The 115,343-nt window shown below is 58.2% G+C and carries 93 protein-coding genes and 1 riboswitch (2 of these 94 cut by a window edge); of the genes, 51 read left to right on the plus strand and 42 right to left on the minus strand.

The window, feature by feature from the left end:
* Positions 1–556: the 5' portion of a TetR/AcrR family transcriptional regulator gene (locus tag FS819_RS21410; protein ID WP_498724530.1), read on the minus strand. 65 nt of this gene lie to the left of the window's left edge; only the first 556 of its 621 coding nucleotides appear in the window; the start codon lies at positions 554–556; its stop codon lies off the left edge, out of view.
* Positions 557–732: 176 nt separating this feature from the next.
* Between FS819_RS21410 and FS819_RS21415 the strand changes: the two genes are divergently transcribed.
* The 11 genes from FS819_RS21415 (at position 733) to FS819_RS21465 (ending at position 15,602) form a co-directional block, all read left to right on the plus strand.
* Positions 733–1,890: an efflux RND transporter periplasmic adaptor subunit gene (locus FS819_RS21415; RefSeq protein ID WP_156550408.1), complete on the plus strand. Its 1,158-nt coding sequence runs from the start codon at positions 733–735 to the stop codon at positions 1,888–1,890.
* Positions 1,891–1,893: 3 nt separating this feature from the next.
* Positions 1,894–5,049, plus strand: a complete 3,156-nt coding sequence (locus tag FS819_RS21420; RefSeq protein ID WP_156550407.1) for an efflux RND transporter permease subunit — start codon at positions 1,894–1,896, stop codon at positions 5,047–5,049.
* Positions 5,050–5,303: 254 nt separating this feature from the next.
* Positions 5,304–6,836 (plus strand): acyl-CoA carboxylase subunit beta, encoded by a 1,533-nt coding sequence (locus tag FS819_RS21425; RefSeq protein ID WP_156550406.1) that lies wholly within the window; start codon positions 5,304–5,306, stop codon positions 6,834–6,836.
* Between the two features lie 79 nt (positions 6,837–6,915).
* Positions 6,916–7,293, plus strand: coding sequence for a hypothetical protein (locus FS819_RS21430; protein WP_070147586.1), 378 nt, complete (start codon positions 6,916–6,918; stop codon positions 7,291–7,293).
* A gap of 39 nt (positions 7,294–7,332) precedes the next feature.
* Entirely contained in the window at positions 7,333–7,707 is a 375-nt protein-coding gene (locus tag FS819_RS21435; protein ID WP_070147585.1) for a hypothetical protein, read from the plus strand.
* Between the two features lie 2 nt (positions 7,708–7,709).
* The gene (locus tag FS819_RS21440; protein WP_156550405.1) at positions 7,710–9,710 is read left to right on the plus strand and encodes an acetyl-CoA carboxylase biotin carboxylase subunit; all 2,001 of its coding nucleotides are present in this window, start codon (positions 7,710–7,712) and stop codon (positions 9,708–9,710) included.
* Between the two features lie 25 nt (positions 9,711–9,735).
* Positions 9,736–11,874 carry a methylmalonyl-CoA mutase gene (scpA, locus tag FS819_RS21445; protein WP_156550404.1) on the plus strand — a complete coding sequence of 713 codons (2,139 nt, stop codon included), beginning with the start codon at positions 9,736–9,738 and terminating at the stop codon, positions 11,872–11,874.
* Between the two features lie 104 nt (positions 11,875–11,978).
* Entirely contained in the window at positions 11,979–12,443 is a 465-nt protein-coding gene (locus FS819_RS21450; protein WP_156550403.1) for a MarR family winged helix-turn-helix transcriptional regulator, read from the plus strand.
* Positions 12,444–12,448: 5 nt separating this feature from the next.
* A complete protein-coding gene (locus FS819_RS21455) occupies positions 12,449–14,509 on the plus strand; it encodes an FUSC family protein (RefSeq protein WP_156550402.1) in 2,061 nt (686 codons plus the stop codon).
* A gap of 5 nt (positions 14,510–14,514) precedes the next feature.
* A complete protein-coding gene (locus FS819_RS21460) occupies positions 14,515–14,724 on the plus strand; it encodes a DUF1656 domain-containing protein (protein ID WP_156532236.1) in 210 nt (69 codons plus the stop codon).
* Positions 14,721–15,602, plus strand: coding sequence for an efflux RND transporter periplasmic adaptor subunit (locus FS819_RS21465; RefSeq protein WP_156550401.1), 882 nt, complete (start codon positions 14,721–14,723; stop codon positions 15,600–15,602). Before FS819_RS21460 ends, FS819_RS21465 begins: the two co-directional genes overlap by 4 nt.
* 137 nt (positions 15,603–15,739) lie before the next feature.
* Here FS819_RS21465 and FS819_RS21470 read toward each other — a convergent pair whose 3' ends face one another.
* The 10 genes from FS819_RS21470 to kdgD all read right to left on the minus strand — a co-directional run bounded on the left by FS819_RS21470 (position 15,740) and on the right by kdgD (position 27,588).
* Complete coding sequence (locus FS819_RS21470; protein ID WP_156550400.1) at positions 15,740–16,582, minus strand: fumarylacetoacetate hydrolase family protein; 843 nt, start codon at positions 16,580–16,582, stop codon at positions 15,740–15,742.
* A gap of 52 nt (positions 16,583–16,634) precedes the next feature.
* Positions 16,635–17,369 carry an SDR family oxidoreductase gene (locus FS819_RS21475; RefSeq protein WP_156550399.1) on the minus strand — a complete coding sequence of 245 codons (735 nt, stop codon included), beginning with the start codon at positions 17,367–17,369 and terminating at the stop codon, positions 16,635–16,637.
* Positions 17,370–17,580: 211 nt separating this feature from the next.
* Complete coding sequence (locus FS819_RS21480) at positions 17,581–18,717, minus strand: thioesterase domain-containing protein (protein ID WP_156550398.1); 1,137 nt, start codon at positions 18,715–18,717, stop codon at positions 17,581–17,583.
* Between the two features lie 201 nt (positions 18,718–18,918).
* Positions 18,919–19,683 (minus strand): NAD-dependent epimerase/dehydratase family protein, encoded by a 765-nt coding sequence (locus FS819_RS21485; protein ID WP_156550397.1) that lies wholly within the window; start codon positions 19,681–19,683, stop codon positions 18,919–18,921.
* Positions 19,684–19,716: 33 nt separating this feature from the next.
* Positions 19,717–20,577: an SMP-30/gluconolactonase/LRE family protein gene (locus FS819_RS21490; RefSeq protein WP_156550396.1), complete on the minus strand. Its 861-nt coding sequence runs from the start codon at positions 20,575–20,577 to the stop codon at positions 19,717–19,719.
* Positions 20,574–22,280 carry an ABC transporter ATP-binding protein gene (locus tag FS819_RS21495; protein ID WP_156550395.1) on the minus strand — a complete coding sequence of 569 codons (1,707 nt, stop codon included), beginning with the start codon at positions 22,278–22,280 and terminating at the stop codon, positions 20,574–20,576. The genes FS819_RS21490 and FS819_RS21495 overlap by 4 nt, the downstream gene beginning before the upstream one ends.
* 9 nt (positions 22,281–22,289) lie before the next feature.
* Positions 22,290–23,360 (minus strand): ABC transporter permease, encoded by a 1,071-nt coding sequence (locus FS819_RS21500; protein WP_197434170.1) that lies wholly within the window; start codon positions 23,358–23,360, stop codon positions 22,290–22,292.
* Between the two features lie 89 nt (positions 23,361–23,449).
* On the minus strand, positions 23,450–24,433 hold the full coding sequence (locus FS819_RS21505) for an ABC transporter permease (RefSeq protein ID WP_012654022.1): 984 nt from the start codon (positions 24,431–24,433) through the stop codon (positions 23,450–23,452).
* A gap of 219 nt (positions 24,434–24,652) precedes the next feature.
* Positions 24,653–26,569 carry an ABC transporter substrate-binding protein gene (locus FS819_RS21510; protein ID WP_156550393.1) on the minus strand — a complete coding sequence of 639 codons (1,917 nt, stop codon included), beginning with the start codon at positions 26,567–26,569 and terminating at the stop codon, positions 24,653–24,655.
* A gap of 113 nt (positions 26,570–26,682) precedes the next feature.
* The gene (gene kdgD, locus FS819_RS21515) at positions 26,683–27,588 is read right to left on the minus strand and encodes a 5-dehydro-4-deoxyglucarate dehydratase (protein ID WP_156550392.1); all 906 of its coding nucleotides are present in this window, start codon (positions 27,586–27,588) and stop codon (positions 26,683–26,685) included.
* 210 nt (positions 27,589–27,798) lie between these two features.
* Between kdgD and FS819_RS21520 the strand changes: the two genes are divergently transcribed.
* The 9 genes from FS819_RS21520 to FS819_RS21560 all read left to right on the plus strand — a co-directional run bounded on the left by FS819_RS21520 (position 27,799) and on the right by FS819_RS21560 (position 37,055).
* Entirely contained in the window at positions 27,799–28,539 is a 741-nt protein-coding gene (locus FS819_RS21520) for a FadR/GntR family transcriptional regulator (RefSeq protein WP_156550391.1), read from the plus strand.
* Between the two features lie 82 nt (positions 28,540–28,621).
* Entirely contained in the window at positions 28,622–30,001 is a 1,380-nt protein-coding gene (locus FS819_RS21525; RefSeq protein WP_156550390.1) for a M20 family metallopeptidase, read from the plus strand.
* 79 nt (positions 30,002–30,080) lie between these two features.
* A complete protein-coding gene (locus tag FS819_RS21530; RefSeq protein WP_156550389.1) occupies positions 30,081–31,007 on the plus strand; it encodes an ArsR/SmtB family transcription factor in 927 nt (308 codons plus the stop codon).
* A gap of 12 nt (positions 31,008–31,019) precedes the next feature.
* Positions 31,020–31,226 carry a hypothetical protein gene (locus tag FS819_RS21535; RefSeq protein ID WP_156550388.1) on the plus strand — a complete coding sequence of 69 codons (207 nt, stop codon included), beginning with the start codon at positions 31,020–31,022 and terminating at the stop codon, positions 31,224–31,226.
* A gap of 1 nt (position 31,227) precedes the next feature.
* On the plus strand, positions 31,228–32,751 hold the full coding sequence (gene arfA, locus FS819_RS21540; RefSeq protein WP_156550387.1) for an arabinosylfuranosidase ArfA: 1,524 nt from the start codon (positions 31,228–31,230) through the stop codon (positions 32,749–32,751).
* A gap of 47 nt (positions 32,752–32,798) precedes the next feature.
* Complete coding sequence (locus FS819_RS21545; protein ID WP_156550386.1) at positions 32,799–33,899, plus strand: ABC transporter ATP-binding protein; 1,101 nt, start codon at positions 32,799–32,801, stop codon at positions 33,897–33,899.
* On the plus strand, positions 33,892–34,827 hold the full coding sequence (locus FS819_RS21550) for a carbohydrate ABC transporter permease (RefSeq protein ID WP_156550385.1): 936 nt from the start codon (positions 33,892–33,894) through the stop codon (positions 34,825–34,827). The genes FS819_RS21545 and FS819_RS21550 overlap by 8 nt, the downstream gene beginning before the upstream one ends.
* Positions 34,824–35,666 carry a carbohydrate ABC transporter permease gene (locus FS819_RS21555; protein ID WP_156550384.1) on the plus strand — a complete coding sequence of 281 codons (843 nt, stop codon included), beginning with the start codon at positions 34,824–34,826 and terminating at the stop codon, positions 35,664–35,666. The genes FS819_RS21550 and FS819_RS21555 overlap by 4 nt, the downstream gene beginning before the upstream one ends.
* 42 nt (positions 35,667–35,708) lie before the next feature.
* Positions 35,709–37,055, plus strand: coding sequence for an extracellular solute-binding protein (locus FS819_RS21560; RefSeq protein WP_156550383.1), 1,347 nt, complete (start codon positions 35,709–35,711; stop codon positions 37,053–37,055).
* Between the two features lie 62 nt (positions 37,056–37,117).
* Here FS819_RS21560 and FS819_RS21565 read toward each other — a convergent pair whose 3' ends face one another.
* Both FS819_RS21565 and FS819_RS21570 read right to left on the minus strand, forming a co-directional pair.
* Positions 37,118–37,594, minus strand: a complete 477-nt coding sequence (locus tag FS819_RS21565) for a 6,7-dimethyl-8-ribityllumazine synthase (protein WP_156550382.1) — start codon at positions 37,592–37,594, stop codon at positions 37,118–37,120.
* 126 nt (positions 37,595–37,720) lie between these two features.
* A riboswitch (FMN riboswitch) is annotated at positions 37,721–37,866 on the minus strand.
* A gap of 58 nt (positions 37,867–37,924) precedes the next feature.
* On the minus strand, positions 37,925–38,824 hold the full coding sequence (locus tag FS819_RS21570; RefSeq protein WP_071584416.1) for a LysR family transcriptional regulator: 900 nt from the start codon (positions 38,822–38,824) through the stop codon (positions 37,925–37,927).
* A gap of 215 nt (positions 38,825–39,039) precedes the next feature.
* Between FS819_RS21570 and FS819_RS21575 the strand changes: the two genes are divergently transcribed.
* Positions 39,040–40,323, plus strand: coding sequence for an NAD(P)/FAD-dependent oxidoreductase (locus FS819_RS21575; RefSeq protein WP_156550381.1), 1,284 nt, complete (start codon positions 39,040–39,042; stop codon positions 40,321–40,323).
* 53 nt (positions 40,324–40,376) lie between these two features.
* Complete coding sequence (amaB, locus tag FS819_RS21580; RefSeq protein WP_156550380.1) at positions 40,377–41,912, plus strand: L-piperidine-6-carboxylate dehydrogenase; 1,536 nt, start codon at positions 40,377–40,379, stop codon at positions 41,910–41,912.
* Between the two features lie 49 nt (positions 41,913–41,961).
* Here the strand turns inward: amaB and FS819_RS21585 are convergent, their stop codons facing one another.
* Both FS819_RS21585 and FS819_RS21590 read right to left on the minus strand, forming a co-directional pair.
* Positions 41,962–42,834 (minus strand): NAD(P)-dependent oxidoreductase, encoded by an 873-nt coding sequence (locus FS819_RS21585; RefSeq protein ID WP_156550379.1) that lies wholly within the window; start codon positions 42,832–42,834, stop codon positions 41,962–41,964.
* The gene (locus FS819_RS21590; RefSeq protein ID WP_156550378.1) at positions 42,831–43,250 is read right to left on the minus strand and encodes a GlcG/HbpS family heme-binding protein; all 420 of its coding nucleotides are present in this window, start codon (positions 43,248–43,250) and stop codon (positions 42,831–42,833) included. The genes FS819_RS21585 and FS819_RS21590 overlap by 4 nt, the downstream gene beginning before the upstream one ends.
* 164 nt (positions 43,251–43,414) lie before the next feature.
* Between FS819_RS21590 and FS819_RS21595 the strand changes: the two genes are divergently transcribed.
* Positions 43,415–44,305, plus strand: coding sequence for an SMP-30/gluconolactonase/LRE family protein (locus tag FS819_RS21595; protein ID WP_156550377.1), 891 nt, complete (start codon positions 43,415–43,417; stop codon positions 44,303–44,305).
* Between the two features lie 20 nt (positions 44,306–44,325).
* On the opposite strand, the gene FS819_RS21600 is transcribed toward FS819_RS21595, so the two are convergent.
* The 6 genes from FS819_RS21600 to FS819_RS21625 form a co-directional block, all read right to left on the minus strand.
* Positions 44,326–45,603 carry a glycosyltransferase gene (locus tag FS819_RS21600; protein ID WP_156550376.1) on the minus strand — a complete coding sequence of 426 codons (1,278 nt, stop codon included), beginning with the start codon at positions 45,601–45,603 and terminating at the stop codon, positions 44,326–44,328.
* Between the two features lie 240 nt (positions 45,604–45,843).
* Positions 45,844–46,575, minus strand: a complete 732-nt coding sequence (locus tag FS819_RS21605) for a helix-turn-helix transcriptional regulator (RefSeq protein ID WP_197434164.1) — start codon at positions 46,573–46,575, stop codon at positions 45,844–45,846.
* Positions 46,576–47,299: 724 nt separating this feature from the next.
* A complete protein-coding gene (gene lysA, locus FS819_RS21610) occupies positions 47,300–48,550 on the minus strand; it encodes a diaminopimelate decarboxylase (RefSeq protein ID WP_156550374.1) in 1,251 nt (416 codons plus the stop codon).
* Between the two features lie 191 nt (positions 48,551–48,741).
* Positions 48,742–49,929, minus strand: a complete 1,188-nt coding sequence (locus FS819_RS21615; protein ID WP_156550373.1) for a PLP-dependent transferase — start codon at positions 49,927–49,929, stop codon at positions 48,742–48,744.
* Positions 49,926–51,338, minus strand: coding sequence for an MATE family efflux transporter (locus FS819_RS21620; RefSeq protein WP_156550372.1), 1,413 nt, complete (start codon positions 51,336–51,338; stop codon positions 49,926–49,928). The genes FS819_RS21615 and FS819_RS21620 overlap by 4 nt, the downstream gene beginning before the upstream one ends.
* A complete protein-coding gene (locus FS819_RS21625; protein ID WP_234624846.1) occupies positions 51,338–52,360 on the minus strand; it encodes a GNAT family N-acetyltransferase in 1,023 nt (340 codons plus the stop codon). The genes FS819_RS21620 and FS819_RS21625 overlap by 1 nt, the downstream gene beginning before the upstream one ends.
* A gap of 464 nt (positions 52,361–52,824) precedes the next feature.
* Between FS819_RS21625 and FS819_RS21630 the strand changes: the two genes are divergently transcribed.
* The 4 genes from FS819_RS21630 (at position 52,825) to FS819_RS21645 (ending at position 59,799) form a co-directional block, all read left to right on the plus strand.
* On the plus strand, positions 52,825–56,808 hold the full coding sequence (locus FS819_RS21630) for a non-ribosomal peptide synthetase (RefSeq protein ID WP_156550371.1): 3,984 nt from the start codon (positions 52,825–52,827) through the stop codon (positions 56,806–56,808).
* Between the two features lie 54 nt (positions 56,809–56,862).
* Positions 56,863–58,179, plus strand: a complete 1,317-nt coding sequence (locus FS819_RS21635; RefSeq protein WP_156550370.1) for a lysine N(6)-hydroxylase/L-ornithine N(5)-oxygenase family protein — start codon at positions 56,863–56,865, stop codon at positions 58,177–58,179.
* 429 nt (positions 58,180–58,608) lie between these two features.
* A complete protein-coding gene (locus FS819_RS21640; protein ID WP_234624845.1) occupies positions 58,609–59,178 on the plus strand; it encodes a sigma-70 family RNA polymerase sigma factor in 570 nt (189 codons plus the stop codon).
* A gap of 201 nt (positions 59,179–59,379) precedes the next feature.
* Positions 59,380–59,799: a GNAT family N-acetyltransferase gene (locus FS819_RS21645; protein ID WP_156550444.1), complete on the plus strand. Its 420-nt coding sequence runs from the start codon at positions 59,380–59,382 to the stop codon at positions 59,797–59,799.
* Positions 59,800–59,849: 50 nt separating this feature from the next.
* Here FS819_RS21645 and fhuF read toward each other — a convergent pair whose 3' ends face one another.
* Together fhuF and FS819_RS21655 are read right to left on the minus strand one after the other, a co-directional pair.
* The gene (fhuF, locus tag FS819_RS21650) at positions 59,850–60,635 is read right to left on the minus strand and encodes a siderophore-iron reductase FhuF (protein ID WP_156550368.1); all 786 of its coding nucleotides are present in this window, start codon (positions 60,633–60,635) and stop codon (positions 59,850–59,852) included.
* Between the two features lie 118 nt (positions 60,636–60,753).
* A complete protein-coding gene (locus FS819_RS21655; protein ID WP_156550367.1) occupies positions 60,754–61,689 on the minus strand; it encodes a helix-turn-helix domain-containing protein in 936 nt (311 codons plus the stop codon).
* A 265-nt stretch (positions 61,690–61,954) separates the two neighbouring features.
* Here FS819_RS21655 and FS819_RS21660 point away from each other — a divergent pair, with 265 nt between their 5' ends.
* From FS819_RS21660 to FS819_RS21685, 6 genes are all read left to right on the plus strand, one after another.
* On the plus strand, positions 61,955–63,187 hold the full coding sequence (locus FS819_RS21660) for an ABC transporter substrate-binding protein (RefSeq protein ID WP_156550366.1): 1,233 nt from the start codon (positions 61,955–61,957) through the stop codon (positions 63,185–63,187).
* A gap of 114 nt (positions 63,188–63,301) precedes the next feature.
* On the plus strand, positions 63,302–64,210 hold the full coding sequence (locus tag FS819_RS21665; RefSeq protein ID WP_234624844.1) for a carbohydrate ABC transporter permease: 909 nt from the start codon (positions 63,302–63,304) through the stop codon (positions 64,208–64,210).
* Complete coding sequence (locus tag FS819_RS21670; RefSeq protein ID WP_156550364.1) at positions 64,210–65,061, plus strand: carbohydrate ABC transporter permease; 852 nt, start codon at positions 64,210–64,212, stop codon at positions 65,059–65,061. The genes FS819_RS21665 and FS819_RS21670 overlap by 1 nt, the downstream gene beginning before the upstream one ends.
* A complete protein-coding gene (locus tag FS819_RS21675) occupies positions 65,058–67,163 on the plus strand; it encodes an alpha-galactosidase (protein WP_156550363.1) in 2,106 nt (701 codons plus the stop codon). The genes FS819_RS21670 and FS819_RS21675 overlap by 4 nt, the downstream gene beginning before the upstream one ends.
* A complete protein-coding gene (locus FS819_RS21680) occupies positions 67,156–68,253 on the plus strand; it encodes an ABC transporter ATP-binding protein (RefSeq protein ID WP_012654057.1) in 1,098 nt (365 codons plus the stop codon). The genes FS819_RS21675 and FS819_RS21680 overlap by 8 nt, the downstream gene beginning before the upstream one ends.
* Positions 68,253–70,181 carry a beta-galactosidase gene (locus FS819_RS21685; protein WP_156550362.1) on the plus strand — a complete coding sequence of 643 codons (1,929 nt, stop codon included), beginning with the start codon at positions 68,253–68,255 and terminating at the stop codon, positions 70,179–70,181. Before FS819_RS21680 ends, FS819_RS21685 begins: the two co-directional genes overlap by 1 nt.
* A gap of 160 nt (positions 70,182–70,341) precedes the next feature.
* Here FS819_RS21685 and FS819_RS21690 read toward each other — a convergent pair whose 3' ends face one another.
* The 4 genes from FS819_RS21690 to FS819_RS21705 form a co-directional block, all read right to left on the minus strand.
* The gene (locus FS819_RS21690; protein ID WP_234624843.1) at positions 70,342–70,851 is read right to left on the minus strand and encodes a sarcosine oxidase subunit gamma; all 510 of its coding nucleotides are present in this window, start codon (positions 70,849–70,851) and stop codon (positions 70,342–70,344) included.
* Positions 70,844–73,882: a sarcosine oxidase subunit alpha gene (locus tag FS819_RS21695; protein ID WP_156550361.1), complete on the minus strand. Its 3,039-nt coding sequence runs from the start codon at positions 73,880–73,882 to the stop codon at positions 70,844–70,846. The genes FS819_RS21690 and FS819_RS21695 overlap by 8 nt, the downstream gene beginning before the upstream one ends.
* Positions 73,879–74,151 carry a sarcosine oxidase subunit delta gene (locus FS819_RS21700; RefSeq protein ID WP_156550360.1) on the minus strand — a complete coding sequence of 91 codons (273 nt, stop codon included), beginning with the start codon at positions 74,149–74,151 and terminating at the stop codon, positions 73,879–73,881. The genes FS819_RS21695 and FS819_RS21700 overlap by 4 nt, the downstream gene beginning before the upstream one ends.
* A gap of 112 nt (positions 74,152–74,263) precedes the next feature.
* Positions 74,264–75,514 carry a sarcosine oxidase subunit beta family protein gene (locus FS819_RS21705; protein ID WP_156550359.1) on the minus strand — a complete coding sequence of 417 codons (1,251 nt, stop codon included), beginning with the start codon at positions 75,512–75,514 and terminating at the stop codon, positions 74,264–74,266.
* 128 nt (positions 75,515–75,642) lie between these two features.
* On the opposite strand from FS819_RS21705, the gene FS819_RS21710 reads away from it, so the two are divergent.
* The 6 genes from FS819_RS21710 (at position 75,643) to glnT (ending at position 81,725) form a co-directional block, all read left to right on the plus strand.
* A complete protein-coding gene (locus tag FS819_RS21710) occupies positions 75,643–76,596 on the plus strand; it encodes a GlxA family transcriptional regulator (protein ID WP_156550358.1) in 954 nt (317 codons plus the stop codon).
* Positions 76,597–76,634: 38 nt separating this feature from the next.
* The gene (locus FS819_RS21715; RefSeq protein ID WP_156539742.1) at positions 76,635–77,294 is read left to right on the plus strand and encodes a helix-turn-helix domain-containing protein; all 660 of its coding nucleotides are present in this window, start codon (positions 76,635–76,637) and stop codon (positions 77,292–77,294) included.
* An 89-nt stretch (positions 77,295–77,383) separates the two neighbouring features.
* Positions 77,384–78,289 carry a class II glutamine amidotransferase gene (locus FS819_RS21720; protein WP_156550357.1) on the plus strand — a complete coding sequence of 302 codons (906 nt, stop codon included), beginning with the start codon at positions 77,384–77,386 and terminating at the stop codon, positions 78,287–78,289.
* A gap of 10 nt (positions 78,290–78,299) precedes the next feature.
* On the plus strand, positions 78,300–78,986 hold the full coding sequence (locus FS819_RS21725) for a GltB/FmdC/FwdC-like GXGXG domain-containing protein (RefSeq protein WP_156550356.1): 687 nt from the start codon (positions 78,300–78,302) through the stop codon (positions 78,984–78,986).
* A 19-nt stretch (positions 78,987–79,005) separates the two neighbouring features.
* Positions 79,006–80,334 carry an FMN-binding glutamate synthase family protein gene (locus FS819_RS21730; RefSeq protein WP_156550355.1) on the plus strand — a complete coding sequence of 443 codons (1,329 nt, stop codon included), beginning with the start codon at positions 79,006–79,008 and terminating at the stop codon, positions 80,332–80,334.
* An 83-nt stretch (positions 80,335–80,417) separates the two neighbouring features.
* Positions 80,418–81,725 carry a type III glutamate--ammonia ligase gene (gene glnT, locus FS819_RS21735; RefSeq protein ID WP_234624842.1) on the plus strand — a complete coding sequence of 436 codons (1,308 nt, stop codon included), beginning with the start codon at positions 80,418–80,420 and terminating at the stop codon, positions 81,723–81,725.
* 42 nt (positions 81,726–81,767) lie between these two features.
* On the opposite strand, the gene FS819_RS21740 is transcribed toward glnT, so the two are convergent.
* From FS819_RS21740 to FS819_RS21750, 3 genes are all read right to left on the minus strand, one after another.
* Positions 81,768–83,114, minus strand: coding sequence for an MFS transporter (locus FS819_RS21740; RefSeq protein WP_156550354.1), 1,347 nt, complete (start codon positions 83,112–83,114; stop codon positions 81,768–81,770).
* Between the two features lie 100 nt (positions 83,115–83,214).
* Positions 83,215–84,375 (minus strand): alpha-hydroxy acid oxidase, encoded by a 1,161-nt coding sequence (locus FS819_RS21745; RefSeq protein ID WP_156550353.1) that lies wholly within the window; start codon positions 84,373–84,375, stop codon positions 83,215–83,217.
* 143 nt (positions 84,376–84,518) lie between these two features.
* The gene (locus tag FS819_RS21750) at positions 84,519–85,796 is read right to left on the minus strand and encodes an ABC transporter substrate-binding protein (RefSeq protein WP_156550352.1); all 1,278 of its coding nucleotides are present in this window, start codon (positions 85,794–85,796) and stop codon (positions 84,519–84,521) included.
* Positions 85,797–85,986: 190 nt separating this feature from the next.
* Here FS819_RS21750 and FS819_RS21755 point away from each other — a divergent pair, with 190 nt between their 5' ends.
* Genes FS819_RS21755 through FS819_RS21780 form a run of 6 tightly spaced genes read left to right on the plus strand, consistent with a single transcriptional unit; the run spans position 85,987 to position 94,132 of the window.
* A complete protein-coding gene (locus tag FS819_RS21755) occupies positions 85,987–88,503 on the plus strand; it encodes a hypothetical protein (protein ID WP_156550351.1) in 2,517 nt (838 codons plus the stop codon).
* 12 nt (positions 88,504–88,515) lie between these two features.
* Positions 88,516–89,625 carry a beta-galactosidase BglB gene (gene bglB, locus FS819_RS21760; protein ID WP_156550350.1) on the plus strand — a complete coding sequence of 370 codons (1,110 nt, stop codon included), beginning with the start codon at positions 88,516–88,518 and terminating at the stop codon, positions 89,623–89,625.
* Complete coding sequence (pglB, locus tag FS819_RS21765) at positions 89,622–90,950, plus strand: polygalacturonase PglB (RefSeq protein ID WP_156550349.1); 1,329 nt, start codon at positions 89,622–89,624, stop codon at positions 90,948–90,950. The genes bglB and pglB overlap by 4 nt, the downstream gene beginning before the upstream one ends.
* Before the next feature lie 23 nt (positions 90,951–90,973).
* A complete protein-coding gene (locus tag FS819_RS21770; protein WP_156550348.1) occupies positions 90,974–92,092 on the plus strand; it encodes an ABC transporter ATP-binding protein in 1,119 nt (372 codons plus the stop codon).
* A complete protein-coding gene (locus FS819_RS21775) occupies positions 92,089–93,078 on the plus strand; it encodes a carbohydrate ABC transporter permease (RefSeq protein ID WP_070147383.1) in 990 nt (329 codons plus the stop codon). The genes FS819_RS21770 and FS819_RS21775 overlap by 4 nt, the downstream gene beginning before the upstream one ends.
* Position 93,079: 1 nt before the next feature.
* Complete coding sequence (locus FS819_RS21780) at positions 93,080–94,132, plus strand: carbohydrate ABC transporter permease (protein WP_156550347.1); 1,053 nt, start codon at positions 93,080–93,082, stop codon at positions 94,130–94,132.
* Between the two features lie 13 nt (positions 94,133–94,145).
* Here FS819_RS21780 and FS819_RS21785 read toward each other — a convergent pair whose 3' ends face one another.
* From FS819_RS21785 to FS819_RS21810, 6 genes are all read right to left on the minus strand, one after another.
* A complete protein-coding gene (locus FS819_RS21785) occupies positions 94,146–95,186 on the minus strand; it encodes a LacI family DNA-binding transcriptional regulator (RefSeq protein WP_234624841.1) in 1,041 nt (346 codons plus the stop codon).
* A gap of 58 nt (positions 95,187–95,244) precedes the next feature.
* A complete protein-coding gene (locus FS819_RS21790; RefSeq protein WP_156550346.1) occupies positions 95,245–96,384 on the minus strand; it encodes a DUF3734 domain-containing protein in 1,140 nt (379 codons plus the stop codon).
* Positions 96,385–96,541: 157 nt separating this feature from the next.
* Positions 96,542–97,570: an alcohol dehydrogenase AdhP gene (gene adhP / locus FS819_RS21795; RefSeq protein ID WP_070165611.1), complete on the minus strand. Its 1,029-nt coding sequence runs from the start codon at positions 97,568–97,570 to the stop codon at positions 96,542–96,544.
* A 141-nt stretch (positions 97,571–97,711) separates the two neighbouring features.
* Complete coding sequence (locus tag FS819_RS21800; protein ID WP_156550345.1) at positions 97,712–98,599, minus strand: dienelactone hydrolase family protein; 888 nt, start codon at positions 98,597–98,599, stop codon at positions 97,712–97,714.
* A gap of 115 nt (positions 98,600–98,714) precedes the next feature.
* Positions 98,715–100,205 (minus strand): IMP dehydrogenase, encoded by a 1,491-nt coding sequence (gene guaB, locus FS819_RS21805; protein ID WP_156550344.1) that lies wholly within the window; start codon positions 100,203–100,205, stop codon positions 98,715–98,717.
* 164 nt (positions 100,206–100,369) lie between these two features.
* Positions 100,370–101,293, minus strand: coding sequence for a hydrogen peroxide-inducible genes activator (locus FS819_RS21810; protein ID WP_156550343.1), 924 nt, complete (start codon positions 101,291–101,293; stop codon positions 100,370–100,372).
* Positions 101,294–101,791: 498 nt separating this feature from the next.
* Here FS819_RS21810 and FS819_RS21815 point away from each other — a divergent pair, with 498 nt between their 5' ends.
* Positions 101,792–102,424 carry a TetR family transcriptional regulator gene (locus FS819_RS21815; RefSeq protein WP_197434165.1) on the plus strand — a complete coding sequence of 211 codons (633 nt, stop codon included), beginning with the start codon at positions 101,792–101,794 and terminating at the stop codon, positions 102,422–102,424.
* 52 nt (positions 102,425–102,476) lie between these two features.
* Here the strand turns inward: FS819_RS21815 and FS819_RS21820 are convergent, their stop codons facing one another.
* The gene (locus FS819_RS21820; protein WP_041698964.1) at positions 102,477–103,430 is read right to left on the minus strand and encodes a LysR substrate-binding domain-containing protein; all 954 of its coding nucleotides are present in this window, start codon (positions 103,428–103,430) and stop codon (positions 102,477–102,479) included.
* Between the two features lie 226 nt (positions 103,431–103,656).
* Between FS819_RS21820 and FS819_RS21825 the strand changes: the two genes are divergently transcribed.
* Entirely contained in the window at positions 103,657–103,956 is a 300-nt protein-coding gene (locus FS819_RS21825; protein WP_156532289.1) for a DUF1127 domain-containing protein, read from the plus strand.
* Positions 103,957–104,077: 121 nt separating this feature from the next.
* Here the strand turns inward: FS819_RS21825 and FS819_RS21830 are convergent, their stop codons facing one another.
* The 5 genes from FS819_RS21830 to FS819_RS21850 all read right to left on the minus strand — a co-directional run bounded on the left by FS819_RS21830 (position 104,078) and on the right by FS819_RS21850 (position 109,806).
* Entirely contained in the window at positions 104,078–104,980 is a 903-nt protein-coding gene (locus FS819_RS21830; protein ID WP_156550440.1) for a DUF937 domain-containing protein, read from the minus strand.
* Between the two features lie 270 nt (positions 104,981–105,250).
* A complete protein-coding gene (locus FS819_RS21835; protein WP_156550341.1) occupies positions 105,251–106,624 on the minus strand; it encodes a glutamate--cysteine ligase in 1,374 nt (457 codons plus the stop codon).
* A 179-nt stretch (positions 106,625–106,803) separates the two neighbouring features.
* Positions 106,804–107,541: a 16S rRNA (uracil(1498)-N(3))-methyltransferase gene (locus tag FS819_RS21840; RefSeq protein WP_156550340.1), complete on the minus strand. Its 738-nt coding sequence runs from the start codon at positions 107,539–107,541 to the stop codon at positions 106,804–106,806.
* 19 nt (positions 107,542–107,560) lie between these two features.
* A complete protein-coding gene (locus FS819_RS21845; RefSeq protein ID WP_156550339.1) occupies positions 107,561–109,063 on the minus strand; it encodes an inorganic phosphate transporter in 1,503 nt (500 codons plus the stop codon).
* Between the two features lie 350 nt (positions 109,064–109,413).
* On the minus strand, positions 109,414–109,806 hold the full coding sequence (locus FS819_RS21850; RefSeq protein ID WP_234624840.1) for an NUDIX hydrolase: 393 nt from the start codon (positions 109,804–109,806) through the stop codon (positions 109,414–109,416).
* A gap of 595 nt (positions 109,807–110,401) precedes the next feature.
* Between FS819_RS21850 and FS819_RS21855 the strand changes: the two genes are divergently transcribed.
* The 4 genes from FS819_RS21855 to glcF all read left to right on the plus strand — a co-directional run.
* The gene (locus tag FS819_RS21855) at positions 110,402–111,808 is read left to right on the plus strand and encodes a DUF6880 family protein (RefSeq protein WP_156550338.1); all 1,407 of its coding nucleotides are present in this window, start codon (positions 110,402–110,404) and stop codon (positions 111,806–111,808) included.
* Positions 111,809–111,931: 123 nt separating this feature from the next.
* The gene (locus FS819_RS21860; RefSeq protein WP_156550337.1) at positions 111,932–113,365 is read left to right on the plus strand and encodes an FAD-linked oxidase C-terminal domain-containing protein; all 1,434 of its coding nucleotides are present in this window, start codon (positions 111,932–111,934) and stop codon (positions 113,363–113,365) included.
* The gene (locus FS819_RS21865) at positions 113,362–114,600 is read left to right on the plus strand and encodes an FAD-binding protein (RefSeq protein WP_234624839.1); all 1,239 of its coding nucleotides are present in this window, start codon (positions 113,362–113,364) and stop codon (positions 114,598–114,600) included. Before FS819_RS21860 ends, FS819_RS21865 begins: the two co-directional genes overlap by 4 nt.
* A protein-coding gene (gene glcF / locus FS819_RS21870; protein WP_156550336.1) for a glycolate oxidase subunit GlcF crosses the window boundary here: on the plus strand, positions 114,600–115,343 show its 5' portion. The gene runs 570 nt beyond the window's last position; 744 of the gene's 1,314 nt are visible here — the first part of the coding sequence; it begins with the start codon at positions 114,600–114,602; its stop codon lies beyond the right edge, outside the window. Before FS819_RS21865 ends, glcF begins: the two co-directional genes overlap by 1 nt.

A 115,343-nucleotide genomic window follows, 5' to 3' on the forward strand; every position in this document is an offset into this window, starting at 1 on the left:
TGCCGAAACCCACCAGCGCGATCCGGACGAATTGCTGCGCATAAGGCACGAGTTGAAAATTATCCCGGCCGAATGCCCATTCGCCGATCAGGCCGGAAATGGTCGCGCTCAGGGTCATGGCGGCGGAGGCGGGGCTCCAGGGCGCGGTCAATTGGCCCCTTTCGGCGGCAACCTGGAAGAGGGGCAGTAACTTTACCTTGAGCGTGCTCAGAATGCCATCCGAGTCGGTTTCCTTTATGGAAAGGTCCAGATGCAGGCTGACCCGGATCACGCCGCGCCGCCGCTCGTCGGCTTGAAGATGCGCCAGCATGTCGAACAATATTTGTTCAAGAGCAGCAAACACATCGACGGAACTGTCTGCCGGGAGCCGCGCTGCCAATTGCTCGAAAGGTTTAAAGGCCTGGTTGCGAAGGGCTTCGAGAATACCGCGCTTGTTCTTGAAATGCCAATGGACAGCGCCGCGCGTCACGCCCACCGCCTGGGCAATCTCGTCCAATGACGTCTGGTCGAAGCCTTTGGTGAGGAAAAGCTGTTCGGCAGCGTTCAGGAGCTGCATGTGGGTTTCCGCTGCTTCTTCCTTGGTTCTCCGCAATGGGTCCTCCTGGGCAAAATGGTCGGGCACGAAACGTCGTTTTCTAATTCATCACATATTTACGCGCCGCGATCAATCCTATTTACAAACGGTATGTATGTATATATATCGGAGACGCTACCGTTGGAGTGTTCCTAGCCATGCAAAAGACAAAACGATTTTTAATCACGGGTTGCGCCCTTGCAGCCCTTTCCCTTTCAACCCCTTCCTTTGCGCAGATGCCTAATGCCGGGCCGCCTGCCGTTGGCGTGGCGATTGCCAAGCTGAAGCCGATCAATGACACGACCGAGGTCAATGGCCGGGTTGAGGCGACGGATTCCGTCAATCTCGTCGCCCGTGTGACCGGGTTCCTGGAAGAGCAGCTTTTCAAGGAAGGCTCTGAGGTCAAAAAGGGCCAGGTCCTGTTCCGCATCGAGCGGCAGTCCTATGAGGCCGATCTGGATTCCAAGAAGGCAACTCTTGCCGAAAATCAGGCCACCCTTGAAAATTCGAATATATCGCTTGCTCGTAATGAGCAGCTTCGAGCCGGTGGCAGCGGCAGCCAGAGCAATCTGGACGACGCACGGGCCACGCAGCGGACTTCGATTGCTAAGGTCGCGGAATCGGAAGCCGATGTGCGCACCTCGCAGATCAATCTTGGCTATACCGATATCATCGCGCCTATCGATGGTCGAATTGGCCTTGCTTCGGTCACCGTCGGCAATGTCGTGTCGTCCTCATCGGGAACTCTGGCCACAGTGGTCAGTCAGGACCCGATGTATGTGAAATTCCCAGTATCCGTGCGCCGTCTCATCGAATTGAGGCAGCGGTTCGACAAGGACGGCGGGCTGGAAAAGAACGTGAAGCTCAAGATCCGTCTGCCCGATGGCAGAGTGTATTCCCAGGAAGGCACGCTCGATTTTTACGACATCAGCGTGTCCGAGAATACCGACTCCATCACCCTGCGCGGTACTATCCCCAATCCGTTGCTGGCAACGGGACATCGGGAGCTGGTGAATGACGAATTCGTCCGTGTCATTCTCGAAACCGTCGAGCCGACCGATTACCTCACCATTCCGCGTGCCTCGGTCATGGTCGATCAGCAAGGCTCCTATGTCTATGTGGTTGACGACAAGAGCATTGCGCAGGTGCGCCGTGTGACGCTTGGGCAGTCCACGCCGGAAATGGCTGTTGTCACCAATGGCCTCAAGGAAGGCGACAAGGTGATTACCGACGGAATCCAGCGTGTTCGGCCAAATACACCGGTCAATGCACAGCCGGCCGACCAGGCTCCACCCGCCGCACCAAAGCAGGGCTAAGCGATGTTTTCCAATATTTTCATTGATCGTCCACGCATGGCAATCGTCATTGCCATCGTGCTGACGATTGCCGGTGGCCTGGCGCTGACCAGAATATCGGTCTCACAACTTCCCGATATCGTGCCGCCACAGGTCCAGGTGACGGCCACCTATCCCGGCGCTTCCGCCGAAGTGCTGGAGCAGACCGTTGCGCAACCGCTCGAATCCAAGGTGATTGGGGTCGACAAAGCTCTCTACATGAAAAGCACCAGCGGTAATGATGGCAGCTATTCGCTGACCGTCAGTTTCGCACTGGGCAGCGATGCCGACATTAACACCGTTAACGTCAACAACCGCGTGCAGACGGCTCTGTCCTCGCTGCCCAGCGACGTTCAAAATCTTGGTGTCTCGGTCAGCAAGAAATCCTCATCCATTCTGCAATTCATCATGTTGCAGAGCGAGAAGGGCAAGTTCGATCCGCTGTTCATGACCAATTACGCGACGATCAATGTTCTGGATGAGATCTCTCGTCTTCCAGGCGTCGGTTCGGCATCGCTCTTCAGTAACATGAAGTATTCGATGCGCATCTGGTTCGATGTGGACCGTTTGTCCAGCCTTGGCCTGGTGCCTTCGGATGTCACAAGTGCGATTTCCGCCCAGAACGTCCAGGCACCTGTTGGCCGTATCGGCGCGCGTCCGGTGCCTGACGACCAGGCATTCCAGTACAATGTCCAGACCCAGGGCCGTCTCGAAACGCCTGAGGAATTCGGCAATATCGTGCTACGTGCCAACAAGGACGGCTCGGTCCTGAAAGTGAAGGATGTTGCCCGTGTCGAACTGGGCGCACAGAACGATGATACGGTCTCCCGGCGCGAAGGCGATCCGGGGGTTGCCATGGGCATTTATATGTCTCCCGGTGCCAACGCGCTGAACACGGCTGCCGCCGTCAGCGCCAAGATCGCGGAGCTGAACAGCCGGATGCCGGAAGGCATGCGCGCCAATGTCATGTACGACTCGACCACCTTCGTTGAGGATACGATTGAATCCGTCATTCATACCTTGATCGAAGCCTTCGTGTTGGTGGCACTGGTCGTCTTCCTGTTTCTCGGCAATGTCCGGGCGACAATCATCCCGATCATCGCCGTACCCGTCAGCGTTATCGCCACATTCGCGGTGCTGCTGGCGCTTGGCTACTCGGCCAATACGGTCTCGCTTCTCGCCCTTGTTCTTGCCATCGGCATTGTTGTCGACGACGCGATTGTCGTCGTGGAAAATGTCGAGCGCGTGATGGAGGAGGAGCCGGAGCTGACACCGGTTGCCGCCACCAAGAAGGCCATGGCCCAGGTCACCGGTCCGATTGTTGCGATTACCCTTGTCCTGCTCTCGGTTTTCGTTCCCATCGGCTTCATTTCTGGCATATCAGGCGAATTGTTCCGGCAGTTTTCGGTCACCATCAGTGTTGCCATGCTGATCTCGGCCATTAACGCGCTGACGCTGTCGCCGGCTCTCTGCGCCGTCTTCCTGCGCCACACCGGCGAAAAACGCGGCATCATGGGCTGGATCAGTCGCCGTATCGACAATACCCGCGACGGCTATGCCTGGGCGGTCCAGAAAATGGTTCGCATGGCGGTTCTGTCTCTGCTGATCATCGGCGTTGGCGGGGCTGGTATTTACGGCATATCGAAGATCACCCCGAGCGGCTTCCTACCGGAAGAAGACCAGGGCACGTTCTTCATCGCGGTGCAATTGCCCGATGGCGCTTCGGTGGCACGGACAAGTGGTGCGGTTGGACAGGTGGAGGATTTGCTGAAGGCTATTCCACAAATCGAAAACGTCTCTTCGGTTATCGGTTATTCCTTCCTGGACAGCTATTCGGCCAGCAATTCCGCCTTCATGATCGTGAAGCTGAAACCCTTCGCGGATCGCCCGACCGCCTTGGACAAGGTACAAGCGGTTATTGGCCGGACGTTCGGCATGGTTCAGCAGGTCAAGGCCGCCACGGTTCTGCCCTTCAACCTTCCGCCCGTTCTGGGTCTTTCCACCAGTGGCGGTTTCGAAGCGATGATCGAGTCGCTTGAGGGTGCCGATCCGGCTACCATGGCCAATGTCGCCTATGGCGTGGTCGGTGCGGCCAATCAGAACCCGCAGCTGGCGCGTGTCTTCACCACCTATGGTGCCAATGCGCCGTCGATCTATCTCGATATCGATCGTGAAAAAGCCCAGGCGCTCGGCATCAGCATCAGCGATATCTTTGACGCCCTGCAGGCAACGCTCGGTGGCTCCTATGTCAACGACTTCAACGAGTTCGGACGTACCTGGCAGGTCAAGGTCCAGGGCGATGCCGCCAATCGCCGCGATACATCGGCGCTGTGGAACATCTATGTCCGCAACTCCAATAGTGACATGGTGCCTCTCCAGTCGATTGCCGAGGTGAAGACAATCGTCGGTCCGCCAGTCATCACCCGCTATAACAACTATCGCGCCGTGACGATCAATGGCTCGGCTGCTCCCGGCACATCGTCCGGGGACGCCATGGAAGCATTCAAGCAGGTGGTTGCCAAAACCCTGCCAGCCGGCTTTGCGCTGGAATGGACGGGAACGGCCTATCAGGAACAGCAGGCCTCCGGCCAGACCGGTATCATCCTGGCACTGGCCCTGCTGTTTGCCTACCTGTTCCTGGTGGCGCTTTACGAAAGCTGGACCATTCCCGTGCCGGTTCTGCTTTCCGTCATCGTGGGTGTGTTTGGGGCCTTTGCCGGCATGGCGCTGACGCATATGACGATGGATCTCTACGCACAGATCGGCCTTGTGGTGCTCATCGCCCTTGCCGCCAAGAACGGTATCCTGATCGTCGAGTTTGCCAAGGAACATCGTGAGCAAGGCATGCCGATTGCTGATGCGGCGGTGCTGGGGGCTAAGCTGCGTTTCCGCGCCGTAATGATGACGTCGATTGCCTTCATCCTTGGCCTCGTGCCGCTGGTCTGGGCAAATGGCGCGTCGATGATGGCAAGGCACAATGTCAGTACGCCTGTCTTCATCGGCATGTTGACGGCCAGTACGCTCGGTCTGTTTGTGATCCCGATGCTCTACGTCACCTTCCAGACCGTGCGTGAAAAATTGAAGTCCTGGCTTGGCTTGGGTAAGCCACCCGAACATCATGCACCGCATAGTGACCATTAAGTCGGGCGACTAGGCGCATCGTTTGAAAAGACCGGATCGGAGATTGCAACGCGGCTTCCGATCCGGTCAATTTACATGATATTCCGGCCATTTTTACGCTTCAAAGCCGCAATTGCACTCTGTTGCCATTGCGGCTTTTCTCATTGGGCATCACGGTCTCGCCGCATAAAATGTCTTTTCTGCATGATACCTTAAGCCGATTCCGGTTTAAGCTTTTATGCTTTAAGGTCCGCGTGACACAGGATGAGGATCACATGCCGACAATATTGGATCAGCTGGAAAGCCGCCGCGCCGAGGCCCGTCTTGGCGGTGGGGAAAAGCGGATTGACGCGCAGCATGCCAAGGGCAAGCTGACGGCGCGCGAGCGGATCGAGATATTGCTCGATGAAGGCTCGTTTGAAGAATACGATATGTATGTCACCCATCGCTGCACAGATTTCGGCATGGACAGCCAGAAAGTGGCGGGCGACGGCGTCGTCACCGGTTGGGGGACGATCAATGGGCGGCAGGTCTATGTGTTTTCCCAGGATTTTACCGTGCTCGGCGGTTCGCTGTCAGAAACCCATGCGCAGAAGATCTGCAAGATCATGGATATGGCGGTTCGGGTTGGGGCGCCGGTGATTGGCATCAACGATTCGGGCGGAGCGCGGATACAGGAAGGCGTGGCTTCGCTTGCTGGCTATGCGGAAGTGTTTCGCCGCAATGCCGAGGTGTCAGGCGTCATTCCGCAGATCTCCGTCATTATGGGGCCATGCGCGGGCGGTGCGGTCTATTCACCTGCCATGACCGACTTCATTTTCATGGTGCGCGACACGTCCTACATGTTCGTCACCGGTCCTGACGTGGTGAAGACCGTGACCAACGAAATTGTCACGGCGGAAGAACTGGGCGGGGCGGGGACGCACACGAAGAAATCCTCGGTGGCTGATGGCGCCTATGAAAACGATGTCGAGGCGCTGGAACAGGTGCGGCTGCTATTTGACTTCCTGCCGCTGAACAACCGCGAAAAGCCGCCGAGCAGGCCGTTCTACGATGATCCGGCCCGGCTTGAAATGCGGTTGGATACGCTGATCCCCGACAGTTCCAGCAAGCCTTACGACATGAAGGAACTGATCCACGCGCTGGCCGACGAAGGCGATTTCTTCGAGCTTCAGGAGGCTTTTGCCAAGAACATCATCACCGGTTTCATCCGGCTGGAAGGCCAGACGGTCGGTGTCGTCGCCAACCAGCCGATGGTGCTGGCTGGCTGCCTGGATATTGATAGCTCGCGCAAGGCGGCCCGTTTTGTGCGGTTTTGCGATGCCTTTTCCATTCCGATCCTGACGCTGGTGGATGTGCCGGGCTTTCTGCCTGGCGTGGCGCAGGAATATGGCGGGGTCATCAAACACGGTGCTAAGCTGCTGTTTGCCTATTCTGAGGCGACCGTGCCGATGGTGACGCTGATCACCCGCAAGGCCTATGGCGGCGCCTATGACGTGATGGCCTCCAAGCATATTGGCGCTGACGTGAATTATGCCTGGCCGACGGCGGAAATCGCTGTCATGGGAGCCAAGGGTGCGACGGAAATTCTCTACCGTTCCGAACTGGGCGACCCGGAAAAGATCGCGGCGCGCACCCGAGAATATGAGGAGCGTTTCGCCAATCCGTTCGTGGCGGCCGAGCGCGGCTTTATTGACGAAGTGATCATGCCGCATTCATCACGCAAGCGCATCGCCCGGGCCTTTGCCTCGCTGCGTGGCAAGCAGGTTGCGACCCATTGGAAAAAACACGATACCATTCCGCTTTAAAAACTGGCCCACTTTGATAGCGGGTTCACTTCAACAACAAGATCGGACCTGTTCCGGCAGACAAGAAAGGGCGGCATGGATGTCCAAAGCCCCTGATATGACCAAGCACCGTGGATTTCCCTCCGGCATGCCCGGAACAGGTGTACAGTTCACCATTCGCCGGGCTAATCCCCGGGGCGTCACCCCCATCAAGGCCATGCCGCGCAAGGCCTATCCAGGCACCAAGGAACACCGCATCGATGCGGCTTTCCTGCACGCGCTCTGGCATCACTTCGGCGCTGAACCTTTCGAGCGTGGTAATCTGGATGCGGCCCGGCTCAATCTGCTGTTTGGGCGCGAAGTGGTGGCGGTGGAAAAGGATTTCGATCCCCTGTCCTATGAAGCGCTGCTGCGCATCGATGAGCGCGTGGCACGCCATAGCTTTCCGGAATCCTTCGACGATGTGTTTGAGGTGTGATGCGATGGTTCCTCTCCTGTTTCAACCGGATGCTGCATGATGGTTAAAGTGTCTGAGATGCCGAAGCATCGCGGGTTCCCGGCGGGCCTTCTCGGCACGCAATGGCAGTTCACGCTGCGGCGCGCCAACTCCAACGTGACAAAGCTCACCTCCATGCCGCGCCACCGCACCATGGACCAGACCGTTGCCTTGGCGGATATCGGCTTTGTGCGGGCGCTTTGGGAGTATTTTGGCGCGGAACCTTTCGAGCGCGGCAATCTGGATGGCGAGCGGCTGTGCCGTCTGTTTGGCCGGGAGCTTCTGGCCGCGGAGCGGGGTTTTGACCCGACCTCCTATACGGCCAAACTGAAACTCAATGAAAAGCTGGCCCGGAAGAACTTTCCGCAGGCCTTTGACGACACGGCAGGGGTGTGACCATGGCAATCTCCAAAATCCTGATCGCCAACCGTGGCGAAATCGCCTGCCGGGTGATCAAGACCGCCAAGCGGATGGGCATTGCCACTGTCGCTGTGTATTCCGATGCCGATGCCAATGCGCTGCATGTCAAGCTGGCGGATGAGGCGGTGCATATCGGCCCGTCGCCGTCCAACCAGTCCTATATCGTTATCGACAAGATCCTCGATGCGATCAGGCAGACCGGCGCGGATGCGGTGCATCCGGGCTATGGGTTCTTGTCGGAAAATGCCGCCTTTGCCGAGGCGTTGGACAAGGCGGGCGTTGCCTTCGTCGGCCCGCCGGTCGGCGCCATTCAGGCGATGGGCGACAAGATCACCTCCAAGAAACTGGCGGCAGAGGCGGGGGTGTCCACCGTACCCGGCCATATGGGGCTGATTGCCGATGCCGAGGAAGCGGTCAAAATCGCCGCTCAGATCGGCTATCCCGTGATGATCAAGGCGTCTGCCGGTGGCGGTGGCAAGGGCATGCGCATCGCCTGGAGTGATGCCGAGGCGCGCGAGGGTTTCCAGTCCTCCAAGAACGAGGCGATGAATTCGTTTGGCGATGACCGGATCTTTATCGAGAAATTCGTTGACCAGCCGCGCCATATCGAAATCCAGGTGCTGGGCGATAAGCATGGCACTGTGCTCTATCTCGGCGAGCGCGAATGCTCGATCCAGCGGCGAAACCAGAAGGTGATCGAGGAAGCGCCATCGCCGTTTCTGGATGCGGAGACCCGCAAGGCGATGGGCGAACAGGCCGTGGCGCTGGCCAAGGCGGTTGGATATTATTCCGCCGGCACGGTGGAATTTATCGTCGATGGCAATCGCAATTTCTACTTTCTGGAAATGAACACCCGCTTGCAGGTGGAGCATCCGGTGACGGAACTGATCACCGGGCTTGATCTGGTGGAGCAGATGATCCGGGTGGCGTCGGGCGAGAGGCTGGCTTTTACGCAAGGGGATGTGACGCTGAACGGCTGGGCGGTCGAAAGCAGGCTTTATGCCGAAGACCCCTATCGCAATTTCCTGCCGTCGATCGGCAGGCTTTCCCGCTACCGCCCGCCCAGCGAAGGCCAGCAAGCCGATGGCACGGTGGTCCGCAACGATACCGGGGTGTTCGAGGGCGGGGAAATCTCGATGTATTACGACCCGATGGTTGCCAAGCTGTGTACATGGGGCCCTGACCGGATCACCGCCATCGATGCGATGAGTGCGGCGCTGGACCGGTTCGAAGTCGAGGGCATTGGCCACAATCTGCCGTTTCTGTCGGCGGTCATGCAGCATCCGCGCTTTCGCTCCGGCAAGATCACCACAGCCTTTATCGCCGAGGAGTTTCCGGAGGGCTTTTCCGGGGTCGAGCCGGATGAGACTGCGGGCAGGACGCTGGCCGCCATTGCAGCCCTTGTCCACCAGCGGCGCGAGGCCCGTGCCGCGCAGGTCTCCGGCACCATGGGCAATCACGCCCGCACCATCGGCCGTGACTGGGTGGTGGAACTGGCAGACCGGCGTTATCCGCTGACGCTTTCGGTTGATCCCGGCAGTCTGACATTTGCCGATGGCGGCGTGATCGCGGTCGATGGTGTGTGGCAGCCTGGCCAGACGCTGGCAATTTTTGCAGTCGATGGCCAAAGCATCGGGCTTAAAATTGACCTCAAGGGGCCTGCTATCCGCCTGCGCTGGCGGGGCATGGATGTCGTGGCGCATGTTCGCAGTGCGCGCGTCGCCGAGCTTGCCCGGCTTATGCCCCGGAAATTACCGCCCGACACGTCAAAAATGCTGCTCTGCCCGATGCCAGGCGTGGTGACCGGCATTGCGGTTGCTGAAGGCGACGCCGTGGAGGCCGGTCAGGCGCTGGCGACCGTGGAGGCGATGAAGATGGAAAATATCCTCAAGGCCGAGCGGCGCGGTGTGGTCAAAAAACTGGTTGCCAAGCCGGGCCAAAGCCTCGCCGTGGACGAACTGATCATGGAATTCGAGTGATAACCATTGCGAGGGAGGCCAATCGATGACCAAAAGAAGCATTCAGGATTGGCAGTCACTTGCCGAAAAAGAGCTGAAAGCCAGTCCGGACAGCCTGACCTGGCAAACGCCGGAAGGCATCGCCATCAAGCCGCTTTATACGGCAGACGATCTTGCCGGCATGGACCATCTCGATAGCCTGCCTGGCTTTGCGCCCTTCACCCGTGGGCCACGCGCGACGATGTATGCCGGGCGGCCCTGGACGATCCGCCAATATGCCGGGTTTTCCACGGCGGAAGCCTCCAATGCCTTTTATAAGCGCAATCTAGCAGCTGGGCAGAAGGGGCTGTCCGTCGCCTTCGATCTAGCCACGCATCGCGGCTATGACAGCGACCATCCGCGCGTCGAAGGCGATGTCGGCAAGGCGGGTGTGGCGATCGACAGTGTCGAGGATATGAAAATCCTGTTCGACGGCATTCCGCTCGATCAGATGTCGGTGTCGATGACGATGAATGGCGCGGTCATTCCGATATTGGCGAGCTTCATTGTGGCGGGCGAAGAACAGGGCGTTTCGCGGGATAAATTGTCGGGCACCATTCAGAACGATATCCTGAAGGAATTCATGGTCCGCAATACCTATATCTATCCGCCTGAGCCTTCGATGCGGATTGTCGCAGATATTATCGACTATACCGCCCGGGAAATGCCGAAGTTCAACTCGATCTCGATCTCCGGCTATCATATGCAGGAGGCAGGTGCGACGCTGGTGCAGGAACTGGCCTTCACGCTTGCCGATGGCCGTGAATATGTGCGGGCAGCGCTGGCCAAGGGCCTGGATGTCGATGCCTTCGCAGGCCGCCTGTCGTTCTTCTTCGCCATTGGCATGAATTTCTTTATGGAAGCGGCAAAGCTGCGGGCCGCCCGGCTGCTGTGGACCCGGATCATGCAGGAGTTTAACCCCAAAAATCCGGGCTCGTTGATGCTGCGCACCCATTGCCAGACATCTGGCGTGTCGCTGGCCGAGCAGGACCCGTATAACAACATTGTCCGCACGGCGTTTGAGGCGATGTCGGCGGTGCTGGGTGGTACGCAATCGCTGCATACCAATTCCTTCGATGAAGCCATTGCGCTTCCCACCGAGTTCTCCGCGCGCATTGCCCGCAATACCCAACTGATCTTGCAGCATGAAACCGGGGTGACCAAGGTGGTCGATCCGCTGGCTGGTTCTTACTATGTCGAAAGCCTGACCAAGGAACTGGCGGATGCGGCCTGGGCGCTGATCGAAGAGGTGGAAAGTCTGGGTGGCATGACCAGGGCGGTGGCTGACGGCCTGCCCAAACGCCTGATCGAGGAGGCCGCCACCCGTCGCCAGGCGGCTGTGGACCGCCGCGAGGAGGTGATCGTTGGCGTCAACAAATATAGGCTGGAAACCGAGGACGAGATCGACATTCTCGATATCGACAATGCCACTGTCCGTGTTGGCCAGATCAAGCGCCTTGAAGACACCAAGCGCCGCCGGGATGCAAAAGCGGTGGAGGCGAGCCTGTTGGAACTGACCCGCATTGCCAAAACCGGAGAAGGCAACCTTTTGGCCGCCGCCGTCGATGCCGCCCGCGCCCGCGCCACCGTGGGAGAAATATCGGATGCCATGCGGTCGGTGTTTGGCGATCACACCGCCGTGCCCAAAGTGGTGTCCAAGGTCTACGGCGACCGCTATCACGACGATCCCGAATACCAGACGCTTGTCGGCCAGCTATCGGATTTTGCCACGGTGCTGGGTGCAAAGCCGAAGATCATGGTGGCCAAGCTTGGCCAGGATGGTCATGACCGGGGTGCCAAAGTCATTTCTTCGGCGTTTGGCGATATTGGCTTTGACGTCATCGCCGGTCCGCTGTTCCAGACCCCGCAAGAGGCCGCTGATCTGGCCATCGGCCACAAGGTGCAGGTCGTCGGCATGTCCTCGCTGGCGGCTGGCCATAAAACCCTTGCGCCACAATTGGTTGCCGCGCTCAAGGCTAAAGGTGCGGAAAACATCATCGTCGTGGTTGGCGGCGTCATCCCAAGACAGGACTATCAATTCCTCCTCGACCACGGCGTCGCCGCCGTCTTCGGCCCAGGAACAAACGTGCTCGAGGCCGCCCGCGCCGTCATCAATCTCATGCAGGGGCGATTGCGAAACCAATAATGCTAAACTGATGGTTTGGAGGTTTTTCGGACAGCACACGGGTGACGGAATTATTTTTATCAAAATAGTTTGAATACTAATTATATCTATGCTATCTCGAGATTATGAGCAATGATCTCGACACGCGCAGAAATTTGACCAGTCAGTTGTTTTCGGCCGCGCGCCTCTGGCGCCGGACGATCGATCTGATTCTGGCCGAGCATGGAATTTCCGAGGCCTGCGCTTCGCCCCTGGTGTGGATCGGGCGGTTGGGGGGCGGTATCCGCCAGATCACCCTTGCCGAGCATGTCGGCATCGAGGGGCCTTCGCTGGTGCGGCTGCTTGATCAGCTTGAATCCTCGGGAATGGTGATGCGCAAGGACGATCCCACCGACAGGCGGGCCAAGGGCCTTTGGCTGACGCCTGAAGGCAAGCGCATGGCAGCGCGGATAGAAGCTGTGCTGGACGAGGAAAGGGCAGGGGTCTTTGAAGGGATATCCCAGGCGGATCTAGAAACGACTCTGCGCGTTTTAATGGAGTTTCAGCAACGCTGCGTCGATATGCGGGCGAGCCGGGACAAGAAGGACTAGGGTCGATGGTCGCACCAACCTGGAGAGACTGGGTGTTTTCCGGCAAGGCTTTCGCGGCCGCCGTGCTGGCCCTTTATCTTGCCCTGATGTTTGATCTGTCGCGGCCCTATTGGGCTGTTTCGGCAGTCTATATCGTTTCCAATCCCTTCGCGGGCGCCACCAAATCCAAGGCGCTGTACCGTGTGCTTGGCACATTGCTGGGTGCCAGTGCTGCGGTTGTGTTCGTACCGGTCTTCGTCAATGCGCCGGAGCTTTTATCCCTGGTCGTGGCGCTTTGGACTGGAACGCTGTTGTTTTTGTCGATGTTGGACCGCTCGGCGCGTGCCTATGTTTTCATGCTGGCCGGGTACACGTTGCCGCTGATTGCCTTGCCCAGCGTCAGTGATCCCGGCGGCGTCTTCGATATGGCGCTGGCGCGGTCCGAGGAAATTACCCTGGGCATTCTCTGCGCCACGCTCGTTAATCAGGTGGTGTTTCCCTCCAGTATCGGGCGACTGTTCAGTGATCGGATTAATGTCTGGCTGGCCGATGCCGGTGCCTGGGCCGAAGATATCTTGCGCGGCGAAGGTGCCATACCGTCCACCCCGCTGAAGCGCCAGCAATTGGCCTCTGACGTGTCCAGTCTTGACCTGATGATCAGTCAGTTAAGTTATGATCCGGGAACCAAAGACGTTGTTGGTCAGGCGCGGGAGCTGCGCGGTCGGCTTTTGATGCTGCTGCCAGTGTTTTCGTCGCTTGCAGACCGGTTGCATGCTGTCAAACAGCAATCCGGCCTGGATGACACCCTCATTGCCCTTCTCAATGATATCGCTGATTGGTTCAAACTGGGTGGTGGCGTCGAGACGGAAAAGGCTGGCACCAGCCTGCTGGTTCGGATCGACGCCTTGCAGAAGCAGGATAAGCCGCATGGCTGGGAGGATCTCGTCATGTCGAGCCTGCTGACTCGGTTGAAGGATGTCGTTGAACTCTGGCAGGATTGCCTGACACTGCGCGATCACATCGCCAGCGGCGGCCATGCGGCGGAGACTTTGCCGCTCCTGCACACCAGACGTATCCTGACAGGCTCCCGGCATTTCGACCATGCACTGCTGGCCATGAAAGTTGCCGTTGTTGTGGTGGGCATTCTGTTGGCCTGCGCATTCTGGATTGCCAGCGGCTGGAGCCAGGGCGCGAGTTTCGTTTCCATGGTCGCGGTGTCCTGTTCGTTTTTTGCCGCCCAGGACCGGCCTGCGCCAATGATCCGCAAAATGCTGATCTGGACGGCCCTGTCGATTGTAGTTGCCTTCGTCTATCTCTTTGCCATTCTCCCAGTTGTGACCTCCTTCGAAATGCTGGTGCTGACGCTGGCGCCGATGTTCCTTTTCATCGGGCTGAAGATGAGCAATCCGCAAATGGGCATGTTTTTCATGCTGCTGGCAGTCAACAGCGCCACGCTGATCGCCATTCAGGACCAGTATTCCGCGGATCTGACCAGCTTTGCCAATGGTGGGCTGGCGACCCTGCTCGGCATCGGTTTTGCCCAACTCTGGGTCACCGTCGCCCAGCCTTTTGGGGCTGAACTGGCGGCCCGGCGATTGATGAAGTCGGGATGGCGGGATCTTGCCGATACGGCTTCCGGATCACGGTCGGGAGATGTCGATCGCCTTTCCAGTCGCAGTCTTGACCGGCTTGGACAGCTTGTCCCCCGGTTGGCGGCATTGAATGTGCGCGATCTCGGTGATGTCGATGGCTTTGCCGATGTCCGGCTCGGCTTCAACGTGGTGACGCTGCAACAGCAGCGGCCATCGCTTGGGCAGGAAAGCGGCACGCTGATCTCGCAGGTTCTGGCTGGCATTGCGGATCATTACCGGCGTCGGCTGAAGCGGGGTGGGTCAGGGTCGGCGCAGCCGCAATTGCAGGACACCATCGACCGGGCGCTGGAGACGGTCATGCGCAACGAGGGCGATGTCGGGCGCCGTGTTACCGACGCGCTGGTCGGCCTCCGGCGCGTGCTGTTTGTGCAATCGCCACCGCCAAGCCTGTCCACAAGGTCCGAGCCCAACCAACTTTCTTTTGCAGCAGAGTAACCTCAATGCCGACCGAATTCGATATCTATGGCGTCTATGTCCCGCGTCTTTTCGTGGTGATGCTGATCGCCTTGCTGATCAGCATGGTGATCCGCAAGCTGCTGGCCTGGATGGGTGCCTATGGGCTCATCTGGCATCGTGGCCTTTTCGATGTTGCACTCTTTGTCCTGCTGACGGCAGGTCTTTCCTTTCTAACACGCTGGTTTGTCTCATGACGATGTTGAAATCTCTCGGCAGGGTCGCTGTCACCCTGGTTGTCGTTGTTGCCGCGCTTTTTGCCGGCTATCACCTTTGGGTCTATTACATGGAGGAGCCATGGACGCGCGACGGGCGCGTGCGCGCCGATGTCGCGTCGATCGCACCTGATGTCACCGGCCCGGTCAGCGAGGTGCTGGCGAAGGACAATGAGACCGTGCGCAAGGGCGATGTTCTGTTCAGGGTCGATGCAAAACGGTTTGAACTTGCGCTGGAGCAGGCGCAGGCCGATCTCGATCAGGCGAAATCCTCGCTGGATGAGGCTGTCCGCGAAAGCCAACGCGAAGAGCGGCTTGGCGATTCCGCTTCGGCCCAGGCGCGTGATAAGGCGGTATCCGCCCAGGAACAGGCGCAGGCTTCCTATAACAAGGCCCTTGCCAGCCGCGATGTTGCCAAGCTGGATCTGGATCGCACTGAAGTGAAATCCACCGTCAACGGCACGGTGAGCAATTTCTCTCTTCAGGTCGGCGATTTCGTCAATAGAGGCACCGCAACCGTCGCCGTGGTCAACACTGATACACTGCGGGTCGAGGCCTATTTCGAGGAAAGCAAATTGCAGCGCATTCGTGAAGGCGACCGGGCCTCCGTGCAGATCATGGGACAGAAAACCGTGCTGACTGGCCGGGTGGAAAGCATGGCGACCGGCATCCAGGACCGCGAGCGCGATTCAAGCTCCGGCCTGTTGGTCAATATCACCCCGACATTCAACTGGGTCCGGCTGGCGCAGCGCGTGCCGGTGCGCATTCATCTCGAAAATGTCCCTGATGGTACAAGGCTGATCTCGGGCCTGACGGCCACAGTGGACATCCAGCCGGAAGCTCAGGCTGGTCAAAAGTAGCGATACTGCCTAATGCCAAGGCACCAAAGACGCTCACGCATCCTCGCCTTGAAGAGATTGCAAATATCTCAAATGCTTGCACCGCTTGAGATATTTGCAAAAGGAATACGAAGGGTGATTTTCAACGACCCTTCGCATTAGATATCGGCGATAAATGCCTGTTTCTGGGTGCCGAGACCTTCAATGCCCAGTTCAACCACATCGCCAGCTTTCAGGAAACGTGGTGGCTTCATGCCGAGGCCGACGCCGGGCGGTGTGCCGGTGGAGATCACATCGCCTGGATGCAGGCTCATGAATTGGCTGAGATAGGACACGAGAAAGGCGACGCCATAGACCATGGTCTTGGAGGAGCCGTCCTGCATGGTCTCGCCATTGACGGTCAGCCACATTTTCAGGTTCTGTGGATCGGCAATCTCGTCCTTGGTGACCAGCCAGGGACCGATCGGGCCGAACGTGTCGCAGGATTTTCCCTTGGTCCATTGACCGGCTCGTTCGGTCTGAAAGGCGCGCTCGGACACGTCATGGGAAACGCAGTAACCTGCGACATAGTCCATAGCATCTGCCTCGGACACATATTTTGCCGTCTTGCCGATGACGACGCCAAGTTCGACTTCCCAGTCGGTTTTTTCCGAGCCGCGAGGGATCAATACTTCATCGTTAGGACCGCAAATCGCTGAAGTCGCCTTCATGAAGATCACCGGTTCAGGCGGTACGGTTGCGCCGGTTTCTGCGGCATGGTCGGAATAGTTGAGGCCGATGCAGATGAACTTGCCAGTGCCGGAGACGCAGGCGCCGATCCGGCCGGGCGCAAGTTCCGGCAGGGTCGCTGGATTGAGCGCTGCCAGTTGTGACAGTCCTTCCGGCGAAATCGCCGCACCGCCGATATCGGTTACATGGGCGGAGAGGTCGCGGATCTTGCCATCGCTATCGAGAAGGGCTGGCTTTTCCTGGCCAATCGGGCCAACGCGCATCAGTTTCATCGGGTATTTCCTTTCATGTTTCCAAGCACTCTGGCTGAAATTTAAGGCAACTCTAAATCGACCAGCCGCCGTCGATGGCGTAGGCCTGCCCGGTCGTATAGGTGGCGCCGGCCAGATAGACGGCAAGATCGGCGATCTCTTCCGGCGTGCCGATCCGCCCAATTGGCTGGCGGGCGATGAAGGCGGCGCGGGCAGCCTCATAATCGCCTTGCGCCTTCAGCCTGTCCTGAAGCGAAGGGCTTTCCACCGTGCCGGGGCAAATGGCATTGCAGCGGATGCCCTGCGCGACATATTCGGCGGAGACGGATTTGGTCAGGCCAATCACGGCGGCCTTGGTGATGGAATAGGCGCAGCGATTGGCGACGCCTTTCATGCTGGAGGCGACCGAAGACATGTTGATGATCGCGCCATCGCCTTTTTCGATCATCGCAGGCAGCACGGCGCGGATGGTACGCACCATGGCATGCACATTGAGGTCGAAGGCAAAGTCCAGTTCGTCATCCTTCATATCGAGGACCGATCCAGCATGAACGAAACCGGCGCAGTTGAACAGCACGTCGAAGGGACCGGTTTCGGCAATCACCGCCTTGACCTCGTCGTCCTTCAAAACGTTCAACCGGCGTGTGATAATGCCAGCCTCCGCCTCCAGGCTGGCCAGCGCCTGCTCATTAATGTCCGTGGCGACGACCGTGGCGCCAGCGCGGGCAAAGGCCAGCGCACTGGCCCTGCCTATGCCTTGGCCAGCGGCTGTTATCAGCACTTTTTTATCAGCAAGAGACGACGACATTGGGTTTTCCTCCTGGTTCGGGCAGCCTTTAAGGGGACGAAGGGGTGGGGCTTTGGTGCGCAAACCGCTCGTCTTCCTATCGATACCACCGGATTATTGCAGAATTTCCGCCTGATCCTCTTCCTTTTCAAGGGGAAATTATGATGTATAAATAATGCATTACGGGGAATGCGCGATGAACTATAGGTCGCTGGCCGGTGTAAGGTCAAGCTTACTTGGTGAGCTGATCTGACGGACATCTGAGGCATTCGTTCAGCCGCTGATCCAGGTCGCGGGCGAGTGTTTCGGCGTTGCGGCCAATCACAATGCTCTGGTGATTGCCGCGCATGTCGATCCACGCCGCTCCCGGCAGAAAGGCCTCCCATATAGTCTTCGGATCGCAATCAATCGGTGATCCGCCAAGCGCGCGATAGAACGTCAAAGGCCCGGTATAACGTTTTGGCCGGTAGAGCCCCTTCATTCTCAGAAGTTGACGGGCCATTCGATCATAGCCGGGAGGGTAATTGCCGATCCATTGCGGTGCCATTGTCGGATAGTCGGGGTCGCGTGGATCGCGGAAGCGAAACAGAAATGGGCGGAAATAAGTGGCGATGCCAGCGGCTCTGATGGTGATTGCCATCCATGGGTGTCTGATGGAGAGCCCGCCGTCACGCCTGCTCTGCCCTGGGGTCGGTATGACGCTTGGGGCAAGCCTGGGCTTTGCGGTCTTCAGCCGCCGCGTCAAGCGTTTCAGCATGAAACTAAGCCAGACGGATAGAGGCCAATTATACTCACTTTGAGGCGTGTCGATCAGGCCAAGAAAGGCAATCTCCTCGCCAGCGTCTTGCATGGCTGTCGCTAGTTCCAGCGCCAAAACCCCGCCGAAGGAATAGCCCATCAAGCAATAGGGACCGGGAATGCCAGCGTCTTTCAGGGCGGAGAGACAGGTGCGAATTTCGTCCGCGACAACAGCCGGGTCACGATTGCTACTATCAAACGGCGTCAGGGACATGCCAAGAATTCGGCCCGGAAAATGCAATCGCTGAATGAAATCCTGTATTTCCAGAAAACAGCTCAAGCCTCCGGCAAAGACGATCAATGTCTTGTCGGCGCAACCCTTCCTGATTTCGATAATCTTTGGCAGGTTTAAATAGGAGCCGTTTTCGATGGCAAGGGCAAGCGCCTGCGGGCTTGGCCAGAGGTAGAAGCTGTTGACATCCAGCTCTATCGCGGTTTCCCGCCAGAACCGGTCAATGATGCGCAAGGCCCTGTTGATGGTCAGGCCGTCTTCCAGCAGATTATCGTCGGGCAACACAGCACGTTTCAATTCCTGGCGACAGAGATCGACCAGCAATGCCGTGACATTCATACGAACAGCCCGTTGCCGGCCCAAATCGTCTTCATTTACGATCCTCGCAGACATTTCCTCAACATCCATCGCCCCCAGGTGGAGGAGATAGTAAAAACAACCATAGCGAAGCAGATTTGCTACGTCATTGTCTGTTTACGACATCACGCCGTTTATGAGAATGGATTCCACGAAAAAAGTCAGGCAACGAGGCGCGCGATTTTAATCTTGTGGGAGGTTTGCCTCGGCAAATGGTCCGCCCAGCAGGGGACCAATGATCTCGCTTTCGCGGCCCAGGTCCATCGGCGCGTCCTGTGAGCGGTCCTGCGCTTTCCAGCCAAGTTTATCGGCATCGCTGCTCACCATGCAGCCGCGATCGTTGTCGGAGACGCCGTAAACCATCAGGCAGCCGAGCGTCTCGACCGTGAAGGCGCGGTCGACGAGACGGGTCAGGTCATCGGCGCTGATCCATGTGGTCAGCATGCGGGGGCTGCGAACGGTGTCGAAGCAGGAGCCGATGCGCACGGATATCGATTGAATGCCGCATTTGTCATGATAGGTGCGGGCCAGCAACTCGCCATAGGCCTTGGACAGGCCGTAGAAACTGTCGGGTAGCATTGGCGCGGTCTCATCGATTGGCGCGCCGAACGGGTGCAAGCCGACCACATGGTAGGAACTGGCAAGCACCACGCGCGGCACGCCAAGGCGCCTTGCGGCTTCGAATATGTGATAGGTGCCGCGAATATTGGCATTCAGCACCGTTTCGAACGATGCCTCATTGGCCATGCCGCCGAGATGGACGACGCCATCAACACCTTGCATAACGTTGCAGATCGCATCGAAATTGCCGAGATCAGCACCTTTGATGCCCCGGGCCGCATCGTCATTCAGGTCGCTCAACACCAGCTCATAGCCAAGTGCTGCAAGGCGCGGCGCAAGCGTGGTGCCGATATTACCAGCGGCGCCGGTGATCAGAAGACGGGTCATCAAACACTCCTTGCCTCGGTCATATGTCAGGCTTTAAGCGATATAGCGGTCCGGTTTGCGCCCGGCCACCGGGAGATCGACGGCAAAGATCCGGCCAGCAAACTCGTTGCCATTACCGCCCGGTTTCAGACTGGTGATGAAAGCCGTCCTGAAATCTGGCCCGCCAAAGGTGATGTTGGTGGGATTGGTGGTCGGCACGTGGATGACCATATCGGGACGACCTTTGGGATCAAGCCGCAAGACCCGGCCACTGTCGGAGGCGGCGATCCAGTAGAAACCGTCTTGGTCCACCGATGCGCCGTCAGGACGTCCGCCGATTTCCGACAGATCCGCGAACAGTTGCGGTGGTTCCAATGGTATGCCGTCACTGTCAAGCGCAATGGTCCAGACGCTTGCAAGGGTGGGATGGCTGTCGGAAACATAAAGCCGTCTGCCATCGGGTGAAAAGGCAAGGCCGTTCAAGGTGCGAAAACCGTCGCGCACCACGCGGACCTGCCCCTTGTCGATGCAGAAAAGCCGCCCGAGATGCGGACTGTGTGGCTCGATACTGCCGCACCAGAACCGCCCGGACGGATCGGCAATGCCGTCATTCATCCGGGTGCCGGGCGCAGCAATCAAAGGAGAATGCAGCAATTCCCGCTTCAGCCGGTCGCTATCCAGTGACAAATATTCAAACCCCAGCGAGGTTCCAGCGATGAAACCGCCATCCGTTGGCGCGATGGAGGCGAGCGCGCCATCCAGCGTCCAGCGCTTCAGGCTGGCATCTTGCGGATTAAAGCGCAGCAGGCCACCTGCCTCAATGTCGCAATACCAGAGCGCGTCATCATGCCATAGCGGGCTTTCCGCCACAGTAACGGCTGGAATATCAAGCGGTTGCGCGGTAAATTCTCTCATTGCACCCCCGTCGCCCGCGGCATGATCAGCGGCTTGCGCCGTCTCGACATATCGGGCTGCGGCACCGAGGCGATCAGCTTTTGAGTATAGGGATGCTGTGGCCGCAGGCAGATATCGTCGGCATCGCCCATTTCGACGATCTTGCCCTTTTGCATCACCGCCACCCGGTCGCAGAAATAGCGCACCACGGTAATGTCATGGCTGATGAAGATGAAGCTGATGCCAAGCTCGGCACGCAATTCCGCCAGCAAATCCAGCACCTGATGGCGAAGCGATACGTCTAGCGCCGAGGTTGGCTCATCGGCGATGATCAGCCGTGGATTGGGCGCGATGGCGCGCGCGATGGAAATGCGCTGACGCTGGCCACCAGAAAAGGCATGCGGATAGCGGTTGATGGCATTGGTCGGCAGGCCGACGCGGTCGAGCAGATATTCCACCCGCTCGCGCATCTGGGTGGTGGTCAGGCCCATCATCCGCATCGGCTCGGCGATGGTTTCAAACACCGTCATGCGTGGATTGAGCGAAGAATGTGGATCCTGAAACACCATGCGCATTTCCGTATAGAGATGACGCATGGTGTTGCGCGATGCTTTGGCGATGTCAACATCGTGACCCTTGGCATCGGCATAATGCACATGGCCAGCCGTGGGCTTGTAGATTTGCAGCATGGTGCGGCCAAGCGTGGTCTTGCCCGATCCGCTTTCCCCGACAATGCCCAGGGTTTCGCCGGGTGCAAGCGTCAGGCTGACCCCGTCGATAGCCTTGACGCCGAATGTCTGCTTCACCCCCCATCGGCGGCGCGAGCCGAATTGCAAGTGCAGGTCGGAAACTTCCATCAGCGGCTTGGCGGCGGCGGGAAGCGTGCGGCGGGGAAGGGGCGTTTCCAGCTTTAGCACGGCACCCAGAAGCGCTGCGGTATAGGCGGCAGCCGGGCGGCGCAGAACCTGTTCGGCCAACCCTTCCTCGACCTTTTCGCCGCGATACATCACCATCACCCGGTCAGCGATCTCAGCCACCACGCCGATGTCGTGGGTAATGAACAGCACGGCCATGCCGCGCTCACGCTGAAGCGAAACGATCAGGTCGAGAATTTCGGCCTGGGTGGTGACGTCGAGCGCCGTGGTCGGCTCATCGGCAATCAGCAGGCGTGGATTGCACGACAGTGCCATGGCGATCATGGCGCGCTGGCGCATGCCGCCTGAATATTCGAAAGGATAGCGGTCGATGGCGGTTTCCGGATCGGGGATGCGCACCTGACGCAACAGATCGATGGCGCGCGCGCGTGCCTGCGCCTTGTCCATTTTCTCATGCAGCAGGATCGCTTCGATGATCTGTTCGCCGATCCGATGTACCGGTGACAGCGACGTCATCGGCTCCTGGAAGATCATCGCGATCTGGCCGCCCCGGATCGATTGCATGTCCTGGCTGGAGGATTTGAGCTTGGCGATGTCTCTGTCGGCCTTGCCGTTTTCACCAGCGAGAAGGATCTCACCTGACGTCAGCCGACCGGGATCGGCCAGCAGCTTCAGGATGGCGCGGGCCGTGACGCTTTTGCCCGAGCCGCTTTCGCCCAACACGCAAAGGGTTTCACCTTCATAGACGTCGAAGGAGACATTGCGGACAGCCTGGATCACCTGACGATGCACGGGAAATTCGACGCTGAGGTTCTTGACCTGCAAGAGGGGCTTTACGTTCGATGTCATAGAGTTACCTCAAGCATAGGGATCGGCTGCATCGCGCAGGCCGTCGCCAAGGAAGTTCAGGCTGAGAACGGCAACGACCACAGCCACACCAGGCGCCAGCAGCCACGGTGCCTGGGTCAGCGCCCGCAGGTTCTGGGCGTCCTGGAGCAAAACGCCCCAGCTGACGATGGGTGGCTGAAGACCAAGGCCGAGGAAGCTCAGTGACGTCTCGGCAAGGATCATCGTCGGGATTGCCAGTGTGACGGCGGCGATAATGTGGCTGGTGAAGGAGGGCATCATATGACGTCCGATCACCCGCATTTCGCTGGCACCATCCAGCCTTGCGGCAGTGACGAAATCCTCGGTGCGCAAGGACAGGAAACGGCCACGCACCACACGGGCCATTTCGGTCCAGCCGATCAGCGAAAGGATGATCAGGATGACGAAATAGACCTTGAGCGACGACCAATCCTTCGGCATGGCGGCGGCCAGCCCCAGCCACAGCGGAATGGTCGGGATCGAACGGATAAACTCGATGGTGCGCTGGATGACGCTATCGATCATCCCGCCGAAATAGCCGGATATGCCGCCCAGAACCAGCCCGATCACCAGGCTGAGAAACACGCCGATCAGGCCAATCGACATGGAAATCCGCGTGCCATAGATAACGCGCGACAGGAGATCGCGGCCAAGCCGGTCGGCACCCAGAATATAGAAAGGCTTGGTATGATCGAGCGGGCCGATGAAGTGCAGATTGGTGGTAAACAGGCCCCACATATCGTAGCTTTCGCCGCGGGCAAAAAACTCGATGGGGATGATCGCATTGTCATCCACCTGGAAAACCCGGGTGAAGGATTTCGGATCGACGACATTCTTATAGCCCTTCACATGCGGCAGGAATTTGCCATCGTGAAACAGGCTGATCGGCTGCGGCGGTGCGAAGGTATATTGCGGCTTGAAGGTCGTCGGCAGGGTTGGCGACAGGAATTCTGCGAAAATCGCCAGGAAATAGATTGCCGCTGTGGCGATCAGGCCAAGCATCGCCAGTTTGTGGCGGCGGAACTTGAACCACATCAACGCCCATTGCGAGGAGACCACCATGCGGTCGCCGGTCGTCTGGTTGTCGAGCAACGGTTCGTTCGGGGCGCCAGTCCCCTTGTCGGCGTGGGGCAGGGGAGAAGATGTTACGGTCATGTCAGGCGGATCCTTGGATCGACGATGGCAAGCAGGATGTCGGACAGCAGCGTGCCGACCAGGACCAGGCCACCGGTCATCAGCAGGAAGGCGCCGGCCAGGTACATGTCCTGGGATTTCAGCGCCTGCAAAAGAAGAGGTCCGGCGGTGGGCAGGTTCATCACGGTGGACACGATCAACTCGCCGGAAATCAGGGTCGGCAATACCCAGCCGACGGTGGAAATGAATGGATTGATGGCAACGCGCACCGGATACCGCAGGATGGCCCGCCGTTCCGGCAGTCCCTTGGCAAGGGCCGCTTCCACATAGGGCTTGCGCAATTCGTCAAGCAGATTGGCGCGCATAACGCGGATCAGCGCCGCCGTACCGCTGGCCCCCAGAATGATCACCGGAATCCAGACATGCTTGAGAAAATCCCCGATCCGGGCAAGCGACCAGGGCGCATTGGCAAATTCCGGCGAAAACAACCCGCCGACGCTCTGGCCGAAGTGAATGGTCGCCACATACATCAGCAGGATGGCCAGCAGGAAATTCGGGATCGCCATGCCGATAAAGCCCAGCAGGGTGAAAAGGTAATCGCCCGGAGAATATTTGCGCACGGCGGAATAGATGCCGATCGGCAGGGCCGTGAGCCAGACGAACATCAGCGTGATGAAAGCGACCAGCGCCGTCATGCCCATCCGCTGCATCACCAATTGGCTGACCGGCTGGTTCCACTCGAAGGAATAGCCGAAATCGCCATGCATCACGCCGCCAATCCAGTGGACATATTGCAGCACGACCGGCTCGCCGATGCCATAGCGCTGGCGCAGGGTCTCCAACTGGGCAGGAGACATGGTGTCGCCGGTTTCAGCGGCCTGGGCGGCCAGCGTCGAAACGAAATCGCCAGGCGGCAACTGGATCACCACGAAGGTCAGAAGCGAAATGGCAAACATCGCGGGGATCATACCCAGCACGCGCAATGTGATGAACCGTAACATCGACGATCCTTTCCGGGGTCTTACGTTCCTGTCCATGGACGTGGGCAGGGGACTACAGGGTGACCAAAAGCGGGGTCTTCGGGGCGCCGGACGAGGGACGCAAGGTTGGGCAAGCGCCACGTGGGCGACGCCCCGAAGTCGGGAGGAGCTCACTTTGAGTTTGCCTTAGGAAAAGTGGAAACCGGCTTTCCCGAAAAGACAAACGAAAACAGAAGACTGTCAGTTCTGGATGAACCATTGCTCGGTATTGCTGGGCGCCGGGCTTGGATAGACCCAGGAAGTCGGCGCATTGTTCATTACGTTGTGCAGGTTCTTGGCCTTGACGGCGAAGCCCGCCGGCGGTGTCGAAATCGCAATCGTGTAGAACTGGTCGGCGGCAATATCGAGAATCTGCTGGAACAGCGCCGTCTGCTTGGTCTGATCGGTGGTGCCCTTGATCTGGTTATACAGATCCCACTGTTTCTTGACCGGCTCCGGCGGCTCTTCTCCGCCTTGCATCTTCAGATAAGCCTTGCCCCAGGCGACCGCATAGTTGGACTCAATCGAGACCGGCATATAGAGGCGCGGATCAAGCAGGGCATCGACGCCATACCCTTCGCCGGTCCACAGTGCCACGTCATGATCATTGTTGTTCTTGACCTCGTAGAACCGCGTGCGATCCATCGACTGGAAGCGCGCATCGACGCCAACGGCCTGCCAGTAGCGAATGACCAGTTCGGCTACATCGCCCCAGTTGGACAGCGCCGCAGGCGTGATGACGGTAAAGGTCAGGCGCTTGCCATCAGGGCGAAGCCGGAAGCCATCGGCATCCTTCTTGTCGAGGCCGATGCTGTCGAGCAGCTTGTTGGCCTTGTCAGGGTCATAATCGAGATATTGATGCGCCAATCGGTCATTGGCGTAGAGGGTGTTTTCGTTTGGCGCCACCTGTTTCGGCTGCGTCAGGCCCAGATAAATCGCATCGATGACCGACTTGCGATCAATGGCGATGCTCATCGCCACCCGGAAATCCTTGTTGCCGAAGATCTTGCGCATCTCCGGGTCCTTATGGGTCATGTTGAAGGAAAAGGACGTATCCGCACCCTGACCGGTAATCCGGTCGATCAACTCGTAACCACCCTTGTCCGCGCCTTCGTTCAAGACCGGACGGTTCTGGTTCACGCCGATATGGCGTTCCTGATAGTTGATCTTGCCGGCAATCGCCGCCAGAAGCACGGTCTGTACATCCGAATTGACGCTGTAGCGGGCACCGTCGAGATAAGGCAACTGGTTGCCCGCCGGATCAACCTTCCAGTAATAGGGATTGCGCTCAAACGTCACCTGGGTGGCGCCGGATACATAGGGGTCCTTGATCTTCCAGGGGCCGAGGACGGGCATGTCAGGATTGCGCCAGCGCTGAACCTGTTCGATTTCCAGTCCGCACTTGTTGGTCAGATGTTCGATCCAGCTGGCATCACCGGCATCCTTCGCCAGCTTTTCGGCATCGGGATTGAATTTCGGCATGAACTGGCCGCAATATTGCTTCGACATCAACGTGAGCTGCGTGCCGAAAACGCCCGCGACATTCATGAGGAACAAGCCGTTCGGGCCGGAGAACTTGATGGTGACGCTGGTCGGGCTGTTGACGGTCGCCACCGGCAGCTTGCCCCCGACCAGCATCCAGGCGGGTTTGGCCGGAAACAGCTTGTCATCCGGAAGCACGTCATTGACCATGAAGGCGATGTCTTCAGCGGTGAAATCCATGCCGTTCGACCATTTCATGCCCTTGCGCAATTCGAAGGTGAAGGTCGTGGCATCATCGCTGGCTTTGTAGGAGGTCGCGACATTGGGAATGATCTTGCCCGACCATTCCCGGTCCCAGGCCATCAACGGCTCGTAGCCGGTCAGTTTTGCCAGTGCGTTGCGGTCATTGCCGCCCACCAATCCGCCGGTCTGGTAGCCGCCATAGACGCCGACCCGGTCCACCATGTCTTCGACGCGCGGATTTTCCGGCAGACGTTTTTCGACCGGTGGTAATTTGCCTTCCTTGACCAGCGCATCAAGCTGCGGCGCCTGATGGTAGTCCTGGGCGATCGCCATGACCGGCATGCCGACCAGTGCGGCAAGCGCCACTGTGGCAAGCAGTTTTCTGGTCTTCATCGTGTTTTTCCTCCCGAAAAGATAGATTTTATGATGGACCGAAGTCGCTTTGCTGCATTCGCCAGCCGAAAAGAACAGACGCTCCCGGGTCTATTCTTTTCGTCAGTTGTTTCTCACTGCTTCCAGGGCTCGATCAGCCCGGCCAGAATATCCACTTCTTGCGAGGTCAAATCCGTCAGGGGCGGGCGCACCGAACCGGCGGCAAAGCCCTGAAGGCGAACACCCGCCTTGATGGCCGCGACCGCATAGCCCTTCTGGCGGCTACGCAAATCCATGAAGGGGAAGAAGAACTGGTTGAGGATGTTTTCGCAGGTCGCCCGATCGCCAGCGCGCAGCGCCTTGTAGAAATCGCAGGCCAGTTGCGGCACGAAATTGAAGACGGCTGACGAATAGGTGGAGAAACCGGCACCCAGATAGGCCTCGGCAAACAATTCCGCCGTTGGCATGCCGCCGATATAGGTGAGGCGGTCGCCCAGCGTCGCGGTGATGCGGCGCACCAGGCCAAGTTCTCCGGTGCCGTCCTTGAAGCCAATCAGATTGGGGCAGTCATCGGCGAGCCGCTGGATGGTTTCGGTCTGAAGCACGCAATTGTCGCGGTTGTAGACGGTGACGCCAAAGCCAACCGCATCGCAGACCGCCTTGACATGGGCATAAAGGCCCGCCTGCGGCGCATCGATCAGATATTGTGGCAGCAGAAGAATGCCATCGCCGCCAGCCTTTTCGATGCCCTTGGCAATTTCGACGGCAACCCTTGTGCCACCGCCGCAGCCACCGACGATAGGTACGCCATTCGATGCCGCCTTGGCGGTGGCGACAATGCCAGGAATTTCATCCGGCGACAGCGAGAACATTTCGCCGGTGCCGCCAGCGGCAAACAGCACCGTCGCGTCATAGCCAGACAGCCAGTCGATATGCGCGCCATAGACATCCGGGTTGAACTCGCCCTTGTCATCGAAAGGGGTGACGGGAAAGGACAGCAAGCCTGCGCCCAGTGCACGTTTCAGTTCATTCGGTTCCATGGTCCGCCTCTCCTGCGTTCAACTGCTCCGTGCCACACGATCTTCTTCGCGAAAGACTTGAACGGGCACCTATCCTCGTGCTTTATAATGACTGCAACCGAGTAATATCATGATTTCCAGCGAAGTCATATTATGATTTAAAATACCTGTCCAGTCGAATTCCGTTCAATATCTGCCCAACACCCGAATTGTCCCTTTATGGAGATTTCCATGGCCAAAGCCCCATCGCCGAGTGAAGCACAGCGCAAGCCAAGGCTGGCCGAAAGCGTCATCGAAGCCTTGCGTGCCGATATTGTTGGCGGACGGCTGGCGCTTGGCACGCAATTGCCGACCGAACCGGGGCTGATCGAGCGGTTCGGGGTCAGCCGCACGGTGATCCGCGAGGCGCTAGCCGAGCTGCGCGCCGCCGGTCTTGTCGATGCTCGTCAGGGCAAGGGCGTGTTTGTCGTTGATGACCTGCCCGGACAGGAAATGCGCCTCAGCACGGAAGAGCAGCGTAGCATTCCGAAAACCTTGGAAATGCTGGAATTCAGGGTGGCAATCGAGACGGAAGCCGCAGCGCTGGCCGCCGTGCGCCGCTCTTCGGCGCAGGAATACGAGATCCGGGCGGCCAATGAGGTGATGGCGGATCTTGTCGCCGAAAAGGCGCCGACCTCCAAGGCGGATTTCGATTTTCACCTGGCCATCGCCCGGGCGACCAATAACAGCTATTATCTGAGCGCCATGCAAAGCTTTGGCCCGCAAGCCATTCCGCGCTCCAACCTGCCCAACCTGGCCTCTTCACGCAGCGAAACCTATCTTTCGCAAGTGGTGGAGGAGCATGGTCGGATTGCCGACGCCATTTCCGGTCAGGACCCGCAGGGTGCGCGCGCCACCATGCGCGAGCATATTGAAAAATCCCAGGAGCGGCATCGGGCGCTGGCCCGGAATCTGCGCAAGGAGGGCGGCTGAGGCACATTGATGTTTGCGCTTCTCCTTTCCCATCCTCTATTGTCTTGGCATTGCGTCGCAAAATAATCAAAAGGCAGGTTTTATGACCAGAGAGATACTCATCCGCAATGCGTCCGATTATGCGCTTGGCGGCAAGCTGACTGATGATCTGGCCCGGCTTATAGCGCGCCGCTCGGTCAGCCAGTCGGAAGGCAGGCCGGAGGATCTTCAAGCCTATCTGGTGGAGGATATTCAGCCGCTGCTGTCGTCCCTGGGCTTTGCCACGGAGATTTTCGCCAATCCGCGAGAGAATGGCGCGCCGCTTTTGATCGCCAGCCTGATCGAGGACGCCAGCCTGCCGACCGTGCTGATCTATGGGCATGGCGATGTCTGTAATGGCGAAGCGCATCGCTGGCGTGAAGGGCTCGACCCTTTCGTGCTGCATCAGGAAGGGGATAAGCTTTACGGGCGCGGCACGGCGGATAACAAGATCCAGCATCTCATCAATATCAAGGCGCTGGAACTGATTTTGAAAGAGAAGGGCAAGCTCGGCTTCAACGTCAAGATCATCCTGGAAATGGCCGAGGAAACTGGCTCCTACGGTTTGCGTGAGTTTTTCCAGGCCAAGCGCGAAGCCCTTGCCGCCGATGTGCTGATCGCATCCGATGGGCCGCGATTGGCGGCGGATACGCCGACCATGTTCATGGGGTCACGCGGCGGCTTTGCCTTCAACCTCAACGTTACCTTGCGCGACGGTGATCACCATTCCGGCAATTTCGGCGGCTTGTTGGCCGATCCGGCAATCATTCTCGCCCATGCCATTGCCACGATTGTCGATGCGCGTGGCCAGATCCAGATCCCGGAATGGCTGCCGACCAGCCTGACCCCTGACATTCGCGCTGCCCTCAAGGACCTGCCGTCCCGCAAGCATGACGCGGACTGGGGTCAGGCGGATCTGACGCCGTCCGAGCGGGTGTTCGGCTGGAATTCCATGGCGGTTCTGGCCATATCCTCGGGCAATATCAACGCGCCGCAAAATGCCATTGCCGGATCGGCGCGCGCCACCTGCCAGCTGCGGTTCGTGGTGGGAACGGATATGGAGGGCATTCTGCCCGCTTTACGACGACATCTCGATGCCCATGGTTTTCCCATGGTGGCGGTGGAGCCAGCGCGGGGCGAGGCCTTCCGGGCCACCCGGTTCTCCCCCGATCATCCCTGGGTGCGGTTTGTCGAGCAATCCATTACCCGCACCAGTGGCAAGCCGGTGCATGTCCTGCCCAATCTGGCGGGCTCGCTGCCCAATGATGCCTTTACCGGCATTCTTGGCCTACCGACCATCTGGATTCCCCATTCCCATGCTGAATGCGGCCAGCACGGACCGAACGAGCACGCTCTTCTGTCGATTGCCGAAGAGGGCATGCGGGTGATGACCGGCCTGTTCCTGGATATTGGCGAACAGGGCGCTGCGCTGAAAGCCATTTGAGACTTTGGCACCTGTTGATTGCATCAGGAATTCTGATATTCATTCGTGAAACACCTTGTTTTCGGATGAATATCAGCCAATGAGCAGAAATTTCCTTGTGATCGACCCGGAAGACGGCATGGCAGTTCTGAAAGGGCTGGCCTCGCCACTACGGATCGGAATGCTCAAGTTGTTGCATGAAAAAGGCGCGATGAATGTCAATGACATCGCCGCCGAACTGTCGCTGCCGCAATCCACCGTCTCCACCAATCTCCAGGTTCTGGAGGATGCGGGGCTGATCCGCACGGAGAGCCAGAAAGCCCGCAAGGGCAGCCAGAAGATCTGTTATCCGACCGCCGAGGAAGTGCTGGTTGTCTTCAAGAGCGAGCGGCGCAAGATCGATGCCCATGCCATCGAAGTGGCGATGCCGATCGGCCTTTATACCAGCTATGAGGTGACGGCGCCCTGTGGTCTTTGTTCGCCCGAGGGCATCATCGGGCTTCTGGACGTCCCCAATACTTTCCTTGATCCGGAACGGATGAAAGCCGGGCTGATCTGGTTCACCAGAGGCTATGTTGAATATCAATTCCCCAACAATGCCAAGCTATCCGGCAGCGCGATCCGCGAAATCGAGATTGCCATGGAGCTGAGTTCGGAAGTCCCCGGCACCAGTGCCGACTGGCCATCCGATATCACCTTGTCGATCAACGGCACGGATGTCGGTACATGGACCTCTCCCGGCGATTTCGGTGACAAACGTGGTGTCTATACGCCTGACTGGTGGAAGCTGAAGGGCTCCCAATACGGCAAGCTGAAGAATTGGCGAATTTCGGCGGAAGGCACCTTCGTTGATGGCGTCAAGATTTCGGCCATCGATCTCAATGCCATCGATCTGCTGGCGCATCATTCCATCCGGGTGAGGATCGGCGTGCGCGATGATGCGCGGCATCCCGGTGGGATCAACATTTTCGGACGCGGATTTGGCAATTACGATCAGGATATTGTTTTACGAATTCGCACGGAATGAATATCCGGTTTTATGATTGATATTTTGAAGCCGAAATCTCCATGGTTTCTGGGTCTGTCATGCAGTCGTCATATTGTTGTTATTGATATTTTTGCTGTACCGCAGCATATTTTTGCAGTGCTCCCGGCTGCTTTCCAGCTTGACGCTTGTGCTAAATCACGATTTTATATCCGACAAGATGGTTTAAATCATTATATTGGATATATATGGGGAGGATGACATGAAGGCGACCGTTCTGGCGCATGCCGATTATAGCATTGCGGAGATTGATCCACGGCTCTACGGCTCCTTCATAGAGCATCTGGGCCGGGCGGTTTACACCGGTATTTATGAACCCGATCACCCAAGCGCCGATGAAAACGGCATGCGCCGCGATGTCATCGATCTGGTGCGGGAGTTGAATGTGCCGATCGTGCGCTATCCCGGCGGCAATTTCGTTTCGGCCTATAATTGGGAAGACGGCATTGGCCCTAGGGATCAGCGCCCGGTTCGCCTCGATCTCGCCTGGCACACGTCCGAAAGCAACGAGGTCGGTCTGCACGAGTTTGCCGATTGGTGCGCCTCTGTCGGCACGGAGATGATGCTGGCCGTCAATCTCGGATCGCGCGGGCTGGATGAGGCGCGCAATTTTCTGGAATATGCCAATCATTCCGGCGGCAGCTATTGGAGCGATCTGCGCATCAGCAATGGCAGGCCGCAGCCTTTTGATGTGAAGCTCTGGTGCCTGGGCAATGAAATGGACGGGCCTTGGCAGATCGGCCACAAATCCGCGGATGAATATGGTCGCCTCGCCCACGAAACCGCCAAGGCCATGCGGGCTTTCGATAAATCGCTGGAACTGGTGGTCTGCGGTTCGTCCAACGCCAAGATGCCGACCTATCCGCAATGGGAAGCGACCGTTCTCGACCATGCCTATAATGAGGTCGATTACATTTCCCTGCATATGTATTTCGACAACAAGGCGGGCGATACGCCCAATTATCTCGCCCAGAACAAGAAACTCGATGATTATATTGTCTCGGTATCGGGCGTGATTGATTTCATTAAGGCCAAGAAACGCTCTTCGAAGAACGTCTATATTTCCTTTGATGAATGGAATGTCTGGTATCATTCCAACGAGCAGGACAAGGCAATTCTCCAGGGCAATGATGGTTGGCCCTTTGCGCCGCCGTTGCTGGAAGACATCTATAATTTCGAGGATGTGTTGCAGGTCGGGCTGATCATCAACACCTTTATCCGCCGCTCCAATGTGGTGCGCATTGCCTGCCTGGCGCAATTGGTCAATGTGATCGCGCCAATCATGACGGTGCCGGGCGGTCCGGCGTGGCGGCAGACGATTTTCTATCCATTCCTGTTTGCCTCGGTGCATGGCCGTGGCACGGCGCTGGATCTGCGGGTAAAAAGCCCGACCTATACGGCGTCCGCAGTCGGTGAGGTCGACAGTCTCGACATTGCCGCCGTGCATGACGCGGCGGACGGCTCGATTGCTTTCTTCATCGTCAATCGTTCAGAAGCGACCATCGAGACGACCTTTGATTTGCAGGGGTTTGGCACCGCGCCATCTATTGCCGATTATCAGGTGATGACCCATGCCGACTTGAAGGCGGTCAATACGCAGGCACGGATGACGGAGGTTGCGCCACGTCCCGGCGAGGGGCTTGTTATCGACGGCACAAGCCTGTCGGCGTCGTTTCCGGCGCTGTCCTACCAGATGATCCGGGTGAAGGTTCAGGATGTCTCTTAGGGGCATGGATAATTCCTGACCTTGCTAAACCTGGGAGGAGGATAGCGATGACGGCACAGATCGAAATCAGCAATGTCAGCAAGACCTACGGTGCCATGACCGTACTGGATGGCTTGTCGCTGTCCATTCCGGCCCACGAATTCGTGGTCTTCCTTGGTCCGTCCGGCTGCGGAAAATCAACCTTGCTGCGGATGATCGCCGGGCTTGAAAGCGTCGATGAAGGCGAAATCAGCATCAATGGCGAGCGGATTGACGGACTGCCGCCCGGTCAGCGTGACGTGGCCATGGTGTTTCAATCCTATGCGCTTTATCCGCACATGACCGTGCGCCAGAATATGGCCTTCGGGCTTGAGAATATTCAGGTCTCCAAGTCGGTCATCGATGCGCGCATTGCGGAAGCAGCGCGGATGCTGGAAATCGATCATCTGCTGGAGCGCAAGCCGGGGCAGCTCTCCGGTGGCCAGCGCCAGCGCGTGGCGATTGGCCGGGCGGTGGTAAAGGAGCCCAAGGCCTTTCTGTTTGATGAGCCGCTGTCCAATCTTGATGCGGCTCTGCGCACCCGTACCCGTATTGAGCTGGCGCAATTGCACCAGCGGCTGCGCTCGACGATGATTTTCGTCACCCACGATCAGACCGAAGCCATGACGCTGGCCGACAGGATCGTGGTGATGAACAACCGCCGCATCGAGCAGATTGGCACGCCGATGCAGATCTACGAGCGCCCGGCAACCCGGTTTGTTGCCGGTTTCGTCGGGTCGCCCGCGATGAATTTTCTCGATGTTACGGGTTTTGCTCCCGGCAGATCCGGCATGATCGCCACCTGCGGTCAGAGCCTGCGCATCGAAACCCATATCGATCCGGAAAATGCGGCTTCGGCGGTGACGCTCGGTATTCGCGCCGAGGCGGTTCACGTTACGCCGCCTGAGGGTGGCGACATTGATGGCACTATCGATGTGCTGGAGCGTCTGGGTGATCGAACGCTGATCTACACACGATTGGCAGATGGGCAGAGTGTGGTGGCCGCAACGGCGGGTCAGACGCGCCTGAAAATCGGCGATCGGATTGGTCTTGGTTTTAACGGTGAAAAAGCCCATCTGTTCGATGCGGATGGCACCGCCCGGCATGCGGAGGCGCTGTCCGATGGCTGACCGCTCTTCTGTCCATCCGGGTGTGAGCCTGCGCCGCCGTTCGGCCCCTGCGTCGATGAGCATCCATGCTCCGCGCTGGAGCCATGCGTTATTCGTGGCGCCTTACCTGACATTTTTCACCACGCTTCTGGTTTTCCCGCTGATCTGGGGCATTTGGCTGAGTTTTCATAAGGCCGATATGTTTTCGAGCGGGCGGTTTGTCGGCTTCGATAATTACCTGCGGCTGTTTCGGGACGCCGTTTTCATCCAGTCGATCTGGAATACCTTCTATTTCGTGGCATTGACGGTGCCGACGCTGGCGGTGCTTGGGCTTTTTCTGGCGCTGGCGCTCAACCGGCAGACGCGGACGGCGGCGGTTCTGCGAACCCTGTTCTTCGCCTCCTCGGTCTTGTCCGTCACCATCGTCACGCTGGTCTGGCGGATCGTGTTCATTCCGCAGGTCGGCTTGCTTGCCACCATTTTCAGTTGGTTTGGCGCAACGGCACCCGCCGCCCTGTCCGATCCGGATCTGGCGATGATCGCGATTGCCATCGCCACCGTCTGGTGGTGCCTTGGCCTGCCGATGATGCTGTTTCTATCGGCCTTGCAGCAGATCCCCGGCGATATCTATGAGGCGGCAGCGCTTGATAATGCCAGCCGCTGGCGGACGCTGACGGCCATTACCCTGCCATCCATCAAGCGCACCTTCCTCTTGGTGGTCGTCATTCAGATTGTCTTGCAATTCCAGCTGTTTGGCCAGGCGCTGTTGATGACGCGGGGTGGGCCGAACAATGCCACCAGACCCATCGTTCTCTATATCTATGAGGTCACCTTCCGCCGCTGGGATCTCGGTCTTGGGGCCGCAGCCTCCGAAATCCTCTTCATTCTGATCCTGCTGGCCGCCATGGCGCAATATCTGATCACCAGGCGCAAGGGAGATGCGGCATGAGCGGCTTTTCCTCCTCTCACAGCAGGCTTGGCAACCGGATCGTTCTTGGGCTGGTCGTGCTGTTATCTCTCGTGATGCTTTTGCCCATTCTCTGGGTGATCGGATTGTCGCTGAAGGAAAACAGCGTGCTGATGGCCGACCCTAATTCGGTGTTTCATCCGCCCTATATCATCAGCAACTATCTCAATATAATCCAGACATCCTCGGTGTTTCGCTGGATTCTTAACAGCCTGATCGTCTCCATCAGCCTGACCATCGGCACGCTGATCCTGTCGTCGCTGGCCGGCTATGGCTTTGCCCGCCTGAATTTTCCTGGGCGCGATGCGCTGTTCGTGATCGTTCTGTTCGGGCTCGCGGTGCCGGAGCAGGCGGTTCTGGTCGCCCGCCACCAGATTTTCAGCATGTTGAGCCTGCACAATACCTATCCGGGCCTTGTGCTGCCCGGTCTATCCAGCGCTTTCGGCGTCTTTTTGATGACGCAATATTTCCGGGCCATCCCGCGCGATCTGGATGAGGCGGCTTTGCTGGACAATGCCAGTCGGTTTCGGATTTTCTGGAAGGTGCTCTTGCCTTTGACACTGCCCGCCCAGGCGACGCTTGGCATTTTCACGTTTCTGGCGTCCTGGAACGACTATTTCTGGCCGCTGATTTCCGCCTCCAGGAAGGACATGTATACGCTGACGGTCGGCCTTGCCTCGACCCAGACCAATTTCGGCCAGTCGGAAGGTCTCGGCTTTCTGATGGCGCAGGCGGTGTTTGCTGGGGCGCCTATTCTGATCATCTATCTGTTTTTCCAGAAATATATCGTTACGGCGGTGTCGGGGGCAGCCGTTCGGTAGCGTTTGTCCGAAGAATACAACAAACACGTGGGAGGAGAGACCATGAAAGCCAAGCCAGTCAAATCGAGGATCATGAAACTGATGCGCACCGCCATTCCGGTGGTGGCACTGATGACTGCTCATGCCGCCTTTGCGGCGGAGCCGGTGGAACTGAACGTCCAAAGGTTCTTCGGCGCCTGCGATGCTGAATATGGCAGCAATACAGACGTCAGCAAATCGGTCGGCGAATGTGGGATCATGACCTCGCTGATCAACAAGTTCAACGCCGACAACCCGGATATCCATGTCTCGTTGGCGACGGTGGAATGGCCGGGCTACGACCAGCTCAACGCACAATTTGCCTCCAACGATCCGCCTGACATCGTCACGATCCATGAATCGGCCCTGTCGGATTATCAGTCCAAAAACCTGATCATGCCGCTGGACGAGCTTTTGGCCACGCAAGGCATCAAGCCTGACACTTTTACCGAGGCGGCGCGGCAGGGCGCGACCAAGGACGGCAAGCTCTATGGATTGCCGATCGACAGCTGGACCATGCTCTACCATATCAATATGGATCTGTTTAAGCAGGCGGGTCTCGTCAATGCCGATGGTACGCCGATCCTGCCGAAATCCCCGGAAGAGCTTCTGGCCCAGGCCGAACAGTTCAAGCAGAAGACCGGCAAGCCTTATTTCGTGCAGAATCTCGCCAATGAGACGGCGCTCTATATGCGCAATCTCTATACTTATCTGTTCCAGCAAAACGCTGACTTCTTCGCCGATCCAACCCATATCAAGCTCGACACGCCTGAGGCCAAGCGGGTGGTGGAGATGTACAAGACCATCTACGCCAAGGGCTATACCACCAAGGATATGGATTACGGCGCCTCGATCACCGCCTTTCTGGCCGGTGCGGGCGGTGTTCATCTGAACGGCACCTGGATGATTGGCGATTACAATGCCTCGGCTGCCAAGCCGGGTACGGCGCTGAATAAGGGCGGCTATGCCGTTTATCCCTATCCGCAGCTGTTTTCCGGCGACCACGCGCAGTTTGCCGATGGTCATACCTGGGCTGTTTCCGTCAGGGACCGGACGCCCGAGCAGACCAAGGCCGTGGCGCGGTTCCTGAAATTCTTCATCGACAATGATTTTGATTGGTCACGCACCGGCCACCTGCCATCCGTGCAGGCTGTGCTGACCTCGGATGCCTTCAAGGCCCTGCCACACCGCGATACCGTGTCTGATATTGCCCAGCTTGGCCGTCCATTGCCATCGCAAGTGCAACGCCAGTTCCCGATCCAGGACATTATCGGTGAAGAAATGAGCGCTGCGGTGACTGGTCAGAAGGATGTCGATGCGGCTTTGAAGGATGCTCAAAGCCGCGTGAATGACCTGCTTGGCAACCTGTAATAATAAAACCGACCAAAGAGAAGAGCCGCCCAAAGCCCCAGCAGGCTTTGGGCGGCGATATTTTACAGCACCGTCATCAGCACTTCGGAGCGGGCCGCCAGAATGGCGTGGCAGGCCGAGGCTGCTTCTTTGCCCTTGAGGACGAAATGCTCACGGAAGAAGGCGATATGCGCTTCGCTTTCCTGGAAGTTATGGGGTGTCAGTACCGCCGAAAGCACCGGCACCTCGGTATCGAGCTGCACGCGCATCATGCCGTCCAGGACGGTGGCGGCCACGAAATCATGGCGGTAAATGCCGCCATCCACCACCAGCGCACAGCCGAGGATGGCGCGATATTTTCCGGTTTTGGCAAGCGTCTGGGCGTGAAGCGGAATTTCCAATGCGCCGGGAACATCGACAATGTCGATCTCGGCTGCGGTCCCGCCAAGCTCCTGCCATTCGGCGACGAAGGCGTTTACGCATTGATCAACGATCCCGGCATGCCAGCGGGCGCGAATGACGGCAATGCGGTTTGGTTCAAGTCTTGCTGCGATAGTCATGTCTCTGCCTTTCAAGGGTCAGCCAAACGGAGTTGGCTGGAACACCGCACGGAGGCGGCAAATTTTCCCTTGGGCGAACAGCAGTATACACCCGTTGCGGAGACGGAGCTCCGCTTAGGTCTTTCTGCATGCTCTCTTCCATCCGGACTATACCGTCGGCTCCGGCATCGCACCGGATCTGCTGACCTCCCAGGTTGCCCTGAAAGCGCTCGCGGGCTCCGGGCAAGCCCGATACCGCCGGTGGGGAATTTCACCCCGCCCTGAGAACAGTTATAACATAGAATTGAAGTTGCAGAAATTGCAAGGCCGTTTTTCTCATTATTCGGTAGGCTAGCGTCTGTCGTCTGCGGTTTCTTCCAATATCCAGTCTCGAAAGGCCTGCAAAGGCGGGTGTGAACCGCGTTCATTCGGCCAAACAAGATAATAGGCCTCCGTGCTTTGCATCGGCCTATCAATAGCCTTGACCAGGCGACCGGAGGCCATTTCCTCTTCGATCAGGAATTCAGGCAGCAGCGCGACACCAAGCCCTGCCATGGCGGCTTGAGCGGCTGTTGCGAACTGGTCGAACAACATGCCGCGCACCTGGTCGGATTGCACGTCATTGCTGGCCAGCCAGCGTTCCCAGGCATCGGGGCGGGTGGTGAGATGGAGAAGAGGGGCCTGGCGCAGATCCAGTGGGGTCTGAAACCGGTAGGTGTCGCGCAGCTCAGGGCTACAGGCTGGAATGACGGTTTCAGAGCGCAGCAGCGACATTTCCGCGCCCTGCCAATCGGCCAGACCGAAGTGGATGGCAGCATCGACCGGCTCCAGTCGAAAATCGAAATAGGAAAGCTTGGTGACGAGATTGATGGTGATGCCGGGGTGGCGGCTGAGAAATCCCGGCAGGCGCGGGGCCAACCATCGGGTGCCGAAGGTTGGCAGAATGGCGAGATTGAGCGTCCCTCCGAACGGATTGGCCTTCAGAGTCAGCGATGCGGTGCTGATGATCCGTAGCGCATCGCGGATTTCACGGGCATAGATATTGCCGCCTGCCGTCAGCCGGATCGTCTGGCGTTCGCGGTGAAACAGCTCGACGCCAAGCTGCTCTTCCAGCGCCTTGATCTGCCGGCTGACCGCGCTTTGCGTCAGGCTCAATTCCCGCGCTGCCGCCGTGACGCTGCCGGTGCGGGCTGCGGCCTCAAAAGCCGAAAGAAGATGCAGGGAGGGCAGGAAACGACGGGGACTTTGCATGGAGGCTCCGGGCATAGATCGGACTGGCGAGAAGGGCGACATGGTTTTCTATAGGCGGTCTTTTGCCTGAGGTCATTCCATTTGGGAAAGAACTCTTGCAGAAACATCGATAATTGCGCACTGGCGGACTGGTTCAGCACTTGCTAGTGTTTTGGCAGAATAATTGCTGCCGTTTTGCCCGGCTTCCGGTTCGGTTGCGATATAAGGGAACTGTCATGCAGGGGAATCCAAGATCGCACGGGCTATGGGAGCGAACCGCGCCATCGCCGCCGTCCACATCGGTGCTCACTGAACACCTGATTGCCGATGTCGTCGTGGTCGGCGGCGGCTATACCGGCCTGTCAGCCGCCTTGCATCTGGCCGAGGCCGGGGTTTCCGTTGTGTTGCTGGAAGCGGTTGAGATCGGCTTTGGCGGCGCGGGCCGCAATGTCGGGCTGATCAATGGCGGCATGTGGGTGATGCCGGACGACGTGCCCAAGGTGCTTGGCCCTGTGCATGGAGAGCGGGCGCTGAAGCAATTGGGCGAAGCGCCGCTGTTGGTGCGCGAGACAATCGAAAAACACGGCATCGCCTGCGAGTTGGAAACCAATGGCACGCTGCATCTGGCCGTCGGCAGCACCGGGCTGGAGGAGTTGCAGAACCGTCACCGGCAATGGGTGGCGCGCGGTGCGCCGGTCGAGCTTCTATCTGCCGAGGAGACGGCATTTCGCGTCGGAAGCACTGCCTATGCCGGTTCGCTGTTTGATCCCCGGGCCGGAACGTTGCAACCGCTTGCCTATGCGCGAGGGCTTGCTGCTGCGGCCATTCGCGCCGGTGTGCGGATTTTCACCGGCAGCCCGGTGGTGGAAACCGAGCGGGAAGGCGAAAGCTGGGTGGTGAAGACTGCCTCCGGCCACGTCTCCTGCCGCTGGATTATCGTGTCCACCGATGCCTATTCCACCGGTCCCTGGAAAAGCGTGCGGGAAGAGCAGATGCATCTTCCCTATTTCAACTTTGCCACTGTGCCGCTTGGCGAAAATTTGCGCCGCTCCTTGTTGGCGAACCGCGAGGGCTGTTGGGATACCAGGGAAATCCTCTCATCCTTCCGCATGGATCAGGCCGGTCGGCTGGTATTCGGCAGTGTCGGGGCGTTGCGCCATGGCGGGGCGGCAGTCCACCGAGCCTGGGCCAAGCGCAGCCTGAAGCGGCTGTTTCCGCAATTGGGTGATGTCGAGTTTGAGACGGAATGGTATGGCAAGATCGGCATGACAAGTGATGCCGTGCCGCGCTTCCACCGCTTTGCCAAGCGGGTTGTCGGCTTTAGCGGCTATAATGGTCGTGGCATTGCGCCCGGCACGTCTTTCGGGCGGACATTGGCGCAATTGGTTCTGGGCGAGATCGGCGAGGCGGATCTGCCCTTGCCGCTATCCGAGCCGGAAACCATTGCGTTGCGCACCGTAAAGGAAATTTACTACGAAGCGGGCGCGCAAATCGCTCATCTGGCGGATAGCCGGTTCTGATCCGCATCAATACCATTCACATGCAAACGACGTTTCAAGGAAAGATCATATCGATGTCGAAACTCAACCTGCCTGCCGATGTATCGCGCATTCTTGCAAATCTCGGTGTTTCCGCCGGGACTTTGTCGGGCGGTTCGCTGGCGGTCACATCGCCTGTGGATGGCAGCACGCTTGCCACGCTTGCAACAGTGTCCAGCGATGAGGCAAGCAAGGCCATCGACAATGCGCATGCCGCTTTCCTTCAATGGCGCCTGGTGCCGGCCCCCAAGCGCGGCGAATTGGTGCGCTTGCTGGGCGAGGAATTACGGGCTCATAAGGACGATCTCGGTCGTCTCGTGTCCATCGAGGTTGGTAAGGTCACCTCCGAAGGGCTTGGCGAAGTGCAGGAAATGATCGACATTTGCGATTTCGCGGTCGGCCTGTCGCGTCAGCTTTACGGCCTGACCATTGCCACCGAACGCAGCGAACACCGGATGATGGAAACCTGGCATCCCCTCGGCGTCACCGGCATTATCTCGGCCTTCAATTTCCCGGTTGCCGTCTGGTGCTGGAATGCGGCGCTGGCCCTGGTCTGCGGCAATTCGACTGTCTGGAAGCCATCGGAAAAGACGCCGATTACCGCCCTTGCCACTCAGGCGATTTTCGAAAAAGCCGTCCGCCGTTATGTGGCCGCTGGCGGCAGCCCACCGGACGGGCTTTCGACCGTGCTGATCGGTGAACGCGCCATTGGCGAAGTGCTGGTTGATCATCCGAAAGTGCCACTGGTTTCGGCAACCGGTTCGACAGCCATGGGCCGGGCGGTCGGTCCGCGTCTGGCGGCTCGATTTGCCCGGTCAATCCTGGAACTGGGTGGCAATAACGCCGCAATCGTCGGCCCAACTGCCGATCTCGACCTGACCCTGCGCGGCGTCGCCTTTGCCGCCATGGGTACGGCTGGCCAGCGCTGCACGACGCTTCGCCGCCTGTTCGTGCATGACAGCGTGTATGACACGCTGGTTCCCCGGCTGATCAAGGCCTATGGCTCCGTCACCATCGGCAATCCGCTGGAGACCGGCACGCTGGTTGGACCGTTGATTGATGGCCGCGCCTATGAGGCGATGCAAACCGCGCTGACTGCGGCAAAGGCGGCTGGCGGCGTGGTGCATGGCGGCATGCGGGTACGCGAAGAAGAGGCAGCTTCGGCCTATTACGTGCGCCCCGCCCTGGTGGAAATGCCCTCCCAGACCGGGCCTGTGAAGGATGAAACCTTTGCGCCGATCCTCTATGTGATCCGCTACAACGATTTTGATGCCGCATTGGCGCTGAATAACGACGTGCCGCAGGGCCTGTCCTCGTCGATCTTCACCAATGATCTGCGCGAAGCTGAAGCCTTCCTGTCGGACCGTGGCTCCGATTGCGGCATTGCCAATGTCAATATCGGCCCATCCGGTGCTGAAATCGGCGGCGCGTTCGGAGGCGAGAAGGAAACCGGTGGCGGGCGCGAATCCGGCTCGGATGCCTGGAAAGCCTATATGCGCCGCGCCACCAATACGGTGAATTTTGGACGCTCGTTGCCCTTGGCCCAGGGCGTGAAATTCGACGTCGAATAATCAGTCGTTACCATACTCCCGGCGATAACCGGGAGTATGGTTGAGCCCGTTATTCCTGAACAGGCTGGATTTGTTGCAGCCAGAGATAATAGGCCGAGTGGTCGAGATCTGCGCCGCCTTTGTTCTGCACCAGGTCTGTGAAGCCCGCCCGCACCGTTTCAGAGAGTGGCAAGGTCAGGGCGTGCTCGGCAGCGACCGAAAGCGCATTGTTTAAGTCTTTCAACTGCGCGGCGGAACGTCCACCCGGTGTGAAATTGCCGGTCACCATCCGCTCGCCATGCAGATCGAGAATCCGGCTATCGGCAAAGCCGCCCTGCAATGCACCGCGCAGCGTTGCCGGATCGCATCCCGCCGATTGTGCCAGCCGAAAGGCTTCCGCGACCGCGCCGATGGTGACGGCGACGATCAACTGATTGGCGAGTTTCGCCGTCTGGCCGGTGCCGACCGGCCCCATCAGCGTCGGGCGGCCCAGTTTTTCGAAAACCGGCACGGCTGCCGCGAAATCCTCCGGCGCGCCGCCAACGAAAATCGACAGCGTTTTTGCCTTGGCGCCAGCCACGCCGCCGGAGACGGGGGCATCGAGGAAACGCTTGCCCATTTGCTGAGCCAGCGCCGCAAGATCTCGGTCGCAGGCCGGTTCTACCGATCCCATGTCGATAATCAGCGCGCCATCGCCTGCCGCAGCCATTGCACCGCTATCCTCCAGTGTGGCGCGGGTGGCCGGACCATCGAGCAGCATGGAAATCACCACATCCGCACCTTTGGCTGCCTCTGCCGGGCTGGCGGCAATGCGGGCCACGTCGGACAAGGCTTGCGCCTTTTGTATGGAGCGATTCCAGACGGTGACCTCGAAATCCGCAGCCAGATGACGGGCCATTGGCTCTCCCATCAAGCCAGTGCCGAGAAAGGCGATCCGCATCATGACAGGTCCGCTCCGATGGCGGCAAGGGCTGCGCGCGCCACGTCTTCGTCCTGCTCACCCGAGCCGGAGCCAATGCCGATCCCACCAAGCAACATGCCGTTGACTTTAATGGGCAAGCCGCCCCTCAACCCCGTCGCTTCGCCTTGAGTTGCTGCGGCCAGCAACAATTTGGCGTGGTCGGGAACGCTATGGCTGGGCGCGGCAAGCGAGGCTGCGGTCCGTGCCTTTGCCCTCGCGCTTTTTAGGGAAAGATAGCGCGAGCCGCGCATGCGAAACGAAGCCAGTTCTACGCCGCTGTGATCGACAATGATAATGCATTGCGGCTGGCCCATCGCCGTCGCGGCATCGATTGCGGCGCGCAAAAGCGTGGCGACGCCTTCGTCGCTCAAGGCGCTTGAGGGTATCGTAAAGCTCATGGCATGCTCTCCCTTGGCAGTTTCTACCGGTCATGTTATCGATACCATATTCGAACCGGTCCAGCTTGGCGAGTAGGAATGGGTGTTTCACCGATCACTGTCAGTTTGATTTTTCGAACCCGAATACCAAGTCCAGACTATCAAGTGTTGGGAGGCGCTCCGTCATGTCGTTCTTTGAGATCTCCGATCCCGCCTTTGGCCGGTTTGTGATGGGCAATGCCCCGGTCAAGCAATTGGCAACCGGTTTCGATTGGGTGGAAGGACCTGTCTGGTTTGGCGACCTGGATTGCCTGCTGTTTTCCGACATCCCCAACAATCGTATCCTGCGCTGGACGCCGGATGGCAGTCTCACCACCTTTCGTGCACCCTCCAATTTTGCCAATGGCCATACCCGCGACAGGCAAGGGCGCTTGGTCAGTTGTGAGCACGGCACGCGGCGTGTGACCCGCACTGAGTATGACGGCACGATCACAGTGATTGCCGATAGCTTTGAGGGTAAGCGGCTCAATTCACCCAACGATGTAATTGTGGCTTCCGATGGGGCGATCTGGTTCAGCGATCCGCATTACGGTATCGCCACCGATTATGAAGGCACGAAAAGCGAGCAGGAATTGCCCTGCAATGTCTACCGTGTCGATCCATCCGGGGCGATTTCTGCCGTGTTGACCGATTTCAACTGCCCAAACGGATTGGCCTTCAGCCCGGATGAAAAACGGCTTTACGTGGCCGATACCGGTCGTATGCATAGCCAAGATCCGCAGCATATCCGCGTGTTCGATGTCGATGACGGATGGAAGCTAACCGGCGGCGACGTGTTTCATGTGATCGACAAGGGCTGTGCCGACGGGATGCGGCTCGATAGCGACGGCTATCTCTGGTCCTCGGCTGCCGATGGTGTCCACTGTATCGCCCCGGACGGTCATTTGATGGGCAAGATCCTGGTGCCGGAAACGGTCTCCAATCTTTGCTTCGGCGGGCGTGGCAAGCATCGATTGTTCATAACCGCAACAACCAGTCTCTATGCAATTTCCCTGAACCGGAACGGTGCAGCCTGACAGGATCTGTCACGCAAAGGTCAGGCTGACCATTTGCTTTTCACGCCAAGGCTTTCTATTGCCGCAATAGCCATAGCGATCCCGTCTTCTGCCCGCATACGTTGACCAAGGTCTGCTGCGTGACGACGCATATCGTCACCGTCGGCAGAGATAATTGCCGAGGCTAAGGCATCTGAGGTCAAGGCAGCACGGTCCAGTGCTGGCGGAGCAACGCCGAGTTTTTCAAGGCGACTGCCCCAAAATGGCTGATCGCCAAAGAATGGCACAACCACCGAGGCAATGCCAGCACGTGCCGCAGCGGTCGTCGTGCCAGCGCCGCCGTGGTGAACCGCCAGCGCCATTCTCGGAAATAGCCAGTCATGCGGCGCTCGGTCAATCCGGAAGATATTGCCCCCAGCCTCGCTGTCCGCGCCATTGAGACCGCCCCAACCACTGGCAAGCACAATGCGTTTGCCCGTCTTGCGTACCGCTTGCAACACAATATCGGTGAAGCGTCCTCCATCCGGCCCAACCATGCTGCCGAAGCCGACATAGACGGGTGGTGGCCCGCCTTTTAGAAAATTTGTCAAATCATCCGGTGCGACCCATGTCGAACCTTCCTGCAACTGCCAGGGGCCGGTGACCCGGACATTGGAGGGGAGCGAGGCAGGCGGCTCGACCAGCGTTGGACTATAGGCAAACAGCCGAAGATGCGAACGGGGCTTATAGGTATAGGGGCCGCGCCAGGGATAAGGCGGCAGCCGCAGGGCCGGACGCACCACCTCATTATAGGCGGGGCGCAAAATATGCCAGATCAGCATTTGAGTGGCATGACCGAGAGCCACATTGATTGGCCCCGGCAAGCTCCTCGCCCAATCTGGCAGCGGCAGAAGCGGTGGTTGCCGCGACGGCAGGGTGGGGACCAATTGCGTTTCCGCGACAGGCAGGCCCAGATATTCGCCAAGGGCTGCGGCAAGATGGAAAACCATACCATTGCCAATCAGCAGATCGGCACCCTCCGTTGCCCTAAGGCCTTGGGCCGGCCAACTGGCGGCCATGGTTTTCAGTTTCCGCCGTGCTGCTTTGGCAATAGCAAGCGGTGAAAGGCCCTGGGACATTGCCGTCCGGTCGGTGCGCATCCAATCGAGGAAATCGCCACGCAAGGGGGCGAATTCCAAGCCGTGATTGGTGACGAGATCAGCGCATTGCGGATCGGTGGCAATTCTGACCTTGTGACCGACTTGTTTCAGCCCAACGCCAAGAGCAACCAGCGGCCGCACATCGCCTTCGGTGCCAATCGTGAATATGACGATCTGCATGGTTTACTCATTCACCAGATAATGATGCCTGACATTGGCACCCGACATTGGACATATTCTAAAGCGTCTATTGGGCTAAAGCGGCTATTGGGCACGTCACTCAATGCCCCATGCAATTTCTGCCATGCAACTTTCGAATTGCAATGTGCCAACGCTAGCGATTTGGCACTGCAACACGTCAGTAGTTCAGCCGCACTCCCCCTATCAAGCATAAGAGGACTTTAGTCAGCAACGATGACATCAGGCTCGGCTGGGCATGGCCATTGTTGCTTTGCGGCCGTCGCCCGACTGAAAACGGTCGGTCTGGATCAATCCAAGCATGATTGCCTTGACGACGGCCTGGGTACGGTTGACGGCTTCCAGCTTACGCTTGACCGACTCCATGTAAAATTCAACCGATTTTTCGGAAATGCCGAGGATTTTGGCAATTTCCCATGATGACTTGCCTTTGGAAACCCAGATCACGGTTTCCTTTTCCCGTGCCGATAGGAAAGACCGACGGCGGCGATAGCTGCCGATCAGATGCTCTTCCATGACCACCGGCAGCGCACAGGAGTGAAAGAATTGCGAGATAATGTGAATAAGATGCGCTTCCGGCAGGCTGTCCTGGAATTTCTCGTCAGGGATAACAGTCATGATCGCCAGTTCGCCATGGCGGGACATGAGAGGCACGGTCAGCCCGTTGGCGATGCCACGTTTTGCAGCATCTTCGATCACGCAACGCTCTTCTTCCGTCAGCTTATCGCGATCGATGGCATCATTCCACTTGAACGGGGTCTTGCGAGAGAGAGACATCCCAACGATGGGATCGCAATAGACATACCGTTCCGACGCGTATCGCTCCACCCATTCCTCTGGATAGTTGTTGATGCCGAACGTATGGCGTGTCTCATTTGTGGCATTCAGCACAGGGGTTTGAAGGATATGATATGAAAAATACTTGTAACCCAGTGACTTTATACTGGATTCCATAACTGCTTTCATCTCCGCAGCAGAGGCGGCGGCATTGAGGCGCATAATAAAGCGATCGAGAGGATCTACGGACTTATGTTTGATGTCATGCATGAAATAAAACTCCAAATCGTCACTTCGTGAAATTTCTGAGGCCGGGCATTCGGGGCCGGAAACTGGGAGGACTGGACTGCCCGCAAATATAAAATTCAGAAAATGCTGTTTTAATATTGGAAAATAAATGTATCTATTGGTGGCACTTGAAAATGTGTTGTATTATGCGTCATGTTGCAGTGTAGCATTTACAAGCAAGGGGTCAATGTCAATTTGAAATTGAAACGGGTCAATTTCAATGGAAATAAAATCTGAACATTGACGCCTGCCACGCCCGTATAGTGCGTTTACGATTGGTGATTGCCCCAGATCAGGTCAGTTTTACGCGCACAAATTTCGTGTTTGTGGTCTGTTGTGGCACGAGTCCTGCTGTGACTCTAGGCGTTTTTAGGGGTGAATTCGCTTGTTGCAATGCAAAATCATCCAGGAAATATAATGTATTACAGCATCCTCTGTGCGGTTTATAAAACGTGCGGCTCTATCAGAGGTCGCCATAAATGCCTGCCACCAATTCCGGCGCCAGCCTTGCCGCGTTCGGCTTGCGAATATGCTCAGGCATTTGACCGCCTTGAGCATATTCACCGCCGCCGTCGGCAGAGTTTGCCCTGCCGACTCTCGTGAGGACTTTGGCTTATGCCGTTGTTTCCAGCGCCAGCAGGTCATCCAGCGTCTGGCGCCTGCGAATCAGCCGGTGGTTATCGCCTTCGATCAGCACCTCTGGAGCATAGAGCCTGCTATTATAGTTAGATGACATCGACGCGCCATAGGCGCCGGTGTCGTGAAAGACCATGTAGTCGCCCGGTTGCGCCTGCGGCAGGTCGCGCTTTTCGATCGTACCGAATTCGCCCTGGGTGAAGACATCGCCGGATTCGCAAAGCGGTCCTGCCACCACTGTCGACACCGGCACGTCGCTGCGCGGGGCGCTATTGTTCGGGGCGGGCAAGACGGAGATGCCGTGATAGCTGCCATACATTGCCGGGCGGGCCAGATCGCTGAATCCGGCATCGACAAGGACGAAATGATTACTGCCCATGGTTTTGGTGGCGCGGACCTCGGCCAGCAGCAGGCCTGAATCCGCCGTCAGGAACCGGCCCGGCTCGATTTCGAGTCTCACCTTGTGGCGCAGATATTCCTCGATCTGTTTGCGGGCGCTATCCCAAAGCGCGAAATAATGGACGGTATCAATTTCTTCCTCGCCGTCCTTATAGGGGATGGATAGTCCTCCACCCGCTGAAATCGCCTCGATATCGGCGCCAAGCTCACAGCAGAATGTCACCATGGCTCCGCAGACCCGTTGCAGATGCCGGTAATCGACACCGGAGCCGATATGCATATGCAGGCCGACCAGCGTCAGCGAGTAGCGCTGCACGGCGGCCAGCGCTTCGCGCAATTGCTCGAACCAGATGCCATGCTTGCTGTTTTCGCCGCCGGTATTGGTCTTGTTGCTATGGCCGTGGCCGAAACCGGGATTGATGCGCAGCCAGACGCGATGCCCCGGAGAGCGTGCGCCAAGTTGGTGCAGCATATCGATGGAGCCTGCATTGACCTCGATTTTGTCAGTGACAACCCGATCCAGTGTGCTGCGATCGAAGACATCGGCGGTAAAGACGATATCGGCAACACCGGAGGCCTGACCAGCGCCATAGCCCGCCCGTCTGGCCCGCTCGATTTCACCTAGCGTCACGGCATCGACGACCACCCCGGCTTCACGCATCTGCCGCAGGATATGGGTGTTGGAGCAAGCCTTTTGGGCAAAGCGAATGACATCGAAGGATGACAATTGCGCGATACGGGCGCGGATCGTGTCTGCGTCATAGACCCAGACCGGCGTTCCGTAGGTTTGCGCAAGCGTGGTGAGTGTGTCGTTTGAAAGGCGTGTCATGGTGTATGGATCGATCCGGGTTCAAAAATCGGGCGGCACATTTGAGCGCGACATGGGGCGCCTATGCGGATAAAGGCAGGCTAACGATGGCGCGCGCGTGACATATGGCAAAAATACCGGCGAAGCGCTACAGGCGCCCCGCCGGTCTTTAGGCAGTTTTATTCAATTCAGCGAGCAAGGGGAAACGGCTTTTACCGTGCGGCTTGCGCGAGCGCCTGTTCCAGATCAGCGATGATCGCCTTTGCCTCATGCAGTCCGACATTGAGGCGAATGGTCCGGTCGCTGACGCCGAAGCGGGCAAAGACATTGGTTTCCGGCGAAATGCTGAGCGCCGCCTTGGCAGGCACCACAAGGCTTTCCGGCCCGCCCCAGCTGACCCCGATCCGCACCAGTTGCAAGGCATCGACAAACGCCGCGACATCGATGTCATCGGTGACTTCGAAGGAAAACAATCCGCCAAAGCCCGTCAATGTGTTGCGGCCCGGATGATCGCTGAAGACTGGGTGCATGACCCGTCCTACGGCTTGGCTGGCCTTCAACCAATGGGCGACCTCGAGACCCGCTTCATGGTGGTGGCGCATGCGGAAAGGCAGCGTTTCCAGATTGCGCAGCACCAACCAGGCCTCGAAGGGCGAAAGCTTTGCGCCGGTATAGGGAAAGATTTCGCCGTTGATCCGGGCGATATGCTGCTTCGATCCGGTCACGAGACCGGCAACCGTATCGCTCTGGCCGCCCAGATATTTCGAGGCGGCATGGATGACGAGATCAATGCCTGCGGCAATCGGCTTTTGATAGAGCGGTGTTGCCCAGGAATTATCGACAATGGTCAACACACCATGTTGGCGCGCCGCAGCGCCAACCGCGACCAGATCCTGAAGCTCGAACACCATCGAGGTCGGGCTTTCGAAATAGGCGAGTTTGGCCCCCGGCAGGGAGGCAATCAGGCGTTCGGTATCCGTGCCGTCGATATAATCGACGAGAACGCCGAAGCGCTTCAGCACTTTTTCGAAAAACCGGAACGCATCGCTATAGACATGGCGGACGGTGACGATCCGGTCGCCCGGATTGACGAAGGCGAGAATGGTCGCTGCAATCGCACCCATGCCGCTGGAAAAGGCCCGCGCAGCCTCTGCGCCTTCCATCTCGGCGATCCGACCCTCAAGAATCTGGACGGTTGGGTTGTCGCCGCGTGAATAGATCGGCTTGTGGGAGCGCCCGGCAAACACATCTTCCAACTCGGCATAGCTATCGAACAGAAACAGGGATGTTTGATAGATCGGCGGCACGGCGGCATCGAAGGGGTCGTGACCGATAAAGCCGGTAGGGGGCGGAACCGGAATGGTTTTCGCGGCTGGGTCGAATCGTGGTGTCTCGTTCATGACAAACCTCTTGTATCGGGATGGAGCGCGGACAGGCCGGGACGTGGGCCGTCACTGGTAGGAAGGCTGGAGGGAAGTATGGTCGCCCATTCGCGGCGGGCGACGACAATGCCGAGAGCAGCTGTCAGCACCGCAGCGGCGGCAGGCGCAATCGCAACGCCGATAAAGCCGAGCCAGGCCGGTAAAAGCATAAGCAGCGGGATCAGCATGTAGCCATTCGGTGCCAGTCCCATGATGGCTGAAAGGCCAGCCCGTCCGCGCGATTGCAACATGACCAGAAGGACGGATTGGAAGGCTGCCAGCGGAAAGACCGGAAACAGCAAACGAAGACAGGCGGCGGTTTGCGCGGCAACCTCAGGGCTTGCGGTGAATAGCCGGGCGATGGGACCTGCGGCGACCAGCAGCAAGGTGGAATAGCAGAGAGCAACGGGAATGGTGACCATCAGCATGAAGCGAATGGTGGCCTTGATGCGCTGGTCATCACCCAGCCCTACGGCATGGCTGACGACGCTTTGCGCGCCGAGGCAGAAGCCGAAGACCGGCAATTGCCCGAAGGCGATCAGCCGGATAGCAATGGCAATGGCGGCAACGCCTGTTTCACCGCCGCTTTGGCTTGCCTGACGCAACAGCACCATGAAGCCGAGGCCGGTGACGATGCTGGTGGCGCAGGCCGGGATGCCGATGCTGGAGATCGGCTTCAGCAGGTGCCAGCGGATCAGGCTCAGATCAATTCGGACATTGCCCCGCTTGCGATAGAAATAAACGGCATAGGCCAGAAGGGCTGCAACCGTTGATACCATGGTGGCAATCGCCGCGCCCGCTTCCCGAAAATCGAGCAGGAAAATGAACACCGGATCGAGCGCGATGTTGAGCGCGAAACTGGCGATCAACACAGTCATCGAGAAACGGGAATTGCCCTCGGCAATGGCAATGAAATCGCAGATCGCCTGCAACATGCCGAGCGTCACGCCAAAGGCGATCAGCCGTCCATAGATCAGGCCCGAGGCGAGAAGGTCGCCTTCACCGCCCACCGCCCGCACGAAAGCGGGCAAGGCGAGGTAAATCAGCGTGGACAGCACGATGCCCATCGGCACAGCGGCAACCAGGGCGGTCACTGCCACCGAGGACGCGGCCTTCACATCGCCCTGACCGAGTGAGCGCGCCAGAAGCGTCGCAAGCCCGATGCCCAAGCCTTCCGTTGCAGCGCTAACCAGCAGGAACAGCGGCAGCACGAGGCTGACGCCTGCCAGCGCCTGCGGCCCCAATGCGCCAATGAACATGGCGTTGACGGCGTGGTGGGCGGCGCTGGCTGTTAATCCTGCCACAGCGGGTAGGGCAACAGTCATCACCAGCCGTTTGATGCGCGGATCGTTGAGATCCGCCGCCATTTTCGTCGTTGAAGACGTCATTACAGGCTGCCTCGCGCCAAGGAACCTGGAACGGTGAGGCCATCCTTATCGACCAGACCGGTCAGATCAGGCGAAAGCAGCTGGTCGGCAAAGAAACGTTCGCGCAGAAGCATGACCAGCAGGGCCTTCTTATGGGAAAACTGCACATGCTTGATCTTTGCAAAGCCGGAGCGGTCGAGATTGCGGATCTGCTGGTGATGATGGTGGATGGGTTCGCCGACGATGCGCCGTGTGCGCGGGTCCGCGAGAAACATGTAGTGCATCAGCGAGGGCAGCCAGGCGCTGACATAGGGTTTGCCGCGAAATGCATCCTCGCCGATTGCCACATGCCAGCCCCGGTCATGGCTATCAGCATCGTAATGCGGGCCGAGCCGGTCTTCCTTGGCCCAGTAAAGCTCGAAATAGCCGAAAGGCACGTTGTCGAACGTGCCGATCAGCGGCAAGGTGCGGGGGTCGGCAAGCCGGTTTTCGAGAAAGTCACGATGTTGGGAAAGCGTGCCATTGTCCTCCCAGATCGCGGCGACGCGGGGATCGTTCATCCAGCGGTGGAAATGCGGCAGATCCGCTTCTGGTGAGGCGACGTGAAAACCGAGCACCTTGTCCAGCCACGGAATGAAGCGACTATAGACCGGCCCAACCGGCTTTGGCGGGCGCATGGGATGCAAGGTGCCATTGGTCATCACGGGAATATCGGGATAGGCAGGCGGTACATGGCCGAGCCAGAGCGTCGATTGCTGGAAAAAGCCCTGGGCTTTTGCGATCCAGCCGCTCTCTGTGGGGAGCAGCATGCCGCAAGCGGCAAAGTGGGTGCCATCCACCCCTTCCGGCAGATCCACGGCAAGCGTATGTATTTCCGGGTGGCAGGTCAGAATTGCCTCAATGAGGGCACCAAGCGTGGGTTCGCCTGGGGCCTGCCAAGACAGGTTCTGGTCGGTGGAGAGTGCTTCCACGATCAGCCGGGGCGTGTCTGACCAGTTAATGCGTCCATGAGCAATGACAGCGCCGTCCCATTCGACGCGCATGTCATCTCCATTGGAAAAAACAATCAAAGATTGTAAATTATTTAAGGAATAACCGCGGAAGCCATCTGCGGGAAGGCGCAGGCTGGAGCAAGGCGTGCCGGTGTTTTGTTGCACGGTTGCGAGAGAGGCGTCCATATCTATGTCTCCGTTTGCGTCGTGGCCAAACCCGCACGGACATGGATCATGTCCGCTATAAAATAATGCCACTTGCAGCAAGACGAATGAGTGCATCCCGAATTCACATGTATCGGGAAATTTAATTTCTAAAAATTTTCTTCTGAATTTCGCAGCCTGTCATTCGTCATCAAGCCAATAGATTTACCGGAAGATGTTTCGAAAAATGAGCAATAAAAAATCTCTTATTTTCTAATGTTGTTTTGAAAATAGATAAGAAAATTATTGAAGTAGAAAATTATAAATAAAAATTCAGATGAAAACTGAAAAAGCACGAGGCTCTGGAAGCAATGACAATTCATGATCGGGCAACGACGGCCGCATCAATCGCCAAAACCGGATTCAATGAGGGGCATGCATGGCCCTTATCATCGCAGCAATCGCGGATCTGGCTTTTATCGCAGGCGGGGCATGAGGCGGTCTATGGGCGCCAGTCAATCGGCTTTCGCTTCGCGCCTGTTGGGGGTGATCGAATACGCGCTATAGTTGATTTTCTGACGCGTCGTCATCCCTTGCTGACCCGTCGCTTTGAAGTGCGGGCGGGCGGGACCGTTTATCAGTCGCTGGGCCAAAATGCCGTGCCAGTTGTTGAGCGTGAGCTTGCAAAGGGTGAGGAGTTGGAGACTGTATTAAGGGAGGTTTCCGCCGCCTATTCCGACAGAGTGCTTGATCTGGAAACGGATGCCGCCGCTCAATTTACGCTGTTTACGGCAGGCGGACGGTTGGTTAGTGCTCTGTTGTCATTGCATCCTCTGATTGGTGACCGGGCGGCCCTCGACCGGTTGGCCGTCGATTTCCTCTATGGGCTTGATCGACAGGTTGATTTAGGGCGTCAAGATGCGGGTTTGTTTGATGTCGGGCAGTGGCTGACTGAACGTGCCACAATCGCCCAGACATCAGATGCCGACACCGATTTCTGGTTTGAGCGCTTGGCTGCGCAGGAGACGGTGGCGATGCTGCCATCCCAGGCTCCAGTGGCAGGCGTGACAAGTTCTGATCAGCAGGCATGGCGCGAAAAACTCGTCGAGGTTGGGTGCTCTGCCTCTACTTCCGTGGCGGATGTGACACATGACAGCCTTGCGGCGCTCGCCATTGTACTGCGTCGCTATAGCGGCTGCGGTGCCCAGCGGATCGGGCTGGTAACGCGGCAAGCCGATTGCCCGGTTGCGACCCGCACAGAAGATCTGTTGCTCGTCACCAGCGAGATCGACGGTCGGTTGGCTCTCAGTGCAGTGCGCGAGCGGCTGGTCGAGGGTGTTGCCACCGCGCTGTCCCACCATTTGCCGTTCGAAGCGCTGACGAATGCCCTGGCACGGCGTGATGATGGATTCGAGGCGGCCAGCCTGATTGCAACGGTGCTGGATGTGCGGCCCGCCCTGCAACTGGAGGCCCAGGTTCTGGCCGGTCAACCGGTCACGGTTTTGGTAGAGCCGCCTGCGCGGCGCGATGCTGGCCTGGTGGTCACCGTTTCCGGCCTGGGTACGGAGAGATTGGCGATCCGGCTGGGCTACGATCCGAAAAGCCATAGTGATGCAATGATCGAGCGGTTCGCCCGCGATCTTAGCCTAGCGTTCGAGGCCCTGCGGGGTCAGCCGGAACAGTTGGTCAGCGCGATTGTTTTCATGTCGGCTGAAGAACTGGACCAGCTGTCAGCGCCCTATCCCGATCAGCCTGAGATCGATGACGGCACGCCGATCCATCAGGTGATTTCGGCGCAAGCGCAGCGCAGGCCTGAAGCTTTCGCGGTGGCCCAGGGCGATACGTCGATTACCCATGGCGCGCTGGAGGCCGCCGCCAACCGGCTCGCCCATCGGCTGGTCGCCATGGGGATTGGCCCGGAAGACCGGGTCGCCGTGGCGCTGAACAAATCCATTGACGCGATTATCGCCATTCTGGCGGTGTTGAAGGCCGGTGGCGCTTTTACCCCGGTCGAGCCGGATCATCCCGAGGCCCGCAACCGCCATATCCTGAGCGCGCCGGGGCTGGCGCTGGTGATCTCGCGTAGCCGGTACATCACCGATCTGCCGCGTGATATCGGCACGCCGATCCTCAATCTCGACAAGCTCGATCTATCCTCGGAAAGCACCGAGCCGCCGGTCATCGCCATTGCGCCAGCCCAGCTTGCTTATGTGATTTATACGTCCGGCTCCACCGGCATCCCGAAGGGTGTTGCCGTTGAGCATGGTCCGTTGGCGCATCATTGCAAGGCGACGCTGCGCATCTATGAAATGGATGAGAATTCCTGCGAATATCCGGTCCTGCCCTTCACCTCGGATGGTGGCCATGAGCGCTGGATGGTGCCGTTGATGGCGGGCGGCGGCGTGGTGCTGACGGCGGATAAGCTGGCAACGCCGGAAGATGCTTTCGCGCTGATGCGCAGGCACGGCGTCAACAATGCCAGCCTGCCGACCAGCTATGTCAGGGGCCTTGCTGAATATGCGGCGGAAAAGGGCGGGATACCGCAGTTGCGGCTCTATTCCTTTGGCGGCGAAGCGCTATCTCAGGCGGTTTTCGATCTGCTGACTGATAATCTCAAGGCGCAGATGTTGATCAACGGCTATGGGCCAACCGAAACCATCATGACGCCGATGGTGTGGAAAATTCCGGCGGGAACCCGGTTTGAGGGAACGGTCGCACCGATTGGCCGGGGTGTCGGCGACCGCCGCATCTATGTGCTGGATAGCGATCTGGTGCCAGTGCCGGTCGGGGTGATCGGCGAGATCCATATCGGCGGCAGCGGCATTGCCCGCGGCTATCTCGGCCAACCGGAGCTGACGGCGGAGCGTTTCATCGATGATCCGTTTTCCACCCATGGCGGGCGGATGTACAAGTCTGGAGATCTGGGCCGCTGGCGCGAAGACGGCACGGTGGAATTTGCCGGTCGTGTCGATCACCAGATCAAATTGCGTGGCTATCGCATCGAGCCGGGCGAAATCGAGGCGGTGCTGCGCGCTGATCCGAACGTGTCGGAGGCCGTGGTGCTGCTGCATCAGGATAGCGGACGCAGCGCGTTGATTGCCTATGTGGTGGCCCGGGAAGATGAGGACGTGAACGTCAACGATCTACGCCGCGCCGCTGTCACCGCCCTGCCGGATTACATGGTGCCGCAGCATATCATGGTGCTTGACGCTCTGCCGATGGGACCAAACAGCAAGCTTGACCGGAGCGCTTTGCCGTTGCCGAAGCTGCAACGTGATATCGTTCCACCTGCCAACGACAAGGAAGAGGCCATTCTGGAGGTCTGGAAACAGATCCTCGATATCTCTGAGCTCAGCGTGACCGAAAACTTCTTCGATGTCGGCGGCCAGTCATTGGCGGCGGTGCGGATCGTCTCGCGGCTGAAAATGCAGCATCCGAAATGGCCGCTGACTATTGCCGATATGTTCAACTATCCAACGGTGCGGGATCTGGCGCTGGCGATGGACGAAAACCGGCAGGAGGACAAGGTCGGGGCGATCTATCTGCGCCGCGACGGCGACCGTCCGATGCTCTATTGCTTCCCGGGTCTTCTGGTCAGCACCCGTGAATATATGCGATTGGTGGATTATCTCGGGCCAAACCAACCGGCCACCGGCTTTGTCTGCTATTCGCTGACCGAAACCCCGGCGCTCAGCACCAGGGTCGAGGATATTACCGCCCGCTATGCCGAAGCGGTGCGCAGCCAGGCCAAGGGGCGGCCTTGCGCCTTTCTTGGCTGGTCCTGGGGTGGGCTTCTTGCCTATGAGGCAGCGCAGCAGCTTGGAAATGATGTCGATCTTCGGATGATCGGCATGGTCGATGTCTGCGATATGGGCGATGAATTTGCCATTGGCGTCTGTCCGCATTTCGAGCCGGGCGTGCGTGAGCGTACCCATGACGCCGTGCAACGCTGGCTGAAAGTGGCACCAATGCGCGAGGCTTGGCTGACGCTGATGGCGGCGATGGATGCGGAGGTTTACGAGCAATTCCTGCATCATATCGTCAAGCATAACGTGCCGCTGCCTGTCGATGGGCCGGATATCGGCTCAGAAGAGCATATTTTCTGGGTTCTGCTCGATAACGCGATGATTTTCCGCAATTATCAGCTGAAAGCCTCGGAGTTCCGCATCCATGCATTTTCCGCTGAAGATTCGGTAACGCGGGGCCTCAGCGTCATCGACTGGCGACGCTATTCGCCTAATGCGACGGCTTGCGAATTGGTGACTGGCACCAACCATCTGTCGATTATCGGCAAGTCCCGTTTCCATCAGCGCTTTGCCCAGCGGCTCGATCTGGCCATCCAGGGCAAACCGTAATCCGGCTCTTTATTTTCCTCCCTTTCGTTTTCAAACTCAGTCTGGAGTGCAATCATGACATCCCACGTGCTCGATCTGGCGGGAGCCGGAATTGGTCCGTTCAACCTCAGCCTTGCCGCGCAGCTGGACTCGATCCCAGCGGTCACGGCGCAATTTTTTGACAGCCGTCCGGCGTTTTCCTGGCATCCGGGCATGATGCTGCCGGGCGCCGATATGCAGACCTCCTTCCTGAAAGATCTTGTGACAGGAACCAATCCGACCAGCCCCTGGAGTTTCCTGTCCTACCTGGTGCGCCACAAGCGCTTCTACCAGTTTTTGAATGCCGAATATGAGGCGGTGCCGCGAAAGGAGTTTGCCGATTATCTTGGCTGGGTAGCCCGTGGCCTGCCATCGCTGTCCTTTGGTCAAACGGTGCGCCAGGTCGATGCGGCGGATCGGCTGTTGTCCATTGATGTGGATGGCACCCGTGTTCTGGCCCGCACCATGGCGGTTGGCATCGGCAAGAAACCATCCCTGCCGGATTGGGCCGAAGGCCTGCCGAAATCGATGATCTTCCATAGCAGCGACGCGACCGAGCGGCTCGACGGCATCAAGGCGCGCAGGGTGGCGGTGATCGGTGGCGGCCAAAGTGGTGCGGAGATCGTCGATGCGCTGCTTGACTTGAAAAGCGTGGCATCGATCCACTGGATCAGCCGCAGGGCGAATTTCGAGCCGCTCGACGCAACACCCTTCACCAATGAACTGTTTACCCCGGCCTATATGGATCGTTTCCATGGTCTGGCTGAGGACCTGCGTATCGCCCATACCCGCCGCCAGCTTCTGGCCAGTGACGGTGTTTCGCCTTCGACCCTGAAGAAGCTTTATCGGCGGCTGTATGAGCGGCAACTGGAAACGGCTGGCATGGATGACGGCATGATGTTGCGTCCGCACCGCGATGTGATCGCTGCGAAGCGCAGTGGAACCGTGATCGAGCTCACCATGCGCAACGGCTTTGACGATGCAGTTGAGACGGTTGAGGTCGATATGATTGTCGCTGCCACCGGCTACCGCTTCGAATTGCCGGAATTCCTGCGCTCGTTCGAAGACCGGATCGAGCACAACAGCCTTGGGGAGCCTGTGCTCAATCGTGATTTTTCCCTTCTCTGGGACGGGCCGGAGGAAAACCGGATTTTCGTGCTGAATGCCGGACGTCATAGTCATGGCATTGCCGAACCGCAGCTCAGTCTGGCGGCCTGGAGAAGTGCTGTTATCGTCAATGCCATGCTTGGCTATGACTATTTCGATTTGGTGCTGCCGCAACCTATGGTGCAATGGGAAAGCCAGGGCAGGGCGAACGAAATGTCTTCTCGTCTGGGAGAGGCTGCCGAATAAAGCATCACACCGAAAGGTGGAAGCCGGGTTTCTGACCACAGGATGTGAAAACAACACCCTATGGCATTGTGCCATTCAAATGTTCAGCGCGACGATATGGGTCACTGCCTATGCCTGCCGCCGCACCACAAGTGATAGCGGCGGGCGGGCGTGGGTTGCATTGATGCAAATGCGTGTTTTGGGCATCCCACGCCTTTGCATTTCGCATATTGTATATTCAATAAATATTGAAAATCAGTAGGTTGATATTGATTGTCAGAAATGAAAAAGTCTCTCGATTTTATCTTGACTAATTAAATCATGTTTTCTAGTGTGCCCCGGAAATAAAGGGGGGAATTCCACGGTTTCAATCTGGGATTTCAAGGCGAGCCCGACATGATAGCCAATATTTCGCAATCGATATGTGACGAACAGATAAAAACTGCCCTGATGAACAAATCGAAACTCCTGGGGGCCGCGCGGCGGATTACCGGTTGTGCTTCTTTGGCGGAAGACATCGTTCAGGAGGTTCTTTTGCAACTTGTCGCAAAGCCATTGCCGCCGGATATTGCGGTTCCAGCGTCTTATATGATGCGGATGGTGCGCAATCTCGCCACCGACCATATGCGTCGGCTGCGTTATGAGCGAGGCCTGTTTGCCGTTGAGGATGAGGGTGACAACACTTCCGATTACGGCAGTCCTGAAGAGCATTTGCGCGAGGTGGAAGCCTATCAGGCCTTCTGCTGCACTATGGAGGCTATGCCAGCGCGGACTCGCAAATTCTACGAGGACCATTTTTTCGAAGGTGTGCCGCAAAATATTATCGCCAGGCAGGCAGGTGTCTCCTGCGCCTTGGTCTGCGGGTTGCTGCGTGATGCCCATGCGCAATGCCTGGCTGCCATCTGCCCGGATGGGGTGAAATGCCGAGCCTCGAGCCGCAAAGGTAAACGCGATGCGTTGCCGACGCCCCCTCTCAGCGAGGAGGTGCATCCGCTCTACTGCAATCGTTCGGCGGCTTGACGCCTGATGACATCGACCGGGTTTGCGGTCTTGCCGTTGCGGATTTCTGAAATGCGGGTGGTTTTTCTAGGCCGGCATTTTCTACGTGAAACCGCAATGGCGCACCACGTTTTACGACAAAAATAATTGAAAAGATGAGTGATTATTGTGCTTGTTATTATCGAATTGACCGCCAACAAGGGCGAAATCTGCCGCGACGTCATGTCGGAACTGTCCGACTGGTTTACGGAACCCGCCGTGATTGATGCCTGCGCCGCAGCGGCCGAGACCTTGCCGATGTTCGGCTGCCTTGACGGGAACATTGTCGCCGGATTTGTCATGCTGAAACCGCATCTGCCCGATGCCGTGGAGATCATGGTAATCGGCACCCGCCGGGTCTATCATCGCCAGGGCGCAGGCAGGCTTCTTTTGTCAGCGGCGGAGGATTTTGCCCGCAAGGCCGGTTGCCGACTGGTGACCGTGAAGACCCTGGCGCCGCGCGGCAAACAGGAACCGCAATACGATGCCACGCGCGCCTTCTATGACCGAAATGGATTTATTCGTGCCGAAGTGTTTCCCACTTTGTGGCACGAGGATCATCCGTGTCTGATGCTTGTGAAGCCTTTGGCGGACGGGGATTAATCATCCCCAGCCGATGGGAATGTCCTGAAGTCGCCTTTCCCGGACAAACTCTAGCGACGGCCATCGGGCAGGGGGCAGAGGTCGCCACATCCGGAAACGCCCGGCAGGTTATAGCGCAGGCAGCAGACCTTGCGCTGGAAGTGATCCATGCCGCATTGGCGGCGCGTCAGTTTGATCATGCCAAACAGCGGATTGCGGCTGCCATCCGGCCAATGCTGGCTTGAGATGATCTCAATCGCCTCTTCCATCAGGTGAGGGCCGGCCTGGTTGCCGATTTCCTTGATGATCCAGTTGAGATAGACGGCGACATTGTTCCACATCAGCTTCGGCGCAACGCCGCAATGCCCGGCGATGAGGGTAATCACTGGCGCGGCATGATCGCGCAGGATGGCGTGGAGATCGGCCAGCGCCGGCGCATGGTCCGCGGGGCGGCCTGGACCTGACAGCAGAAATGCTCTTGGTTCGGCTGTCTGTGGATCGCAGACCAGCGACATCTGGGTGATCCCGAGTGACAATTGTCGCCGATGCACCAGACGATGGACCGTGGGCGCAATGGTCAGGACGCTGAAATAATAGAGCGTCCACATCGAGATTACCGCGCGCTTATCGGCACCGGGAAACTTGCAAGTGTAGCGGGCTATGATATCGGCAAAGACATCCGGGTCGGCAAGCGAGGTGCAAGGGATAATCTCGGCATCGTCAGGCGCCTCCAGCAGCAGTTTGCCGCGGCAAAAGGCAAAGCGGTCATCGCCCGGCATGTCGGGCGACCAGTCATCGTCGATGGTGGGCAGAACGCCACGCACCGACGGCCTGGACATCTGGATCGTTGATCCCATGGTTTTTTCCGCCGCTTGATCGATTGCTTGCTGCAACAAACCGCAGATTAGAACGCGGATTTTCAGGCGTCAAGAAAACATGATAATAATAATCATATTTATCATCGAGCAAGGCGTTTTATGCGATTGCCTGCGCCGCCGTGCCTTTTGCCCGCATCCGGCGGCGATATTGGACCGGTTTTTCCATGAACCGGCGCTGGAATGCCTCGTAAAACGTCGAGAGTGAGCCGAAACCGGATTCGTAGGCAACTTCGGTAATTGGCATGTCGGAGGAAATCAGCAGCGATTGGGCAGTGTCCAGCCGGTGGCGGATGATCGCCTGGTTGATGGTGGTGCCAACGGCACGCTTGAACAGGCTCATGGCATAGTTGGGATGCAGGCCGGCGGCGCGGCCGACATCCTCGGCAGAAATCGTGTCGGGGGCGTGTTCGCCGATGAAGCGCAGCATTTTTTCCACATGCAGCATCCAGCCCGCATCACGTTGGCCAAGGCTTGCCAGCGCCGATCCCTGCTCACGCAGGTCGCGCCAGCCATCCCGCTCGATACGCATCAGGCGAGCTGTCAGTTCGGAGCGGACGATCTCGATATCGCCTTCATCGCCGCCCAGCAATTCGTCGCGCCAGCGCAGAAAGATTTCACGGTCCCAGGCCCGCAGATGCAAAGCCTCGATGACGGCGCCGCGAAACACCGAATCGCGAAACTGGCTGAGGCTGGCCAATCCCAGAAACACCGACATCGGCACATAAAGACAGATGAAGCGAGTGCCTTCCCGCCGGTCGATGACCTGATGGGGGATCATCCCCCAGAACAGGCAGAGCCTGCCTTCCGAAATCGTCAGCTCCCGTCCGTCGAACCAATAGGTCATCGCGCCTTCCAGCACGAAGTTCAGCTCGATCTGGCTGTGCATATGCGGCCCGGCCATCTTCTGGACGTCCATCAATTCCCCGGCGCAGAAGCTGTTATCGCCGAATACAACCAAGGGGTGGGCGGGATCGCGCTCGGGGTGTACAGGTGTTGCACCAAGTCTGTTGATCAAGGGAGGACGTCGAGCCATTTCACACCGAAAATCTTAGGATACCGGAATTCTAAGCCTGAATTTCGGAGGTAGATTGCGGCTTTCTGGCGCACGGTCAAGGCGCATTTGCAGGAGGCGGACGCAAAGAAGCTGAAAGTTGCAGAGAGGGCAGGTTGTCTTGGGACCGTTTGGCTAAGGCAAGACATCATGCTGGAGATATAAAATGTGACAGCGACCTTGAATGCCTTCTGGAGGCGACAAGGTTACTGTCATACCGCAGACAATGATTCCGGGGAGGAATGTGATGATTTGTTTTAAAATGATGCCAAGCTTGGCGCTTGGCTACGCATTGACCATGTCAACGGCCTTTGCTGGTCAGATTGTGCTCAATTCCGATCAGTCGGACCCGACGCCGAAAAAGGCGATGGAAGAGCTGCTGAAGGATTTCCAGGCCGCCAATCCTGATGTGACGGTCAAGTGGAACAATTTCGACCACGAGGGCTATAAATCCGCGATCCGCAACTTTCTGACAGCTGATGCGCCGGATGTTGTGTCCTGGTATTCTGGCAACCGCATGGCACCCTTCGTCAAGGCTGGCCTGTTCGAGGATGTCAGCGATATCTGGGCCAAGGACGATCTCAACAATCAGTTGAAATCCGCCACCAAGTCGATGGAAATCGATGGCAAGAAATGGGGCATTCCCTATTCCACCTATCAATGGGGTATTTATTACCGCAAGGATATCTTCGCCGCACAAGGCATCACGCCGCCCAAGACCTGGCCCGAGTTGCTGGCGGCCTGCGACAAGCTGAAAAAGGCCGGCATTACGCCCTTTACCATCGGTACCAAGGCGTTGTGGCCGACGGCAGGCTGGTTCGACTATCTCGACCTGCGCGTCAACGGCTATGAATTCCACATGGACCTGACTGCCGGAAAGGTGCCTTACACCGATCCGCGCGTCAAAGCCGTGTTTGCGAAATGGGATGAACTGATCAAGCCCGGCTATTTCATCGCCAACCATGCAGCACTTGATTGGCAGGATGCCATGCCGCAATTCGTGCAGGGCAAGGCGGCGATGTATCTAATGGGTAACTTTGCCGTTGCGCCGATGAAAGATGGCGGGTTGAAGGAAGAGCAGATCGGCTTCCTGCAATTCCCGGAAATCACCCCCGGCCTGCCGCGGGCAGAAGATGCGCCGACCGAATCCTTCCACATCCCCTCGGGCGCCAAGAACAAGACGGATGCGCGCAAGTTCCTGGCTTATCTCGCAAAGCCGGAAACGCAGACCAAGATGAACGCCACTCTTGGCCAGCTGCCGATCAACAACAAGTCGGAAAAATCCAGCGATCCGTTCCTGAGCGCCGGTTTCGACATGCTGTCGAGCGCTTATGCGCTGGCGCAATTCTATGACCGTGACGCGCCCGCCGACATGGCCAAGGCCGGTATGGAAGGCTTCCAGGAATTCATGGTCAAGCCTGACAAGGTCGATGCCATCCTGGCCCGCCTCGATAAGGTCCGCGCCCGCGTTTATAAATAAGCGGCTCTCTCGACGGACGGATGTTGCCAAGGCGGCATCCGTCCGGTTTTTCAGTCACAGAACGGCTAGGATGCTCCGGCATCCTTGAGCCCTTGCATTAACGGAGGTGCTGCCGTGAGCACTGCTGCTCCTGTTTCATCCGGATTTTGGAAACGTCACCAGCAACGCATTGCCCCCTGGCTGTTTTTAGCGCCCGGACTGGTGATGTTCGTCGTCTATGTCGTATTGCCGATTTTCCAGTCTGTCTGGATCAGCTTTCACGATTGGGACGGTATCGGTGAAAAAGTCTGGATCGGGCTTGGAAACTATCAGGAATTGCTCGGCGACGAGGCCTTTTATACCTCGCTGCAAAACAACCTGATCTGGCTGGTGCTCTACCTTCTGGCCATTCCCGGCGGATTGGCCGTGGCACTGTTTCTCAACCAGACGGTCACGGGCATCCGGCTATACAAGTCGTTGTTTTTCTTCCCCTTCGTCATCAGCCAAGTCGTGGTCGGCCTGATGTTCACCTGGTTCTATGCGCCGAATTTCGGGCTGTTTTCCGTGCTGATCAAGCATCTGACCGGGCTGGATTTCGCGGTTCTGGCCGATGAGCGGTTCGTCACTTATGGCATTATCGTCGCTGGCCTTTGGCCGCAGACCGCCTATTGCATGATCCTGTATCTGACCGGTCTCAACAACATCAATCCAGAGCAGGTGGAAGCCGCCCGCATGGATGGCGCCAAGGGCTGGTCGTTGCTCAAGAACATTATCCTGCCGCAGCTGGCGCCCGCCACCTTCATCGCCATGGTGGTGACGGTGATTGGCGCGCTGCGCTCCTTCGACCTCGTGTCGATCATGACGGCTGGCGGCCCCTACGGCTCCAGCCGGGTGCTGTCCTATTATATGTATGAGGAGGCGCTGTCGGAATACGGGTTCCGCATGGGCTATGGCGCGGCCATCGCCGTCGTCCTGTTCCTGATCATGATGGTGTTCATCACGCTGTTCGTCGTGCGGATGATCGGCCAGGAAAGGAATAGCTGATGTTTCCGACCCCGATCCAGAAGGCCTCGCCGATTGTCCGGTTCGGCTATAATCTCGTTCTGCCTGTCGCGCTGGTTCTCTGGCTGTTGCCCTTGCTGGGCGTGGCGCTGACCTCGGTGCGTCCTCCGGGCGATCTGGCCGCTGGCAATTATTTCGGCATTCCCTCCGGCTTTGCCGGCGTCGAAAACTATTCCGCGGTGTTTCAGAATTCGCCGCTGGGCTGGTACATTCTCAATTCCTTCAAGATCACTATTCCAACCGTGATCGGTGCTGTTGCGCTGTCCTGCCTGACCGGGTTCGCGTTGGCGACCTATAAGTTCAAGGGCAATATCGTTCTGTTCTGCCTGTTCGTTGCCGGTAATTTCATTCCCTTCCAGATCCTCATGGTGCCGGTGCGCGACATGACGCTGAAAATGGGGCTGTATGATACAGTCACCGGCCTGGTGCTGTTTCACGTCGCCTTCCAGACCGGCTTTTGCACGCTGTTCATGCGCAACTTCATCAAGGGCCTGCCGTTTGCGCTGATCGAATCGGCGCGGGTCGAGGGCGTGTCGGAATGGCGGATCTTTCGCTATATCGTGCTGCCGTTGATGCGGCCCGCCATTGCGGCGCTGTCCGTGCTGGTCTTCACCTTTGTCTGGAACGACTATTTCTGGGCCACGGTTCTGGTGCAGAGCCAGGCCGCCATGCCTGTCACGGCGGGGCTTTATTCGCTGAACGGCCAATGGGTCGCCGCCTGGAACCTGGTTTCCGCCGGATCGATCGTCGCGGCTTTGCCACCGGTCGCCATGTTTTTCCTGATGCAGCGGCATTTCATCGCCGGGCTGACACTTGGAGCAACCAAGGGATGAATGATATTGTAAAGATTGGCGTGAACGGGCTTGTTTTGAGCCTGCGGATGCCGGAAATCGGCATGCCTGAAATTATCGGCTTTGGCCAGACATCCGTTTCCGGCTCGGCTTTGTCCGAGGTCGAGCGCTCCAGCCGCATCAACGGCATGGATGATGCGGTGCCTTCCGCGGTGCTGTTGCCGGTGGGCGGCATGGGGTTTTTCGGCTGGCCTGCCATTTCCGGTCATCGATCCGGTCGTGATTTCATCCTGCAATTTGCCGATTGGACGGTGGAAAAGACTGGGCGGATCACGCTGCTTTGCGCTCAGGATGCTGTGGCGGGCATGGCGATCACGCTACGTTTCGAAACCTTCCCGTCGGGCGTGATCGGTGTCGCCACCGACATCAAGAATATCGGCAGTGAGGATTACATCCTGGATCGCTGCATGGCGGCGAGCTTTCCGGCAGAAGCCGGGCAGGTCGATGTGGTCAGCTTTACCGGCATGTGGGGCCGTGAATTCCAGACCCGGCGCGAGAGGTTGGGAACGGGCCTTTGGGCGCAGGAAAGCCGCCGGGGCCGTACCTCCCATGACCGCTTTCCGATGCTGACAATCGAAGGCGAGGGGCAAAGCTTCGGCGTGGCGCTGGGTTGGAGCGGCAACCACCAGATCGTCATCGACCGGCTGGACGATGGTCGCCGCCTTGTGCATCTCGGCGAAGTCTTCGAGCCTGGCGAAACGATCCTTGCGCCGGGCGAGAGCTATCGCAGCCCGGTTGCCTATGCCGGTGCGGATCGGGCGGCGTTCCATGCTTTTGTCCGCGATGATCTCATGCATTGGCCTGATGGTGCGATGTCGCCGCGTCCGGTGACCTTGAATACCTGGGAGGGCAATTATTTCGACCACCAGATGGGTTCGCTCAAGGCGCAGGCGACATCCGCTGCCGAGCTTGGCATCGAGCGTTTCGTGCTGGATGACGGCTGGTTTGGCAAGCGTGACGATGACACGACCAGTCTTGGCGATTGGGACATCGACGCCCGCAAATATCCTGAGGGTCTGTTGCCGCTGGTCGATCACGTCACCGGTCTTGGCATGCAGTTCGGCATCTGGTTCGAGCCGGAAATGGTCAACCCGGTCTCCACCCTCTATGAGCTGCATCCCGACTGGGTCTTGCAGGTCAAGGGCCGCCCTTTGCTGACATCCCGTAACCAACTGGTGCTGGACCTGACACGGCCAGAGGTGAGCGATTATCTGTTTGAGAAGATCGACGCGGTGCTGGCCGATCATGCTGTGTCCTATGTCAAATGGGACATGAACCGCGACCTGACCCATGCAGGTGGGCGCGATGGGCGGGCGAAAATTTCCACCCAGACCCGCGCCGTCTACGCGCTGATGGACCGGGTGCGGGCTGCTCATCCAGCGGTGGAGATTGAAAGCTGTGCGTCTGGCGGTGGCCGGATTGATTACGGTGCGCTTGCCCGCACCCACCGGGTCTGGACTTCCGATTGCACCGATGCGCTGGAGCGGCTTGAAATCCAGCGCGGTGCCTCGGTTTTCGTGCCACCGGAAGTGCTTGGCAGCCATGTTTCGGCCTCGCCAAACCACCAGACAGAGCGTCGTCATACGCTGTCCTTCCGGGCGCTGGTGGCAATGGCCTATCACCTTGGCGTCGAGTTGAACCCGCTGGAACTGGAAGGCGAGGAACGCGCTGAGCTGAAAACCTGGATTGCCATCCACAAGCGGTTGCGGCCCCTGCTGCATGCGCCAGGCGCCAATTTCTCCAAGGAGCCGCGTGACGGACGGTATGTCTGGGGTGCGGCGGACAGCAAGCGCATTGCGGTTTTCGTCGCCCAAGGGCCACAGATGGTGGGAGAGCAGCCGGAGCCGCTGACCCTGCCTGATGGCGTGACCCGCATTGGCGGACGCTGGAAAATTGCGGCCACGCATCCGGCCTCACCGAATTTCATTCGTATATCCGAAGGGCAGAAGCGCCTGTTGGCTGGCAAGGTCACGTTTGACCTTGCAGATCTCAAGCTTGGCGGTTTGCCGCTGCCAATGCTGAGGCCGGAAAGCGCAATCCTGCTGGAACTGGAACCTGTCGAGGGAGGAGACCACCATGGCTGATGTAAGCCTGCGGGGCGTCAAGAAACAATTCGGCGCGCTGAGCGTCATCAAGGGCGTCGATCTCGACGTCAAGGACGGCGAATTCTGCGTGTTCGTCGGCCCGTCCGGCTGCGGCAAGTCCACCCTGTTGCGGATGATCGCTGGCTTGGAGGATATCACCTCCGGTGGGCTGACGATTGGCGGCAAGGACATGACCCGGATCGGTCCCTCCGAGCGCGGTGTTGCCATGGTTTTCCAATCCTATGCGCTCTACCCGCATATGACGGTGCGTGACAATATCGGCTTTGGCCTGAAGATGACCGGCCATCCCAAGCCGATGATTGAGGCACGGACCAAAAAGGCAGCCGAGCTGCTGCAACTGGATGCGCTGATGGAGCGCAAGCCGGGTCAACTATCCGGTGGCCAGCGCCAGCGTGTCGCCATTGGCCGCGCCATCGTGCGTGAACCGGAAGTCTTCCTGTTCGATGAGCCGCTGTCCAATCTGGATGCCGCCCTTCGGGTGCAGATGCGCACGGAGCTGTCCAAGCTGCATCAAGACCTCAAGGCAACGATGATCTACGTGACCCATGATCAGGTGGAAGCCATGACCATGGCCGACAAGATCGTCGTGCTATCGGCTGGCCTGATCGAGCAGGTCGGCACGCCGCTGGAGCTTTATCACCGCCCCAATAACCTGTTTGTCGCAGGCTTTATCGGCTCGCCGAAAATGAATGTCCTGCCCGTGACCGTCGCGCCTGCGGACGGCGGCAAAGTGGTGGTGACGCTGGCCGATGGCGCGGCAATCACGCTTGATGCGCAGGGCAAGGCAATCAGCCCGGGCAAGATGACGCTCGGCATTCGCCCGGAACATATCGATGCGACGGGCAAGGGGGACCTCGTTTTGTCGCGGCCGGTGCGGTTGGCCGAATATCTCGGCTCCGAAACCCTGTTTTTCGTCACTCTGGCCGATGGCACCGAACTATCCGTCAAGGCGGACGGCTTGGCGACGGCCAAGCCGGGCGAAACCCTGTCTATCGGCATTCCCGCCGCCGCTTGTCATTTGTTTGACGAGGCAGGCAAGGCTGTGATCAACGGGGACCTGACACGATAATGCTGGGCGTTTGCTATTATCCTGAACATTGGCCGGAGAGCCAATGGCAAATCGATGCGCAAAACATGCGCAAGCTTGGCATTTCCTATGTGCGCATCGGCGAATTCGCCTGGTCGCGGCTGGAGGCGAGGCGGGGCCAGTTCACGTTCGAATGGCTGGACCGGGCCATCGATATTCTGCATGCGGCGGGCCTGAAGGTGGTGCTTGGCACGCCGACCGCCACCCCGCCGAAATGGTTGATGGACGAGCATCCCGACATTGCGCCCTATGATGCCGACGGGACTGTGCGCGGCTTCGGCTCGCGCCGCCATTACAGTTTTTCCAGCGAAATCTGGTGGGCCGAGAGCGCTCGAATCGTTGAAGTCATCGCCAAGCGCTACGGCACCCATCCGGGCATAGCCGGCTGGCAGACCGATAACGAATATGGTTGCCATGACACCACGGTGTCCTGGGGTCCTGAAGACCTGAAGGCCTTCCGCCGCTGGCTGCGGATGCGGTATCAGACCACTGACCAACTCAATGAAGCCTGGGGATCGGTGTTCTGGTCGATGGAGTTCAACAGTTTCGATGAAGTCGAACTGCCCACCCGCACCGTGACCGAGCCGAACCCGGCGCAGCGGTTGGATTTCTGGCGCTTCTCCTCCGATCAGGTGGCTGCCTATGATAAAATGCAGGTGGACATCATCCGCAAGCATTCACCGGGCCGCTGGATCACCCATAATTTCATGGGCTTCATCAATGATTTCGATCATTTTCAGGTTGGCGACAATCTCGACCTCGCCAGTTGGGACAGCTACCCGATCGGCTTCATCGAAAAATTCCCGTTTACCGAAGACGAGCGCAATCGTTGGGCGGAAACCTCCCATCCGGACATCGCGCCCTTCCACCATGATCTCTATCGCGGTGTTGGCCGTGGCCGGTTCTGGGTGATGGAGCAGCAGCCCGGCCCGGTCAATTGGGCACCGTGGAACCCGGTTCCCAAGCCCGGCATGGTTAGGCTGTGGACCTGGGAAGCACTGGCGCATGGGGCAGAAGTGGTCAGCTATTTCCGCTGGCGCCAGGCACCGTTTGCGCAGGAGCAGATGCATGCTGGCCTCAACCTGCCGGGGCTTGATGAATGGTCGGTCGGTGGGCTGGAAGCCCATGCTGTGGCTGGCGAACTGGCAGCGCTTGGCGATTTGCCAGAGAGTGTTCAGGCACCTGTGGCCCTGGTCTATGACTATGCCAGCTATTGGGCGACGACGATCCAGCCGCAGGGCCGGGATTTCCGCTACGAGGAATTGGCGTTCCGCTGGTACGAAGCAGCCCGCCGCCTGGGGCTCGATGTGGATTTTGTACGTCCCGGTGCCGATCTGTCCGGTTATAAATTGGTGCTCGTTCCCTGCCTGATGCAGGCCAATGAGACGGCGCTCGCGGCCTTTAAAAGCACCGATGCCGTCGTGTTGTACGGCCCGCGCACCGGTTCACGCGACGAGAAATTCCGTATTCCGGAAAACTTGCCGCCCGGTCCGCTGGCTCCTTTGACCGGAACGCGCCAAACCCAGGTCGCCTCGCTGCGTCCCGGTCTTGGTGATAGCGTTTCAGGCACGGTTTCGGGCCGGGCCATCCGCTGGCGGGAATATCTGGAGACCACGGCAACCGTCGTCGCCACATTCGAAAACGGCGACCCGGCCCTGACGAGCCAGAACGGCCACCACTATCTGGCCTGCTGGCCAGACGAGGCTTTGCTCTCCTCGACGCTGGCGGTGCTGGCAGAAAATTCTGGTCTCGAAACCCTTGTTTTGCCGGAGCATATCCGCATCCGCCGCCGTGGCCACCTGACCTTTGCTTTCAATTACGGGGCTGTGGACTGGACCATTCCGGCATCGGGTGCCTTCCTATTGGGTGGCCCTGTGCTTAAGCCGCAACAATTGGCGGTTTGGGCCTGATTGTCAGAGCTTGATTGCTGATATTGTCGTGACAATGCGTCTCCTTCGCAAGGAGGCGCATAGTGCCATGCTTGGGCTTGTTTGGCACGTTGACACCTCGGAAGAGGGCTGAGCAGAATGGAGCAGACAGCGGCAACGGTTTCAGTAATTTACGTTCCTATTATTGAAACTCCCGCGCCATCCCTAAAAGATCGTCCCACAGGCTCTCGGCAAAGCCGCGCAGCACCAGAAGCTCAAATTGATCCTCATCCGTACGGCAAAGATTGACGGCGATGTGACCGATCAGGGTTGTTGTCGCCGCACCGATTGCGAAGTAATCGGGGTGAAGATCAAGGGCCGTACCTTTGGCCAAAACGTGGCGTACGGGTGCGCCGCTGATGCGGATCAGCACCCGACCATGACTTTGATCGACAACAAAGACGCTTGCATCAAAGGCTGGAGTTTGATCCGCTCCTGCTGAGCCAGTTGCAAACCATTGGCCGGGACCAGCACTGCGGAGATCAAAGCCCACTGGCGGGGCGGGTGCAGTATCGCCCGGCTTGCCAAGCAAATGCAGCACGATTGCCTCATGCAGGCTCTCCAGAGTCAAAGCACCAAACTTTGCAATACCTTTATCTGCAAGCGATGCCCGGCGAAGAAGCGGAAGTTCAGGAAGAGCGGTTTCAGGCATGGAGCTTCTCATTGTTCGGATCAACAAAAACCGGGCTGACCAGCTTGGCAGGCGTAAATTCGTTGCGAAGACCATTCCACACCAGCACCTCCTCACCATGGCGCGCGGCACCACCCTTCACCAACGCAAGGCCAATGGTGGAGCCGATGTGCGGCGAAAAGCAGGATGACGTGACATAGCCCTGATCGTTCTCGAGTGTTGGATCGGCATCCTTGTTCAGAATATGCGCGCCCGTTTTGAAGCTTGTTTTAGCATCCAGTGGCACAACGCCGACCAGTTGTGGGCGATCCGAGGCCGTCAGGCCTTCGCGGTTCAGCATATGCTTGCCTATAAAGTCGGGCTTGGTGGCGCTAACCATTTTGCCAAAGCCGAGATCGGCTGGCACTACAGTGCCATTGATTTCATTGTGAGTGACGTGGCCCTTTTCTATACGCAGCACCGATAGCGCCTCAATGCCGTAAGGCTGAATTCCATGGTCTTTGCCCGCCTCCATCACCGCATCCGCGACGCTTTCACCAAAATCGGCAGGCACCGCCAATTCGAATGCCAGTTCACCGGAAAATGAGATGCGGAAGAGGCGCCCCTTCAACCGACCACCCAAGAGGGACACATCCTTGGCGGCGAGATAGGGGAAAGCTTCATTGGAAATGTCTTCATCAACCAGCCTTTGCAAAATGGCGCGGGATTTTGGCCCAGCCACCGCCATTTGCGCCCATTGATCGGTCACAGACGCAAGCCGCACATCCAGCTCCGGCCAATGCACCTGCGCACAAAATTCCAGATGGTTCATCACGCCCGCCGCATAGGCTGTGGTGGTGGTCATGAAGTAGCGGTTTTCGTCCATGCGGCTGGTGGTGCCGTCGTCATAGATAAAGCCATCTTCGCGCAGCATCAGCCCATATCGGGCCTTGCCCACGGGCAGTTTCAAAAAGGCGTTGCAGTAAACACGGTTCAAAAACTCCGCCGCATCCGGCCCGCAAATCTCGATTTTGCCGAGCATGGAGACATCGCAAATTCCGGCATTGGTTCGGACGTTTTTGACCTCTCGGTCCACGCTTTGGCGCCAGCTGTTTTCCCCGGATTGAGGGAACCATGCGGAGCGATACCATAGCCCGGTTTCCACAAAAGTAGCGCCGTTCTTCGCCGCCCAATCGTGCAAGGGTGATTTGCGCACCGGCTGAAAATGCTTGCCATGCGATGTGCCTGCCAGCGCCCCGAACGACACCGGAGTATAAAAGGGTCGGAATGTTGTGGTACCAACATCGGCGGGTGATACGCGCCGGGCCTCGGCCAGCAGCCCGATGGCATTGACGTTGGACAGCTTGCCCTGATCCGTCGCCATGCCATTGGTGGTGTAGCGCTTGGCAAGCTCCACATGACCATAGCCTTCCTGCACGGCAAGGCCGAGATCCTTAGTGTGTACATCGTTTTGAAAATCCACGAAAGCCTTGGTCTTGATGCCGGGAATGGACCAGACCGGCTTGGCTGGCATCGGGGGATAGTGTTCCTCGACGGATGGAATGGCTGCATTTGCCGCAACGTATCCGTTATCCTCTCCCCCTTGTGGGGAGAGGTCCCCCGAGCGTAGCGGACGGGGGGTGAGGGGTTTCGCGCCAAAGCCCAAGACATCCAAAAGAGCCGCCATTTTGGCCTGCGCATCCGCCATGCAAGCAGCAATCCCAAAGACACCAGACGCCGAACCCGCCAAAACCAGATTGTTCAAGCTCTCTGGAGCCAAAAAGGCCGAATGCTCATCTGACCAACGCGGCTTTCCACCCCGGTGGCATGCAAGGTGAATGATCGGCGAGAAGCCACCGGACATAGCCAGACTGTCCACCTCAAGCCGCTCCAACTGGCCTTCGCGCCACAGATCAAGCCCCTCAACGGCTTTACCGCCATGGACATTGCTGACCAAGCCACCGCGCACCAATCGCGCCTTGCCCTGATAAGCAATCGTCGCATCACGTCGGCTATCAATCAGTGCTGAAACATGAACGCCTGCGGCTTCAAGGTCTGCCGCCAGTGCGTAACCGCTATCATTGGTGGTGAAGATGGCCGTCTTTTTGCCCGGCGCGACAGCATAATGGTTCAGGTAACGGCGCATTGCTCCGGCCATCATCACACCGGGAATATCATTGCCGCCAAACACCAGTGGTCGCTCTTCGGCACCCGTGGCCAAAATGGCTTTCTTCGCAGCAATGCGCCAAAGCCGTTCCACCGGGCGGTTGGCGGCAGGGAGAGCGAGGTGCTTTTGCACCCGCTCAACGGCACCGAAGACATTGCCATCGTACCAGCCAAACGCTGTGGTGCGGGCAAGGATTTGCACATTGGGCAGGGCTTCCAGCTCTGCCTGTGTGGTGGCGACCAATTCCGAGGCAGCAACACCATTGATCAAAGCTGTCTCGGCCAGCAGCCCGCCGCCCATCTCCGCCTGCTCATCCAGCAGAATAACCCGCGCACCCGCACGGCCAGCGGCCAGAGCCGCCATCAAACCGCTTGCGCCTGCGCCAATTACCAACAGGTCACAATGCGCCCAGCATTTCTCATAGGCGTCTGGATCGGCTTCATAGCTTGCCTTGCCGAGGCCGGCAGCCTTACGGATTACCGGCTCATAGAGCTTTTCCCAAAACTTGGCAGGCCACATGAAGGTTTTGTAGTAAAAACCAGCACTCAAAAACGGCGATAGCAGGCTGTTGATCGCACCGACGTCATGCTCAAGGCTTGGCCAGCGATTTTGGCTGTTGGCTTCCAGCCTGGCATAAAGCTCCTGCATGGTGGCACGGGTGTTGGGTTCTGTGCGTCCGCCGCGACCAATCGTCATCAAAGCGTTAGGCTCGGCTGCACCGGCCGTGAGAATGCCACGCGGACGGTGATATTTGAAGCTGCGGCCCACCAATTGCTGGCCATTGGCCAACAGCGCAGACGCCAGCGTATCGCCCGCAAAGCCGCTCATGGCTTTGCCGTCAAAGGTGAAGGGAAGCGCGGTTTTCCGATCCACCAGACCGCCGCTTTTCAGACGATAGGATGTCATGCGCTCACCCCTTTGCGTGTTGATGCATCGAAGCTTGCGGAAATTTCGTGGGTGGCTGTGTTGCGGCACACAACAATCCAGCGGCGGCAACCGGATGTGTGGTGCCAATATTCCTCATAGGCTCCACGGGGATTCTCGCGCAGGTAGACGTAATCATGCCAGACATCAGGCCCGGCATCGGGCGCTGGACGTGAAAGGGCTGCACCCTTGATGGTGTATTCTTCTTTGGGTCTTGGCCCGCAATAGGGGCAGGGAATGAGGCTCGCCATAATCAGAATCCTTAGAGTTTGTCAGGGAAACGTGGTCACCGGTTTTCCCGAAAAGACAAACGACAACAAAAGAATCTAGAATCTGTCAGGTTCAATCTGAACCTGACAGATTCTAGTGAAGGTTCGGCTGGGCACCCTGGCCCTTTTCATCGATGATGTGGCCGCGTGCAAACCGATCCAGCCGGAAGGCGCGGGCAGTTTCATGGCTTTCGCCCTTGGCGATCAGATGGGCAAAGCAATAGCCAGAGGCAGGCGTGGCTTTGAAGCCGCCATAGCACCAGCCGGAATTGAGATAGAGATTGTCCAGATGCACCTTGTCGATGATTGGCGAGCCATCCATGCTCATATCCATCACGCCACCCCAGCTGCGCAGCACACGGATGCGCGACAATGACGGAATCATCGCTTTGCCCGCTTCGGCCACATGCTCGACGGTGGCTAAGTTGCCGCGCTGGGCATAGGAATTGTAGCCATCAATATCGCCGCCAAACACCAGGCCGCCTTTATCCGATTGGGAGACGTAGAAATGGCCCGCGCCAAAGGTGACAACGCAATCGATAAAGGGCTTTAGTCCCTCCGAGACAAAGGCTTGCAGCACATGGCTTTCCATCGGCAATTTCAGCCCCGCCATCTCAGCCACGCGGGATGAATTGCCCGCAGCCGCCAGCGCCAGCTTGCCGCAGCCGATAAAGCCACGGGTGGTTTCCACGCCCACCGCTTTGCCGTTCTCGCGGCGAATGCCGGTGACCTCGCAGTTTTGAATGATGTCCACACCATGGCTATCCGCACCCCGGGCGTAGCCCCAAGCCACCGCGTCATGCCGCACCGTGCCGCCACGTCGCTGCATCAAGCCTCCCTGAATGGGGAAGCGAGCATTGTCGTAATCCAGAAACGGCAGCATGGCTTTAATGGCGTCGCGGTCCAACAATTCGGCATCCACCCCATGCAGACGCATGGCATTGCCGCGCCGTGTATAGGCATCGCGCTGGGCATCAGAATGGTAGAGATTGACCACGCCGCGCTGCGAGACCATGGCATTGAAATTGAAATCCTGCTCCAGCCCTTCCCACAGTTTCATGGAGAATTCATAGAACGGATTGTTGCCCGGCAGCAGATAATTGGAGCGGATGATGGTGGTGTTGCGCCCAACATTGCCAGAGCCGATATAGCCTTTTTCCACCACGGCAATGTTTTTGATGCCGAAGGTTTTGGAGAGGTAATAGGCCGTGGCCAGACCATGGCCGCCGCCGCCAACAATCACCACATCATAATGCGGCTTTGGCTCTGGCTGTCGCCAATGGGCGGCCCAGTTTTTATTGCCGCGAAGACCGTTCAGAAAAATCGACAAAGCCGAATAGCGCATGATGCCCGCTCGTTTCAGGATTTGGTGGACGGGGGATGGTTGGTGACCACCGCACATTGGTGAGAAGACTAGATGTTTCCCTCCAATTCAAATTGCACAAAAAAGACATTTCACGATATAAAAAGGACATGACCGAAAACTCCACCACCCAGACTTATGGCTTCATCCTCACGTCCAATTTTGCGCTGATGTCCTTCTCATCGGCCACCGAGCCGCTGCGCGCCGCCAATCTGCTGGCGCAAACACAGCTTTATGAAATCAGGCCGCTCTCCATGCGGGGCGAGGCTGTGCGCTGTTCGGCGGGCTTTGATATTCCGTGCGGAGATTTGGCCTTGGAAGGTGCGAACTGTCACACATTATTTGTGGTCGCGGGCGGCAATCCGATAGACTGGATTCATACCAGTGACATGCACGCAACTTTGCGCAAACTCTCCCGCCAAGGGGTGCGCATTGGCGGCATTTCCAGCGGGGCTTATGTGCTAGCACAAGCGGGTCTGTTGCAGGAGCGGGATTTTACCATTCACTGGGAACACGCCCCTGCCCTTCGGGAAGCCTTTCCCGACCTTGCCCCACGACAGGCCCGTTATGTGCTGGATGGTGATCGGCTAACGTGCGGCGGTGGCGTTGCCCCGATGGATATGATGCACGCCCTGATTGGCGAACGGATGGGACTGGAATTTGCCCGCCGGGTCAGCGATTGGTATCTGCACACCGCCGTAACGGACGCGAGCGCCCCGCAACGTGGCTCATCGGTGGAGCGTTTTGGCACCCACCATCCGGCCCTTGTGACGGCTTTGGAAAAAATGGAAGCGACGCTGGAAAACCCGCTGAATCGGCAAGCGATTGCGCGGCTGGTGGGCATCACACCCCGGCATCTGGATCGGTTGTTCGCCAATCATATGCAGGCGAGTTTTCATGACACTTACCGCCGTATGCGGCTTTCCCATGCCCGCAAATTGCTGGAGCAAAGCCCACTGTCGCTGTCGGAAATTACCTTTGCCACAGGCTTTTCCAGCGCCTCGCATTTTTCACGCTCGTTCAAACAGCAGTTTGGCATTCAGCCAAAATCGGTTAGATCGTAAGATCACGAACTGTTGTAGGCACGGAGTAAGGGGCAGGCATGGCCAAGAGTGAGACAAAGGCAGCGAAGGCGGCCAAGGCAATATTGGCGCAAGACCCCCATGCTGTGCGCGAACCACGGGCCAACAATCTGGAAATGGCCATTGGCCATGAAGTGCGCACTTTTCGAAAAAAACTCGGCATCACGGTTGCCGATCTGGCAACGGCCACGGGCATGTCGGTTGGCATGTTGTCGAAGATTGAAAATGGCAATATTTCCGCCTCACTCTCGACGCTGCAATCGCTCTCCAAGGCGCTCGGCGTGCCGATGACTGCCTTCTTCAAAGGCTATGAGGAGCCGCGCAGCGCAAGCTTTGTCAAGGCAGGTGAAGGCGTGCATCTGGAGCGGCGCGGCACGCGCGCGGGCCACCATTACAGCTTGCTGGGTCATATTGAAAACAACACCTCCGGCGTGGTGGTGGAGCCATATCTGATCACGCTCAACACCGAATCCGATGTATTTCCCACCTTCCAGCACGAGGGCATGGAGTTTCTCTACATGCTGGAGGGCGAGGTGGTCTATCGCCATGGTGAGAGCCTCTACCGGATGCAGCCGGGCGATAGCCTGTTTTTTGATGCCGACGCCCCGCATGGCCCCGAAGAACTGGTGACACTGCCTGCCCGTTACCTCTCCATCATTTCATACCCGCATCAAAAATAATTGCCTTAAAGGAAAATTTTATTCTTTATGATTGATTTTATCAAACGCGCCTGTTAGCCATTGTCCAACGACAAATGGAGAGGCTGACCATGTGCGGCATTGTTGGATTGTTCCTGAAAGACAAGAGCCTTGAACCTCAGCTGGGAGCCATGCTCTCGGATATGCTGATCACCATGACCGATCGCGGCCCGGATTCTGCGGGCATCGCGATTTATGGCGCGGGTAGCAAGGGTAAGGCGAAAATCACCGTGCAATCACCGGAACCGTCGGTGGATTTTGCTGGCCTTGATGCTGATCTCACCAAGGCAGGAATTCCGGCACAAGTGACGGTGAAAAGCACCCATGCGGTGATTGATATTGATGCAGCAAAGCTTGGCGACATACGCGGTGTTTTGAGCGAAATTCGCCCGAACGTGCGCATCATGGGTTCGGGTGAAAGTGTTGAGATTTTCAAGGAAATCGGCCTACCTAAGGACGTTGTCGCCCGCTTTGATGTGCGCGCCATGGGCGGCAGCCATGGCATTGGCCATACCCGTATGGCAACGGAAAGTGCGGTGACAACGTTGGGTGCGCATCCGTTTTCCACGGGGGCCGATCAATGCCTTGTGCACAATGGCTCGCTCTCCAACCACAATAATTTGCGCCGCGAGCTGATCCGTGAAGGCATCACTTTTGAGACTCAGAACGACTCTGAAGTGGCCGCCGCTTACCTCACGGCCGAAATGGCCAAGGGCAAGGATCTGGGACAGGCGCTAACCGGCGCGCTGGGTGACCTCGATGGCTTTTTCACCTTCGTCGTCGGCACCAAATCCGGCTTTGGCGTGGTGCGCGATCCCATTGCCTGCAAGCCAGCGGTGATGGCCGAGACGGACCAATATGTGGCTTTTGGTTCTGAATATCGGGCACTGGTCAATCTGCCGGGTATCGATACAGCCCGCATCTGGGAGCCGGAGCCTGCCACCGTTTACTTCTGGGACCACGAAAAAGCAGCTTGAGGGATTTATAATGCCTGTCTTCGATCTTTCCCAAACCCCGCTGCGCGAGCTGAACAGTGCTTTGCATGCGGTGACATCCGGGGCCAATGACACCGCTTTTGAAATCATCAATCCACGCGGCCACCATGCCGTGGCGGTTGGAATTGATAGTCCTGTCACCGTCGAGGTGAAGGGGTCTGTGGGCTATTATTGCGCGGGCATGAATGATGGTGGCACCGTCACCGTGCATGGCTCCGCCGGTCCCGGTGTGGCTGAAAACATGATGTCTGGCACCGTGATTATTGAAGGCGATGCCAGCCAATATGCCGGGGCCACCGGCCAAGGCGGGTTGCTGGTGATCAAGGGCAATGCTGCCTCGCGTTGCGGCATTTCCATGAAGGGTATTGATATTGTCGTGCAGGGCAATATCGGCCACATGTCCGCTTTTATGGGCCAATCCGGCCATTTGGTGGTGCTGGGCGATGCCGGTGAAGCCTTGGGAGATTCACTCTATGAGGCCAAGCTGTTTGTGCGAGGCACGGTGAAAAGCCTTGGTGCTGATTGCATCGAAAAACAGATGAAGCCCAAACATTTGGAAAAGCTGGCGGAGCTTCTGACGAAAGCCGGAATCACCAATGTGAAGCCCGAAGAGTTCAAGCGCTATGGCTCTGCCCGCAAGCTTTACAATTTCAACATCGATAACGCAGACGCCTACTAAGGCAAGGGGTAGAAGACCAATGAGCTATCATAATCCCAATACCCCGCCGCGCAAATCCGCGACCTTTGATGATTATACGCTGGCAGAAATCCGCCGCGCTGCCGCCACTGGAATTTATGATATTCGCGGCGCAGGCACCAAGCGCAAGGTGCCGCATTTTGATGATCTGCTGTTTCTCGGAGCCTCGATTTCGCGCTATCCGCTGGAAGGCTATCGCGAAAAATGCGACACATCGGTGGTTTTGGGCACCCGCTTTGCCAAAAAGCCGATCCATCTGAAAACGCCAATTACGATTGCTGGCATGAGCTTTGGCGCGCTGTCGGGCAACGCCAAAGAAGCCCTTGGCCGGGGTGCGACCATTGCCGGAACTTCGACCACCACGGGTGATGGCGGTATGACCGATGAAGAGCGCGGCCACAGCCAAACGCTGGTCTATCAATATCTTCCCTCACGCTATGGCATGAACCCGAAGGATCTGCGCCGCGCTGACGCCATTGAAGTCGTGGTTGGCCAAGGGGCAAAGCCCGGTGGCGGCGGCATGTTGCTGGGCCAGAAAATTTCTGACCGCGTGGCCGCTATGCGCAACTTGCCCAAGGGCATTGATCAGCGCTCGGCCTGCCGCCACCCAGATTGGACGGGGCCGGATGATTTGGAAATCAAAATTCTGGAACTGCGCGAAATCACCAATTGGGAAAAGCCGATCTATATCAAGGTTGGCGGCGCAAGGCCCTATTACGACACAGCGCTGGCCGTAAAAGCCGGAGCCGATGTGGTGGTGCTGGATGGCATGCAGGGCGGCACGGCAGCGACGCAGGATGTGTTTATCGAAAATGTTGGCATGCCGACGCTGGCTTGCATTCGCCCCGCCGTTCAAGCTTTGCAAGACCTTGGTATGCATCGCAAGGTGCAATTGGTCATCTCTGGCGGCATTCGCTCTGGTGCGGATGTGGCAAAAGCTCTGGCGCTGGGTGCCGATGCGGTGGCGATTGGCACGGCAGCGCTGGTGGCGATTGGCGATAATGACCCGAAGTGGGAAGAGGAATATCAAAAACTCGGCACCACCGCTGGCGCTTATGATGACTGGCATGAAGGCAAAGACCCGGCAGGCATTACCACGCAAGACCCGGAATTGATGAAGCGGCTTGACCCGGTTCTGGCTGGTCGCCGTCTGGCCAATTACCTCAAGGTGATGACGCTGGAAGCCCAGACCATTGCCCGCGCCTGCGGCCATAACCGTCTGCATAATCTGGAGCCGGAAGATCTGGTGGCCCTCACCATGGAAGCCGCCGCCATGGCGCAAGTGCCGCTGGCTGGCACCAACTGGTATCCCGGCAAAGCCGGTTTCTAACAGCCTATTGGCCGCGCATTCCTCCCAAGGGCGCGGCCTTTCCTTTCAACATGTGTCTCAATCCATAAAAACAGGGGAACGACGTGACACAGGACCTTGCACAATTCGCCGTTGAGCGCGGCATCAAATATTTCATGATCAGCTATACTGACCTGTTTGGCGCGCAACGTGCCAAGCTGGTGCCAGCCCAAGCCATTGCCGATATGCAAAAGGATGGCGCAGGCTTTGCAGGCTTTGCCACTTGGCTCGACCTCACCCCCGCCCACCCCGATCTGTTTGCAGTGCCAGATGCCTCTTCCGTGATCCAATTGCCATGGAAAAAAGACGTGGCATGGGTCGCCGCCGATTGCGTGATGGATGACAAGCCGGTGGAGCAGGCTCCGCGCGTGATGTTGAAAAAGCTGGTTGAAGAGGCCGCCTCTATGGGGCTTCGGGTCAAGACCGGGGTTGAGCCGGAATTTTTCCTGATCTCGGCAGATGGTAAGACGATTTCCGACGAATTCGACACCGCTGAAAAGCCTTGCTACGACCAACAGGCCTTGATGCGCCGCTATGATGTGATTGCCGAAATCTGCGATCACATGCTGGAACTGGGCTGGAAACCCTATCAGAACGACCATGAAGACGCCAACGGCCAGTTTGAAATGAACTGGGAATATGATGACGCGTTGAAAACCGCCGATAAGCATTCCTTCTTCAAATTCATGGTCAAATCTGTGGCCGAGAAGCATGGGCTTCGCGCCACCTTCATGCCCAAGCCCTTCAAGGGTCTCACGGGCAATGGTTGCCATGCCCATATCTCGGTGTGGGATAATGATGGCAAGGTCAATGCTTTTGCCGATAAGGCCATGCCGTTTGGCTTGTCTGCCAAGGGCAAAACCTTCCTCGGCGGCATCATGAAACATGCATCAGCCTTGGCTGCCGTCACCAACCCCACGGTCAATTCCTACAAGCGTATCAATGCGCCGCGCACGGTTTCCGGCGCCACATGGGCACCCAACACCGTGACATGGACTGGCAACAACCGCACCCATATGGTGCGCGTTCCGGGTCCGGGTCGGTTTGAACTGCGCCTGCCCGATGGTGCAGTGAACCCGTATTTGCTTCAGGCGATCATCATTGCCGCTGGCCTGTCTGGCCTCAAAACCAATGCTGATCCCGGCCCGCATTACGACATCGATATGTACCGCGAAGGTCATACGGTGACCGACGCCCCGAAACTGCCGCTGAACCTTCTGGATGCGCTTCGGGCCTATGAGGCTGACACCGAGTTGCAACAGGCCTTGGGAGAGGAGTTCTCCTCGGCCTATCTCAAGCTCAAGCATGGGGAGTGGACGAGCTATTGTTCACAATTCACCCCATGGGAGCACCAGACAACACTGGACATTTGACCGGATGTGAAGCCGGGGGCAGCGCCGCCCCCGGCTTTCGAATTAAAGCGTTGCTGTTGTCTGGCGGCTTGCCAGTTCCTCTATCCCGGCCTTCGCCTCGATCCCATCGCCTTTCAGCGTCAGATAGACGCCGAGCACAAAGGCGAGGGCGGCGATGAACAGCAGGTAATAGGCATGTGCCATCGGGTTGATTGGCAGCAGGCTGGCCACCGCAATCGGCGTCAATCCGCCGAAAATCGCGTAGGAGACATTGTAGGAAAATGACAGGCCGGTGAAGCGGACAGGTGCGGGAAAGGCGCGCACCATAACGTAAGGCACGGCCCCGACAATGCCCACGGAAAGGCCCATCACGGCGTAGAGCACAAACAGAACTGGAACCGAAACGCTTGCATAGGTGTAGAAAGCAAAGGTCGCTGCGGCTAAAAATACGCTCCCAACCATTAAAAACCGCCCGGAACCGAATTTATCGACAATTGCGCCGGATGCCGCTGTGCTGAAAATCAGGAACAATGTGCCGAAACTGGTGGCGGATAGCGCAATCTGGGCGCTGTAGCCATAGAGTTTTTGCAGGAGCGTGGCAGTCATCAGCGTGGTGACGACGAGACAGGCAGCGAGCACCCAGGTCAAGGCCATGGAAATGATGACGGCAGCCGGATAATCGCGCAGCACGGTTTTCAGCGGCAGTTCCATCACCGTTGTCCGCGCCTGACGCATCTCGGCAAAAACAGGGGTTTCCTGAAGCCAGCGGCGCAGGTAGACGGCAACCAGGCCGAAGAAGCCACCGAGGAAGAAGGGGATGCGCCAGGCATAGGCGGCGACATCTTCCGGCGTGAACATCGAATTGATGACGGTTGCGATCAACGAACCCAGCAGAATGCCAAGCGTCAGGCCTGAGCAGAGAAAACCGCAGGCAAAGCCCACCCGGCGAAACGGCACATGTTCCGATACGAAGGTCCAGGCACCCGGCACTTCTCCGCCGATGGCAACACCCTGCAACAGTCGCATGACGATCAGCAGCACGGGTGCGGCAATGCCAATGGAGGCATAGGTGGGCATGGCGGCCATGCCGAGGGTGGAGAGCGCCATCAGCAGAATGGAGAAGGCAAAGACTTTCTTGCGGCCAAACACATCACCGAAATGGGCCAGGATCAACCCGCCCAGGGGGCGAACCAGATAGCCGGCAGCAAAGATGCCGAAGGTCTGGATCGTCACCAGCCAGTCCGGCATGTTGGCTGGGAAGAACAGCTTGCCAATCACGCCCGCGAAAAACACGAAGATGATGAAATCGTAGAATTCCAAGGCCCCGCCCAAGGCTGAAAGCCCGAGTGTGCGAAAATCTGCGCGGGTAAGCTGACGGGGAGGCGATGGCGGAGTGCTGATGGGGGACATGATCCTGCCTTGCGAAAAAACTATCCAGTTTGGTCGCCGATTATGCACCGGATTTCAAGGTGCTGAACAGGATTTACACGTGAAGGGTGAGAGAATTGGTTCAGCAAGGCCCCGCAGCGAAGGGATTGCCCATCAGGATCGAGGCGTCCACCTCTGAAATCAGCCGCTTGCCGCAAAGCGCCATGCTGATATCAAGCTCCCTGGCGATGATTTCCAGGGCTCTCTGCACGCCAGCCCGTCCATCCGCACCAAGCCCGTAGAGAAAAGGTCGGCCGATATAGGTTCCCTTGGCACCCAGGGCCAAGGCCTTCAACATGTCCTGGCCCGAGCGGATACCGCCATCAATATGCACTTCGATCCGGTCTCCTACCGCTTCGACAATCGAGGTCAGCATGGAGATCGATGACGGCGCGCCATCCAGTTGCCGGCCACCGTGGTTGGAGACGATAATCGCATCCGCCCCGCTATCGGCTGCGGCGCGGGCGTCTTCCACATCGAGAATGCCCTTGAGGATCAATTTACCACCCCAACGCTCCTTGATCCAGGCGACGTCGCTCCAGGACAATTTCGGATCGAACTGTTCCGCCGTCCAGGCCGAGAGCGAAGACAGGCTGGAAACGTTTTTGGCATGGCCGACGATATTGCCGAAATGACGCCGCCGCGTATTGGCCATACCGATGCACCACTGCGGCCTGGTTGCCATCTGCCAGAGATGTTTCGGGGTGAATTTTGGGGGAGCCGACAGGCCGTTGCGCAGGTCCTTGTGGCGTTGTCCGAGGATTTGCAGATCGAGCGTCAACACCAGTGCAGAGCAGCGCGCCGCCTTGGCGCGGTCGATCAGGCTATGGACGAAATCGCGGTCCTTCATCACGTAAAGCTGGAACCAGAAGGGGCGGCGCGTATGAAGCGCAACATCCTCAATCGAGCAGATGCTCATGGTGGACAGCGTGAAAGGCACGCCGTAAGCCTCCGCTGCTTCCGCCGCAAGAATCTCTCCATCCGCATGCTGCATGCCAGTCATTCCGGTCGGAGCGAGCGCCACCGGCATGGTGACAGGTTCACCGATCATCGTGCTTGCCAGCGACCGTTCTGTCATATCGACCAGAACCCGCTGACGCAGCTTGATGCGGGAAAAATCACTCTCGTTGGCGTGGTAAGTGCTTTCGCTCCAGGAGCCACTATCGGCATAGTCGAAGAACATTTTCGGGACACGGCGCTTGGCTTGACGTTTCAGGTCATCGATTGTCAATGCTGTGGGCATGGCACCTTGTCCTTTCAAATCGGTACATCGTTTTGGACATGGTGTGCGGCCAAATTTCGGCGGTTGCAAGGGAAGAGTGGCCATTCACAAAGAGGACCGCCCAGATTGCTGGACGGCCTTTACACTGTCTCACGCCTAATGGCTCACTTCGTCGCCGTTGCCACGTTGATCTTGTCGATATCGGCGGCCAGGGCGTCATAGGTCTGTTGCAGCGTCAATTCGCCGACGATCAACTGGCTCATGCGCTGGACGATTTGCTGGTAAAGCGCCGAGCCGCCCTTTTTCTTTTCAAAGATCCGTGCTTCCTGCGGCACGTTCTTTTCGTTGTCGTTGAAGACGGCCATGGACGCCTTGGCGTTATCGTCCGTCAGCTTGTATTGTGGCTTGTCGATCTCCGCGCCCGTCAGGATCACGTAGTTTTCGGCAATCTCGCGCTGGACTTTCTCGGAGCCGAGAAATTCGATGAATTGGGCGACGGCTTCCGGGTATTTGGTGCGTTTGAAGCCGGCGATGGCGGTGGCACCCGGCATGGCATAGCAGCCAGCGGTGCCGCAGGGCGCGTTGATTGCCGTCCATTCGAAGGCGTCGCCGATCTTCTTCTGGAACGGATTGACCATCCAGTTGCCGGCCAGATAGGTCACGACATTGCCGTTGACGAATTCGTCGCCCATGTTCTTGTATTGCGAGCCGCCAGCAGCGCCCCACATTTCCTTGGGAAAACTGCCATCCTTCGTCCAGTTGTAGAGATCGGCAATATAGGTCTTGGCGGCCTCGTCGGGAAAGCTGAACTTGCCGTCTTTCACATAGGACGAGCCATAGGAAAAGGCCGCGCCGGAAAACCGGTGGCCGGAACGGTCCATGGTGAAGGGGATCTGCACGCCGGTCTTTTTAGCCACTCGGGCGGAAGCCTCGACAATGTCCTTCAGCGTTGCTTTCGGGCCGGGCAGCGGCTCTTCCGCCTGCTCGAACAATGTCTTGTTGACGAAGGGCAGGTTCAGGGTCTGCGAGGCGACATAGCCATTGATCGATTTCGGGTCGTTGACGCCGGGCAGGCGCAACTGGTTGAGGCTTTCGCCATGCAGTTTCGCGTAACCATCCGGGTCCTTCATGTAGGGCCGCATGTCGAGATAGAAGGGTGCCAATTGCCAATCGGTGATCTTGGCCAGATCCGGGCCTTCGCCGACAGCCAGTTGCACCGGCAATTGCTTGGCGACAGCATCATAGCCCGAGGACACGAAATTGACCTTCACGTCAGGATGAGCAGCTTCGAACTGTTTGCTCAGCGCCGCCATATGCTCGACATAGGACTGATCGTCATCGGTGAACAGAAAGGTGATGGTCTTCGTTTCGGCAAAGGCCGGATGGCTGAGTGCAAGCGCCGACAAGACGATGGCGCTGACGCCGGACAGAATTTTCAACATGATTCTCTCCCATAAAAATATTTTCATAAATAGCGCGACAATCCTCAATGTTGCGCTCCTCCACCCTCTTTTTGCGACTTGACAAACGCATCGTCAAGCTGTTTCGTTGGTGAAAATTCGGCGATCTCTGATTTTTCTATCGAAATTCGACGAGTTAAAAAATATTTTCATGATCGCAGGGAGGCGAGCCATGAACAATCATTACGTGTCAGCAGCAAAAGATCCGGTTTATGAAGTTCGTACAGGCGAGACGATCACGTCCTGGCTGGTCTCGCCGCTCACTGCCAGTGTGTTTGCAGGTGTTGCGGCACCCGCCGAGGACCGCGTCGATTACCGCTTCATCAACGGCTTCGTCGATGTCGGCGATCTGCCGTGCCGCAAGGCGTTCTGGGCGACGATGGTCGGGCGCGATCTGGCGCCGGAGTGCGACTGGGAGCCTGATCACCTCAATCTGCCGGGCGCCAATCGTCGGGTGGAATTCACCCATTTCTGGCATGTTCCAACCCATGTGCGCCGCTGGCTGCGCGGCACGTTCCGGGCAGCGTCGGCGAGAAGCCTGGCGCTGCGGCTGAAGACCTGCGGTGGGGTGCGGATCTGGGTGAATGGCGTGGAGCAGGTTCGCTTCGAACCGTTCCGGCGCAATTTCGAATCCATGTCGGATGTCATCCTGCAATTGGCCGAGGGCGATAATGACATTCTGGTTCACACCGAAGACCTGGCGGAACGCGACACGGTCTGGTTTGTCGAGCTGGAAGTGACGGATGCAGAGCCGATTGCCGTGCTTTTGCCCGCGGTTCTGGATGGGGCGACGGTTGCCCGGCTGGAACGGCTGATGCGCAGCGTGCGTCCCGCTCGCGATGTGTTTTGCGGTCAACCGCTGGAATTACTGTTCGATGAGGCGCCGCAGACCGATGTTCCGGTCGAGATCACCGTCTACAGCCATGGCCATGAGCGTGCCGTGCTGGCAAAGGCGCAGGCGGTGCTGCGCGCCGGGGACAGAACCCTTGTCGTGCCGCAAACGCTTGGTATTGCCGATGGTTATCACGGCGTGCGGCTGCGCATGGGTGAGGGCGCCAGTGTGGCGAGCCGGGTGATTGATGCTGCTTTTCTCACCCGCTTACAGCCGGAGATTTCGCAGGATAGCCTTAGGGAGCGCAAACAGCAGGCGCTTGCCTACTCGGCCCTCCATGGTGCGCCGCGCATCGGCCGGGTGCTGGCCATGGCGGCCTGCGGGCAGGTGGATGACGCGGAGCTGGAGAAGCTATTGAGCGAGACACTTGCCTCTATCGACCGGCGAGAGGATTGTTCGGATTTCATTCTTGTGCCGCTGCTGTGGCTGCTTGGCGCTTACGCAGATGTTTTGACCCCGGACCAGCACGAGCGGGTGCGCCAATCGGTGCTCAACTATCGCTATTGGGTGGATGAGCCGGGCAATGACACGATGTGGTTCTGGAGCGAGAACCATGTTCTCTGCTTCCACACCAGCCAGATCCTGGCCGGTCAGTTGATGCCGGATGCGGTGTTTTCCGCGTCTGGCCGCACGGGTGTACAGCAGGCAGCGCTGGCCCGTCAGCGTCTGCATCGCTGGTTTGACAGCGTCGAGGCGCATGGATTGGCAGAATGGAATTCCGCCGCCTATTACCCGATTGATTTCATTGGCCTGCTGGCGCTGGAACATTGGGCGGAACCTGACATCGCCACCCGCGCTCGCCAGCAATTGGACCTGATTTTCCGGATGATTGCCCTGCATACGCTGGCGGGCGTGCCTGCGGGATCGCAGGGCCGCGCCTATGACAAGGAATTGCGGGCCGGGCCGCTGACGGAACTGGCGCCTTTCGCCTGGGTGGCGTTTGGCGAGGGCTGGCTGAATGGCGGTGTCGCCTCCCTGCCCATGTTCTGCGCCAGCCATTATCAGCCGCCGGAGGACCTCGCTGCGCTGGCGATGCTGAGCGAAGGGCGCAGCATCGAGGCGCGTTATGCGCAAGGGCTGGAGAGCGGCAAGCTGGTGGTGTTCAAGACCTATGCCTCGCAGCTTTCGACAGTGGTCGATCACAAGACAGGACGAAAAGGCCATCAGCAGCATGTGCTCGATATCAGGCTGGCTGGCCATCCGATGGCGCGGCTTTGGATCAATCATCCCGGCGAGGACGATCCGTGGGGATCGCAGCGTCCCTCCTATTGGGCAGGAAGCGGCATCCTGCCGAGGGTGGCGCAACATGGCGATACCGCCCTGCTGATTGCCGATACGCAAGGCGGACGCCTGCCGTTTGCCCACGCCTATCTGGGCATTGACGGTCTGGACGAGGTGATCCTTGAGGAGAACTGGGTGTTTGCCCGCTCGGGACAAGGGTTTGCCGCCCTGTACAACAGCCACGGCCTGGAACCGATGGACGCCGGCGCGACAGCAGGCCGAGAGCTGCGCGCGCTGGCACCGATTTCGGGCTGGGTGGCCATTGTCGGAGCCGGGGACGTGCTGGCTTTCGAGATTTTCTGTGAAAAGGCACGAGCAACCAACATCGACTTCGACCCAGCGGAGAGAACCCTTCGGGTCCGGCCACCGGGTCGTGAGGCGCTGTTTTTATCCTATGACGGCGATTTTCAGCTGGGGACACGTCCGCTGCCTTTCCAACATGAACAGCCGCAACCGGTGCTGACCTATGACAGCGCACATCCGGATCAGGGTGAAACCACCCCTCTTTATCAGTAGATGGATCAGACCATGCATCAGGCAGAGACCGGCCATTTGGGCCTTCAGCAGACAATCGACAAGGTGGCGGTGGCATTCAGCCGCCTCAAGGGCATCAAGGAAGGCCTAAGCGGGGAAGGCAGTGCAAGCGGCATCCAGTTTGATGAATGGGATTGGGAAGTGGGCGTCGGTCTCTATGGCTTCCTGCGCCGCGCCATCGCCAATGGGGACAGGAAGGCAATCAATGATCTCGTCGATTGGTATGCCATGCAGATCGGTCGCGGCCTGCCGCCGCGCCAGATCAACAGCACGGCGCCGATGTTGCCGCTCGCCATCCTGATCGGTCACGTGGACCGGCCCGATTTCAATGCGCTGGTGGGGGATTGGGCCGAATGGCTGGTGAAAAGCCTGCCTAAAACCGAGGATGGCGGCTTTCAGCATGTGGTCAAGGAGCGCTTGAACGAAGGTGAGCTTTGGGATGATACCCTGTTCATGGCCGGGTTGTTTCTAGCGCAGGCCGGTGTGCATTTTGGCCGCAAGGACTGGATTGATGAGGCCGTCTATCAGTTCATGATCCACGCCCGTTATCTGTCGGACCCGATCTCCGGTCTCTGGTATCATGGCTGGACCTTTATCGGTCGTCATAACTTTGCCCGTGCCTTCTGGGCGCGCGGCAATGCCTGGATCACCGTGGCGATCCCCGAACTGTTTTTCCTAGTGCCGGATCTCGCGGAAAAAGACCGCCGCTTTCTGGCCAATGTGCTGAAAAGCCAGTTGCGCTCGCTGAAGGCCTTCCAGCGCGAGGACGGCATGTTCCACACGCTGCTGGATGATCCGACCTCACCGTTGGAAACTTCGGCCACTGCCGGGATTGCCTATGGCATTTTGCGCGGCATCGAAGCGGGTATTTTGCCGGTAGAGGACAAGCTCCATGCCGACCGCGCCCTTGCCGCCGTGCTGCGCCATATCGATGATGAAGGTGTGGTGCTGGGTGTCTCGGATGGTACGCCGATGGGGCATGATCTGGATTTCTACCGGCGTATTCCCAATCTGCCGACCCCCTATGGTCAGGCCTTGGCTCTGTTGTTGCTGACGGATGTGGCACTTGCCCAAGCGGCTGCGACCCAGGAGAAAACCATATGACGCAGGCGCTGGACATTGTCATCGATCATCAGGACGGCGACCGTACACAAGCCATTCAGGCGGCAATAGAGCATGTGTCCGTCTCGGGGGGCGGCAGGGTTTCGCTTGCCGCCGGATCGCATCAGGTTGGCGGGCTGACGCTTCGCTCCGGTGTCGATCTGCATCTGGGTGAGGGGGCAGTGTTGCGGCCTGTGCCGGATTATCAGGCCTATGGCGACAATATCGTCTCGGTCATTGCCGAAAAATCCAACCGGGGCATGCTGGTAGCGCGCGGCGCGGACGCTATCGCCCTGACCGGGCCGGGCCGTATTGATGCTGGCGGAGACGCATTCATCGCCGGTGACGATGTCAGCGTCGGCGTGTTCATCCCGGCGGAGTTTCGGCCGCGTGTTCTGGTGCTGGAGGGGTGCCGGGGCGTGCGTCTCGACCATCTCCAAGTCGAAAACTCGCCGATGTGGACGTTGCATTTCGTCAATTGCGAGGATGTCAGCCTCGCCAATGTGGCGATCCGCAACAATTGCCGCCTGCCCAATACCGATGGCATCGTGCTTGACGCCTGCCGCCGGGTGCTGATCGAGGACTGCACGATCTCCACCGCCGATGACGGTGTCTGCCTGAAAACCAGCGTCGGGCCGGATGGCAAGGCGATTGGCACCTGCGAGGATGTGCTGGTGCGCCGCTGCATCGTCTCCAGCCAGAGCTGCGCGCTGAAGCTGGGGACTGAAAGCTTCGGGGACTTCTCCCGCGTGGTGTTCGAGGATTGCCGTGTAGAACAATCCAACCGGGGCGTGGGGATTTTTTCCCGCGATGGCGGCAAGGTCTCCGATGTCAGGTTCTCGCGCATCACCCTGGATTGCCATGAGACCCCGGATGGGTTCTGGGGCTCCGGCGAGGCGCTGACGGTGACGGTGGTGGACCGGGTGCCGGAGCGCCCGGCGGGTGCGGTGAGGGGACTTGTTGTCGAGGACATCACCGGGCGGATGGAAGGCACGATCAATCTCGTCTCCATGGCCGGTGCCGGTATTCACGATGTCGCGTTGCGGCGGGTGCATTTATCCCAGCAACCCGGGGGGCTTGGCACTGCGTTGCGCTATGATATGCGCCCGACCAATGCGGATCTTGCGCCCGCGCCGGAGGCTCATGGCCGGGCCAATGCCTGGACGCGCGGCGCGGGCGGACGCATTGTCGGGCTGATCGACTATCCGGGCGGAATGCCGGGCGTGTTTGCCCGTGGGGTGGAAGGACTGACTGTAGACGATCTCGTCATCGACAGGCCGCAGCCCCTGCCGGAGGGCTGGAACCCGCTGGATTTCGTCCAACAGTAAATTGATGCATCTGGGAGGATGATATGGGAGCGTTGCAACTCAAGGATCTCAACAAGTCCTACGGCGCGGTGAAAGTGCTGCATGACATAGACCTGACCATCGAAGACGGCGAATTCGTCGTCTTTGTCGGTCCGTCGGGCTGCGGAAAATCCACCCTGCTGCGGATCATCGCCGGGTTGGAGGACGTGACGACGGGCGCAATCAACATTGATGGCCGCGACGTCTCTCAACTGTCGCCCGCCGAGCGCAAGATCGCCATGGTGTTCCAGTCCTATGCGCTTTATCCGCATATGAGCGTGCGCAAGAACCTGGCTTTCGGGCTGGAAAACCTGAAATTCAAGCGCGCCGAAATCGAGGCGCGGATCGCCGAAGCCGCAAGGATGCTGGCCATCGAGCCCTATCTGGACCGCAAGCCACGCCAGCTTTCCGGCGGTCAGCGCCAGCGTGTGGCGATTGGCCGGGCGATTGTGCGCGAACCGGAAATCTTCCTGTTCGACGAGCCACTCTCAAATCTCGATGCGGCCCTGCGGGTCCAGACACGCGCGGAAATTACCCGGCTGCACCGCGACATCAAGACGACGATGATCTACGTGACCCATGACCAGGTAGAGGCCATGACGATGGCCGACAAGATCGTGGTGTTGAAAGGGGGCCGGGTCGAGCAGGTGGGAACGCCGCTCGATCTGTTTAACAATCCTTGCAACCTGTTTGTGGCGGGCTTCCTCGGTTCGCCCCGGATGAACATGCTGAAAGGCCGGATCGTCGGTTTTCAGAAGGGCGAGGCGCTGATCGATGTCGGCTATCCACAGCAACTCACCGCCTCTGTTGATGAGACGGGGGCAAAGCCGGGCCAGGAGGTCATGGTTGGCATTCGCCCGGCGCATTTCCAGCGGGTCGAGACGGGTGGCCTGCCGTTCATTGTCGCCTATTGCGAAAGCCTTGGGACTGAGACCTATCTCTATGGTCGGATGGAAGGGCAGGAAGAACAGGTTATCCTGCATCAGCCCGGCCATTTCGTTGCCCCGGAGGATAGCCGCTTGGCGGTCGCGCCCTTGGCTGGCACGGTGCATGTGTTCGATCCGGTCTCTGGCCTGGCGCTAACCCGACGCCGCCAACAGGTCAGCGGAGGCCTTGCCGCATGAGCCAGTTTGCCGATATCGCTGACCGCGCTCTGAACCGCGTCATGCTGGTGGTGGAAGCGCCGCTGAACGGGCTGGAGCGGCTGTTTGGCCGCAAGCGCATGCCGTATTTCTTCCTGGCGCCCAATCTGGTGCTGTTTGGCATTTTCACCTTTTTGCCGATTGCCATTTCCATCGGCTATGCCTTTACCGGTGGCACCAATCTGTTCGTTTCCGAGCGCCCCTATGTCGGGCTCGACAATTTCCGTCAATTGCTGACCTGCGGCGATTATATGCAGCCGGGAACCTGCACGGAATCGCTGTTCTGGACTGCGATCTGGAACACGCTCTGGTTTGTCGGCTTCAATGTCGTGGCGACCTTGCTGGTCTCGCTGATCACGGCGCTGATCCTCAACCGCGCCATGGTGGCGCGTGGGTTTTTCCGGGCGATGTTCTTTTATCCGGTGCTGCTGTCACCTGTGGTGATCGGCCTGATCTGGAAATGGTTTCTGGACCGCAACGGCTTGCTCAACGCCTTCCTGCAAATGCTCGGCGTGCCGCCGGAAATCTTTCTGCTGGAGGTTGGCTGGTCGCGGTTTTTCGTCGTCGTGGTCTCCGTCTGGTTTCACATGGGCTTCTACACGCTGATCCTGCTGGCCGGCTTGCAGGCTATTCCCAAAGACCTCTATGAGGCGGCGGCTATCGATGCGGCCACGCCGCGTCGGGTGTTGTTTCGTATCACCCTGCCGCTGCTGGCACCCAACCTGCTGGTGGTGCTGATCCTGCTGATGATCCGTTCCGTGCAGATTTTCGACGAAGCCTGGGTGCTGACCAATGGCGGCGGGCCGGGGACAGCCAACAGTTTCATCGTGCAATATATCTACCAGATGGCGTTTGGCAGCGATCTTCGGCTGTTTGGTCTCGCCTCGGCGGCGGCAACCCTGATGGGCTGCGTGCTGCTGGTGCTGACCCTGCTGCAACTTGGCCTCTCCAAGAAAATGGAGCAGTGATATGAGCCTCAATCCCGTAACTTTCCTGACCCGCACCCGCCGCCAAGGTCGCATTGGCGTGACCGATGTGCTGGCCTGGCTCTGGCTGATCCTCGGCACATTGGCGGTGCTGGTGCCGGTGGTCTGGGCGGGCCTGTCTTCGATGAAACCGGCTGCCGAAATCACCCGTTTTCCACCGACGCTTCTGCCGCGAGACGCGGTGGAGGTGACGGTCAAGGGCTATGATAAGCCGCTCAGCCTCTGGCAGGTCAGCATGGATGGCACGACCCGGCAGATGGCGATGGTCCGACGCATCGGCCTGAAGGCGCAGATGGTCGATCCCGAAAACCCGCAGGCGCCGGTCAGCGTTGATACCCGCACGATCACGCCGGTCCAGAGCCTGACGATTGCTACGGAAAACTACACGGACCCGCTGACCCGATTTGCCTTTCTGACCTTCCTCAAGAACTCGGTCTTCGTCACCGTTGTGGCGACGGCTCTCACCCTGATCGTTAATGCCTTGGCTGCCTTTGCCCTGTCGAAATACCGGTTCCGGGGCGACAAGGCGGTGTTCGTGCTGATTATCTCAACCTTGATGATCCCGCTCACCGTTGTCATGGTGCCGGCCTATCTGGTCATTGTCGGGGTCGGGCTGGTGGATAATCTCTGGGGCGTCATCATCCCGACCATTGCCTCGCCGACCGGGGTCTTTCTTCTCAGGCAATATATGCTGACCATTCCCGACGAGTTGATCGAAGCGGCAAGGGTGGATGCGGCCAGCGAATTCAGGATCTTCTGGCGGATCGTCCTGCCGTTGACGGCGCCTGCGCTTGCGGTGCTGGCGATTTTCTCGGTGCTGTGGCGTTGGAACGACTTTCTCTGGCCGTTGATCGTGCTCAGCAGCCGCGAGAATTTCACCCTACAGGTCGGGCTCAATGCTTTTCAGGGCGAGTTTTCGGTGCAGTGGAATTATATCCTCGCTATGACCTTCCTCAGCCTGATGCCGGTGACGCTGGTCTTCCTGTTCCTGCAAAAATACATCACCACAGGCATTGCCGGGACGGGGATGAAATAAGTCCCTGACGTTATTAACAGCGCGGCGGTGCGATGCTGGCGCGCAGGATCAGGCGGCATCCCAGTTCCAGCCGATGGGCCGGGCGCAGCGGATCGATGGAAACCAGCCGCTGCTCGATGAGGCTGAGAGCCGCAGCGCCAAGCCGGGCGCTGGGCAGTTGAATGGTTGAGAGCGGCGGAGTGCTGAATTCGCCGGGCAGGATGTCATCGCAGCCCAGCACGGATATGTCTTCGGGAACCTTGATGCCTGCCTTGCGCAAGGTCTTCAGACAGCCGAGTGCCAGATTATCGGCGGCACAAAAAATCGCGGTGGCCTGCTTCAATGATGGGTCGCGGGTCAATAATTCGCGTAAAACCCTTTCACCCTCGGCAGGTTCATAGCTTTCGGCCTCAACTACCATGTCGATGGGGGCTTGTAGCCCGGCGGCCAGAAAAGCATCGACATAGCCATCGTAACGGCGGCGGATGGTGGTGCGGCCCGGCCATGTCACATGCAGAATGCGGCGATGGCCGAGTGCCAGCAAATGCTCGATGGCCTGACGCGCGCCGAACCGGTTGCCAGCGGTCACCGTATCGATCCGCATCGACGGATCTTCGCCATTGATGATCACGGATGGCACAGTCAATTGCGCCAGAGCGCGGATAAATTCCGGTCGGTCGTCATTGATGATGACGATGCCATCGACTTTCTCGGCCACCGCAATCCGCTTCACCTCAGCGGCGTCGATCCGGTTGCCCGGCGTGACGCAAGGAACGATACGGATCGCCCGACGCTCGCATTCTTCGCGCAGCCCGTTCATGACGGTCCAACTGACCAGATTGAGATCACTTTGCGGGGCAGCGTCGCCAGCAACCGCCAGAAGAATGCAGCGCAGCGTGGCAATGGTCGCCTTGTTGCGCCGTTTTTCCAGATAGCCCAGCCGTTGGGCGGACGCGATCACCCGGTCGCGCACCTCTGCCGTCAGCGGCGCGGTGCCGTTTAACGCATGCGAGGCGGTGCTGATCGAGACGCCTGCGTCCAGCGCCACGTTTTTCAGGCTGATCTTCGCTGTCACGCTTTATCCTCAAAAACGTATGGATATGAACACAGCATAGTCCAGCAGCATCGATCGGTCACGACCCGATACGACGGCGCCGTTCGCGGCTCAAATCGAAGATCTGAATGCCATCTCTCGGGCGGCCGCGGTTGCGCCATTTCGGATGTTTCAGTGTATAGGTGGCGTCGTCGTAACCAGCCTGCCAATGTTCGTTTATGGAGGCGCGCGAAAATTCATAGTCCATCGAGTGGGTGGCGTGGGCGGCACGCCGGTGAATGAGGTGAACGATGGTCACGTCATATTCCTGGCCAATCGAGCGCAGCAGCTTGGCATCCTCGTCATCGCGAAACTCTGGCGGCAGCTTGTCCAGCAGGCGTTTCGCGGCCCGGCGGATCACCTGCTTGCGGGCGAATTCATCGGTATTCATTCGGGTTCGGCTGGAAAAACGGATTTCCTTGGTGCGGCTTTCCACCTCGAACTGATCCTTTGGCATGTCACCGCGGGCGCTGAACAGATCGACCTGGAAAATGTCGAGGTCCCGCTGGCTTTCATTGGTTTCCAGCACATGCTGCAAAGGCGTATTCGACACGAGGCCGCCATCCCAATAAAACCGGCCATCGATTTCAACCGGCGGAAAGCCGGGCGGCAGTGCGCCGGAGGCGGCGATATGGCGGGCATCGAGCTTGGTGTGACGATTGTCGAAATAGGCGAAATTGCCGGAGAGAACGTCCACGGCACCCAGGCTGAGCCGTGTGGTGCCGTCATTCAGCAGTTTGAAATCGATCAGATTGTTCAGCGTCTTTATCAGCGGTTCGGTATCATAGACGCTGACGCGGTAATCGGGATTGAGCAACACTTGCTGTGGCGTGGGCAGGCGCGGCGAAAAGAAACCGGGAATGCCAAACATCATGCCGGTCAGCGCCGAAAGATCGTTGGTGGTGCGTCGTGCGGCGGTGTCCTGATCGCCAAGGTTGAAATTGAGTTGCGAAGATACCATGTCCCAGAAGGCGCGCAGGTTTTCCACCCGCTTTTCCCTGGGACTGCCGGCAATCAGCGCCGAATTGATCGATCCAATGGAAATGCCAGCCAGCCAATCCGGATCGACATCATGGGCGTGAAGCGCCTCATAAGCACCAGCCTGGTAAGCACCCAACGCCCCCCCACCCTGAAAGACAAAAATACGATCGGTGGCGGCATTGGTCTCGGACGACAGCATCGGCATTCACCATGGATTATTGCATCGCGATGAAGATAGCTGTTTTTGCACGCTATTCCAGTATCTTGCCGCCTCACTTATCGTTTATGGCAAAATAATTTGCTCTGCTTCATCCATGAGATCCGTGCGCCTTAACGGCGCACGGATCTGGTTATTTTCAGGCGGCCAGATCGAGCACGATCCGTCCGTCGATCTTGCCTTCGCGCATGCGGTCAAAAATCGCATTGATATTTTCCAGCTTGTCCCAGGAGAAATGGGCGGCAACTTTGCCTTCACCGGCAAATTGCAGCGATTCCTCAAGATCCTGCCGGGTGCCGACAATCGAGCCACGAACTGTGATGCGCTTCAACACGGTTTCAAATACGGGCAGCGAGATGAAGCCCGGCGGCAGACCGACCAGCGCCATCGTGCCCTTGGAGCGCAAGAATCCATAGGCCTGTTCCATCGCTTTGGGGGAAACGGCTGTCACCAGCGCGCCGTGAACGCCGCCGGTGGCCTTTTGCACCTGCTCAATGGCGTCGGCTGCCCGGCCATTGACGACCACATCGGCACCCAGCTTCTTGGCCAGTGCCAGCTTGTCATCGAAAATATCGGCGGCCACCACATGCATGCCCATGGCCTTAGCATATTGCACAGCCATGTGGCCAAGCCCGCCAATGCCTGAAATTACCACCCATTCGCCGGGTCGCACTTCGGTTTCTTTGAGGCCCTTATAGACGGTGACACCTGCGCAGAGAATGGGAGCGGCGGCGCCGAATTCCAGGTTGTCAGGCAGGCGGCCGACATAATCGGGATCGGCAAGCCCGTATTGGGCAAAGGTGCCGTTGACCGAATAGCCGGTATTCTGCTGGCTGCCGCACAGCGTTTCCCAGCCGGTACGGCAGGGATTGCAGCAGCCGCAGGCGGTATGCAGCCACGGAACGCCAATCCGGTCGCCTTCCTTGATCCGGGTGACGCCCGCACCAAGCTTTGCGACAAAGCCGACGCCTTCGTGGCCGGGAATGAAGGGTGGGTTGGGCTTGACCGGCCAATCGCCGCTGATGGCGTGCAGGTCGGTATGGCAAACGCCGGTCGCCGCATACTTGACCAAAATCTGGCCAGGACCGGGTTCGGGGATCGGCATTTCCTCAATGGTCAGCGGCTTGCCGAATTCGCGTGCAACAGCGGCTTTCATCATCGATGCCATGATTTCCTCCATAGAAATTGATGTTTTAAAATTCAACATCGTGTCCCGGCTCATGCTGAGACTATGGAGGACCCTAGTGCAGGGCGGGCCGATTGCTTTTGATTGATATCAATCCGCCCCGCTTTGTTGTGGCAGGTATTCCTATGCCAAGTTCTTTTTGAGAAAAGCTACCGTGCGTGACCAGGCAAGGTCTGCGGCCTCCTTGTTATAGCGGGCCGCCGACGTGTCATTGTTGAAGGCATGGTTGACGCCGTCATAGACGAAGATCTCGGCCTGTTTACCATTGGCCTCAAGCGCCTTGCGGTAGGTATCGATCCCGGTATTGATGCGCTCGTCAAGGCCAGCGTAATGCAGCATCAAGGGTGCGTTGATTGCTGGCACCTGTTCGGCGGGCGGCTGGGCTCCGTAATAGGCGACACCGGCCCCAAGCTGCGGTGAGGCGATAGCCAACCGATTGACCATGCCACCGCCCCAGCAAAAGCCGATGGCGCCGACCTTGCCGTTGACGCCCTTCACGGCCGCAAGATAGGCGCGGCTGGCCTCCGCATTGTTCACCGTAGTGCCCAGATCGAGCGTGGTGAACATGTCGCGGGCCTTGTCCTCGTCTTCCGGCGTGCCGCCCTGTGGTGACAGAAAATCGGGCGCGAGCGTAACGAAGCCTTCCAGCGCCAGCCGACGGGTTACATCCTGAATATGCGGATTGAGGCCACGGTTTTCGTGGATGACGATTACGCCGGGCAGGGCGGTCTTGGCGTCTTTTGGGGTGACGAGATAGCCCTTCATCTCGCCGCTCGCGCCGGGATAGGTGACCATTGACGCAGTCAACCGCTCATCGTTTTCCGGCGTCAGCGCGGCATTGGCCTGGTTGGCTGCCAGCATTGGCATGATGGCTGCGGCTGCTGCCCCGGAACCGGCCAATCTGGTGAGTTTTTCCATGAAACCCCGGCGGTCGAGGCTGAGATGGGTATATTCATCATAGGCGTTGATCATCGCCTGGGTGATCGCTGGGGTAACGGCTGGCTTGTCCATCGGTGTCCTCCACAAGATTGTCCAGTCTAAAACATAGAAAACCCGAACCGGCATCCAATGTTCATTGGAGGCCAATCCGGGTTTTCATCAACACTTATTCGTGACTGGGCCGTTTTTATGCAGCGCCAGGATAATTCGGGCTTTCGCGGGTAATGGTAACGCCGTGCGGATGACTTTCGCGCAGGCCAGCACCGGAAATCCGCACAAAGGTCGCCTTCTCCTGGAAATCCTTGATGTCCTTGCCGCCGACATAGCCCATGGCGGCCTTAAGACCGCCTGCCAGCTGGTGCAGCACGGCAGAGACTGGACCTTTGTAAGGAACCTGGCCTTCGATGCCTTCCGGCACCAGCTTCAGCGTATCGCGCACTTCCGCCTGGAAATAGCGGTCCGCCGAGCCGCGCGCCATGGCGCCGACGGAGCCCATGCCGCGATAGGCCTTGAAGGAACGGCCCTGGTAGAGAAACACTTCGCCGGGGCTTTCATCCGTGCCAGCCAGCAGCGAGCCGACCATGACGGCGGAGGCACCGGCAGCAATCGCCTTGGCCAGATCGCCGGAGAATTTCACGCCACCATCTGCGATAACAGGAATATCCAGCTTATGGGCTGCTTCGACGGCTGCCATAATGGCCGCCAATTGCGGTACGCCGACGCCTGCGACGATACGGGTCGTGCAGATCGAGCCAGGGCCGATGCCGACCTTGACGCCATCGGCGCCCGCATCGATCAGGGCGCGGGTGCCATCGCCGGTCGCAACATTGCCGGCGATGATCCGAACCGAGTTCGACATTTTCTTCACGGCGGTCACGGCATCCAGCACCCGCTGCGAATGGCCGTGGGCAGTATCGACGACGATCACGTCGACACCGGCCTCGATCAACCGTTCGGCCCGCTCGCGTCCATCATCGCCGGTGGAAATGGCGGCGGCGACCCGCAGGCGGCCCTGAAAATCCTTGGCAGCATGGGGGTTGAGCTGAGACTTTTCGATATCCTTGACGGTGATCAGGCCTACGCAGCGGCCTTCATTGTCCACCACCAGCAGCTTTTCGATCCGGTGGCTATGCAGAAGACGCTTGGCTTCCTGCTGCTCGACACCATCCTTGACGGTGATCAGGTTATCGCGGGTCATCAATTCATGGATCTTCTGGGAATGATCCGAGGCAAAGCGCACATCGCGATTGGTGAGAATGCCGACCAGGCGACCGGGACGGCTACCGTTTTCGACGACCGGAATACCGGAAATACCGTGGGCCTTCATAAGGCCGAGTGCTTCGGCGAGCGTTGCATCCGGATGGATGGTGACTGGATTGATCACCATGCCGCTTTCGAATTTCTTGACCTGGCGAACCTCTTCGGCCTGTTCTGTCGGTGTCAAATTGCGGTGGATAACGCCAAGGCCACCAGCCTGGGCCATGGCAATCGCCAGCCGGCTCTCGGTGACCGTATCCATGGCGGAAGACAGGATGGGGAGCGAAAGATCGATATCCTTGGCGATCCGGGTGGAGATATTCGTCTGGCCCGGCATGACTTCCGAATGTCCGGGCTGGAGGAGAACATCGTCAAAGGTAAGCGCTTCTGCGCCGGTTGCCGAAATTACGATCCGTGCCATGCCAATATCCTTCATATGAATAGGCAGAGTCCTCCAGAAAAGCGATTTTCCTCTGGATTCCTTTGCATGTAATGCTTGGAGGTTGGCGAGGGCTGGTAACACGTTCATGACAGGAAGGGAATAGCAAAAGCATGGATTGTGGATGACATCAGTCATCCCTCTTTTTAACGATCTTGCCTCTGTTCCGAGGGTGTCGTTTTTTCCCGCGCGCTTGCGGCAAGACCATCGGCCAGCGCTTCCATATCCGCTTGGCGGGCGCTGGATCGCCGCCAGATCAGGCCGATTTCGCGGTAGGGCGGCGGATCGGTAAAAGGAATGATGCGGATTTTGTTGCGGCTGGTTTCGGTCTCGATCGCCATTTCGGGGATCAGCGTCATGCCCATGTCATGGGACACCATCTGGAGCAGTGTCGCCATCGAGGTTGCGCCGAAATTGACCATGCTGCGCCGGCTGGCGGTTTTGCAGACGGCCAGCGCCTGGTCACGCAGGCAATGGCCTTCCTCCAGCAGCAGCAACCGGTCGGTGTCTACGTCCGCTTCCACCAGGGGTGAGAGAAGCACGGCGTTGTCATTGCGGGCCACGGCCATGAAAAACCGATCGACCAGCAGGCTGCGGCAGACCAGAGCGTCCGCATCCACCGGAAGGGCCGCGACGACCGCATCCAGTTTGCCTTCATTGAGGTCGGACAAAAGCCGATCTGTGATCGCTTCCTTGAGCTCAATCTCGATCAGAGGATGATTTTGCCGCAGATAAGGCACCATGCGCGGCACCATATAGGGGGCGACGGTGGGAATGATGCCAATCCGCACCAGGCCTTCCAACATGCCGCCATTGTTGCGCGCCGCCTGTTCCAGCCGATCTATTCCCGTCAGCACCTCACGCACATGGCTCAGGATTTCCAGTCCCTTGGTGGTCAGGATCGTGCTGGCGCGGGTTCGCTCGATCAGCATCACACCGAGATGTTTTTCCATCTCCATGATCTGCGCCGAAAGCGCCGGTTGGCTGACATGGACAAGATCGGCGGCCCGGCCAAAATGCAGCGTGGTGGCAAGCGCATCGAAATAGCGCATTTGACGAATGGTCAGCATGATAGGATTTCCAAATCGTATTTAAAAATAAATACGATTGGAAATTATCGGCCGTCAATGGAACACTGCAGTCATTGAGACGAAACACTGTTTTAAAATCAATTTTGACGAAGACGGCCTTCCAAAGGAGGAAGCCATGATGGATTTCACGGACAATAAAGACCACAGCTGGCATTCAGGTGTCGGAACAGATCATCGGGCGTCAACTGGCGTATTTCAAACTGGTACATCCAGACGATGAAGCAGGTATTCATACTGCCTTAATGCAGTTTCCGGCTTCGAAGCAGATATGATCCCAGCATCGCCGCTGAAGAGCCCTACACGTATCTGTTTCGAAAGGGGGCGTCAGAAGCCGTTTTGATACGGTTTCTGACCCCCTGTTTTGTATGGGTTTACTAATTTGCATTAATCAAAACTGAACACCCTTCCAATAGAGCCCTTACCTGTGGTCCACATGATGTGGAAATTATCCTGGGACAGGACGGAATGGTGACGGCGATGAAAATGCCGATTGAAAGCTCGCGAATCAATCCACGTAAGCAGCCAAAACAGAAGCGCAGTATCCAGCGTGTCGAAAATATTCTGAATTCGGCTGAGTTTCTTATCATCAAACATGGGGTTTCCCAATTGCGCATGACGGATATTGCCGCCAATGCCGGCGTACCTGTGGGTTCCGTCTACCAATTCTTTCCGCAGAAAGCGGCTGTGCTTAAAGCCATCATGGATCTGCACCTGACCAGCCTGGCCGAGGATATTACCACGCAGTTAACGGATGTGCGCGACGAAGCGGATGCGCGCGCCCGTTTGGTCGATCTGATCGAACGCGGTGCGCGCCTTCACCGTGACAATCCGCTGTGTCGCGAGTTCTGGATCGCAATGTCGACCGATCCTGATCTCGGCGCGATGCAATACAAGGCTCAGGAAGACATTGGCGCGTTGGCGATGAGATGGCTGGGGCCATTTGCCGGTGGCGGGGATGGACAGGGCAAACACAATCGTTTCCTGCTGGTTGCGGTGCTGAGTGGAGCGGTTTTCCGCGCCATCGCCGAGAAGCATGAGCGAGCCTGGGCGATGTTGGACGAGTGGAAAAAGGCCGCATGCGCCATGCTGTTTCAACCCGCTCAAAAGTGATTGTCTCGGGTCCTGAGGCAATACGAACCGTCATTTTCAATGAAAATTCGTATTACCAGCCGGGGATCATATGTCCCGCCCGCAGGCGCGGATAGTAACGGGAATAGGTTTTCGTTTCTCCGTCCATGTCGTCTTCGATGGCCGTCGGGTTGATATTGTCGAGGCATGCGGCGATATGGTCGGTGATGGCGTTCATCAGTGAGGGTGACATGCCGGGACGTTTCATGATGCCAATCTGCACGGGCGGCAGTGGCGGAAAGCCATCCAACTGGCCCAGCACTTTCATACCGGTTCGCAGCGCCGATTCCGGCAGAACAGAAACGGCCAAGCCAGCCAACACTGCGGCGGCGACCACGGTCGATGACCAACTGGTGAACAGGATCTGATAGTCGCGCCCGTCGGCATCGAGCGCCGAACAGGCCAACTGCCGCCAATTGCAATCGCGCCGTCCAACCGCAAGCGGTACAGGCGCGTCGTCGCGCAAGGGATGGTTGGCCGAAGCCACCCAGCAAAGCGGCTCGGTGCGCATCACATCGGATTGTCTGGTCGCCGGGTTATGGGTCACAAGCGCGATGTCTAACTCACCTCTGGCCATCTTTTCGGCCAGGTCGGAGGATGGTTCGCAAACGATGTAAAGCTCGACATTGGGATGGGTTTTGGCAAAACGACCAATGATTTCAGGCATGTATCGGTCAGCATAATCATCCGGCGTGCCGATCCGCAGCGTGCCTTCCAACCGGTTGTCGTCGAAAGCCGCAATCGCCTCACTGTTCAGCCGGACGATCCGCCGGGCATAGTTTAGCAGTTTTTCGCCTTCTGCGGTCAGCCGGTTGCCACGCCCGTCCTTGATGAACAATTGCTTGCCGATCCGCTCTTCCAGACGGCGCATCTGCATGGAAACGGCTGATTGGGTCTTGAAGACCCGCCCTGCCGCCTTGGTAAAACTGCCGGTATCGACAATGGCGATGAAGGTTTGCAACTGGTCTGTATCGAGAGGTGCGGACATGGCGGACATTCCATCAGTTGGATTGATGATTACCATTAGAAACATTCACTGGACTGATCAATAGAAATTCGGCAAATCTTAAACTGCAAAGTGTCAATCGACGCCACGAGTGACCAACTGATGTTCAGTTGTCGCGGTGTCCTCCAACCCCTTCACGGCGTCCCCCCGGCTTGGTTTTCCAAGCGCGGTCGCCCCTTCTCGTGCCGAATTTGAAAGGACTATTGTCATGCGCACGACCAGACAGATCACCGTAGCGGCTTTTCCTCACGCAGAGGGCGCGGTCATCGCGGCCCTTCGCGCCATTGTCTGGACAGTGAATTCTGTGCTGCGCACGCTCAATAACCGCCGTGCGGCTCTTAAGCTCGCGGATCTCGACGATTACCTTCTGCATGATGTCGGTTTGACCCGAGCTGAGCTGGAGGCCGAATTGTCGAAGTCCGGGCCACTTGGAGATCCGTCGGCAAAGTTGGCAGGTGTCGCTCGCGCCAGGACCCGCAAACAGGTGAGCACGCTTTCTCTCGGCTGAACGATCCCGTTTCCACCCGCCATCCCCGCAGGGCGAAAAGCCAATCGGCCCTGCTTTTGCCCGGCAACAGGTCACTGTTGCCGGGTCTTTTTTCGTGTGCCAACCAGTGTTGGAACTGCCGTCAGTGCTTGGAGTGAGTGGCGCCTTCGTCCGACTCAGTGCGAGCATCCTTGCCGGGTGCCGTCACATAGGTCTCGAAGATCTGTTCCACACTCTTCTGATAGCTTTTCTGCACGTTCAGACCACTGTCGAACATCGTGTTGACGATATCCATCATCGATTTTCTGGCTTCTGTTTCCGGCGTCGGCTTTGGTGCCTCGGCTTTGGGGGCTTGCCCCATCGAACCGCTGACCATGTCCTGCCAGGCCTTTGTGAAGGGATTGTCCAGGAAAGGGTTCGTTTCGGTCTTGGGTGCTGCCTTGGCCGCGCTTATGCCCATCATTTGCTGCCAGGCAGCAATGAAGGGATTATCGAAGGGACCAGCTGGCGATGTCGGCGGGGCTTTCGGTGAAAATCCCGTTGCCTGAAGCCATTCCTGGATCATCCCAGCCATTGGGCCAGCCATCGGGTTATTGGCAAAGGGATTGCTGGCCTGCTGCATCTGTCCAAGGCTCTGTTTGAACAATCCGCCCATGATCGTATCGGCCATAGCCGGCAGCATGCGTTTTAGAATGTCCTGGCCGATGCCGGTGATCTGGGCCGCCTGGGCGGCGACAGCGCGCGACACCTCCTTGGAGCCGAACAATTGTTGCAGAACCTGATTGCCGTCGGCGATGCCCTGGGGTGTAAAGGCCTTGCCCATATCTTCGAAATACTGGGCATAATTGCCGGATGATAAGGCGGTAAACAGGCTGGACAGATCATACGGATTGGCAGCGGTGCGCTTGAACCCGGAGGAAAAGGCTGGCGTCAATGCGGCGAGCGCCTGCGCCACCTGTTCCTGAGCAAGCCCGAACTGCTTAGCCATGGCATCCATGGCGGCGCCATTCTGTGCTCTTAGTAGCATATCGAACAGTGGCAACATTTGCATTCGCTCCCCGGCACATAGCCTTTTTATACGGTATTCATGCGTTGGCGATACTCCGCATGGTGAGCCTGTGGCTCCAAACGCAGTGCGCTTGAGCGCTTCGCGTCTTATGTACCTGTTTCTCAGCATGATTCATGACATCGCGCCAGCCGATTACCATCAGCCGATTCAAGGAGAAAACCACACGAGAGCCACTATAGCGGGAAATATCTGGCTGCAAATCGTTTTTTTAAGCAAGCACAAGGGTTTGGTAGTCAGGCGCCCACCTCAATATTGATAGGCGGAAAACACAGGTTCAACCTGGCCGTCCCACGGACCATGATAGAGATCCAGCATGTCCTGCGCCAGGGAATGGCCTCGCTCCACGATACTGTCCAGCGGTTGCAGATAGATCGATTCGTCTTGGCCCTCCGCATTCAGCCGGGCGCGCGATACAAGACCAGCCCTCGACAAGGTCAGCAAATCGCGGCTAACATCCAGAACAGAGCGACCCTCTACAATGGCATCGAAGCCGAGGGCGGGTGCAGTATCGCGAAGCGCGGTCACCGTTGCCATGTCCCAGCCCGAGGTGAGATCGTCGGCTGCCGCCAGCGCGGTGTCGTCATAGAGCAGCCCGACCCAGAAAGCCGAAAGCGCCGTGATATGGCTTTGCGGGCCGCCATCGGCCAGCCGCATTTCCAGGAACCGTTTCAGGCGGACATCGGGAAACAGCGTTCCCAGGTGATTGGTCCAGTCTCCCATTGTCGGCTGCCAGGCGGCGATTTCGCCCTTTAAACCGCCCGCCATGAATTGGCGGAAAGTGATATGGGTACAGTCGTGATAGCGGCCATCCCGCATGACGAAATACATCGGTACATCAAGCGCCCATTCGACATAATCAATAAATCCGAAATCCGGTTTGAACACGAAGGGCAGCAGGCCGGAGCGGCGGTTGTCGGTATCGCGCCAAATGTCGCCGCGCCAGGAGAGCAGGCCATTGGGCTTGCCTTCGGTAAAAGGCGAGGCGGCAAACAGCGCCATGGCGATGGATTGCAGCTTTGTTGAAACCCGCATCTTGGTGCGCATGTCAGCTTGCGACGAAAAGTCGAGATTGACCTGGATCGTCGAGCTTCGATACATCATATCCAGCCCTTTCGAGCCGACCTTCGGCATATAGCGGGTCATGATGTCGTAGCGGGATTTCGGCATGCGGGGCGTCTGCTCCAGCGTCCAGAGCGGACTGCCGCCCATGCCCAGAAAGCGGATCCCCATCGGCTCGGCGACTTCCCGCAGAATTTCAAGATGCTGGAGGGTTTCGCCCGCCGTTTCATGCAGGGTCTCCAGGGCCGCGCCTGACAGTTCGAACTGCCCGCCGGGCTCAATGGAAATTGCGCCCTGGCCACTGCCACCGGCCAGGCCAATGATGTTTCCGCCATCAATGATCGGTTCCCAGCCCAGCCGCTCCTGCATGCCCTTCAGCAGCGCCGAAATGCTGGCTTCGCCAAAATAGGGAACGGGCGAGAGATCGGCGGTGAAGAACCCGAATTTTTCATGCTCCGTGCCGATACGAAATGTTTCTTTCGGCTTGCACCCCTCAGCCATATAGGCCGCCATCTCCTCAAGCGAAGTCAGGGGCGTATCATCGGTTGTATCGCGAGCCATGAAGCCGACCTTGTTCTGCTACAGGTTTTTGTTTTCGCATCGGATTGAAAACTGGTTTCCACTTTTCGATCCGATGCCTTATTGAGGGTTGATAGGGCTGAACCCGGCGGCTGTGCAAGTGAATTTTGCGATTTGAACGTTCAACAATATTGAACGAGTTATGCCGGGTTGTTTCAAGTTCATTTCCAATCGCCTATACTGGCCTGCACCACGGCCAAGGCAGCCACAGCGGCGGTATCGGCGCGCAGAATACGTGGCCCCAGCGGAATGGCGGTGACAAAGCCGAGACCGCGCAACAGACCGCGTTCCTCATCGGAAAATCCACCTTCTGGCCCAACCAGCAGAGCCAGTTGCCGTTCCTCGATTGCCGACAGCACCGGCATGGGATTGTCGGTGGCACTGTCTTCGTCACAGAAAATGATCCGGTGGCTGGCAGGCCAGGTTTCCAGCAGGTCTTTGAGCTTGACCAGCGGTGCAACCTTTGGAACGGCCAGAATGCCACATTGTTCGGCGGCTTCAACCACATTGGCCTGCAAGCGCTCGATACTGCCGATCCTGCCTTGAACATGCTGGGTCATCACCGGTTGGAGCGCACCGGCACCCATTTCCACTGCTTTTTGGACAAGATAATCCATCCGCCCGACTTTCAGCGGCGCAAACAGAAATATCAGTTCGCTCGGGCGGGGCTGCGGGCGCGTTTGGCTTTGCGGGATCAGCGCGATGCGTTTGCGGGTCGGAAAGGCAAGGCTTGCCTTCCATTCACCATCGCGGCCATTGAAAACCAGCACCTCGGCACCTTCCGTGAGGCGCAGGACATTGGCCAGATAGTTATATTGTTCCGGTGTCGTCGCCACTGGGTTTGCGGCTTCCAGCCCGGCATCGACATAGAGTCTCTGCATCTTGTAATTTGCCCGCATGCTTATGACCGTCTCACGATTATCGAAAGAGCGCGAACATAACCCGGTAAATCAGCGCTGCAAGCCCTGCGGAGACCGGAAGCGTCACCAACCACGCGCCCATGATGGTGAGGATGTGGGAGCGACGGACCAGTCGACGCCGGTTCACTTCATCGGCATTGGAGGGTTTTGGGGCTTTACGCTGCCATTCCGCCGACTTCATCAGCATATAATCCAGCCGCCGTTTTGAATGGCGGTTATACCATTCCCGGAAAAACCCGAGGCCAAACACCGCGCCGATGGCGATATGGGTGGAACTGACCGGCAGGCCCAGCTTGGAGGCGGTGATGACCGTGATGGCGGATGACAGCGAGACGCAATAGGCTCGCATCGGGTTGAGTTTGGTGATCTTGGTGCCGACAAGGCGGATCAGCCTTGGGCCAAACAGCAGCAGTCCGGTGGAAATGCCGAGCGCCCCAATGGTGACCACCCAAAGCGGCGCGGTCATGCGCGTATGCAGATCGTTCGACATGACCGTATGAACAATGGCCGCCAGCGGGCCGATGGCGTTTGACACGTCATTGGCGCCATGGGCGAAGGACAGCAGGGCAGCAGCACCGATCAGCGGCATCCGAAACAGTTTGCGCAAGGATTGATTGCGGTTTTCCAGCCCCAATGCCTGCTGGCGCACAATGGGCCTGGCTACAAGCCAGGCAATCGCACCGATCACCAGGCCGAACAGGACGGCTCGATCCGAGATGATCGTGAAGCCCATACCGCTGGTTTTCAGGCTGAGATAGCAACTGAAGCAACCCGCCATCATTCCGATCAGAATCGGCACCCATCGACGCGCCTGGGCGATCTTGTCAGGGCGGTAAACGATCAGATCGTAGATCAGAAACAGGATGGCAGCCGCGATCACCCCGCCCAGCACGGGCGAAATCACCCAGCCAAGCGTGATGGTGGCGATGGTCTGCCAATTGACGGCAGAGGTGCCCATAGCCGAGGCGGCGGCCCCCATGACGCTGCCGACGATGGAATGGGTCGTGGAGACCGGGGCATTGGCCCAGGTAGCGAGATTGATCCAAAGGGCTGCCGCCAGCAGAGCAGCCATCATGATCCAGATAAAGGTTTGCGGATTGCCAACCAGGGATGGCGCCAGGATACCTGAGGAAATCGTATCGGTGACTTCGCTTCCGGCAATCATTGCCCCGGCAATTTCGAAGAATGCCGCCATCACCAAGGCGCCGGTCATCGTCATGGCCCGGGCGCCCACCGCCGCCCCGACATTGTTGGTCACGTCATTGGCGCCGATATTCAGCGCCATGTAGCCAGCAAGTGCGGCTGCGGCAATGATGATGGCGGAGCCCGTCCGATCTGCTGCAAACCCGAGCGCGAAAACCGCGGCAAAGATCAGGAAGATCAACGCCATGCCATAGGGAGCAGCGCCTCGCGCCACGTGCTGGGCTGCGCGCTCCAGCAGGGTCAGCCGGTCGAGATCTTTGTCCAGCATTGGTCGGGCGTGTTTTGGAGGCTTGCTCATGCTTGGCGTGCTGGTTCTATTATTGGAGGGGCCACACGGGTAAAAACCGATGTCTCACTCGTGGAAGAGGCCCGAAAAGGAAGGACTGATATGCGGCGCACTCTGGTTACTGTGGCCGCACGGTGCTGTAGCGCATAATTGCCTGGGTCGGAATTGATTTAAAATGTGTCAGATAAAAAGTCGAACCCGAATTTTCTGACAGTCTATCCAATAACAGGCACTGGCCAACAGCTCTCTCTTTCTATGGTAGGAAATGTCTTTTCTATCGACAGTACCGCGAAATGCCTATCGGACCAGGTAGGAAGACAATAGCGGCTTGTTGTGACCGTAAGACGTCATTTATCGGCAAATCAGCCCGTTTTTGCGGCATTGCGCTGGCGTGACAGGGAAAGAAGATGAAAAAGCCGTTTTAATTGTGGTTCCTGCACCCGGCTAGCGGCAACGTCGCAGCTTACCCATTCCAATATGCGGGTGCCTTTTTCCGGATAATCGTCAACAAACTCGCGCACTTCCAGCAGGTAGACCTTCACCTCACACGGGATTTTCAGCCCGTCCGGCATGCCTTTCATATAATGATAAGAACCGAAACTGGTTTTGGCGATCTTTCCCTTGACGCCAGCTTCCTCGTAAGCCTCACGCTGGGCCACCAGATGCGACTTTTTCGAGCCCATGGGCCAGCCCTTGGGAATGACCCATCGCCCGGTGTCGCGGCTGGTGATCAATAGAACTTCCAAAAGACCCATTTCAGTTTCGTGATAGCAAAGCGCGGCAAATTGCTGCTTAGGCGGGCGCCGAAACATCAATTCCAAATCCGACACGATACGCTGTAAAATAGCCAATGCTTAAATCCGTATTTTTGATTATTGTAATATAGCTGATTCCCGCAAGGGTTGGTAGTTGTTTCATCGCACGGGAAAAAATCACGGTCGGTAGACCGAGTCTTCCATTATACAACTCATGAATGTCGTCATGCAATTGTCATGAGGAGCTGTCTGTTATGCGCTCATCGCAGTGCGGCGTTCTTATCCTGGCGGGTTTGAGCAGATTGAACCCTCGCCCACCGATCGCGGTATTTAGAGGCAAAGGAGTTGCGTGTACATAGAGTGGCCGAAAACCAAACGATTCGGCGATTACGCGTCAGTGTCGCGAATGATGAAGATTCGCATGGCCGCGAAATTTTGTCGCTGATTGTCTTTTTTGTTGCTTCATGTCGGCATTTTCTTCAATTACACCGAAAATAATTCCTAAATATGTCCTTATTTGCGTTTTTGCCAAAGGGCGATTCTTTTGCGGTTCATCCAGGCTCCTTATGGTGTGTGCGTTTTGAGAGATAAGACGATGGCAAAGAAAGCTGCTGCGAAATTCGATCGTGCCGGGCTGGCTTCGCTTGGCGCAGAAAAACTGGCGGAGATCCTGTTGGATGAGGCCAGCGCCAATAAAGCCTTGAAACTGCGCCTGCAAGCAGCACTTGCAGGAGCTACGGGATCGACGAAAGTGCTTGCCCGGATCGACAAGCGCCTGGATCAGATCGAACGCTCTGCCTCCGGCATTACCGCCAACCGCGCGCGCGAATTGTCCACCGAATTGGGTGGCATGATGCGAACCATCGGTGGTGAGCTTGGCGATGATCCGGTCGCCGCAGCCGAGCGGATGGTGCGGATGATGTCGGTGATGCTGGGGATGACGCATCGCTTATATGACCGCAGCGCCAAGCTGGAAAAACTGTCGGAAGAAATTATTGCTGCGGCTGTTTCGATGATTGCGGCTTTGCCTGAGGCGGGTCAGGTAACGCTGGTCCCGGCCCTGGAAAAGGTCCGGGCTGCTGACAAGCACCACGAGCTGGGCGATGTCTTTTCACAAGTGATGGCAGTGCTTGGTCTTGCTGCCGCCGATAGCTGGAAGAAACTGCTGGAAGCGGCGCTTAAGAACAATCGTTCGCCGCAGCATATCCTGCAACTCCTCCAGGATCTCGCCGTCAAGCGGCAGGATTTCGATGAGGTGATCCGGTTGGAAGAGGTGAAGCCGGAACTCTATCAGGATAGTCTTGTCCTCGCGCATCTGCTGTTTGACGCCCAGCGTTTCGAGCAGGCACTTGAGTGGGTGCGCAGAAAGCCAAAGGGCATGCGTGTCATTCGTATCGGCGGGATGACGGCAGCGGCTGGCCCGGACTATGGCGTGCAGGAGCGCAAGCTGCTGGAGGCCGATATTCTCGAACGCCTCAAACGGCGAGGGGATGCCCAGGCTTTGCGCTGGCAGGAGTTTTGCGAGACATTCGAGCCAGACGTGCTGCGGACCTATATTGCCAAGCTCGAAGACTTCGCCGAATTCGAGGAGATGGACAAGGCGCTGGATCTGGTGATGAACAGCAAGGATGCCAACAAATCCCTGTGGTTTCTGATCGGCTGGCCAAAGCTTGATCTCGCCGCGCGGCTGGTGATTGACCATGCGCCTGACTGGGACGGTCGCCAATATGAACTGCTCTCCACCGCAGCGGATAAGCTTTCGGAGGAACAGCCGGAAGCGGCGACAGTGCTCTACCGGGTGTTGGCCAGTGACATTCTAAAGCGCAGTGCGTCACAAGCCTATCACCATGCCGCGTCCTATCTTGCGGCGTTGGCCGATCTGGCACCACGTGTATCGGGTACCAACGGTCAATACGATCATGTCAGGTTCATGCAGAGCCTGAGACTAAAGCACGCCAAGAAATATTCGTTCTGGACGCTGCTGCCCGAGGACCTTCGCTGACAAAGTCTTGAGGTGGCAGCAAACAGCAGATGAGGAGGATGCCGATCTCCGCACGGTTTTCATTTGAGGAATTGCCCGACGCAGATAAGGTGCTTCCTCTGAGCGGCGCTTCGGGAGGACTGGATGGCCGATACAATTGAATTTCTAAAGCCCGATGCTGGCATTCTTGATCGGCGTGACGGGATCGTCGCCGAGCTGTCGGCAATCCTGCCTAGGGAGCGGCTGATCCATAAGCCAAGAGAGCTGGTGCCCTTCGAGACCGATGGGTTTCTGGCCTATCGCCGCCAGCCGCTCTGTGTTGCGCTGCCTGAAACCACGGCGCAGGTGGCCGCCGTGATGCAATATTGCCATCGCTATAAGCTACCGGTCGTGCCGCGTGGGGCGGGTACCTCGCTTTCCGGTGGCGCGATTCCCCAGGAGGATGCGGTGGTGATCGGCCTGTCGGCCATGACCCGGATTCTCGACATTGATTTCATGAACCGCACCGCCATTGTTCAGGCTGGGGTGACCAATCTGGCGATCTCGGAAGCGGTCGGACCGCAGGGATTTTTCTACGCGCCCGACCCCAGTTCGCAGCTGGCCTGCACGATTGGCGGCAATATCGGCATGAATTCCGGTGGCGCCCACTGTCTGAAATATGGCGTGACCACCAATAATCTTCTCGGCGTGAAGATGGTGCTGGTCGATGGCACGGTGATTGACCTGGGCGGCAAGGCGCTCGATAGCAGCGGTTACGATCTGCTTGGTCTGATCTGTGGTTCGGAAGGCCAACTCGGTATCGTCACCGAGGCGACCGTGCGGCTGCTGGCCAAGCCGGAAGGTGCGCGTCCGGTCTTGTTCGGATTTGACAGTGCCGAGGCCGCTGGCACTTGCGTTGCCGATATTATCGGAGCAGGCATCGTGCCGGTGGCGATGGAATTCATGGACAAGCCCGCCATCGAGATTTGCGAGGCTTTTGCTCATGCTGGTTATCCCATGGATGTCGAGGCACTGCTGATTATCGAGGTCGAGGGATCGGACGCCGAGATGGAGGCGATGCTGGCCGATATTTGCGAAATCGCCCGCCGCCATGGGGTGAAAACCATCCGTGAAAGCCAATCGGCGACGGAGGCAGCTCTGATCTGGAAAGGTCGCAAATCCGCCTTCGGGGCAACGGGCCGGATCGCCGATTATATCTGCATGGATGGCACGGTTCCGCTCAGCAAATTGGCTTATGTGCTGAAAAAGACATCGGAAATCATCGACCGTTACGGTCTGCGGGTCGCCAATGTCTTTCATGCCGGTGACGGCAATATGCATCCTCTGATCCTCTATAATATCAACGATCCCGAAGATGCCGCCAAGGCGGAGGCGGCAGGCAATGAAATCCTCAAGCTGTGCGTCGATGCCGGTGGCTGCCTGACTGGCGAGCATGGTGTTGGCATTGAAAAGCGCGACCTGATGCACCATCAGTTTTCCAAGGACGATCTTGCCCAGCAAATGGCGGTCCGCGCCGCGTTCGACCCGGATTGGTTGCTCAACCCCAGCAAGGTCTTTCCGCTGGAGGGCCGAGCGTGAGCGGATTTCTGGTGCCGCGAACAGAAGACGAGGCTGCGGCGATCATTGCCGAAAGCGCCGCGACGGGCAGGACGCTTGCCATCAAGGGTGGCGGCACGCGTTCAGGCTTCGGCAATCGCCTTGAGACGGATGCGATACTGTCATCCACCGGGCTCTCCGGGATAATTGCCTATAATCCGGCAGAAATGGTGCTGACCGCGAAAGCCGGGACGCCGATGGCCGAGATCGAGGCGGCGGTGACTGAGAAAGGCCAGTCGCTGGCCTTTGAGCCGCCGGATCATCGCGGTTTGATGGGGACGACAGGGGAACCGACAATTGGCGGCGCCTTCAGCGTCAATGCTTCCGGGCCTCGGCGCTTTGTGGCAGGGGCGGCGCGGGACCACCTGCTGGGTGTCCGTTTCGTCAATGGCAAGGGCGAGGCGATCAAAGCAGGCGGACGGGTGATGAAGAATGTCACCGGGCTCGATCTGGCGAAGCTTCTGGCCGGTTCGCACGGCACGCTTGGGTTTTTGACGGAAGTTACCTTCAAGGTTCTGCCGCGTCCGCGCCTGACGCAAACGGTGGTGGTGTCAGGTCTTGACGATGCCGCCGCCGCCCATGCCATGGCCGTCGCGCTTGCCATGCCGGTCGAGGTGACGGGTGCTGCCCATCTGCCGGAACTGGTTCGGCCTCGCCTGATCGGCGGAAATCTACCGGAGGGACCCGCTACGGTATTACGGCTGGAAGGCCTGCCTGCCTCGGTGCGCGAGCGGGCGGAGAAGCTGCTGGCGGTGATGGAACGGCTTGGACCCGCCACGCTGCTGGATGAGCCGCAAAGTCTTGTTGTTTGGCAGGAAATCCGCGATGTGCGCCCCTTCGCGGCGATGTTGGGCAAGCCGGTCTGGAAAGTCTCCGTCGCACCGACGGCGGGTCATCAACTGGTCGCTGGCCTGCGCCTGCATGCGGCTATCGATGCCTTCTACGACTGGCAGGGCGGCCTGGTCTGGATGCAGATGGAGGCGGATACCGATGCAGACCTGGTTCGCGCTGGCATCAAAGCCCTGGGCGGAGGCCACGCGACATTGATGCGCGCCAGTGAAGCACAAGGGGTGTCGGTCGCTGCTTTTGAGCCGGAAGAGGCAGCAGTTGCGATGTTGTCGCAGCAGTTGCGGGAAAAATTCGACCCATCGGGGATATTTAATCCGGGATTCACGGGCGCAGGTTTGGACAGTCAGCGAACAGGAAGCGTTAGATAATGCAGACGAATTTCACGCTGGCCCAACTTGCCGACCCAAAGACCGCTGAAGCCGAGAGCATCCTGCGCCGCTGTGTGCATTGCGGCTTCTGTACCGCGACCTGTCCCACCTATGTCACGCTTGGCAATGAGTTGGACAGTCCGCGCGGGCGCATCTATCTGATCAAGGATATGCTGGAAAACGGGCGGGCAGCGGATGAGGAAATCGTCACGCATATCGACCGGTGTCTGTCTTGCCTGGCCTGTACGACGACCTGTCCCTCCGGTGTCGATTACATGCATCTGGTCGACCATGCGCGCAACCATATCGAAAACACCTATCAAAGGCCGCTTGCCGACCGGTTGATCCGCACGCTGCTGGCGACGGTGCTGCCCTATCCGGGACGTATGCGGGTGGCGCTGGCCTTTGCCCGATTTGGACGCCCGTTTGCGCCACTGATGGAGCGTGTTGCCGCCTTGAAGCCGATGGCCGCGATGTTGCTGCTGGCGCCTCAGGATGTGCCCTATCCATCGCCCATCTCACGTCCGGGCTTGCATTCGGCGCGGGGCAATCGCAAAGGCCGGGTGGCGCTTTTGACCGGCTGCGCCCAGTCGGTGCTTGATCCCGGTATCAATGAGGCGACTGTTGCGCTCCTGACTCGGCTCGGTATCGAAGTCGTCGTTCCCAAGGGGGAGGGCTGCTGCGGGGCACTGGTGCATCACATGGGGCGTGAGACGGATGCGCTTGCCGCAGCCCGGCGCAAT

Origin of the sequence: Allorhizobium sp. Av2, from assembly GCF_021462805.2 — a bacterium.
Lineage (GTDB): Bacteria > Pseudomonadota > Alphaproteobacteria > Rhizobiales > Rhizobiaceae > Allorhizobium > Allorhizobium vitis_G.

Bases quoted from the DNA above. Each gene is read 5' to 3' on its own strand.
- FS819_RS21415 (WP_156550408.1), top strand. From the start codon at position 733: ATGCAAAAGACAAAACGATTTTTAATCACGGGTTGCGCCCTTGCAGCC.
- FS819_RS21420 (WP_156550407.1), top strand. From the start codon at position 1,894: ATGTTTTCCAATATTTTCATTGATCGTCCACGCATGGCAATCGTCATT.
- FS819_RS21425 (WP_156550406.1), top strand. From the start codon at position 5,304: ATGCCGACAATATTGGATCAGCTGGAAAGCCGCCGCGCCGAGGCCCGT.
- FS819_RS21430 (WP_070147586.1), top strand. From the start codon at position 6,916: ATGTCCAAAGCCCCTGATATGACCAAGCACCGTGGATTTCCCTCCGGC.
- FS819_RS21435 (WP_070147585.1), top strand. From the start codon at position 7,333: ATGGTTAAAGTGTCTGAGATGCCGAAGCATCGCGGGTTCCCGGCGGGC.
- FS819_RS21440 (WP_156550405.1), top strand. From the start codon at position 7,710: ATGGCAATCTCCAAAATCCTGATCGCCAACCGTGGCGAAATCGCCTGC.
- scpA (WP_156550404.1), top strand. From the start codon at position 9,736: ATGACCAAAAGAAGCATTCAGGATTGGCAGTCACTTGCCGAAAAAGAG.
- FS819_RS21450 (WP_156550403.1), top strand. From the start codon at position 11,979: ATGAGCAATGATCTCGACACGCGCAGAAATTTGACCAGTCAGTTGTTT.
- FS819_RS21455 (WP_156550402.1), top strand. From the start codon at position 12,449: ATGGTCGCACCAACCTGGAGAGACTGGGTGTTTTCCGGCAAGGCTTTC.
- FS819_RS21460 (WP_156532236.1), top strand. From the start codon at position 14,515: ATGCCGACCGAATTCGATATCTATGGCGTCTATGTCCCGCGTCTTTTC.
- FS819_RS21465 (WP_156550401.1), top strand. From the start codon at position 14,721: ATGACGATGTTGAAATCTCTCGGCAGGGTCGCTGTCACCCTGGTTGTC.
- FS819_RS21470 (WP_156550400.1), bottom strand. From the start codon at position 16,582: ATGAAACTGATGCGCGTTGGCCCGATTGGCCAGGAAAAGCCAGCCCTT.
- FS819_RS21475 (WP_156550399.1), bottom strand. From the start codon at position 17,369: ATGTCGTCGTCTCTTGCTGATAAAAAAGTGCTGATAACAGCCGCTGGC.
- FS819_RS21480 (WP_156550398.1), bottom strand. From the start codon at position 18,717: ATGAATGTCACGGCATTGCTGGTCGATCTCTGTCGCCAGGAATTGAAA.
- FS819_RS21485 (WP_156550397.1), bottom strand. From the start codon at position 19,683: ATGACCCGTCTTCTGATCACCGGCGCCGCTGGTAATATCGGCACCACG.
- FS819_RS21490 (WP_156550396.1), bottom strand. From the start codon at position 20,577: ATGAGAGAATTTACCGCGCAACCGCTTGATATTCCAGCCGTTACTGTG.
- FS819_RS21495 (WP_156550395.1), bottom strand. From the start codon at position 22,280: ATGACATCGAACGTAAAGCCCCTCTTGCAGGTCAAGAACCTCAGCGTC.
- FS819_RS21500 (WP_197434170.1), bottom strand. From the start codon at position 23,360: ATGGTGGTCTCCTCGCAATGGGCGTTGATGTGGTTCAAGTTCCGCCGC.
- FS819_RS21505 (WP_012654022.1), bottom strand. From the start codon at position 24,433: ATGTTACGGTTCATCACATTGCGCGTGCTGGGTATGATCCCCGCGATG.
- FS819_RS21510 (WP_156550393.1), bottom strand. From the start codon at position 26,569: ATGAAGACCAGAAAACTGCTTGCCACAGTGGCGCTTGCCGCACTGGTC.
- kdgD (WP_156550392.1), bottom strand. From the start codon at position 27,588: ATGGAACCGAATGAACTGAAACGTGCACTGGGCGCAGGCTTGCTGTCC.
- FS819_RS21520 (WP_156550391.1), top strand. From the start codon at position 27,799: ATGGCCAAAGCCCCATCGCCGAGTGAAGCACAGCGCAAGCCAAGGCTG.
- FS819_RS21525 (WP_156550390.1), top strand. From the start codon at position 28,622: ATGACCAGAGAGATACTCATCCGCAATGCGTCCGATTATGCGCTTGGC.
- FS819_RS21530 (WP_156550389.1), top strand. From the start codon at position 30,081: ATGAGCAGAAATTTCCTTGTGATCGACCCGGAAGACGGCATGGCAGTT.
- FS819_RS21535 (WP_156550388.1), top strand. From the start codon at position 31,020: ATGATTGATATTTTGAAGCCGAAATCTCCATGGTTTCTGGGTCTGTCA.
- arfA (WP_156550387.1), top strand. From the start codon at position 31,228: ATGAAGGCGACCGTTCTGGCGCATGCCGATTATAGCATTGCGGAGATT.
- FS819_RS21545 (WP_156550386.1), top strand. From the start codon at position 32,799: ATGACGGCACAGATCGAAATCAGCAATGTCAGCAAGACCTACGGTGCC.
- FS819_RS21550 (WP_156550385.1), top strand. From the start codon at position 33,892: ATGGCTGACCGCTCTTCTGTCCATCCGGGTGTGAGCCTGCGCCGCCGT.
- FS819_RS21555 (WP_156550384.1), top strand. From the start codon at position 34,824: ATGAGCGGCTTTTCCTCCTCTCACAGCAGGCTTGGCAACCGGATCGTT.
- FS819_RS21560 (WP_156550383.1), top strand. From the start codon at position 35,709: ATGAAAGCCAAGCCAGTCAAATCGAGGATCATGAAACTGATGCGCACC.
- FS819_RS21565 (WP_156550382.1), bottom strand. From the start codon at position 37,594: ATGACTATCGCAGCAAGACTTGAACCAAACCGCATTGCCGTCATTCGC.
- FS819_RS21570 (WP_071584416.1), bottom strand. From the start codon at position 38,824: ATGCAAAGTCCCCGTCGTTTCCTGCCCTCCCTGCATCTTCTTTCGGCT.
- FS819_RS21575 (WP_156550381.1), top strand. From the start codon at position 39,040: ATGCAGGGGAATCCAAGATCGCACGGGCTATGGGAGCGAACCGCGCCA.
- amaB (WP_156550380.1), top strand. From the start codon at position 40,377: ATGTCGAAACTCAACCTGCCTGCCGATGTATCGCGCATTCTTGCAAAT.
- FS819_RS21585 (WP_156550379.1), bottom strand. From the start codon at position 42,834: ATGATGCGGATCGCCTTTCTCGGCACTGGCTTGATGGGAGAGCCAATG.
- FS819_RS21590 (WP_156550378.1), bottom strand. From the start codon at position 43,250: ATGAGCTTTACGATACCCTCAAGCGCCTTGAGCGACGAAGGCGTCGCC.
- FS819_RS21595 (WP_156550377.1), top strand. From the start codon at position 43,415: ATGTCGTTCTTTGAGATCTCCGATCCCGCCTTTGGCCGGTTTGTGATG.
- FS819_RS21600 (WP_156550376.1), bottom strand. From the start codon at position 45,603: ATGCAGATCGTCATATTCACGATTGGCACCGAAGGCGATGTGCGGCCG.
- FS819_RS21605 (WP_197434164.1), bottom strand. From the start codon at position 46,575: ATGGAATCCAGTATAAAGTCACTGGGTTACAAGTATTTTTCATATCAT.
- lysA (WP_156550374.1), bottom strand. From the start codon at position 48,550: ATGACACGCCTTTCAAACGACACACTCACCACGCTTGCGCAAACCTAC.
- FS819_RS21615 (WP_156550373.1), bottom strand. From the start codon at position 49,929: ATGAACGAGACACCACGATTCGACCCAGCCGCGAAAACCATTCCGGTT.
- FS819_RS21620 (WP_156550372.1), bottom strand. From the start codon at position 51,338: ATGACGTCTTCAACGACGAAAATGGCGGCGGATCTCAACGATCCGCGC.
- FS819_RS21625 (WP_234624846.1), bottom strand. From the start codon at position 52,360: ATGCGCGTCGAATGGGACGGCGCTGTCATTGCTCATGGACGCATTAAC.
- FS819_RS21630 (WP_156550371.1), top strand. From the start codon at position 52,825: ATGACAATTCATGATCGGGCAACGACGGCCGCATCAATCGCCAAAACC.
- FS819_RS21635 (WP_156550370.1), top strand. From the start codon at position 56,863: ATGACATCCCACGTGCTCGATCTGGCGGGAGCCGGAATTGGTCCGTTC.
- FS819_RS21640 (WP_234624845.1), top strand. From the start codon at position 58,609: ATGAACAAATCGAAACTCCTGGGGGCCGCGCGGCGGATTACCGGTTGT.
- FS819_RS21645 (WP_156550444.1), top strand. From the start codon at position 59,380: ATGTCGGAACTGTCCGACTGGTTTACGGAACCCGCCGTGATTGATGCC.
- fhuF (WP_156550368.1), bottom strand. From the start codon at position 60,635: ATGGGATCAACGATCCAGATGTCCAGGCCGTCGGTGCGTGGCGTTCTG.
- FS819_RS21655 (WP_156550367.1), bottom strand. From the start codon at position 61,689: ATGGCTCGACGTCCTCCCTTGATCAACAGACTTGGTGCAACACCTGTA.
- FS819_RS21660 (WP_156550366.1), top strand. From the start codon at position 61,955: ATGATTTGTTTTAAAATGATGCCAAGCTTGGCGCTTGGCTACGCATTG.
- FS819_RS21670 (WP_156550364.1), top strand. From the start codon at position 64,210: ATGTTTCCGACCCCGATCCAGAAGGCCTCGCCGATTGTCCGGTTCGGC.
- FS819_RS21675 (WP_156550363.1), top strand. From the start codon at position 65,058: ATGAATGATATTGTAAAGATTGGCGTGAACGGGCTTGTTTTGAGCCTG.
- FS819_RS21680 (WP_012654057.1), top strand. From the start codon at position 67,156: ATGGCTGATGTAAGCCTGCGGGGCGTCAAGAAACAATTCGGCGCGCTG.
- FS819_RS21685 (WP_156550362.1), top strand. From the start codon at position 68,253: ATGCTGGGCGTTTGCTATTATCCTGAACATTGGCCGGAGAGCCAATGG.
- FS819_RS21690 (WP_234624843.1), bottom strand. From the start codon at position 70,851: ATGCCTGAAACCGCTCTTCCTGAACTTCCGCTTCTTCGCCGGGCATCG.
- FS819_RS21695 (WP_156550361.1), bottom strand. From the start codon at position 73,882: ATGACATCCTATCGTCTGAAAAGCGGCGGTCTGGTGGATCGGAAAACC.
- FS819_RS21700 (WP_156550360.1), bottom strand. From the start codon at position 74,151: ATGGCGAGCCTCATTCCCTGCCCCTATTGCGGGCCAAGACCCAAAGAA.
- FS819_RS21705 (WP_156550359.1), bottom strand. From the start codon at position 75,514: ATGCGCTATTCGGCTTTGTCGATTTTTCTGAACGGTCTTCGCGGCAAT.
- FS819_RS21710 (WP_156550358.1), top strand. From the start codon at position 75,643: ATGACCGAAAACTCCACCACCCAGACTTATGGCTTCATCCTCACGTCC.
- FS819_RS21715 (WP_156539742.1), top strand. From the start codon at position 76,635: ATGGCCAAGAGTGAGACAAAGGCAGCGAAGGCGGCCAAGGCAATATTG.
- FS819_RS21720 (WP_156550357.1), top strand. From the start codon at position 77,384: ATGTGCGGCATTGTTGGATTGTTCCTGAAAGACAAGAGCCTTGAACCT.
- FS819_RS21725 (WP_156550356.1), top strand. From the start codon at position 78,300: ATGCCTGTCTTCGATCTTTCCCAAACCCCGCTGCGCGAGCTGAACAGT.
- FS819_RS21730 (WP_156550355.1), top strand. From the start codon at position 79,006: ATGAGCTATCATAATCCCAATACCCCGCCGCGCAAATCCGCGACCTTT.
- FS819_RS21740 (WP_156550354.1), bottom strand. From the start codon at position 83,114: ATGTCCCCCATCAGCACTCCGCCATCGCCTCCCCGTCAGCTTACCCGC.
- FS819_RS21745 (WP_156550353.1), bottom strand. From the start codon at position 84,375: ATGCCCACAGCATTGACAATCGATGACCTGAAACGTCAAGCCAAGCGC.
- FS819_RS21750 (WP_156550352.1), bottom strand. From the start codon at position 85,796: ATGTTGAAAATTCTGTCCGGCGTCAGCGCCATCGTCTTGTCGGCGCTT.
- FS819_RS21755 (WP_156550351.1), top strand. From the start codon at position 85,987: ATGAACAATCATTACGTGTCAGCAGCAAAAGATCCGGTTTATGAAGTT.
- bglB (WP_156550350.1), top strand. From the start codon at position 88,516: ATGCATCAGGCAGAGACCGGCCATTTGGGCCTTCAGCAGACAATCGAC.
- pglB (WP_156550349.1), top strand. From the start codon at position 89,622: ATGACGCAGGCGCTGGACATTGTCATCGATCATCAGGACGGCGACCGT.
- FS819_RS21770 (WP_156550348.1), top strand. From the start codon at position 90,974: ATGGGAGCGTTGCAACTCAAGGATCTCAACAAGTCCTACGGCGCGGTG.
- FS819_RS21775 (WP_070147383.1), top strand. From the start codon at position 92,089: ATGAGCCAGTTTGCCGATATCGCTGACCGCGCTCTGAACCGCGTCATG.
- FS819_RS21780 (WP_156550347.1), top strand. From the start codon at position 93,080: ATGAGCCTCAATCCCGTAACTTTCCTGACCCGCACCCGCCGCCAAGGT.
- FS819_RS21790 (WP_156550346.1), bottom strand. From the start codon at position 96,384: ATGCTGTCGTCCGAGACCAATGCCGCCACCGATCGTATTTTTGTCTTT.
- adhP (WP_070165611.1), bottom strand. From the start codon at position 97,570: ATGGCATCGATGATGAAAGCCGCTGTTGCACGCGAATTCGGCAAGCCG.
- FS819_RS21800 (WP_156550345.1), bottom strand. From the start codon at position 98,599: ATGGACAAGCCAGCCGTTACCCCAGCGATCACCCAGGCGATGATCAAC.
- guaB (WP_156550344.1), bottom strand. From the start codon at position 100,205: ATGGCACGGATCGTAATTTCGGCAACCGGCGCAGAAGCGCTTACCTTT.
- FS819_RS21810 (WP_156550343.1), bottom strand. From the start codon at position 101,293: ATGCTGACCATTCGTCAAATGCGCTATTTCGATGCGCTTGCCACCACG.
- FS819_RS21815 (WP_197434165.1), top strand. From the start codon at position 101,792: ATGAAAATGCCGATTGAAAGCTCGCGAATCAATCCACGTAAGCAGCCA.
- FS819_RS21820 (WP_041698964.1), bottom strand. From the start codon at position 103,430: ATGTCCGCACCTCTCGATACAGACCAGTTGCAAACCTTCATCGCCATT.
- FS819_RS21825 (WP_156532289.1), top strand. From the start codon at position 103,657: ATGCGCACGACCAGACAGATCACCGTAGCGGCTTTTCCTCACGCAGAG.
- FS819_RS21830 (WP_156550440.1), bottom strand. From the start codon at position 104,980: ATGTTGCCACTGTTCGATATGCTACTAAGAGCACAGAATGGCGCCGCC.
- FS819_RS21835 (WP_156550341.1), bottom strand. From the start codon at position 106,624: ATGGCTCGCGATACAACCGATGATACGCCCCTGACTTCGCTTGAGGAG.
- FS819_RS21840 (WP_156550340.1), bottom strand. From the start codon at position 107,541: ATGCGGGCAAATTACAAGATGCAGAGACTCTATGTCGATGCCGGGCTG.
- FS819_RS21845 (WP_156550339.1), bottom strand. From the start codon at position 109,063: ATGAGCAAGCCTCCAAAACACGCCCGACCAATGCTGGACAAAGATCTC.
- FS819_RS21850 (WP_234624840.1), bottom strand. From the start codon at position 109,806: ATGGGTCTTTTGGAAGTTCTATTGATCACCAGCCGCGACACCGGGCGA.
- FS819_RS21855 (WP_156550338.1), top strand. From the start codon at position 110,402: ATGGCAAAGAAAGCTGCTGCGAAATTCGATCGTGCCGGGCTGGCTTCG.
- FS819_RS21860 (WP_156550337.1), top strand. From the start codon at position 111,932: ATGGCCGATACAATTGAATTTCTAAAGCCCGATGCTGGCATTCTTGAT.